This is a genomic window from Xanthomonas hyacinthi (genome assembly GCF_009769165.1).
Lineage (GTDB): Bacteria > Pseudomonadota > Gammaproteobacteria > Xanthomonadales > Xanthomonadaceae > Xanthomonas_A > Xanthomonas_A hyacinthi.
In genome coordinates this window covers 2,890,683-3,004,610 of sequence record NZ_CP043476.1, presented here as the reverse complement: position 1 = coordinate 3,004,610, position 113,928 = coordinate 2,890,683, and the positions used below count along the sequence as shown (strand labels likewise).

Annotated in this window: 95 protein-coding genes, 1 other RNA gene, 1 pseudogene and 1 riboswitch (1 of these 98 cut by a window edge); of the genes and pseudogenes, 56 read left to right on the top strand and 41 right to left on the bottom strand. The window is 69.5% G+C overall.

The features are described 5' to 3' along the window. From FZ025_RS13180 to FZ025_RS13140, 9 genes are all read left to right on the top strand, one after another. On the top strand, nt 1-522 hold the 3' end of the coding sequence (locus FZ025_RS13180) for a TonB-dependent receptor (protein ID WP_046981348.1). It extends 2,628 nt beyond the left edge of the window; 522 of the gene's 3,150 nt are visible here — the last part of the coding sequence; its start codon lies beyond the left edge, outside the window; its stop codon occupies nt 520-522. 95 nt (nt 523-617) lie between these two features. Next, nucleotides 618-1,445 carry a Slam-dependent surface lipoprotein gene (locus tag FZ025_RS13175; protein ID WP_046981347.1) on the top strand — a complete coding sequence of 276 codons (828 nt, stop codon included), beginning with the start codon at nt 618-620 and terminating at the stop codon, nt 1,443-1,445. Nucleotides 1,446-1,547: 102 nt separating this feature from the next. Continuing rightward, nucleotides 1,548-3,041, top strand: coding sequence for a surface lipoprotein assembly modifier (locus FZ025_RS13170; RefSeq protein ID WP_104558173.1), 1,494 nt, complete (start codon nt 1,548-1,550; stop codon nt 3,039-3,041). A gap of 75 nt (nt 3,042-3,116) precedes the next feature. Beyond that, the gene (locus FZ025_RS13165; protein WP_046981346.1) at nt 3,117-3,725 is read left to right on the top strand and encodes a biliverdin-producing heme oxygenase; all 609 of its coding nucleotides are present in this window, start codon (nt 3,117-3,119) and stop codon (nt 3,723-3,725) included. 25 nt (nt 3,726-3,750) lie between these two features. Continuing rightward, complete coding sequence (locus FZ025_RS13160; protein ID WP_053057375.1) at nt 3,751-4,146, top strand: YbaN family protein; 396 nt, start codon at nt 3,751-3,753, stop codon at nt 4,144-4,146. Further along, on the top strand, nt 4,146-4,490 hold the full coding sequence (locus FZ025_RS13155) for a hypothetical protein (RefSeq protein WP_046981344.1): 345 nt from the start codon (nt 4,146-4,148) through the stop codon (nt 4,488-4,490). The genes FZ025_RS13160 and FZ025_RS13155 overlap by 1 nt, the downstream gene beginning before the upstream one ends. Next, complete coding sequence (gene exbB / locus FZ025_RS13150; protein ID WP_244292377.1) at nt 4,480-5,220, top strand: tonB-system energizer ExbB; 741 nt, start codon at nt 4,480-4,482, stop codon at nt 5,218-5,220. The genes FZ025_RS13155 and exbB overlap by 11 nt, the downstream gene beginning before the upstream one ends. Before the next feature lie 10 nt (nt 5,221-5,230). Beyond that, complete coding sequence (gene exbD / locus FZ025_RS13145) at nt 5,231-5,659, top strand: TonB system transport protein ExbD (RefSeq protein ID WP_046981343.1); 429 nt, start codon at nt 5,231-5,233, stop codon at nt 5,657-5,659. After that, nucleotides 5,656-6,387, top strand: a complete 732-nt coding sequence (locus tag FZ025_RS13140; protein WP_046981342.1) for an energy transducer TonB — start codon at nt 5,656-5,658, stop codon at nt 6,385-6,387. Before exbD ends, FZ025_RS13140 begins: the two co-directional genes overlap by 4 nt. 54 nt (nt 6,388-6,441) lie before the next feature. Here the strand turns inward: FZ025_RS13140 and FZ025_RS13135 are convergent, their stop codons facing one another. Further along, the gene (locus tag FZ025_RS13135; RefSeq protein ID WP_046981341.1) at nt 6,442-7,302 is read right to left on the bottom strand and encodes a YicC/YloC family endoribonuclease; all 861 of its coding nucleotides are present in this window, start codon (nt 7,300-7,302) and stop codon (nt 6,442-6,444) included. Between the two features lie 100 nt (nt 7,303-7,402). Here FZ025_RS13135 and rph point away from each other — a divergent pair, with 100 nt between their 5' ends. The 7 genes from rph to pepQ all read left to right on the top strand — a co-directional run bounded on the left by rph (nt 7,403) and on the right by pepQ (nt 14,762). Further along, nucleotides 7,403-8,128 carry a ribonuclease PH gene (gene rph, locus FZ025_RS13130; protein ID WP_046981340.1) on the top strand — a complete coding sequence of 242 codons (726 nt, stop codon included), beginning with the start codon at nt 7,403-7,405 and terminating at the stop codon, nt 8,126-8,128. Further along, nucleotides 8,125-8,517: a VOC family protein gene (locus tag FZ025_RS13125; RefSeq protein WP_046981339.1), complete on the top strand. Its 393-nt coding sequence runs from the start codon at nt 8,125-8,127 to the stop codon at nt 8,515-8,517. Before rph ends, FZ025_RS13125 begins: the two co-directional genes overlap by 4 nt. Beyond that, on the top strand, nt 8,514-9,104 hold the full coding sequence (rdgB, locus tag FZ025_RS13120; protein ID WP_046981338.1) for an RdgB/HAM1 family non-canonical purine NTP pyrophosphatase: 591 nt from the start codon (nt 8,514-8,516) through the stop codon (nt 9,102-9,104). The genes FZ025_RS13125 and rdgB overlap by 4 nt, the downstream gene beginning before the upstream one ends. Nucleotides 9,105-9,205: 101 nt before the next feature. Continuing rightward, entirely contained in the window at nt 9,206-10,363 is a 1,158-nt protein-coding gene (hemW, locus tag FZ025_RS13115) for a radical SAM family heme chaperone HemW (protein ID WP_046981337.1), read from the top strand. 86 nt (nt 10,364-10,449) lie between these two features. Further along, nucleotides 10,450-12,903, top strand: a complete 2,454-nt coding sequence (locus FZ025_RS13110; RefSeq protein ID WP_104558170.1) for a DUF1631 domain-containing protein — start codon at nt 10,450-10,452, stop codon at nt 12,901-12,903. Then, complete coding sequence (locus FZ025_RS13105; RefSeq protein ID WP_046978454.1) at nt 12,900-13,241, top strand: PilZ domain-containing protein; 342 nt, start codon at nt 12,900-12,902, stop codon at nt 13,239-13,241. Before FZ025_RS13110 ends, FZ025_RS13105 begins: the two co-directional genes overlap by 4 nt. A 192-nt stretch (nt 13,242-13,433) precedes the next feature. Further along, nucleotides 13,434-14,762, top strand: a complete 1,329-nt coding sequence (gene pepQ, locus FZ025_RS13100) for a Xaa-Pro dipeptidase (RefSeq protein WP_046978453.1) — start codon at nt 13,434-13,436, stop codon at nt 14,760-14,762. Nucleotides 14,763-14,976: 214 nt separating this feature from the next. Here pepQ and FZ025_RS13095 read toward each other — a convergent pair whose 3' ends face one another. Together FZ025_RS13095 and FZ025_RS13090 are read right to left on the bottom strand one after the other, a co-directional pair. Next, nucleotides 14,977-16,308: an aminopeptidase P N-terminal domain-containing protein gene (locus FZ025_RS13095; RefSeq protein ID WP_104558168.1), complete on the bottom strand. Its 1,332-nt coding sequence runs from the start codon at nt 16,306-16,308 to the stop codon at nt 14,977-14,979. Between the two features lie 4 nt (nt 16,309-16,312). After that, nucleotides 16,313-16,858 (bottom strand): YecA/YgfB family protein, encoded by a 546-nt coding sequence (locus FZ025_RS13090; protein WP_046981363.1) that lies wholly within the window; start codon nt 16,856-16,858, stop codon nt 16,313-16,315. A 160-nt stretch (nt 16,859-17,018) separates the two neighbouring features. Here FZ025_RS13090 and FZ025_RS13085 point away from each other — a divergent pair, with 160 nt between their 5' ends. From FZ025_RS13085 to FZ025_RS13040, 10 genes are all read left to right on the top strand, one after another. Further along, nucleotides 17,019-19,235 carry a putative bifunctional diguanylate cyclase/phosphodiesterase gene (locus FZ025_RS13085; protein WP_046981362.1) on the top strand — a complete coding sequence of 739 codons (2,217 nt, stop codon included), beginning with the start codon at nt 17,019-17,021 and terminating at the stop codon, nt 19,233-19,235. Nucleotides 19,236-19,302: 67 nt separating this feature from the next. After that, nucleotides 19,303-19,524, top strand: a complete 222-nt coding sequence (locus FZ025_RS13080; RefSeq protein ID WP_046981365.1) for a TIGR02449 family protein — start codon at nt 19,303-19,305, stop codon at nt 19,522-19,524. Further along, nucleotides 19,521-19,814, top strand: a complete 294-nt coding sequence (locus FZ025_RS13075) for a cell division protein ZapA (protein ID WP_046981361.1) — start codon at nt 19,521-19,523, stop codon at nt 19,812-19,814. Before FZ025_RS13080 ends, FZ025_RS13075 begins: the two co-directional genes overlap by 4 nt. Nucleotides 19,815-19,912: 98 nt before the next feature. Next, nucleotides 19,913-20,097: non-coding RNA, 6S RNA (ssrS, locus tag FZ025_RS13070), on the top strand. Nucleotides 20,098-20,249: 152 nt separating this feature from the next. Further along, nucleotides 20,250-21,029 (top strand): acyl-CoA thioesterase, encoded by a 780-nt coding sequence (locus tag FZ025_RS13065; protein WP_046981360.1) that lies wholly within the window; start codon nt 20,250-20,252, stop codon nt 21,027-21,029. An 82-nt stretch (nt 21,030-21,111) separates the two neighbouring features. After that, a complete protein-coding gene (locus FZ025_RS13060; protein WP_046981359.1) occupies nt 21,112-21,705 on the top strand; it encodes a 5-formyltetrahydrofolate cyclo-ligase in 594 nt (197 codons plus the stop codon). Further along, entirely contained in the window at nt 21,702-22,172 is a 471-nt protein-coding gene (locus FZ025_RS13055) for an EVE domain-containing protein (protein ID WP_046981358.1), read from the top strand. Before FZ025_RS13060 ends, FZ025_RS13055 begins: the two co-directional genes overlap by 4 nt. Before the next feature lie 123 nt (nt 22,173-22,295). Beyond that, entirely contained in the window at nt 22,296-22,943 is a 648-nt protein-coding gene (gene rpiA, locus FZ025_RS13050; RefSeq protein ID WP_104558166.1) for a ribose-5-phosphate isomerase RpiA, read from the top strand. A 173-nt stretch (nt 22,944-23,116) separates the two neighbouring features. Further along, a complete protein-coding gene (locus FZ025_RS13045; RefSeq protein ID WP_046979125.1) occupies nt 23,117-23,566 on the top strand; it encodes a DUF192 domain-containing protein in 450 nt (149 codons plus the stop codon). A 38-nt stretch (nt 23,567-23,604) separates the two neighbouring features. Next, nucleotides 23,605-24,519 (top strand): SirB1 family protein, encoded by a 915-nt coding sequence (locus FZ025_RS13040; RefSeq protein ID WP_386269838.1) that lies wholly within the window; start codon nt 23,605-23,607, stop codon nt 24,517-24,519. 278 nt (nt 24,520-24,797) lie between these two features. Here the strand turns inward: FZ025_RS13040 and FZ025_RS13035 are convergent, their stop codons facing one another. Next, on the bottom strand, nt 24,798-24,989 hold the full coding sequence (locus FZ025_RS13035) for a rubredoxin (RefSeq protein WP_046979127.1): 192 nt from the start codon (nt 24,987-24,989) through the stop codon (nt 24,798-24,800). Between the two features lie 74 nt (nt 24,990-25,063). Here FZ025_RS13035 and thiE point away from each other — a divergent pair, with 74 nt between their 5' ends. Then, entirely contained in the window at nt 25,064-25,687 is a 624-nt protein-coding gene (gene thiE, locus FZ025_RS13030) for a thiamine phosphate synthase (protein WP_046979128.1), read from the top strand. 294 nt (nt 25,688-25,981) lie between these two features. Here thiE and FZ025_RS13025 read toward each other — a convergent pair whose 3' ends face one another. Then, a complete protein-coding gene (locus tag FZ025_RS13025; protein ID WP_046979129.1) occupies nt 25,982-29,143 on the bottom strand; it encodes an outer membrane beta-barrel protein in 3,162 nt (1,053 codons plus the stop codon). Between the two features lie 344 nt (nt 29,144-29,487). Between FZ025_RS13025 and hemL the strand changes: the two genes are divergently transcribed. Together hemL and FZ025_RS13015 are read left to right on the top strand one after the other, a co-directional pair. Next, the gene (gene hemL, locus FZ025_RS13020) at nt 29,488-30,780 is read left to right on the top strand and encodes a glutamate-1-semialdehyde 2,1-aminomutase (protein ID WP_046979130.1); all 1,293 of its coding nucleotides are present in this window, start codon (nt 29,488-29,490) and stop codon (nt 30,778-30,780) included. Nucleotides 30,781-31,001: 221 nt separating this feature from the next. Next, a complete protein-coding gene (locus tag FZ025_RS13015; protein WP_104558164.1) occupies nt 31,002-33,764 on the top strand; it encodes a winged helix-turn-helix domain-containing protein in 2,763 nt (920 codons plus the stop codon). Between the two features lie 155 nt (nt 33,765-33,919). Here FZ025_RS13015 and FZ025_RS13010 read toward each other — a convergent pair. The 6 genes and pseudogenes from FZ025_RS13010 to FZ025_RS12985 form a co-directional block, all read right to left on the bottom strand. Then, a pseudogene (locus tag FZ025_RS13010) lies at nt 33,920-34,216 on the bottom strand (cupredoxin domain-containing protein); the annotation flags it as partial. Nucleotides 34,217-34,336: 120 nt separating this feature from the next. After that, on the bottom strand, nt 34,337-35,533 hold the full coding sequence (locus tag FZ025_RS13005) for a pyridoxal phosphate-dependent aminotransferase (protein ID WP_046980424.1): 1,197 nt from the start codon (nt 35,531-35,533) through the stop codon (nt 34,337-34,339). 31 nt (nt 35,534-35,564) lie between these two features. Then, the gene (locus FZ025_RS13000) at nt 35,565-36,074 is read right to left on the bottom strand and encodes a RidA family protein (RefSeq protein ID WP_046980423.1); all 510 of its coding nucleotides are present in this window, start codon (nt 36,072-36,074) and stop codon (nt 35,565-35,567) included. A 45-nt stretch (nt 36,075-36,119) separates the two neighbouring features. Continuing rightward, nucleotides 36,120-36,548 carry a c-type cytochrome gene (locus tag FZ025_RS12995; protein WP_046980422.1) on the bottom strand — a complete coding sequence of 143 codons (429 nt, stop codon included), beginning with the start codon at nt 36,546-36,548 and terminating at the stop codon, nt 36,120-36,122. After that, complete coding sequence (locus FZ025_RS12990) at nt 36,545-38,143, bottom strand: NAD(P)/FAD-dependent oxidoreductase (RefSeq protein WP_386269836.1); 1,599 nt, start codon at nt 38,141-38,143, stop codon at nt 36,545-36,547. The genes FZ025_RS12995 and FZ025_RS12990 overlap by 4 nt, the downstream gene beginning before the upstream one ends. Before the next feature lie 214 nt (nt 38,144-38,357). Next, the gene (locus FZ025_RS12985) at nt 38,358-41,042 is read right to left on the bottom strand and encodes a TonB-dependent receptor plug domain-containing protein (RefSeq protein WP_046979722.1); all 2,685 of its coding nucleotides are present in this window, start codon (nt 41,040-41,042) and stop codon (nt 38,358-38,360) included. A gap of 310 nt (nt 41,043-41,352) precedes the next feature. Here FZ025_RS12985 and FZ025_RS12980 point away from each other — a divergent pair, with 310 nt between their 5' ends. Then, nucleotides 41,353-41,970: an HAD-IA family hydrolase gene (locus FZ025_RS12980; RefSeq protein ID WP_244292536.1), complete on the top strand. Its 618-nt coding sequence runs from the start codon at nt 41,353-41,355 to the stop codon at nt 41,968-41,970. A gap of 429 nt (nt 41,971-42,399) precedes the next feature. Here FZ025_RS12980 and FZ025_RS12975 read toward each other — a convergent pair whose 3' ends face one another. The 7 genes from FZ025_RS12975 to FZ025_RS12945 all read right to left on the bottom strand — a co-directional run bounded on the left by FZ025_RS12975 (nt 42,400) and on the right by FZ025_RS12945 (nt 50,575). Beyond that, nucleotides 42,400-43,632, bottom strand: coding sequence for an acetylornithine transaminase (locus FZ025_RS12975; protein ID WP_046979720.1), 1,233 nt, complete (start codon nt 43,630-43,632; stop codon nt 42,400-42,402). Nucleotides 43,633-43,722: 90 nt separating this feature from the next. Next, nucleotides 43,723-45,408 carry a glycosyltransferase family 39 protein gene (locus tag FZ025_RS12970; RefSeq protein WP_158185570.1) on the bottom strand — a complete coding sequence of 562 codons (1,686 nt, stop codon included), beginning with the start codon at nt 45,406-45,408 and terminating at the stop codon, nt 43,723-43,725. Beyond that, on the bottom strand, nt 45,405-46,580 hold the full coding sequence (locus FZ025_RS12965) for a glycosyltransferase (RefSeq protein WP_046981333.1): 1,176 nt from the start codon (nt 46,578-46,580) through the stop codon (nt 45,405-45,407). The genes FZ025_RS12970 and FZ025_RS12965 overlap by 4 nt, the downstream gene beginning before the upstream one ends. Nucleotides 46,581-47,063: 483 nt before the next feature. Then, the gene (locus FZ025_RS12960; protein ID WP_046981335.1) at nt 47,064-47,486 is read right to left on the bottom strand and encodes a VOC family protein; all 423 of its coding nucleotides are present in this window, start codon (nt 47,484-47,486) and stop codon (nt 47,064-47,066) included. 150 nt (nt 47,487-47,636) lie between these two features. Beyond that, on the bottom strand, nt 47,637-48,797 hold the full coding sequence (locus FZ025_RS12955; RefSeq protein WP_386268752.1) for an ROK family transcriptional regulator: 1,161 nt from the start codon (nt 48,795-48,797) through the stop codon (nt 47,637-47,639). A 160-nt stretch (nt 48,798-48,957) separates the two neighbouring features. Further along, nucleotides 48,958-49,773, bottom strand: a complete 816-nt coding sequence (locus tag FZ025_RS12950; RefSeq protein ID WP_104558156.1) for an SDR family oxidoreductase — start codon at nt 49,771-49,773, stop codon at nt 48,958-48,960. Nucleotides 49,774-49,900: 127 nt separating this feature from the next. Beyond that, the gene (locus tag FZ025_RS12945; RefSeq protein WP_046977932.1) at nt 49,901-50,575 is read right to left on the bottom strand and encodes a serine/threonine-protein kinase; all 675 of its coding nucleotides are present in this window, start codon (nt 50,573-50,575) and stop codon (nt 49,901-49,903) included. Between the two features lie 48 nt (nt 50,576-50,623). Here FZ025_RS12945 and FZ025_RS12940 point away from each other — a divergent pair, with 48 nt between their 5' ends. The 4 genes from FZ025_RS12940 to FZ025_RS12925 all read left to right on the top strand — a co-directional run bounded on the left by FZ025_RS12940 (nt 50,624) and on the right by FZ025_RS12925 (nt 57,896). Next, complete coding sequence (locus tag FZ025_RS12940; RefSeq protein ID WP_046977931.1) at nt 50,624-52,642, top strand: bifunctional DedA family/phosphatase PAP2 family protein; 2,019 nt, start codon at nt 50,624-50,626, stop codon at nt 52,640-52,642. 518 nt (nt 52,643-53,160) lie between these two features. After that, on the top strand, nt 53,161-54,150 hold the full coding sequence (locus FZ025_RS12935; RefSeq protein ID WP_158185569.1) for a hypothetical protein: 990 nt from the start codon (nt 53,161-53,163) through the stop codon (nt 54,148-54,150). Next, nucleotides 54,147-57,347, top strand: coding sequence for a LamG domain-containing protein (locus FZ025_RS12930; RefSeq protein ID WP_046977929.1), 3,201 nt, complete (start codon nt 54,147-54,149; stop codon nt 57,345-57,347). The genes FZ025_RS12935 and FZ025_RS12930 overlap by 4 nt, the downstream gene beginning before the upstream one ends. A 39-nt stretch (nt 57,348-57,386) precedes the next feature. After that, nucleotides 57,387-57,896, top strand: coding sequence for a hypothetical protein (locus tag FZ025_RS12925; protein ID WP_046977928.1), 510 nt, complete (start codon nt 57,387-57,389; stop codon nt 57,894-57,896). 57 nt (nt 57,897-57,953) lie between these two features. Here the strand turns inward: FZ025_RS12925 and FZ025_RS12920 are convergent, their stop codons facing one another. Together FZ025_RS12920 and mpl are read right to left on the bottom strand one after the other, a co-directional pair. Beyond that, nucleotides 57,954-58,538 carry an LON peptidase substrate-binding domain-containing protein gene (locus FZ025_RS12920; RefSeq protein ID WP_046977927.1) on the bottom strand — a complete coding sequence of 195 codons (585 nt, stop codon included), beginning with the start codon at nt 58,536-58,538 and terminating at the stop codon, nt 57,954-57,956. A 19-nt stretch (nt 58,539-58,557) separates the two neighbouring features. After that, nucleotides 58,558-60,045 (bottom strand): UDP-N-acetylmuramate:L-alanyl-gamma-D-glutamyl-meso-diaminopimelate ligase, encoded by a 1,488-nt coding sequence (gene mpl, locus FZ025_RS12915; protein ID WP_046977926.1) that lies wholly within the window; start codon nt 60,043-60,045, stop codon nt 58,558-58,560. On the opposite strand from mpl, the gene FZ025_RS12910 reads away from it, so the two are divergent. Further along, entirely contained in the window at nt 60,044-60,193 is a 150-nt protein-coding gene (locus FZ025_RS12910; protein WP_158185568.1) for a hypothetical protein, read from the top strand. The two genes, mpl and FZ025_RS12910, sit on opposite strands and share 2 nt — an antisense overlap. A gap of 537 nt (nt 60,194-60,730) precedes the next feature. On the opposite strand, the gene FZ025_RS12905 is transcribed toward FZ025_RS12910, so the two are convergent. Continuing rightward, nucleotides 60,731-61,294 carry an adenylate kinase gene (locus FZ025_RS12905; protein ID WP_046977925.1) on the bottom strand — a complete coding sequence of 188 codons (564 nt, stop codon included), beginning with the start codon at nt 61,292-61,294 and terminating at the stop codon, nt 60,731-60,733. A gap of 146 nt (nt 61,295-61,440) precedes the next feature. Between FZ025_RS12905 and FZ025_RS12900 the strand changes: the two genes are divergently transcribed. Then, a complete protein-coding gene (locus FZ025_RS12900; RefSeq protein ID WP_046977924.1) occupies nt 61,441-62,700 on the top strand; it encodes a 6-phosphofructokinase in 1,260 nt (419 codons plus the stop codon). 100 nt (nt 62,701-62,800) lie between these two features. Next, nucleotides 62,801-62,962, top strand: coding sequence for a DUF6434 domain-containing protein (locus FZ025_RS22930; protein ID WP_343126173.1), 162 nt, complete (start codon nt 62,801-62,803; stop codon nt 62,960-62,962). Here the strand turns inward: FZ025_RS22930 and FZ025_RS12895 are convergent. Further along, the gene (locus FZ025_RS12895) at nt 62,922-63,461 is read right to left on the bottom strand and encodes a hypothetical protein (protein ID WP_046977923.1); all 540 of its coding nucleotides are present in this window, start codon (nt 63,459-63,461) and stop codon (nt 62,922-62,924) included. The two genes, FZ025_RS22930 and FZ025_RS12895, sit on opposite strands and share 41 nt — an antisense overlap. A 256-nt stretch (nt 63,462-63,717) precedes the next feature. Here FZ025_RS12895 and FZ025_RS12890 point away from each other — a divergent pair, with 256 nt between their 5' ends. Next, entirely contained in the window at nt 63,718-65,745 is a 2,028-nt protein-coding gene (locus FZ025_RS12890) for a sodium-translocating pyrophosphatase (RefSeq protein WP_046977922.1), read from the top strand. A gap of 59 nt (nt 65,746-65,804) precedes the next feature. Here the strand turns inward: FZ025_RS12890 and FZ025_RS12885 are convergent, their stop codons facing one another. Further along, entirely contained in the window at nt 65,805-66,293 is a 489-nt protein-coding gene (locus tag FZ025_RS12885; RefSeq protein ID WP_046977921.1) for a hypothetical protein, read from the bottom strand. Between the two features lie 275 nt (nt 66,294-66,568). Here FZ025_RS12885 and ppa point away from each other — a divergent pair, with 275 nt between their 5' ends. Together ppa and FZ025_RS12875 are read left to right on the top strand one after the other, a co-directional pair. Next, nucleotides 66,569-67,102 carry an inorganic diphosphatase gene (gene ppa / locus FZ025_RS12880; RefSeq protein ID WP_046977920.1) on the top strand — a complete coding sequence of 178 codons (534 nt, stop codon included), beginning with the start codon at nt 66,569-66,571 and terminating at the stop codon, nt 67,100-67,102. 155 nt (nt 67,103-67,257) lie between these two features. Continuing rightward, on the top strand, nt 67,258-68,373 hold the full coding sequence (locus FZ025_RS12875; protein ID WP_046977919.1) for an HDOD domain-containing protein: 1,116 nt from the start codon (nt 67,258-67,260) through the stop codon (nt 68,371-68,373). A gap of 489 nt (nt 68,374-68,862) precedes the next feature. Here the strand turns inward: FZ025_RS12875 and FZ025_RS12870 are convergent, their stop codons facing one another. From FZ025_RS12870 to FZ025_RS12845, 6 genes are all read right to left on the bottom strand, one after another. Beyond that, nucleotides 68,863-71,724 (bottom strand): TonB-dependent receptor plug domain-containing protein, encoded by a 2,862-nt coding sequence (locus FZ025_RS12870; RefSeq protein ID WP_046977918.1) that lies wholly within the window; start codon nt 71,722-71,724, stop codon nt 68,863-68,865. A 48-nt stretch (nt 71,725-71,772) separates the two neighbouring features. Continuing rightward, nucleotides 71,773-72,669 (bottom strand): helix-turn-helix transcriptional regulator, encoded by an 897-nt coding sequence (locus tag FZ025_RS12865; RefSeq protein WP_046977917.1) that lies wholly within the window; start codon nt 72,667-72,669, stop codon nt 71,773-71,775. Nucleotides 72,670-72,790: 121 nt separating this feature from the next. Beyond that, entirely contained in the window at nt 72,791-75,127 is a 2,337-nt protein-coding gene (locus FZ025_RS12860) for a winged helix-turn-helix domain-containing protein (RefSeq protein ID WP_046977916.1), read from the bottom strand. A 255-nt stretch (nt 75,128-75,382) separates the two neighbouring features. After that, the gene (locus tag FZ025_RS12855) at nt 75,383-76,048 is read right to left on the bottom strand and encodes an ion channel (protein ID WP_046977954.1); all 666 of its coding nucleotides are present in this window, start codon (nt 76,046-76,048) and stop codon (nt 75,383-75,385) included. A 70-nt stretch (nt 76,049-76,118) separates the two neighbouring features. Beyond that, nucleotides 76,119-77,996: a phosphomethylpyrimidine synthase ThiC gene (gene thiC, locus FZ025_RS12850; RefSeq protein ID WP_046977915.1), complete on the bottom strand. Its 1,878-nt coding sequence runs from the start codon at nt 77,994-77,996 to the stop codon at nt 76,119-76,121. Nucleotides 77,997-78,107: 111 nt separating this feature from the next. Beyond that, nucleotides 78,108-78,208: riboswitch (TPP riboswitch) on the bottom strand. 218 nt (nt 78,209-78,426) lie between these two features. Further along, nucleotides 78,427-80,277, bottom strand: a complete 1,851-nt coding sequence (locus FZ025_RS12845; protein WP_046977914.1) for a methyl-accepting chemotaxis protein — start codon at nt 80,275-80,277, stop codon at nt 78,427-78,429. Between the two features lie 183 nt (nt 80,278-80,460). Here FZ025_RS12845 and FZ025_RS12840 point away from each other — a divergent pair, with 183 nt between their 5' ends. Then, nucleotides 80,461-81,486: an alpha/beta hydrolase family protein gene (locus tag FZ025_RS12840; RefSeq protein WP_046977913.1), complete on the top strand. Its 1,026-nt coding sequence runs from the start codon at nt 80,461-80,463 to the stop codon at nt 81,484-81,486. 165 nt (nt 81,487-81,651) lie between these two features. Here the strand turns inward: FZ025_RS12840 and ggt are convergent, their stop codons facing one another. Continuing rightward, nucleotides 81,652-83,337 (bottom strand): gamma-glutamyltransferase, encoded by a 1,686-nt coding sequence (gene ggt, locus FZ025_RS12835; protein ID WP_104558270.1) that lies wholly within the window; start codon nt 83,335-83,337, stop codon nt 81,652-81,654. A 520-nt stretch (nt 83,338-83,857) separates the two neighbouring features. Here ggt and ilvC point away from each other — a divergent pair. From ilvC to leuB, 10 genes are all read left to right on the top strand, one after another. Further along, nucleotides 83,858-84,868 carry a ketol-acid reductoisomerase gene (gene ilvC / locus FZ025_RS12830; RefSeq protein ID WP_046977911.1) on the top strand — a complete coding sequence of 337 codons (1,011 nt, stop codon included), beginning with the start codon at nt 83,858-83,860 and terminating at the stop codon, nt 84,866-84,868. A 43-nt stretch (nt 84,869-84,911) separates the two neighbouring features. Continuing rightward, nucleotides 84,912-86,633, top strand: a complete 1,722-nt coding sequence (gene ilvG, locus FZ025_RS12825; protein WP_046977910.1) for an acetolactate synthase 2 catalytic subunit — start codon at nt 84,912-84,914, stop codon at nt 86,631-86,633. Continuing rightward, nucleotides 86,617-86,865, top strand: coding sequence for an ACT domain-containing protein (locus FZ025_RS12820; protein ID WP_046977909.1), 249 nt, complete (start codon nt 86,617-86,619; stop codon nt 86,863-86,865). Before ilvG ends, FZ025_RS12820 begins: the two co-directional genes overlap by 17 nt. A gap of 234 nt (nt 86,866-87,099) precedes the next feature. Then, nucleotides 87,100-88,209, top strand: coding sequence for a threonine dehydratase (locus FZ025_RS12815; RefSeq protein ID WP_104558152.1), 1,110 nt, complete (start codon nt 87,100-87,102; stop codon nt 88,207-88,209). Continuing rightward, nucleotides 88,206-89,765, top strand: coding sequence for a 2-isopropylmalate synthase (locus FZ025_RS12810; RefSeq protein WP_104558150.1), 1,560 nt, complete (start codon nt 88,206-88,208; stop codon nt 89,763-89,765). Before FZ025_RS12815 ends, FZ025_RS12810 begins: the two co-directional genes overlap by 4 nt. Nucleotides 89,766-89,769: 4 nt before the next feature. Next, a complete protein-coding gene (locus FZ025_RS12805; RefSeq protein WP_046980219.1) occupies nt 89,770-90,552 on the top strand; it encodes a class I SAM-dependent methyltransferase in 783 nt (260 codons plus the stop codon). A gap of 37 nt (nt 90,553-90,589) precedes the next feature. Then, nucleotides 90,590-92,008, top strand: a complete 1,419-nt coding sequence (gene leuC, locus FZ025_RS12800) for a 3-isopropylmalate dehydratase large subunit (RefSeq protein ID WP_158185567.1) — start codon at nt 90,590-90,592, stop codon at nt 92,006-92,008. Beyond that, nucleotides 92,008-92,190 carry a hypothetical protein gene (locus FZ025_RS12795; protein WP_046980206.1) on the top strand — a complete coding sequence of 61 codons (183 nt, stop codon included), beginning with the start codon at nt 92,008-92,010 and terminating at the stop codon, nt 92,188-92,190. Before leuC ends, FZ025_RS12795 begins: the two co-directional genes overlap by 1 nt. Then, entirely contained in the window at nt 92,190-92,768 is a 579-nt protein-coding gene (gene leuD / locus FZ025_RS12790) for a 3-isopropylmalate dehydratase small subunit (RefSeq protein ID WP_046980205.1), read from the top strand. The genes FZ025_RS12795 and leuD overlap by 1 nt, the downstream gene beginning before the upstream one ends. After that, complete coding sequence (gene leuB / locus FZ025_RS12785; protein WP_046980204.1) at nt 92,758-93,861, top strand: 3-isopropylmalate dehydrogenase; 1,104 nt, start codon at nt 92,758-92,760, stop codon at nt 93,859-93,861. Before leuD ends, leuB begins: the two co-directional genes overlap by 11 nt. A 138-nt stretch (nt 93,862-93,999) precedes the next feature. Here the strand turns inward: leuB and FZ025_RS12780 are convergent, their stop codons facing one another. Further along, on the bottom strand, nt 94,000-97,005 hold the full coding sequence (locus FZ025_RS12780; protein WP_104558148.1) for a ligand-binding sensor domain-containing diguanylate cyclase: 3,006 nt from the start codon (nt 97,003-97,005) through the stop codon (nt 94,000-94,002). 349 nt (nt 97,006-97,354) lie between these two features. Here FZ025_RS12780 and FZ025_RS12775 point away from each other — a divergent pair, with 349 nt between their 5' ends. From FZ025_RS12775 to FZ025_RS12765, 3 genes are all read left to right on the top strand, one after another. Continuing rightward, a complete protein-coding gene (locus tag FZ025_RS12775; protein WP_208803642.1) occupies nt 97,355-98,017 on the top strand; it encodes a TetR/AcrR family transcriptional regulator in 663 nt (220 codons plus the stop codon). Between the two features lie 129 nt (nt 98,018-98,146). Then, nucleotides 98,147-98,806 carry a protein-L-isoaspartate O-methyltransferase family protein gene (locus FZ025_RS12770; protein ID WP_046980202.1) on the top strand — a complete coding sequence of 220 codons (660 nt, stop codon included), beginning with the start codon at nt 98,147-98,149 and terminating at the stop codon, nt 98,804-98,806. Between the two features lie 19 nt (nt 98,807-98,825). Continuing rightward, complete coding sequence (locus tag FZ025_RS12765) at nt 98,826-100,190, top strand: TolC family outer membrane protein (RefSeq protein ID WP_046980201.1); 1,365 nt, start codon at nt 98,826-98,828, stop codon at nt 100,188-100,190. Between the two features lie 141 nt (nt 100,191-100,331). Here the strand turns inward: FZ025_RS12765 and waaA are convergent, their stop codons facing one another. After that, a complete protein-coding gene (gene waaA / locus FZ025_RS12760; protein WP_104558269.1) occupies nt 100,332-101,651 on the bottom strand; it encodes a lipid IV(A) 3-deoxy-D-manno-octulosonic acid transferase in 1,320 nt (439 codons plus the stop codon). 106 nt (nt 101,652-101,757) lie between these two features. Here waaA and FZ025_RS12755 point away from each other — a divergent pair, with 106 nt between their 5' ends. Continuing rightward, complete coding sequence (locus FZ025_RS12755) at nt 101,758-102,702, top strand: LpxL/LpxP family Kdo(2)-lipid IV(A) lauroyl/palmitoleoyl acyltransferase (protein WP_104558146.1); 945 nt, start codon at nt 101,758-101,760, stop codon at nt 102,700-102,702. Between the two features lie 218 nt (nt 102,703-102,920). On the opposite strand, the gene FZ025_RS12750 is transcribed toward FZ025_RS12755, so the two are convergent. From FZ025_RS12750 to FZ025_RS12740, 3 genes are read right to left on the bottom strand one after another with little or no spacing between them, the layout of a single operon-like run. Then, complete coding sequence (locus tag FZ025_RS12750; RefSeq protein WP_046977950.1) at nt 102,921-104,282, bottom strand: O-antigen ligase family protein; 1,362 nt, start codon at nt 104,280-104,282, stop codon at nt 102,921-102,923. Further along, on the bottom strand, nt 104,263-105,375 hold the full coding sequence (locus FZ025_RS12745) for a glycosyltransferase (RefSeq protein WP_046977949.1): 1,113 nt from the start codon (nt 105,373-105,375) through the stop codon (nt 104,263-104,265). Before FZ025_RS12745 ends, FZ025_RS12750 begins: the two co-directional genes overlap by 20 nt. An 11-nt stretch (nt 105,376-105,386) precedes the next feature. After that, the gene (locus FZ025_RS12740) at nt 105,387-105,584 is read right to left on the bottom strand and encodes a zinc-finger domain-containing protein (protein ID WP_046977948.1); all 198 of its coding nucleotides are present in this window, start codon (nt 105,582-105,584) and stop codon (nt 105,387-105,389) included. Between the two features lie 183 nt (nt 105,585-105,767). Between FZ025_RS12740 and FZ025_RS12735 the strand changes: the two genes are divergently transcribed. Then, a complete protein-coding gene (locus tag FZ025_RS12735; protein WP_244292375.1) occupies nt 105,768-106,028 on the top strand; it encodes a helix-turn-helix domain-containing protein in 261 nt (86 codons plus the stop codon). Nucleotides 106,029-106,184: 156 nt separating this feature from the next. On the opposite strand, the gene FZ025_RS12730 is transcribed toward FZ025_RS12735, so the two are convergent. The 6 genes from FZ025_RS12730 to FZ025_RS12705 all read right to left on the bottom strand — a co-directional run bounded on the left by FZ025_RS12730 (nt 106,185) and on the right by FZ025_RS12705 (nt 113,870). After that, entirely contained in the window at nt 106,185-108,287 is a 2,103-nt protein-coding gene (locus FZ025_RS12730) for a peptidase domain-containing ABC transporter (protein ID WP_046977946.1), read from the bottom strand. Nucleotides 108,288-108,943: 656 nt separating this feature from the next. Further along, nucleotides 108,944-109,093 carry a hypothetical protein gene (locus tag FZ025_RS12725; RefSeq protein WP_158185566.1) on the bottom strand — a complete coding sequence of 50 codons (150 nt, stop codon included), beginning with the start codon at nt 109,091-109,093 and terminating at the stop codon, nt 108,944-108,946. Nucleotides 109,094-109,176: 83 nt separating this feature from the next. Next, nucleotides 109,177-110,439, bottom strand: a complete 1,263-nt coding sequence (locus tag FZ025_RS12720) for an HlyD family secretion protein (RefSeq protein ID WP_046977945.1) — start codon at nt 110,437-110,439, stop codon at nt 109,177-109,179. Further along, entirely contained in the window at nt 110,436-110,696 is a 261-nt protein-coding gene (locus tag FZ025_RS12715; RefSeq protein WP_244292374.1) for a hypothetical protein, read from the bottom strand. The genes FZ025_RS12720 and FZ025_RS12715 overlap by 4 nt, the downstream gene beginning before the upstream one ends. 294 nt (nt 110,697-110,990) lie before the next feature. Then, on the bottom strand, nt 110,991-111,347 hold the full coding sequence (locus tag FZ025_RS12710) for a helix-turn-helix transcriptional regulator (protein ID WP_046977943.1): 357 nt from the start codon (nt 111,345-111,347) through the stop codon (nt 110,991-110,993). A gap of 231 nt (nt 111,348-111,578) precedes the next feature. After that, complete coding sequence (locus FZ025_RS12705) at nt 111,579-113,870, bottom strand: NADP-dependent malic enzyme (protein WP_046977942.1); 2,292 nt, start codon at nt 113,868-113,870, stop codon at nt 111,579-111,581. Nucleotides 113,871-113,928 lie beyond the last annotated feature (58 nt).

The window sequence follows — 113,928 nt, the reverse complement described above, 5'->3', positions numbered from 1 at the left end:
GGCCGCCTGTTCACCGACCTGGGCGTGAACTACAGCCTGGAAAACCAGGTCTGCGACGAAAGCACCGCCGCCATCCTGAGCACCAGCAATGGCTATGCGCTCGGCAGCCAGGCCGTGCCGAACTGCGTGGACTACGGTTTCGTCGGCGGTTACCTGTTGACCCAGGCCGCGCCGGAACTGTCGGCGACCTGGTCGCTGGGCGGGCGTTTCCTCGACCGGCGCCTGGAGATCGGCGGGCGCGCCGCCTACTTCAAGCAATACGAGAACCCCGACCTGGACTGGTACCGCGCGCACTCGATCCAAAGCGGCGGCGGACGCCTGGTCTACAACTTCAACGTGCCGTTCTCCTGGGGCAAGACCCTGATCTTCGACGCCTACGCCAGCTACAAGCTGCGCGAGAACCTGAGCGTGGAGCTGACCGGCACCAACCTGACCGACCAGTACTACGTCGACCCGGCCACACGCTCGGCGGTGGCCGCACCCGGACGGACCCTGAAACTCAGCCTGTCCGCGCGTTTCTGAGCGCGGCGGCCGCTGGCGACATTGGAGAAAGTGACCGTCAAGGACAGGACGTCCGCACAACTGCAGTACCTCAATCCGCAAAGGAGATTGGCAATATGAAGACGCATCGCACACTGTCCGCGCTCGCGCTGTCCGTGCTCGCCATGGCCACCATCGGCGCGAGCCAGGCGGCGAATTTCAAGGGCGCCTCGAGCAATACCGGCAACGTCCAGGTCGGCGAATCCGACGTCAACGGCGGCCCGCACAGCAGCGGCAAGGCCGGCATTTCGGTCAACTCGACCGGCTTGGGCAACGAAGTCGATTTCCAGGGACTCACCGCCTACAGCACCAAGACCAACAGCGCGGTGGACTGGAACAAGGATGGCACCAGCGACGGCACCAAGCTCGTGCACAAGCTCAACTTCCCGTATACCGGCGCGCCGGACAGCCACGACAATCTGGGCGTGTTCGTGTTTGCCCAGGTCGGCGCGCAGGACGTGTGGTTCGGCGAATGGTCCGCGTACGGCACCAGCGGCGACAGCACCCGCACCGTCTACTACATCGGCGACAACGGCGACACCACCGTCCCCACCACCGGCTCGGCCACCTACAACGTGGTCGGCATCAACAACTACAACGCCGCGGCCAACGCCGGCAACGGCAACCTGCTGTCGGGCGTGTTCACCGCCAACTTCAACACCAGCACACTGACCGGCAGCATCGCCAACAGCGGCAGCGGCTACACGGTGAACATCGGGTCGGCCACCATCAACAGCAATGCCAGCATTTCCGGCAGCACCGCCCTGGCAACGCAATCGGGCAGCCTGGTGGCCTCCGGCGGCGCGGTGTCCGGCCAGTTCTACAGCGGCCAGACCGCCCTGGCCGGCATCGTCAACTTCAGCGGCACCCAGTACGACACCGCCTTCGGCGGCACCAAGAACTGAGCGCAACGCGCTGAGCATTCGCTCTTCGCCGTTCAGTCGATGATCCGGGTAGGACAAGCCAAGGCCAAGCCAGTCCTGCCCACCACCTGGCCTATCGATTCGATGCATTCCATTTCCCCTGCGCTGCTCGCCGCCCTCCTCGTCCTGGGAGCTTCGCTACCGGCGATCCCCGCCGCCGCGCAGGAACGCGACGATACCCGCCGCATGCTCGACCAGGGCGTCGAGCGGCATGCGCTGCAGCGCGAACGCGAGCTGCTCAAGGACGAACTCGACGACGACGCGCCACGGCCCACGCTCGACATCGACGGCAAGTCGCATACCGTCGAGCACACCGCCAGCGATGTCGGCCGCGCGCTATACCTGTCGCTGCAGCGAAAGCAATGGGACGCGGCGCAACGCTTCCTGGACGAATACCTGACCCTGGCCGACCGCGACCCGCTACTGGTGCACTACGCGCAGGGCGCGCTGGCGCGGCGCGATGGCCGCTATGCGGACGCCGAGCGCCACTACCGCGCGCTGCTCGCGCTCAAGCCGGATTTCCTGCCCGGCCGCCTTGAGCTGGCCCGCGTGCTGTTCGAGGACCAGCAGGACCGCGAGGCGGGCGAGCTGTTCGACGCGATCGCCGCCGCCGTCGATACCGACGATTCCAGGACCGCCGGGGTGCGCAAGAGCATGGACAATTTCCAGCGCGCGCTGGCCGGCCGCCGCGCCTGGAGCGGCGCGTTCGCGTTCGGCCCGACCTGGAACGACAACCTCAACCGCAGTTCGGCCAGCCGCACCTGCCTGCTCGCCGACAGCAGCGGCTTCTGCTACATCGACCGGCAACTGCCCGACGCGATCGCCGCCGGCGGCGTGGACTACGATGCCAGCCTCGACAAGCGCCTGCCGCTGCGCGGCCACCATGGCCTGTACCTGCGCACGCTGCTGTTCGGCTACGGCTATCGCGACAACAGCGCCTATAACGAACTGACCTCGACCACCCAGGCCGGCTACAGCTACCGCAGCGGCCGCCACGGCATTTCGCTGGCGCCGACGTTCGAGTACTACGCCTGGGGCAACGACGCGCTGTACGCGGCCTGGGGCGTGCACGGGGAGTGGAGCTGGACGCTGTCGCCCAACGCGCTGCTGAAGCTGGAAGCCGACTACAAGGACATGCGCTACCGGCGCCAGGACTACGCGCGCAACTACGACGGCGGCGTGCGTTCGGCCTACGCCACCTATTTCCGCAGCCTAGGTCCGCGCTGGACCGTGTTCGGCGGGATCGACGTGGTGGCCAGCGATGCACAGCAAACCGCGAACGGCTACCTGCAGCGCGGCGCGCGGCTGGGCGCGTCGCTGCAGTGGCCGGCCGGTTTCGTCGGCAGCGCGTTCGCCTCGTATCGGCACCGCGACTACAGCGCCTACAGCGCCGTGCTCGGCGCGCGCCGCCGCGACGACGAGCAGAACTACACCTTCGTGCTGAAGGCGCCGCGCCTGGCCTTCGCCGGCTTCACGCCCCTGCTCACCCTGCGCCACAACCGCGTCCACAGCAACGTGGACTGGCTGTACGGCTACGACAAGAACGCGATCAGCCTGAAGCTGGAGCGCGTGTTCTGACTCCGGATCGCGTGCCTCCTCCGCACTGCCCGCTACTCACCCGCGCCCCTGCCCCACCGACCACGAGCCCGCGCCATGACCGAATGCTTCGCCGACACCACCACCCGCAGCCAGCGCCTGAAGGCCGCCACCCACGAGGCGCATGCGCGCCTGGACCAGCGCATCATGGCCGCGCAACCCTTCGCATCGCGCGCGAACTATGCGCGCTTCGTGCAGGTGCAGTACTGCTTCCACAGCGACATGGAGAGCGTGTACCGCAATCCGGTGCTCGCCAGCGTGGTCCCCGAACTGGCGCAGCGGCGGCGCCTGCCGCAACTGCTGGCCGACCTGGCCGATCTGGGCGTCGCGGTCCCCGCCGTGCACCCGCTGCCAGCGCCGGACGGCCGCCACTACGAAAAACAGGTCGACGCGCTGGGCTGGCTGTACGTGGCAGAAGGTTCCAACCTGGGCGCGGCGATCCTGGCCAAGCTGGCCGCCAAGCTGGGACTGCACGAGCAGTTCGGCGCGCGCCATCTCGCCGGCCACCCCGACGGGCGCGCGCGGCATTGGCGCCAGTTCACCGCCGCGCTCGACAGCGTGCCGCTGGATCCTGCGCAGGAGCAGGCAGTGGTCGCTGCGGCGTGCGCCGCGTTCGATCGCGTCTATGCCCATGTCGACACCTACCTTCCGGATGGCGCGCGATGACGCCGTGCCGCACGGAGTCGCGGCGATGGCGCTGAGCCGCGGCGCCTGGTTCTGCCTGGGCCTGCTGATGCTGGCGCTGGGCCTGATCGGCGCATTGCTGCCGGTGATGCCGACCACGATCTTCCTGATCCTGGCGGCATGGTGCTTCTCGCACTCCTCGCCGCGGCTGGAGGCATGGTTGCTGCAGCATCCCCGCTACGGCGCCGCATTGCGGCTGTGGCGCGAACAGGGCGCGATCACGCGCCGCGGCAAGTGCTTCGCCGGTGCCGGCATGGGCGTGGGCTACGTGCTGTTCTGGTGCGGTGCGCATCCGGGCTGGAAGCTGGCGCTGGGCGTGGGCCTGTTCTTCGCCGGCAGCGCCGCCTACGTGTTGTCGCGTCCCGCGCCGCACCGCGCCGCCGATGCGCCGGGAGCGCGGTGATGCGCGGCAAGATCAGCGCGCGGCGTCGCCACCGGCATGCAAGGCGCGCCGATCCGTCTTCGGCGCTGCTGCGCGGCGCTGGATTGAACGTCACCTCCGCGCGCCTGGCGGCGGTGCGGCTGGCGCCGCAAGTGCTCAGCGCGTACGGCCAGCTGACGCCGCAGCACCTGCACGCCGCCGCGCGCGACGCCGGCTACGCGATCTCGGCATCGGCCTGGTACCGGGTGCTGGCCTGCCTGCAATCGGCCGGCCTGCTGCCGGACGCGGCGCATGCCCACGCCATGACGCAAACGCACACCCCCGCCCCCCGTTCCGATCCGCTGGATGACGACCATGCACGCTGACATCGCTCCGCCCCCCGTGCTGCCACCCGACCTGGGGCCCTGGCAGATGTTCCTGCACGCCGACCTGGTGGTGCAGGCGGTGATGGTCGGCCTGGCCATCGCCTCGGTCGCCACCTGGACGGTCCTGGTGGCCAAGAGCTGGGAGTTGGCGCGGCTCGGGCGGGCGCTGCAGGCCGCGCGCACGGCGCTGTCGCAAGCGCAGGACCTGGCCGATGCCGAGCGCCGCCCGCCGCTGGCGGTCCCTGCGGCGCAGCTGTTGCTGCGCGAAGCCCGCGCCGAACTGCGGCACTCCAGCGGCCTGCAGGAGACGGCCGGGATCAAGGAACGGCTGGCCTCGCGCCTGGAGCGGATCGAACTGGGCCATGCGCGGCAGCTGCGCAAGGGCACCGGCCTGCTCGCCACGATCGGCGCCACCGCGCCGTTCGTCGGCCTGTTCGGCACCGTGTGGGGCATCATGAACAGCTTCGTCGGGATCGCCCGTGCCAACACCACCAATCTGGCGGTGGTCGCGCCCGGCATCGCCGAGGCATTGCTCGCGACCGCGCTGGGCCTGGTCGCCGCGATCCCGGCGGTGGTGATCTACAACCATTTCGCGCGCACGCTGGGCGGCTTGCGCCAGCAGCTGGGCGATCTGTCGGCCGGCGTGCAGCAATTGGTGTCGCGCGACCTGGACCGCCATCAGGCATCCAGGCCCGCTGCGCAAGGCGCGTCCATGGCCGGCATGGAGTGAGGACACCGGCATGGCGATCCGCACCAACCGAGACGACGACGACGATGCGCTGGACGAGAACCATGCGATCAACGTCACCCCGCTGATCGACGTGATGCTGGTGCTGCTGATCGTCTTCATGGTCGCCGCGCCGCTGGCCACGGTGAATGTGCCGGTGGAACTGCCCGCCAGTACCGCGGCGCCGCAGCCCAGGGACCGCGACCCGGTCTACCTGACCCTGGGCAAGGACCTGAGCCTGCGCCTCGGCGATACCCGGATCGAGCGCGATGCGCTGCAGCCGGCACTGGACCGACTGACCCGCGGCGACCGCACGCAGCGCATCTTCCTGCGCGCCGACCGTGCGGTGGCCTACGGCGAACTGATGCAGACCATGGACGCGCTGCGCGATGCGGGCTACCTGAAGGTCGCGCTGGTCGGGCTGGAGCCGGCCGACCGATGAGCGCGGGGCCGCGGGCGCGGGCGCTGCGTCGCTGGCTGCTCAGCCTCGGCGGCGTACTGGCGGCGCATGCGGCACTCGTCGCCGCGCTGCTGTGCTGGCCGGCGCGCGACCGGCCACCGCCCGCTGCTCCGGCGCAGGCGCTCATGCTGGAGCTGGCACCTGCCGCGACCGCGCCGCCGGCGCCACCGACCGATGTGCCGCCGGGTCCACCGCAGCAGGAGCGACGCCAGGCACCGCGCGTGCGTGCGCCGCTGCCGGCGTCGCCGCCACCGCAACCGCTGCATGCCGACCTGGAAGAAGCGCAGCCGGCGGCGGCGGCGCAAGACCAACAGCAAGCGTCCAGCGCCGCGCAGGCCAGCGCCCCGCCCAGCGTGGCGGCGCCGCCGGCCAGCCGCTATGCCGCGGCGCAATCGCTGTCCGGCGTGGCGCAACAGCTGCGCGCCACCTGGCAGGCGCAGGTGCTGGGCCATCTGCAGCGCTACAAGCGCTACCCGCGGCCGGCGCAACGGCGCCGCCAGGAAGGCGTGGTCCAGGTCCAATTCGCCGTGGATCGGCGCGGCCATGCCAGCGCGATCCGCATCGTCCAGGGCAGCGGCCACGACACGCTGGACAGCGAGACGTTGGCGACGGTGCAGCGGGCCAGCCCGTTGCCGGCGCCGCCGCCGGAGATCGACGGCGACCCGGTGCAGGTGGTGGTGCCGGTGGACTTCTTCCTGCGCGAACGCTGACCCAGCCGCGGCGCCATACCAGGTCGAGCGCGCCAGGTCGAAGCGCGCGGCGCGCTATTCCAGGTTCTGCACCTGCTCGCGGATCTGGTCGATCAGCACCTTCAGTTCCACCGCCGCATTGGAGGTGCGGCTGTCCACCGACTTGGAACCCAGGGTGTTGGCCTCGCGGTTGAATTCCTGCAGCAGGAAATCCAGGCGCCGCCCGGCCGGCTCGGGCTGGCGCAGCACGCGGCGGATTTCCTTGATGTGGCTGCCGAGCCGGTCCAGCTCCTCGTCCACGTCGAGTTTCTGCAGCCACAGCACCAGCTCCTGCTCGGCGCGGCCGGGATCGACCGGGTGCGGCAGGTCGGCCAGGCGCGCGGCCAGCTTGGCGCGCTGGCCCTCGCGGATGGCCGGGATCAGCTCCTTGACCTCGGCGGCGATGCGCTCGACCGCATCGACGCGCTCGACGATGGCCCCGGCCAGCTTGCCGCCTTCGCGCTCGCGCGCGGCGACGAATTCGGCCACCACCTCGTCCAGCAGTTCCAACGCCTGCGCCTGCAGCGCGGCCGGATCCACCGCCTGCCCCTGCAGCACGCCGGGCAGCTGCAGCAGGTCGGCGAACTGCACCTGCAGTTGCGGGAAGCGCGCGCCGAGCCGCTGCGCCAGCACCGCCAGCTGTTCGACCAGCGGCTCGTTCACCGCCAGCGACTGCGCCGCGTCGGGCGCGCGCAGGCGCAGCATCAGGTCCAGCTTGCCGCGGCTGACCCGCGCGGCCAGGCGTTCGCGCAATTGCGGCTCCAGCGCGCGCAGCTCTTCCGGCAGGCGCACGCCCACTTCCAGGAAGCGGTGGTTGACCGAGCGCAGTTCGCAGCCCAGCGTGCCCCAGGCAGTGATGCGCTCGGCGCCGGCGAAGGCGGTCATGCTGCGGATCATGCGGTGTTCCGGTGCGTGCAAAGCGCGAATGGTACCCTAGCGCCCCGCCGGCCCGGCCGATGCCGCGCCCGGCCCTCACGCCACCTCCGGATCGATCCCCATGTCCTTTTCCCGTCCCAGTGGCCGCACGGCCGATCAGCTGCGCCCGGTGCGCATCGAACGCGCCTTCACCCGCCATGCCGAAGGCTCGGTGCTGGTCAGCTTCGGCGACACCCGCGTGCTGTGCACCGCCAGCGTCGAGAACCGCGTGCCCGGCTTCCTGCGCGGCAAGGGCGAAGGCTGGGTCACCGCCGAATACGGCATGCTGCCGCGCGCCACCCACTCGCGCTCCGACCGCGAGGCCGCGCGCGGCAAGCAGGGCGGGCGCACGCTGGAGATCCAGCGCCTGATCGGCCGCGCGCTGCGCGCCTGCGTGGACCGCAATGCGCTGGGCGAACGCACCATCACCCTGGACTGCGACGTGCTGCAGGCCGACGGCGGCACCCGCACCGCGGCCATCACCGGCGCCTACGTGGCGCTGATGGATGCGGTGAACTGGCTGCAGAAACGCGGCGACCTGAAGAAGCCGGTGGTGCTGGGCGCGGTCGCCGCGGTCTCGGTCGGCGTGTACCGCGGCACCCCGGTGCTGGACCTGGACTACGCCGAGGACAGCGACTGCGACACCGACATGAACGTGGTGATGAACGACGGCGGCGGCTTCATCGAGATCCAGGGCACCGCCGAAGGCCATGCGTTCCGCCGCGACGAACTGGATGCGCTGCTGGCGCTGGCCGAGACCGGCATCGGCCAGCTGCTCGCCGCCCAGCGCGAGGCATTGGCACGGTGAAGCGGCGGATCGCACTGACCACGCTGGTGGTGACCGACTACGACACGGCGATCGCCTGGTACACCGGCAAGCTCGGCTTTGCCCTGCTGCAAGACGTGGCGCTCGGCGACGGCAAGCGCTGGGTGGTGGTCGGCCCGGGCGGCAGCGACGATGCCGCGCTGCTGCTGGCCGAACCCGGCGACGCCGCTCAGCGGGCGCGGATCGGCGACCAGACCGGCGGGCGCGTCGACCATTTCCTGTACACCGACGACTTCGCCCGCGACCACGCCGCGATGCTGGCGCAGGGCGTGGAGTTCCTCGAACCCCCTCGTGCGGAACCCTATGGCACGGTCGCGGTGTTTCGCGACCTGTACGGCACCAAGTGGGACCTGCTGGAGCCCAAGCCATGAAACTGGTCCTGGCCAGCAGCAATGCCGGCAAACTCGAAGAACTGCATGCGCTGCTCGACGGCGCCGGCATCGAACTGCTCGCGCAGTCCACGCTCGGCGTGCGCGATGCCGACGAGACCGGCCTGACCTTCGTCGAGAACGCGCTGCTGAAGGCGCGCCACGCCGCCCAGGTCACCGGCCTGCCGGCGCTGGCCGACGACTCGGGGATCTGCGTGGATGCGCTGCACGGCGCGCCCGGGCTGTATTCGGCGCGCTACGCCGGCGAGCACGGCAATGCCGCGGCCAACATCGACAAGCTGCTGCATGCACTGCGCGACGTGCCCGACGCGCAGCGCACCGCGCATTTCCATTGCGTGCTGGTGCTGCTGCGGCATGCCGAAGATCCGCAGCCGCTGCTGGTGCAAGGCAGCTGGCGCGGGCGCATCCTGCACGCGCGCGCCGGCGACGGCGGCCACGGTTACGACCCGGTGTTCTTCGACCCCGACCACGGCCAGAGCGCGGCGCAGATGCCGTTGCCGCTGAGGAACCGGATCAGCCACCGCGGCCAGGCGCTGGCGTTGCTGAAGCAGCGGCTGGCGTCGCTGTAGCGGCCGCTGCGCCGGCGCCACCGGCCGCTTCCAAGACGCAGTCCCCGCCAGAGAGCGGCGCGCGCACGCCGCCGCTCCAGCCCCCGCCCTACACTGTCCGCATGCCGCCGCTGATCCCGCCCCCGCTGTCGCTGTACGTGCACCTGCCCTGGTGCGTGCGCAAATGCCCGTATTGCGATTTCAATTCGCATGCGGCCAAGGGCGCGCTGCCGTTCGACGCCTACGTGGATGCGCTGATCCGCGATCTGGACCAGGACCTGCCGCTGGTCTGGGGCCGCACCGTGCAGACCGTGTTCTTCGGCGGCGGCACCCCCAGCCTGTTCCCGGCCGAGGCCATCGACCGTTTCCTGCAGGCGGCCAGCGCGCGCCTGCGCTTCGCGCCGCACCTGGAAATCACCCTGGAGACCAACCCGGGCACCGCCGAGCACGGCCGCTTCGACCGCTACCTGGCGGCCGGGGTCAACCGGCTCAGCTTCGGCATCCAGAGCTTCGACGACGCCGCGCTGCAGCGCCTGGGCCGCATCCACGACAGCGCCGACGCCGAGCGCGCGGTGAAGCTGGCGCAGGACGCCGGGTATTCCAACCTCAACCTGGACCTGATGTACGCGCTGCCGCAGCAGACCCTGGCCGGGGCGGAGACCGACATCGACCGCGCGCTGGCGCTGCAGCCCACCCACATCAGCCATTACCAGCTGACCCTGGAACCGAACACCGTGTTCGCCGCGCGGCCGCCGCAGGGCATCCCCGAGGACGACGCCGCCTGGGACATGCAGGAGCGCTGCCAGGCGCTGCTGGCCGCCGCCGGCTACGCCCAGTACGAAGTCAGCGCCTACGCCCGCGACGGCTACCAGTGCGCGCACAACCTCAACTACTGGAAGTTCGGCGACTATCTGGGCATCGGCGCCGGCGCCCACGGCAAGATCAGCTCCGGCGCCGAGCAAAGCATCCTGCGCCGCTGGAAGACCAAGCATCCGCAGGCGTTCCTGGCCGCCGCCGGCTCCCCGGCGGCGATCGGCGGCGACGAGTGGATCGGCGCCGAACGGCGCCCGTTCGAGTACATGCTCAATGCGCTGCGCCTGAACCAGGGCTTCGCGCTGCGCGACTTCGCCGCGCGCACCGGCCTGGCGGCGGAGGCGATCGCCCCGGCCCTGGCGCAGGCGCAGGCGTACGACTGGCTGCAGGTGGAGGCCGGGCACGCGCTTCCCACCGAACTGGGACGGCGCTTCACCAACGACGTCGTCGCCCTGTTCATGCCCTGAACCGCCGCGCCGTGCCACGGGCGGGCGTGGTTGCGCCGCCAGAAACGTGCTACATACCGGACCAGAAATCGAACGGCGATCACAGGATGCCACTGTCTGCCACGCGCTCGGCAAGCCCGGCCACGCTCGCCAGCGCCGCCCTGCCCGCACGCGTGCGCGACATCCTGGAGGCGCTGAAGGCCTTGCTGTGGCAGGCGCTGGAAGCCCCGCTGCAGTCGACCCTGACCGAGCTGGAGCGCGAACTGTTCGACCAGGCCGAGCGCGCCCGCAACAGCCAGCTGCAGCAGGACATCTATCAGGAACTGCAGGGTTTGCGTGCGCGCCGCGCGCGCTTCGCGCCGTTCTACCAGGCGCAGCTGGAAGCGGCCCTGGCCACGCTGCGGCTGCCGCTCGCCCCGGTCGGCCTGCTGCGCCAGGACAAGCCCAACGCGGCGATGCAGATGCTGACCCTGGTCGCCGACGTGGACATCGACCGCGACATCGTGCTGCACGATATCGCCCGGCGCGAGGCGGCGCGGGCCAGCACCCCGCTGCAACTGCTCGGCCAGCGTTTCGGCGTGCTCGCCGCGCGGCCGGCGTTCGAGCCCGAGCACACCCCGCTGGGACCGCACCTGCTGTGCCGGATCCTGCGCGAGGCCGGCGCGGAACTGCAGCTGGGGCTGGACGCGCAGCTGACCCTGTACCGCGCCTTCGAGCGCCAGGCGCTGGTCCGCTACGGCGAGATCGTGGAACGCGCCAATGTGCTGCTGGCGCATGCCGGGGTGCTGCCCGGGCTGGTCTACCTGCCCTACCTGGCGCGCCCGACGAGCGCTCCCGATCCGGCCGCCGGCAGCCGCGGTGCGGCACGGCCGGCGCCGGCCACGCGCTCGGCCACCGGCTGGTCCGGGCAGGCGGCGGCAAGCGGCTGGTCCGCACCGGATCGCGGCGCCGGCGGCGGCGCAGTGGCCGCGGCGCCCGCACAGGCGAGCGCTGCCGGCAACGCACCGGCCGACCTGGCCGACCTGCGCCAACTGCTCGCTGCCGCGCGCGGCCGTACCGCGGCAGCGGCCGGTGCCGCGGGCGCCACGCCAGCCGGCGCCGTTGCCTCCGCGTGCGGCGCGGCCGCCGCGACGGCGCGGCCTGCGCCAGGCCGCCCCGCCATGCCCGCCGCGCCGCACGCCGCCGCGGCCGGCGGCGTGGCGCCCGCATCCACCCACGCAGGCGCCACCGCCGTGCCCACCGCCTCGCTGCTGCAGGCATTGGGCGCACTGCAGGCGCAGCCGCCCGCGCACAGCACGCTGGCCGGCCTGCGCGGGCGCCGCCAGGTGCGCGACGTGCAGGCGGCGCTGCTGGCCACGCTGCGCGCCGAGCACGGCCCGCAGGCGGCGCTGGCAGCGCAGGATGCCGACACCTTCGACCTGCTCGGCCTGCTGTACGCCGAAATCGAGCGCGAAGTGCGCAGCGATGCGCCGGCCGCCGGGCTGCTGGAGCGCCTGCAGGTGCCGCTGGTGCGCGCCGCGCTGCAGGACCGCGCGTTCTTCGTGCGCAGCCGGCATCCGGCGCGCGAGCTGCTCAATGCGGTCGCCGAGTCCGGCGCCACCTGGCTCAGCGAAGAGGACACCGATCCGCAGCTGCTGCTCAAGCTCAACCAGACCGTGGACCGGGTGCTCGAGGAATACGAAGGCGACGAGCAGGTCTTCGAGCAGGCCCACCAGGACCTCCAGGCGCAGTACCGCGCGCTGGCGCACAAGGCCGAGATCGCCGAGCGCCGCCATATCGAGGCCGCGCGCGGCAAGGAGCGGCTGGAGATGGCCAAGCAACTGGCCAGCGCCACGCTGGAGGCGCTGTGCCGGACCTGGCAACCGCCCAAGTTCGTGCAGGCGCTGCTGAACCAGGCCTGGTCCGACGTGCTGACCCTGACCCTGCTGCGCCAGGGCGAGGATTCGGACGCCTGGCGCGAGCGCAAGCAGCTGAGCCAGTGCATCGCCGAGGTCACCTGCCGCGCCAGCGGCGGTGACCCCGATCCGGACCTGGCCGGCGAAGTCCGCAGCGCCCTGCTGCAGGTCGGCTACCACCAGGACGAAGCCGACGCGATCGCGCGGCGCCTGTCCACGCCGGGCGGCGGCGACACGCTGACCTCGCGCACCGAGCTCAGCGCCAAGTTGAAGGCGCACACCCGCCTCGGCGACCAGGGCGAGGACGGCGAGCGGCCGCTGCCGGCGCCGCGCAACGCGGCCGAGCAGGCCGCGTATGCACGGCTGCGCAGTCTGCCGTTCGGCACCTGGTTCGAATTCGTCACCAACCAGCAGGGCGACCTGAAACGGCAGCGCCTGTCCTGGTACAGCCCGATCACCGACCGCGCCCTGTTCGTCAACCAGCGCGGGCACAAGACCGCCGAACACTCGCTGGATGCGCTGTCGCGACTGCTGGCGCAGAGCCAGGCGCGGATCGTCACCGAGGACCGCGCGCGCCTGATCGACCGCGCCTGGCACGCCACCATGCGCGCGCTGCGCACCCTGGCCGGTGCGCCCGCCCCCGCCGGCACCCTGGAGGACGCATGATCGCCGAAGCCCGCCGCGCGCCGCGCCGGCAAGTCCCGGACATGGTGCCGGTGCTGGACATGATGGAAGACGCCGTGGTCGGCCGGCTCGGCAACGTCTCCGAGAACGGCATGCTGCTGCTGGCCTCCGCGCCGCTGCACGAGGACGCGCTGTACCAGCTGCGCTTCGCGATGCCGCACGCCGGCCGCGAGGTGCAGATCGACGTCGGCGTGCACCTGCTGTGGAGCGAACGCGCGCACGCGCCCGGCCAGGCCTGGGCCGGCTTCCGTTTCCTGACCATCGCGCCGGCGCATCGCGAGCTGCTGCGGCTGTGGATCAATGCGGGGCCGGCCGGGTAACGCACCTCGCGACACGCCTCCATCGCTGGCGATGTGTTGCCTCCTGACCGCTCCACCGCCCAGCCGCACGCCGCGCCTGCATCCTGGCAACCGCCCGCAGCATGGACGCCTGGCGCGGCGCATCAACAAGCCACGCGCGGTTTGCGGCAAACTTGGCGCCTGTCTTTCCGCATCGCCGAGCGAGCCGCCGCCATGATCCAGCACGATCCCAGCGCCCTGTATGCCGAGCACCTGCGCACGCTGGCGCAACGCGCCGACACGGCGCTGGCGCGCGGCGGCTTCGAGCACCTGGTGGTGCCCAGCGGCAGCCTGCACTACCAGCTGTTCGACGATCGCGACTACCCATATGCAGTGAACCCGCAGTTCAAGGCCTGGCTGCCGCTGACCCGGGTGCCGAACAGCTGGCTGGTCTACACCCCGGGGCGCCGCCCGCAGCTGATCTTCCACCAGCCGCGCGACTACTGGCACGTGGTGCCGGCGGCGCCGAACGGCTGGTGGGTGGAGCATTGCGACATCCACATCATCCGTACCCCGGAAGAAGCGCTGGCGCTGCTGCCGGGGCCTGCCGCGCGCTGCGCGATCCTCGGCGAAGCGCAGAGCGCGCTGGGCGACTACGTGCCGAACAATCCGGACGCGGTGGTGCAGTACCTGGAGTACCACCGCGCCTACAAGACCGCCTACGAACTGGTGCTGCTGCGCCAGGCGCAGCACCTGGCGGTGCGCGGCCACAGCGCCGCCGAAGCCGCATTCCGCGACGGCCGCAGCGAGTTCGAGATCCATATGGCGTATTGCAGCGCGGTGGGCCAGGACGCCAACGAACTGCCGTACGGGAATATCATTGCGCTGAACGAGCACGGCGCGGTGCTGCACTACACCGCACTGCAGCGGCAGGCGCCGGCGCAGCGGCGCAGCTTGCTGATCGATGCCGGCGCCTCCGCGCACGGCTACGCCAGCGATATCACCCGCAGCTACGCCGCCGACCCCGGCAGCGAGTTCCAGGCGCTGATCGACGCGGTCGACGCCGCGCAGATCCGCCTGGGCCAGGGCGTGCGCGCCGGCGTGGATTACAAGCAGTTGCACCTCGACGCGCACCTGGCGCTGATGGGCGTGCTCAAGGACTTCGGCCTGATCACCGTGTCGCCGGAAGCCGCGCTGGCCAGCGGCGTCAGCGCCGCGTTCTTCCCGCACGGCCTCGGCCATCCGATCGGCCTGCAGGTGCACGACGTGGCCGGCTTCGCCGCCAGCGACCGCGGCGGCCGCATCGAGCGCCCCGCCGGCCATCCCTACCTGCGCATGACCCGCGTGCTCGAACCCGGCATGGTGGTGACGATCGAACCGGGCGTGTACTTCATCGACATGCTGCTGGACGAAGTGAAGCAGTCCGGCCACACCGCCAGCGTGGACTGGGCCCGCGTGGCGCAGTTCACGCCCTACGGCGGCATCCGCATCGAGGACGAAGTGGCCTGCACTGACGGCGCTCCGGAGAACCTGACCCGGCCGGCGTTTGCTGTGGCGGCCTGACGGCCGCCGGGAATGGGGAATCGAGAATCGAGAATGGGAAATCGCAACAGCAAAAGCTTAAAAGCGATCACCTAAGGCCTTGTTTGCGACCGCCTATCTGACACGCGGCCTTCCGTTTTTCCCATTCTCCATTCCCGACTCCCCATTCCCAGCCGTTTCCGCTTGCGACCGTCCATATCACGCGCGACCTGCCGCTTTACCCATTCCCGATTCCCTATTCCCGTTTCCCAGCCATCAGGGCCTCGATCTCCTCGGCGCTGCGCGCCAACGCCGCGGTCAGCACGCGGTGGCCGTCGTCGGTGATCAGCACGTCGTCCTCGGTGCGGATGCCGATGCCGCGCCAGCGCGGCTCCACACGCCTGTCGTCGGCGGCGATGTACAGGCCCGGCTCGATGGTGAAGACCATGCCCGACTCCAGCAGGCGCGAGGCGCCGGCCAGCTTGTAGTCGCCGACGTCGTGCACGTCCAGGCCGAGCCAGTGCCCGGTCTTGTGCCGGTAGAAACGCCGGTAGTCGCCATCGGCCAGGTTCTGTTCCAGCGTGCCGCTGAGCAGGCCCAGCCGCAGCAGGCCTTCGGTGAGGGTCTGCACGGCGGCCAGGTGCCCGGCCTCGTAGGCCAGGCCCGGCCGCGCCTGCGCCAGCGCCGCGGCGTGCGCCGCGCCGACCAGGTCGTGCAGCGCGCGCTGCTCGGGACTGAAGCGGCCGCCGACCGGGAAGGTGCGGGTGATGTCGGCGGCATAGCCGCGGTACTCGGCGCCGGCGTCGATCAGCACCAGCTCGCCGTCGCGCAGGCGTGCGGCGTTGGCGCGGTAATGCAGCACGCAGGCGTTGGCGCCGCTGCCGACGATGCTGCCGTACGCCGGCCAGGCGTCGCCAGCGCGGAACTCGCGTTCGATCTCGGCCTGCAACTGGTACTCGTGGATGCCCGGCCGCGCCAGCCGCATCGCCGCGCGATGCGCGGCCACGCTGAGGTCGGCGGCCACCTGCATCAACGCGATCTCGTCGCGCGACTTGAACAGGCGCTGCTCGTGCAGCAGGTGGCCCAGTTCCAGGAACTCGTGCGGCGGCTGCGCGCCATGCCGCACCTGTTCGCGCACGCGCTTGACCCAGCCGATCAGCTTGAGGTCGAAATCGACGTCGCGGCCGAAGTGGTAGTACACCCGCGAACGGCCTTCCAGCAGGCCCGGCAGGATTTCGTCCAGGTCCTCGATCGGATACGCATCGTCCATGCCGTAGCGTTCCACCGCGCCTTCCTGGCCGGCGCGCGGCCCGTCCCAGGCCTCGCGCTCGGGATCGCGCTCGCGGCAGAACAGCAGCGCCTCGCCGTGCTTGCGGCCCGGCACCAGCACCAGCACCGCCTCCGGTTCGGGGAAACCGCACAGGTACCAGAAATCCGAATCCTGCCGGTACGGGTAATGCGTGTCGTGGCTGCGCACCCGCTCCGGCGCGCTCGGCAGTACCAGGATGGCGTGTTCGCCGGCCATGTCCATCAAGTGTTTGCGCCGACGCGCGTATTCACCCGCGCCGATGCCGGTGAGTCGCTTCATCGCTTTAGTTCAGGCGTTGCCGATGGCGCGGGCCGAGCACGCAGTCGCTGTGCAGCAGCAAGGCCGCCACGCGCACGAACTCCTCGATCTCGGCCAGCGCGTCCTCGTCCTCGTCGGCGCTGTCGAAATCGTCGGTGCTGGCCTGCGCCAGCCGCGCCAGGTCCTGCAGCGACTCTGCGCCTTCCTCCGACAACGGCGGCTTGGCACCGGCGGCCAGGCCGAAGCCGCCGAGAAAGCCGCGGCACCAGTCGAACAGCGCGTCGGCGCGCTCGGACAGCGGCGCGCCGGCATCGGCCAGCACCAGGTCGAAGGTGAAGTCGCGGTCCTCCAGCTGCGCGGCGGTGGCCTCGCGCAGCCGGTCCAGCACGTCGCCGCGGCGCGGCGCGGCGATGCTGGCATCGGCCAGCACTGCCGCCGGCCACGCCGCCAGGTCGGCGCCGGCGCCGGCCAGCCAGCCGCACAACGCACCGTGGAGTTCGGCCGCCGACGCGGCCAGGCCCAGCTGCCGGCTGGCCTGGGCGACGTCGTCGGCGCTGGGAAGTTCGATCATGGACGCAAGGCCTGTTGGGCGCTCGCCACGGGAGTCGGGGCCAGCGGCGGAGCGGGACTGCACAGTGTAGCAATCCGCATGTGCCGCGCTGCTTGTGAAGGCTTCCGGCGGGCGCCTACACTCCACCACCCCCTTTCCTGACCGAAGCCCTCCTCCCGCCATGTCGATCGAGCACGTCGCTGCGGGAATTGCCGGCCATGCCGGCACGGACTGGCGTTGGGGCTGGGCCGCCGCCGCGGTCATGGCGGTGGCCACGGTGGTCTCGGCGCTGCAAGCGCTGCACTGGCGGCGGCGCATGCAGCAGCAGTTGCAGCGCCAGCAGCAGCTGCAGCAGCGCGACCACCACCTGAAACTGGCGCTGTGGGCCTCCGGCGAGCACTTCTGGGACTACGACCTGCAACAGCGCAAGCTGCGCCGCATGCGCGCCGACGAAGCGGCGCCGCATGCGCGGGAGATCACCATGGTGATCCGCGAGGACGACCCGCTGCGCATCCACCCCGACGACATGCCGCAGGCCGAGCGCACACTGCGCGAGCACCTGCAGGGATTGACCTCGGTGTACATGGCCGAGTACCGGGTGGACCTGGCCGGCGACGGCGTGTGGCTGTGGGCGCGGGTGCGCGGCCGCGTGGTCGACTACGGCAGCGACGGCAAGCCGCGCCGGCTCGCCGGCACCGCGCGCGACATCACCTCGCACCGCCAGGCCGACCTGGAGCGGCGCATCGCCAGCGAAGTGCTGCGCAGCATGAGCGAGGCGGTGGCGGTGCTGGACGAAGAGTTCCGCTTCATCTCGGTCAACCCGGCCTTCACCCGCATCACCGGCTACAGCGAACGCGAAGTGCTGGGCCAGCCGATGGCGCTGCTCGACCATGCGCCCGAGGTTCCTGCACCGCCGTCGCACGACCACGGCCGGCCCTGGCGCGGCGAAGCCTGGAAGCGGCGCAAGGACGGCCTGGAGATCCTCTGCCACGTGCGCCGCAACACGGTCGTCGATGCCGACGGCCGGCACAGCTTCCATGTGGTGGTGCTGGAAGACATCACCGAGCAGAAGCGCGCCGAACAGGAACTGCGCTACCTGGCCAACTACGACACGCTGACCAGCCTGCCCAACCGCGCGCTGCTGTCCGAACGGCTGGCGCGCGCGATCGTGCGGGCGCGGCGCCAGGGCAGTGCGGTGGCGGTGCTGTTCCTGGACCTGGACCGGTTCAAGGACATCAACGATTCGCTCGGCCATGCGGTCGGCGATCGGGTGCTGCGCGCGGTCGCCGAACGCCTGCAGCAGGCGGTGGGCCCGCAGCACACGGTCGCGCGCCTGGCTGGCGACGAATTCACCGTGGTGGTGGAGGACATCGTCGGACAGGCCGAGGCCGAAGCCGTCGCCGCGCGCGTGCTGGCCGCGTTCGATGCGCCGCTGCAACTGGAGGACCGCCGCGAAGTGGCGATCTCCGCCTCGATCGGCATCTCGCTGTTCCCGCAGCACGCCTTGCTGCCCAGCGAACTGCTCAAGCACGCCGACACCGCCATGTACCAGGCCAAGGCCGCCGGGCGCCGCAATGTGCAGGCGTATTCGGCACGCATGGACGAGGCCACCCGCCATCGCGCCACGTTGGCCAGCAGCCTGCGCAAGATCCCGTTCGACCAGGAACTGAGGCTGGTCTACCAGCCGCGCTATTCGCTGCGCGAGCAGCGCGTGGTCGGCGTGGAAGCGCTGCTGCGCTGGCACAGCGCCGATTTCGGCACGGTCTCGCCGAACCAGTTCATCCCCCTGGCCGAGGAGACCGGGCTGATCCTGGAGATCGGCGAATGGGTGCTGCGCCAGGCCTGCGGCACGCTGCGCGCGTGGCGCCAGCTGGGCCTGACCGAGTTGTGCATGTCGGTGAACGTGTCGGCGATCCAGCTCGAGCGCGGCGACCTGCCGGCGCTGATGGCGCGGATCCTGGACGAGACCGGGGTCCCGGCCGCCAACGTCGAGCTGGAACTCACCGAAAGCGTGGTGATGTCGCAGGTCGGCAAGAACGCCGCCACCCTGCATGCCTGCCGCGCCCTGGGCCTGGCCCTGGCGATCGACGACTTCGGCACTGGCTATTCGTCGCTGGCCTACCTGAAGCGCTTGCCGATCAACACCTTGAAGATCGACCAGGAGTTCATCGGCGACCTGACCCGCGATCCGGACGACGAGGCGATCACCAGCACCATCATCGCGATGGGCCATTCGCTGGCGCTGAAAGTGGTCGCCGAAGGCGTGGAGCAGCCCGGCCAGCTGGCGTTCCTGCGCCAGCATGGCTGCGACGAGATCCAGGGCCACCTGGTCGCGCCGGCACTGGAACCGGACGCCTGCCTGCACTTGTTGCAGCGGCCGCTGCTGCTGCCGGCCTGAGCGGCGGCCGTCGCGCCGTTTGGCCGCGCCTTGACCGCCGCTCGGGCGCATGCCTATCGTGGGCGCCATGGACACACCCGACGCCCTCGCCCAGCTCCGCACCCTCGCCGCACGCGTGGAAACGCTGGTCGAGCGCTGCCAGCGCCTCACCGACGAGAACCGCAGCCTGCGCCAGCAGCAGGAACAGTTGATCGGCGAGCGCTCGCAGCTGCTGACCAAGAACGAGCAGGCGCGCTCGCGGGTCGAAGCGATGATCACCCGGCTCAAGTCGCTGGAGCAGCACACGTGAGCGAACCGGTCGGCGTCCGCATCCTCGATCGCGAATACACCGTCGGCGTCGAAGCCGAGGAGCGCGACAGCCTGCTCGCCGCCGCGCGCCTGCTCGACGCGAAGATGCGCGAGGTGCGCGGCAGCAACCGCATGGCCGCGGTGGACCGGGTCGCGGTGCTGGCCGCATTGAACCTGGCGCACGAACTGCAGCAATTGCGCGACGCGCAGGCGCGGCGCGATGGTGAGATGGCGCGCGCGCTGGCGGACCTCAATCGCCGCCTCGACGGCGTGGTCGATACCGCGCGCTGACACATCCAGCGCATTTCGATCGTCAACGTGAATTGCCGCGTAGCGCGCGACCGACCAACGGACTAGCCAAGCGCGGCGACAGCGCTATACTTCGCCTGCGTTCTCTGCTGTAAACGACAGCGTGTGCAAACATTCGCCTTGTCCCTTAATTACGACCACGGGATGGCGACGGAATCGGGTGTGCAGGTCCGCCTTGTAGCGGGAAGCCCGATGGTTCCCCAGCTATCCCACTTGAACCCCGGGTTCAAGGTCGTTTCGCACGCATCGTCATGGCGGAGAATGCAATATCCCGGAAACGGCGCCGCAAGGCGCCGTTTCCTTTTGTGCCGGCGTCCGCGGCCGCGGCGACGCCGCTTGTCGCGTGGCGCACCGCAACGCGCCGACCAAGTACGCGCGGAACCCTGGATACTGGCGCCCCCGCCACGGAGACGCCGCATGCCCTCGCTCGCCCAGATCATCGACCGCTTCGACCCCACTGCCGGGTTCGACGTTCCCGCCAGCTGGCGGCAGGGCCGCACCGCCTTCGGCGGCCTGTCCGCGGCACTGGCGTTGCAGACCGCATTGCGCGCGGCGCCGTCCGCGCTGCCGCCGCTGAAGTCGGCGCACATCTGGTTCGTCGGCCCGACCGACGCCGCGCTGCGTTTCGATGCGCGGCTGCTGCGCCAGGGCAAGTCCGCCACCTCGATCGCGGTCGATTGCCTGGCCGGCGAGCAGGTCGCGCTGCGCGCGGCGCTGCTGTTCGCACAACCGCGGCCCAGCCGCATCGCCCACCACTTCATGCCCGCGCGGCCCGTGGTGTGCGGACCCGACGCCGCCGCGCCGATCGCCGACAGCGCGGCCACCCCGGCGTTCGTCGCCAATTTCGAGATGCGCCTGGCCGGCGGCGCGCTGCCGGTGTCCGGCGCGGTCACCCCGGAGCTGATGGTGTGGGTGCGCCATCGCGACAGTGCCGGGGTGGACCCGAGCGTGGCCCTGGCCGCGCTCGGCGACAGCCTGCCGCCGGCGGCGATGACCTGCTTCACCGAACCGGCGCCGGTCAGCTCGATGACCTGGACCCTGGAGTTCCCGCAGCCAGCGGCGCCCGGCGACTGGTTCCTGCTGCGCTCGGCCAGCCAACACGCCGGCGACGGCTACTCGCTGCAGGACATGCAGATCTGGGACGCCGCCGGGCAACTGGTGCTGTCGGGCCGGCAGACGGTGGCGATCTATGCGTGACGCCGCACGGCGTCGACAGACGCCAGTAGCCAGCCCGCACGCCGGAACCGACAATAGCGCCGTCTCCCCCCACGCCTGCCCGATGACTGCCGACGACCGCGACCTCCTGCGCCAGCGACTGCGCGCGCGCCGCCGCGCGCTCCCCGCGGCCGCGCGCCTGGCCGCCGCCGACGCGCTGGCGCAGCGCTTGCTGGACTTGCCGTTCGCGCCGCAGCACGGCCACGTCGCCGGCTATTGGGCGATGGACGGGGAGATCGCGCTGCACCGCTGGCAACTGCGCCTGCCGGCCAGCGTGCAGTACTGCCTGCCGGTGCTCAGCGGCAAGACCCTGCGTTTCGCGCCGTGGCGCCCGGGGCAGCCGCTGACCGCCAACCGCTACGGCATTCCCGAACCCGAGGTCGCCGCCGCGGCGACCCTGGCGCCGGAGCAGATGGCGCTGGTGGTGGCGCCGCTGGTCGGCTTCGACGCCGGCGGCCGCCGCCTGGGCATGGGCGGCGGCTGGTATGATCGCAGCTTCGCATTTCGCCAGCGGCAAATGCCTCCGCCCTGGCTGGTCGGCGCCGCCTTCGCGGTTCAGCAGGTCGCGGCGCTGCCCGTCGCCGCCTGGGACGTGGCGCTGGACGCGGTCTGCACCGACTCCCTCACCCTGCTGACCGCGACCGATTTCCCCGCATGACCGCACGCAAGCGCTACTGGCTGATGAAGTCCGAACCGGACGCCTTCTCGATCGACGACCTGCAGCGGGTCGGCAGCGAACCCTGGAACGGGGTGCGCAACTACCAGGCACGCAACTTCATGCGCGACGGCATGCAGGTCGGCGACGGCATCCTGTTCTACCACTCCAACTGCAAGGTGCCGGGCATCGTCGGCGTGGCCACGGTGGCCAGCGCGGCGTATCCGGACGCCACCCAGTTCGACCCGACATCCGACTACCACGACCCCAAGGCCACGCACGAACAGCCGCGCTGGTACCTGGTGGACGTGGCGTTCGAACGCAAGCTCGCGCGCACCATCGCGCTGGACGAGATCAGGCAGCACGCCGACGCGCTCGGCGAAGGCTTCCCACTGACCGCGCGCGGCAACCGCCTGTCGGTGTTCCCGGTCAGCGCCGCGCAGTGGAAGCTGCTGTTGGCGCTCGAATAGCCGGGATTGGGGATGGGGGATTCGTCCCTGCCCTGCGCGCCTGCCGCATTTACCAATCCCGCCTTTCTACAGCCGAATGGCTGGTCATCCCCAATCCCCAAAATCCCCAATCCCGAGCCCCCCATGTCCGAAAGCAAACGCCTGGCCGCCGAGAAAGCCATCGAATACGTCGAAGACGGCATGATCGTCGGCGTCGGCACCGGCTCCACCGTGGCCTACTTCATCGACGCGCTGGGCCGCATCGGCCACCGCATCAAGGGCGCGGTCTCCAGCTCCGAGCAGAGCACCGCGCGCTTGCGCCAGCACGGCATCGAGGTGCTGGAGCTGAACCACACCGGCAACCTGGCGCTGTACGTGGACGGTGCCGACGAGTGCGATCCGAACCGCTGCCTGATCAAGGGCGGCGGCGCCGCGCTGACCCGCGAGAAGATCATCGCCGAGGCCAGCGAACGCTTCGTGTGCATCATCGATCCGAGCAAGCAGGTGCGCACGCTGGGCGCGTTCCCGCTGCCGATCGAGGTGATCCCGATGGCGCGCAGCCTGGTCGCGCGCGAGATCCTGGCGCGCACCGGCGGCCAGCCGGTGTGGCGCGACGGCGTGGTCACCGACAACGGCAACGTGGTGCTGGACGTGCACCACCTGTCGATCACCGACCCGGTGGCGCTGGAGCGCGAGCTCAACCAGATCCCCGGCGTGGTCTGCGTCGGCCTGTTCGCGCGGCGCCCGGCCGACGTGGTGATCGTCGGTGGCGAGCCGCCGCGCGTCCTTTGACGCGCGCGGGATTCGGGATTAGGGATTGGGGATTCGCAAAAGCCGAAACCCCTTCAGGCCGCAGCTCCCCGCCGTTGCCAATCCCGAATCCCCAATCCCCAATCCCGGCTCTCTTGACTCGCCACGCACCATGCAACAAGGTGCGCGCTGATCCCACCTTCCCCGGCAATGCCATGTCCCTGTTCCGCGCTGTGTTGGTCCTCGTCCTGCTGACCCTCAGCGGCTGCGCCAGCGCTGGCGACCACTGGGTGGAACTGGGCGGGCACCGCTACCAGGTCGAGCTGGCCCAGGACGATGCGACCCGCGCGCGCGGGCTGATGTTCCGCGACCAGATGGACGCCGACCACGGCATGCTGTTCATCCACGACCGCGAGGAACCGCAGGCGTACTGGATGAAGAACACCAAGATCGCGCTGGACATCCTGTACTTCGACAGCCAGCGCACGCTGGTGGCGCAGCAGCGCGACGTGCCGCCGTGCTCGGCCGGCAATGCCTGCCCGCCCTATCCCAGCAACGCGCCGGCGCGCTACGTGCTGGAGCTCAACGCCGGCCAGGCCGCGCAGCTCAAGCTGCAGAACGGCGCCGAACTGCGCTTCGGCCCGGGGATCCCGAGCGCCCGCTGAGCCGCGCCGGCGTCGGCAAAAGCGCCGTCGCCGTCGCGCTGAACCCGACACCGCTGTCGGGAACCCCCGGACTTGATCGCGTCGCGCTTTGCGGCCAGTCTTGGGCCATGGTCGACCGACTGACATTGCCGAGCTGGAATACCCTGGCCGCGCTGGACGACGACGCGTTGCCGCTGCTGGCCACCGCGCTGCTGATCGCCCGCGACGAGTATCCGGAACTGGATGCCGACCACTACGCCACGCTGGCGCAGAACCATGCCGAGCACCTGCGCCACGAGGTGGCGATGATCGAGCCGTGGCCGCTGAAGATGGCCGCGATCAACCGCCACCTGTTCGAGGAACTCGGCTACAGCGGCAACCACGACGAGTATTACGACCCGCGCAACAGCTACATGAACGAGGTCTTCGAGCGCCGCCTGGGCAACCCGATCTCGCTGGCGCTGGTGCAGATGGAAGTGGCGCGGCGGCTGGACATCCCGCTCGACGGGGTGTCCTTCCCCGGGCATTTCCTGGTGCGCCTGCCGGTGGACGACGGCCTGCTGGTGATGGACCCGTTCAACGGCGGCCGCCCGCTGGCGGTGGAAGAGTTGCGCGAACGCGCGCGCCCGCACCTGGGCGGCGAGACCCCGGACGACCGCGCGCTGCTGCAGATCCTGGACCCGGCGCCGCACCGCGCGATCCTGACCCGGGTGCTGCGCAACCTGCACGGCGTCTACGCCGAACGTCACGAATGGGACCGCGCCGCGCGCAGCGCCGACCGCGTGCTCAAGCTGATGCCCGACCAGCCCGAAGCCCTGCGCGACCGCGGCCTGGCCTACCTGCAGATGGACTACGTGCCCGGCGCGCGCCGCGACCTGGGCCGCTACCTGCAACTGAACCCGGAAGCCAGCGACGTGCTGCCGATCCGCGAACGCCTGGTGGAACTGAGCGCGCGCGCGCAGCGGATGCATTGAGGCTGGGAATGGGGAGTGGGGAATCGGGAATGGAAAAAGCGGCTGCCCTGGGGCTCAAGGTTTGCTGGCTTGACCAAGCGGTTAACAGGTAACCGACCGAATCGTGCATTCGAGCCCGCGGGCGGGCAGCACTGCCCGACCTATGACCTTGCAGCAATCCGACAGCTCGGCATCGCTATTTACGCCCGGTGCGCCCCAAAAAAGCACTCTGCCTCACGAGGCCTACAGGCAGGGAGCGGCTGTTCCCATTCCCGATTCCCCACTCCCCATTCCCAGCTTCAATCCATCTCCACCATCTCGAAATCGTCCTTGGTCACGCCGCAGTCCGGGCAGGTCCAGGTGTCGGGCACGTCTTCCCAGCGGGTGCCGGGGGCGATGCCTTCTTCCGGCAGGCCGTCGATTTCCTTGTAGATGAAGCCGCAGACGACGCACATCCAGGTGCGGTAGGTGGTGGCAATGGCATCGCTCATTGGATAATCGCGGGTCTACGGGCCGGACGGAGCGGCATTGTCCCACCCTCGCCTGCACACCGGAAGGCTCCTCCATGAATGCAGCATCGCCACCCCGCGGCGTCTACCTGATCACCCCCGACGAGGCCGACGGCGAGCGCCTGCTGGCGCGCGTGGCGCCGCTGCTCGGCCACGGCCCGACCTGGCTGCAATACCGCAACAAGCGGGCCGACGCGGCGCAGCGCCTGGCCCAGGCGACGGCACTGCAGGCGCTGTGCGCGCACGCCGGCGTGCCGCTGATCGTCAACGACGCTGTGGCCCTGGCGCAGGCGGTCGGCGCCGCCGGCGTGCACCTGGGCGAAGACGACGCCGACCTGGCCGCCGCGCGCGCAGCGCTCGGTGCCGACGCGCTGATCGGCGCCTCGTGCTACGACGACCTCGCCCTGGCCCGCGCCGCCGCCGCCGCCGGCGCCAGCTACGTCGCCTTCGGCGCGTTCTTCCCCACGCGCAGCAAAGTCACCACGCGCCGCGCCGACCCCGGCCTGCTGCGCGATGCCGCGACGCTGGGCCTGCCGCGGGTCGCGATCGGTGGGCTGACCCCCGACAACGGCCGTGCCCTGGTCGCCGCCGGCGCCGACCTGCTGGCGGTGATCAGCGGCGTGTTCGACGCCGCCGATCCGCGTGCGGCCTTGGCCGCCTACCGCGCCTGCTTCGACTGAGGCGCGGTGCCGGCGCAGGTATCGAATGCACCGCTGGCGGGGCGCTCCTGGGGCGAAGCCTCGCGCCTCCAAACTCCGCGAGGCGCTTCGCGTCCGTACCCTCACCCCAACCCCTCTCCCGGCGGGAGAGGGGCTAGTGGCTCTTCCTTCTCCCCTCGGGAGAAGGTGCCCCGCAGGGGCGGATGAGGGTACGGACGCAGCCTCGTGCACCCAAACGCCGCGAGGCGCTTCGCGCACGTACCCTCACCCCAACCCCTCTCCCGAGGGGGAGAGGGGCTTTAGAACCATGCCCGCTCAGAAGTCGTAGCTGAGCGTCACCCGCGCCGAGCGCGGCGCCTGGTATGCCACCGCCTGGTTCCACAGCGGATTGACTTGGCCCGGGTTCAGCTCGGAGAACGGATAGACGTTGGTCACCGTCTGCCGGTTGGTGACGTTGAACACGTCCAGGCTCAGCGCCAACTTGCCTTCGGCGAACTTCGGCTTGTAGGTCAGGCCCAGGTCGAGCTGCGCCACCCAGCCCAAGGTGCCGTGCGAACCCGGCGGCGACGGCTCGCCGGTGCCGGTGGCCGGGTTGTAGCAGTAGTGGTAGGTGCCGCCGGTGACGCTGGCATTGGCATAGCCGGCCGGATCGCGGTCACCGGCGTCGTAGTTGCTGCCGTAGTAGTAGCCCAGGCACGGCCGCGGCGCGCCGGAGATCAGGCTCAGGTTGGCGGACGCGCCCCACTCCCCGGTCAGCTGGTAGAAGCCGTACACCTTGAGCTGGTGGCGGTGGTCGTTGGACTGGTTGCCATTGACGTTCTCCATCAGTGCCGCGTGGTCCCAGCTCTGCGTGGTCGAGGTCGCCGCCTGGCCCTGGTAGCTGCCCAGCGCGCCGCCGGTGCGCCACAGGTCCGAGCGCAGCTGGCCTTCGGTGGTGCCGTAGCTGTGCGCCCACACGTAGCTCATCTTGCTGTACCAGCGGCCGTCGAACGGACGCTCCAGGTTGAATTCCAGCGCCGAGTAGCGGCGCTTGAATTCGGGGTAGCCGCCCTGCTCGCGGGTCACGGTCAAGGCGTGCACCTGGCCGTCGGTGCCGATCACCCGGTAGGTGTTGGTCTTGCCCGGATTGATCAGCGCCGCGCTGGCGTTCCTGGTCCAGTCGATGTCCACGCCCGCCGCCGCCGCGGCGGCCACCAGGCCGGTATTGGAGTTGTCGAGGTTGGTGTCGTCGATGCCGTCGTTGAGCCGGCGATGGGTGCCGCGCACGCCGAGCACCCAGTCGTTCGGCAGCACCTTGGTGAAGCCGAGGATGAGCTCGTCCTGGTTCTCGCCCTTGATGTCCTCGGCCACCGCGGTACGCACGTCGGCGAGCCGGCCGAAGCGCGAGTTGGCCGATACCGGCGGCGCCAGCTGGGTGGCCAGGATCGGCGTGCCGTCGGCATTGATGCCGCTGTAGGTGTAGTAGGTGCTGGTGGACACCGCCGGGGTGAACAACCCCGCCGGCGACAGCGGCAGGCCGAGGTAGTAGCGGCCGATGTTGCCGTACACCTTCAGGCTGGAATCGCCGTTGACGTCCCAGCTGAAGCCCAGCCGCGGCGCCCACTGGTTCTTCAGCTCGATGTAGGCCTGGCCGAACGGGGTGTAGTTGGTGAAGCTGTCGTTGCGCACGCCGAGCGAGAGCAGCAGTTTGTCGGTGACCTGCCAGTGGTCTTCGAGGTAGTACGCGGTCTGCTTGGCGTCGTAGGAATACAGGTTGGTGGCGATGTCCTTGGTGACGTAGTAGCCGGTGCTGCCGTAGGTGGGATCGGCCAGGCCCGGGCTGGGCACGCCGATGCTGCCGTCCTCGGCCACCGAGCCGCTGACCTGGCCGCCGCTGTTCGCGCCGTACGCATCCGGGGTGTAGCCATAGGTCCAGGCATAGCCCGGGCCGGAACTGTACGTGCCGATGTTGATCGCCTCGCTCTTCTGGTTGTCGATGCCGACGTCGATGCTGTGCGCGCCGAGCCGCCAGTTGAGGTTGAGGCGCAGGTTGTCCTTCTTGTACTCGCGGTCCGGATCGGTGATCGAGACGACTGTCTGCGCGTTGGTGACCGGGACGCCGCCGGTGTAGGCCGGGTTCTGGTTGTCGACGCTGTTGAGGTACGGGCCGTTGCCGGCGTCGTAGCCGATCGCGGTGAGCTTGTTGGGCAGGCGTTCCTTGCCGTACAGCGCGGTCAAGGTGAGGTTGTCGCCGAAATAGCCGGTGTACTTGCCCATCAACAGGGACGGGCCGAACTCGTTCTTGGCTTCGCGGCCCTTGTAGCTGCCGACCTCGCGGTTGACGTAGTCGTAGCCGTAGATGTTGCCGTTGGTGCGCGCCTTGTCCTGCGCGCCGGTGAATTCCAGCAGGTGGTTGTCGCTGATCTGCCAGTCGATCTTGGCGTAGGCGCGGGTCTGCTTGTAGTCGTAGCGCGTCCACGGCGAGCCGGAGATGCCGCCGGAGGTGACGCGCGCGTCGGCGACGCGGGTGCCGCTGGAATCGACCTGCTCCAGGGCCAGGAAGAAGAACAACCGGTCCTGCACCAGCGGGCCGCCGACATAGGCGCTGTAGGTGGTCTGGTCGGCGGTGGTCTCGCTCAGCGGCATGTAGTTGCCGGCGGTGTACCTGGCATTGCTCGGATCCCAGTACACGCTGTCCTTGCGGAAATACAGATCGCTCTGCCGGGCGCTGAGGCTGTCCGGCTGCCAGATCACCGCCGCGCCGAAATGCCACTCGTTACTGCCGCGCTTGCCGACCTGGCTGATCACGCCGCCGTTGGAACGGCCGTATTGCGCGCCATAGCCACCGGTGAAGATTTCCTGCTGGTCGATCGCGCCGTACGGCAGGGTCAGCCCGCCCAGGCTGCTGGCCGGGTCGGTGGTGTTGAAGCCGTTGAGGTAATAGGCGTTCTCGCTCGCCGCCGAGCCGCCGAAGCTGGCCAGCGAGCCGCCGAGCGCGCCGTTGTCGTAGCCGCCGCTGTTGGCGACCACGCCCGGAGCCAGCAAGGCAATGGCCTCGGCGCTGCGCCCGAGCGGCAGCACCGCCAGTTGCTCGGCGGTGATCACGGTGCGGCTGTCGACGCTGGCCACGTCGATCCGGGCCACGTTGCCGGCCACCACGTTGACCGCGTCCAGGGTCTGCGCCGGGCCGCCGAAGCCGACCTCGGTGCCGGCACCGACCACCAGGCTGATGTTCTCGCGCGTCTCCACCACCTGGCCGTCGCGCTTGAGCGCGACCGTGTAGGTGCCCAGCGGCAGGTTGCCCTGCGCGTAGCGGCCGCGGTCGTCCACCTTGACCTCGCGGCTGAAGCCGCTGGTGTTGGTGATCAGCACGCTGCTCTGGCCCGCGCCCGGCGGCACGCTGCCGACGATGCTGCCGGTGGTGGACTGCGCATAGGCATGGCCGGCGGCAAGCGCCAACGCGAGCGCCAAGGCGCTCTTGCGGATCGTACGGTGCATGCTCTCTCCCCGAAGATGGAAATCGTTGGCAACCCAACGAAATGCAGGCGCGACGCCAGTGGCGAACCCGCTGGAACACTGTGGAAAATCCGCCCGTTGCATGCCCAATCACCATTGGCTATCAGGTCATGCGCCCCCCTGGACGCTCCGATAGTAGGCAGCGGATCACGCGGCGGAGCCGGCCGCAGCGGGTAGGTGCGCGGCGGGCGGGTAGGTGCGGCCGAACGGCAGACGACATGGCACGCGCAGGCGCTAGCCGCGACAATAGGCGGCATCGCGCCGCGCCCGGCCCACCGGCCCACCGGCCCACCGGCCCGGCCAGTCTCGCCAAGGATTCCCCGCTCATGAACCATTCCCGCTCGCACGCCCTCTTCGCCCAGGCGCAGTCGCTGATCCCCGGCGGGGTCAACTCGCCGGTCCGCGCCTTCACGTCGGTGGGCGGCGAACCGTTCTTCGTGCAGCGCGCCGACGGCCCCTATCTGTACGACGTGGACGGCAACCGCTACATCGACTACGTCGGCTCGTGGGGGCCGATGATCGCCGGGCACAACCACCCGGCGGTGCGCGAGGCGGTGCAGCGCGCGATCGGCGACGGCCTGTCGTTCGGCGCGCCGTGCGCGGCCGAGGTGACGATGGCCGAAACCATCACCCGCCTGGTGCCCTCGTGCGAGATGGTGCGCATGGTCAATTCCGGCACCGAGGCCACCCTGTCGGCGGTGCGCCTGGCGCGCGGCGCCACCGGGCGCAGCCGCATCGTCAAGTTCGAGGGCTGCTACCACGGCCACGGCGACTCGTTCCTGGTCAAGGCCGGCAGCGGCATGCTGACCCTGGGCGTGCCGACCTCGCCCGGCGTGCCGGCCGGCCTGAGCGAACTCACCGCCACGCTCAGCTACAACGACTTCGAAGGCGCCACCGCGCTGTTCGATCGGATCGGCGGCGAGATCGCCGCGGTCATCATCGAGCCGGTGGTCGGCAACGCCAACTGCATCGCGCCGCGCGCAGGCTATCTGCAGCACCTGCGCGACCTGTGCACGCGGCACGGCGCGCTGCTGATCTTCGACGAGGTGATGACCGGCTTCCGCGTGGCGCTGGGCGGCGCGCAGGCGCACTACGGCGTGGTCCCGGACCTGACCACGTTCGGCAAGATCATCGGCGGCGGCATGCCGGTCGGCGCCTATGGCGGCCGCGCCGAGCTGATGCGGCAGATCGCCCCGTCCGGGCCGATCTACCAGGCCGGCACGCTCAGCGGCAATCCGGTGGCGATGGCCGCCGGCCTGGCCATGCTGGAGCTGGTGCAGGCGCCGGGTTTCCACCAGCGCCTGGACGCGGCCGCCGCCGCGCTGTGCGCCGGGCTGGAGCAGGCCGCCGCCGCCGCCGGGGTGGCGGTCAGCACCAACCAGGTCGGGGCGATGTTCGGCCTGTTCTTCACTGCGCAGAAGGTCGAAACCTACGCCCAGGCCACTGCCTGCGACAGCGCTGCGTTCAACCGCTTCTTCCACGCCATGCTCGCGCGCGGCGTGTTCCTGGCGCCATCGGCGTACGAGGCCGGCTTCCTGTCCAGCGCGCACGACCAGAGCGTCCTGGGGGACACATTGGCGGCGGCGCGCGAGGCGTTCCGTGTGGTCGCCGCCGGCTGAAGCGAAACCGAGAACTGGTCGTGACTTTTGTTTTTGTCGAGAACCTGTCATAAGTTCAACCTTCAGGTCCAACGGACGGCACCAGGGCGGGGGCTCGTGGGATCGGTATGGCGCCAGGGGACTCGTGCATCCGCACGGCAAACCGGCATGCGTCCGATTCCGTCCCGTTGCCCGAGCCGCCGGAAGGCGCCAGGGCGACACCTGCAGACACTCGTGGCGACATGCTCAAGCCTGTCACGCTGTTGGATCCGCATTTCCTGCCGGCCGTGCACGGCAGCCCCGCCATGCCCGACTGGGTGCTGGCCGACAAACTGGCGCCGCCACGCTCGCGCGTGGCCGCGGTCGCGCGCGAGGCGTTGCTGCAGCGCCTGGACCGCGCCGCCGAACTGCCGCTGACCCTGCTGCTGGCGCCGCCCGGGTTCGGCAAGACCACCCTGCTCGGACAATGGCACCAACGCCTGCGCGACCGCGGCGCCGCGGTCGCATGGCTGGCGCTGGACGAGGACGATGCCGATCCCGCGCGTTTTCTCGCCTACCTGGCGCTGGCCGTGCGTGGCGCCGGAGTCGAGCTGGGCATGCCGCTGCCGGCCGCGCAACAGCGCAGCCAGGACGTGGCGGCGGCCCTGCACGGCCTGATCCGCGCGATCCGTGCCGCGCCGCGGCGCCTGCTGCTGATCCTCGACGACTACGACCGCGGCCAGGCCGCCGCGCTCGACGAGGCAGTGACGCGGCTGGTCGAACGTGCCGGCAGCCAGTTGCACCTGCTGCTGGCGACGCGCCGCGCACCGGCGCTGCCGCTGGCGCGCTGGGCGCTGCAGGGCCAGCTGGAACGCATCGGCGCGCGCGAACTGGCGCTGGACGAGGCCGAGACGCTGGCGCTGCTGGGACCGCAGGTGCCGGCGGCGATGGCCTGCCAGCTGCGCCGGCAGACCGAGGGCTGGGCGGTCGCGCTGCAATTGGCCGGGCTATGGCTGGACGGCGACGAACGCCGCCGCGACGACCTGGGCCGGTTCTCCGGACGTACCGCCGAGCTGGCAGCGTATCTGGCCGAACAGGTGCTCAACGATCTTGATCCGGCGTTGCGCGCGTTGCTGCTGCAGCTCTCGCCATTGGAACGGTTCAACGCCGCGCTCGCCGACGCGGTGCGCGAACGCGACGACAGCGGCCGGCTGCTGGAGCGCCTGGCGCACTTCCAGGGCCTGCTGGTGGCGCTGGACGGCGAGCGCGAATGGTTCCGCTTCCATCCGTTGTTCGCCGACTATCTGTACCAGCAGCTGGAGCGCGACACGCCCGGACTGGCGCCGCAGCTGCACCGGCGCGCCGCGCACTGGTTCGATACGCACGGACAGCTGCCCGAAGCGGTGCGCCATGCGGTCCGCGGCGGCGCGCTCGACAGCGCCGCCGACTGCATCGCCCGCGCCGGCACCTGGCAGTTGCTGCTGCGCCACGGCAGCGCCCCGATCCGCGCGCTGCTGCGCCGCTTCCCGCGCAGTTGCATCGGCGAACAGCCGGCACTGAACCTGACCCAGGCCTACCTGCACATGAAGCTGGGCGAGTTCGCGCACGCGCAGACCCTGCTGGAACGCTTCCGCGATTTCCCCGAGCAGGTGCGCGCGCCGTTCGAGCGCGACTACACGGTGGTGGCGGCCTTGCTGCGCGACCTGCTCGACCAGATCTGCGCCAACCCGCGCGGACTGGCGCAGATCGCCGCGCAGGCGGCGGCGCTGGACGAGGACGACAGCCTGGGCCGCGGCACACTGTGGTGCATCTGCGCCACCACCGCGTTGGGCCGCGCCGATTTCGCCGGCGCCGAACGCTACGCGCAGCTGGCCGGCAGCGCGATGCAGGCCAGCGGCAGCGAGGTCGGCGCCAGCTATGCGCTGATCCATCTGGCGCAGAGCCACTACTACCGCGGCCAGTTGGAACGGGCCGAGGCCACCTGCCGCCAGGCGCTGGCCATTGCCCAGCGCCAGCAGCAGCTCGATCCCACCTTGCAGGCGGTGGGCCAGTGCCTGCTGGCGCAACTGCAATGCGAGCACGGCCGCTACGACGAGGCCGCCGACTGCCTGCAGCCGGCGCTGGGCTTTCTCGAACAGCACGACGGCTGGCTGGACATCTATGCCGCCGGCTACGAGACCGCGCTGGTGCTGGCGCGGCAGCACGACCGCAGCGGCCGCGCCGCGCTGGACCTGCTCGACCACATCGACCGCATCGCGCACGCGCGGCACCTGGGCCGGCTCGCCGACCTGGCGCTGGCCTGGCGCCTGCACGTGCTGCTCGACCAGCCGCGCTCGCCCGCGATCGACATGCTGGTCGCGCGCACCGGCGACGAGGCGCGGTTCGCGCACGCGCTGAGCCAGCCGCAGGATTGGCGCTTCCTCGCCGCGCTCGGCTTCGCCCTGGCCCGCTGGCACCGCCTGGGTGGACGCACCCGCGCCGCGCTGGCGGTACTGCAGGGCGTGGAGGCGGCCTGCGTGGCCGCCGACAACCGCGTGCACCTGGCGCGCGCGCGCGCGCGCATCGCGCTGGTGCTGCACGACCGCGGCGAATCCGCCGCTGCGCTGCCGTACCTGCGCCACGCGCTGCAGCATGTGGCCAGCACCCAGGCCTGGCAATGCCTGCTGGAACTGGGCGTGCCAGGCAAGGCGCTGCTGCGCATGGCGCGCCAGCGGGATCCGCAGGCCGCCCCGAACACCACGCTGGCGATGACCATCCAGGCGCTGCTGGACAAGCTGCGCCACGACCAGCACAACGGCGCCGAGCTGTTCAGCGAACGCGAACTGGAGGTGCTGGCGCTGCTGGCGCAGGGCGACGCGAACAAGCAGATCGCACGGCGCCTGGCGCTGTCGGAGAACACGGTCAAGTTCCACCTGAAGAACCTGTACCGCAAGCTGGAAGCTGGCACCCGCGAAGCGGCGCTGGCCAGCGCATTGCAACGCGGCCTGCTGCAGCGCATGGCGCCGCCGGATTCCGCACTGGAGTGAGCGCGGTGACATCGTAATCGCGAGAGTCGTCGCTATTTTATGGGAACGACTCCCACAAGTGGAGTCGGCGCTGAAGCAGGCCGAAGCCTGCGGCGCCGTCATGTTCGGGAAAATCCGCAGCAGGATCGCCGGTCGCAACCCACGGCGCGGCTCAGCCGAACACGAACTTGCCCTTCCACCGCCCAGTGCCCGGGGTTGGTCAGCACCCAGTTGTGGCCCCTCACCGCGGCGGCGAGCTTGCCGCTGTGCTTGAGCGTCAGCGCCACGTCGGTGCAGTCGGCGGCGACCTTGATCTGGGTCTGGTCGAAGGACATCTGGTCGGTGCCGGTGATGGTCACCGCGCAGGTCCTGGCCCAGGCCGCCGGCGCGAACGCGAGCGCGGCGAGGACCAGCAGGGGGACAGCGACTTCGCTTTCAAGATGGACTCCCTGGCAGTGGGAACGGCGCCGCATCGCGCCACGCGCCAGCATGCGCTGCGCGCGCAACGGCGTCGCCACGACTGTCTGCCTTTGCGCAAATGTTTGTCAACGAGGAACGTTCGTGCGCCGCAGCATCGGGCGCAGCACGCCAGCCTAGGCGTTGCGGAAGAATCCATGCAGCGGATCGTGCAACGCCAGCGGCGGCGGCGGCGGTACCGGCAGCGGCCCGCGCTTGCCGGCTGCCACCTGCGCGAACGCGCTCTTGAACCGCGCCATCTCCGCCGCAGTACCGACGGTGATGCGCGAACGGTTCGGCCACAGCGCCCAGCTGCGGCCGACGAACACGCCATAGGTCGCCATCGCGTCCATGAATTCCTTGGCCGGGCGCTTCACGTCGACCATGAAGCAATTGCTTTCCGAGGCGGTGCAGGCATGGCCCTGCGCGCCGAGCCAGCGCACCACGTCGTTGCGGATGGCGCTGTTGAGCGCGCGCCGCTGCGGCACCAGCGCCGGGTCGCGCAGGCTGGCCAGGCCGGCGGCGACCGCGGTCACCGGCAGGCTGTTGACGCTGTAGAACTTCAGCTTGGCCAGCAGCTCCGGCCGCGCCACCGCATAGCCCAGGCGGATGCCGGCCATGCCGTAGAGCTTGGAGAAGGTGCGCAGCACGAGCACGTCGTCGCCGGCGGCGACGCGATCGACCATGCTGCCGGCGCTGTCGGAAAAATGCAGATACGCCTCGTCGACCACCAGCACGCTGCCCTTGGGCTTGTGCGCCAATGCGTAGTCCAGGTCCTTGCGCAGGGTCACCGAGCCGGTGGGATTGTTCGGGTTGCAGATGTAGATCACCCCGGCGTTGGCGTCGGCGGCGCACATCGCCTGCACGTCGTGCGCGTCGTCCTTGCGCAGCGGCACCTTGATCACCTTGGCGCCGTTGCGCGCGGCGGCGCGCCAGCCGGACTCGAAGGTGGGATCGGCGGTGACCAGCGAGGCGCTGGGCGAGGTGAACGCCAGCATGGTGTAGTCCAGCGGCTCGGTGGAGCCGGCATAGGCCATCAGGTGATCCAGGCCCACACCGAGCTGGGCGGCGAGGGTCTGCAGCAATTCCAGCTGCAGTTCGCCCAGGTAGCGGCCGCCGCTGGGCGCGATCGCGGCGATCGCGCGCTGCGCGGCCGGCGACGGGCCGCCGGGATATTCGTTGGCGTTGATCATGACCGGCGTCAGCTCGGCGTTGCCCGCCTGCGCCGCGCCGGACGCGGCCTGCGCCAGCCACGGCGCACCGAGGCCGGCCGCGGCGGCGACCAGCGCCGACTCCTTGAGGAACGTGCGGCGCGAACGCGACGGTTGCTGCATGACGGACTCCTTGGAAGACAGGGCGAAGAATCTACGGACGCACCGCGACCACTTCGATCTCGATGCGGTACAGCGGATTGCCCAGCGCGGCGATCTGGAACGCCGAGCGCGACGGCAGGTTGGGCTGTTCGGCGGTCCCGAAGAACTGCCGGTAACCCTCCATGAACCCGGCGAAATCCATCTTCCCGCCCAAGGCCGGATCGCCGACCAGGAACGCCTGCATCTTGACCACGTCGCGCATGCCCAGGCCCATGCCTTGCAGCTGCGTCTTGATCTGCGACAGCACGCTGACCGTCTGCGCCTTGGTGTCGCCGTAGGCGGCGGGCGAATCCTTCGGCGCGTCCGGGTCGATCGGCCGCGGCACCGCGCCACTGAGATAGACCGTGGTCTTGCCGGCCGGGATCTCCACCGCCGCGGAAATCGGAAAATCGCTGTTGGGAATCTTGTGGCGCACGATCTCGGCGGCGCCGGCCAGGGCGGGCAGCCACAGCGCGGCGCACAAGCCGGCACGCAGCGAGCGGGAAACGGAGCAACGGCGCATGCGGAAATCCTCGCGATCGGAAAAGGGGATGGAAGCGCCCGCGGCTCAGCGCCGCAGCGTGCGCACCTCGTCGGCGCTGAGCTTGCCGGGATAGTCGTTGCCGAACTGGCTGCGCACGTAGTGCACGACCTCGGCGACCTGCTGGTCGTTGAGCATGTCGGCGAAGCCGGGCATGCCGCCGCGGCCGTCGAGCACCATCATCGCCACGTACGGCGCCGCGGCCACCTTCGGGTTGCCGGCCAACGGCGGATACTCGCCGCCGCCGCGCGCGCCCTGCCCGCCGGGCATGTGGCAGCTCTGGCAGATCGCCGCGTACACGGTGGCGCCGGAGGCGGTGGCGAAGGCGGCCTGCGGATACAGCGGGGTGGCATCGGAACTCTGCGCCGCGGCCGGGCCGATCGCCGGCGGCAGCATCAACGCGAGCACGCCGGCGGCGACCGCGGCGGCGAGCATCCAGTGACGGTCCAGCTTCATGCGCGCGCTCCGTTGACGACGCGGCGATGCAGGCGTTCGATCGCGTCCAGCGCCGAGGTGATGGCCCCTTCCTGCCAGGCCGGGATATACGAGGCGTGCTCGCCGGCGAGCGCGATGCGGCCGTCGATCCGGCACAGGTTCTCGTAGTGCTCGGCGCGCACGGCGTCGCTCCACATGCCGAAACAGCCATGGGTGAACGGCACCCGGTGCCAGCCCACGGCGATGCCGTTGTCGAATTCGCGCGGGTATTGCGGATGCAGCTGGGTGCCGTACTCCACCGCCTTGGCCACGCGCTGCTGCGGCGTCATCGAGGTGAACTCGAACGCCTCCAGCCCCCACACGTAGGCGCCGAGCAGCACGCCCTTGCCGGCGCTCTGGAAGCCGGTGCTCGGATAGCTGATCAGGGTGATCGGCAGATCGGTGTAGCTGATGCCGCCGTAGATCGCTTCGTCCTCTTCCCAGAAGCGGCGCTTGAACTGCAGCCCGACCTTCACCGAGGCCGCATACGGCACCTGGCCGATCGCCGCGGCCATCTTCTCGCCCACCGCCAGCGGAATGCGGCTGAGGATCGACAGCGGGATCGTGCACACGCACCAATCGGCTTTTGCCAGCTGCTCGCCGCCGTTTCCATCCTGGTAGGCGACGCTGACCCCGTGCGCGTCCTGGTCGATGCGGGTGACCCGCGCGTTGTAGCGGATCGCAGCGCCGAGCTCGCGCGCGAACGCCTTGCCGATCTGGTCCATGCCGCCGACCGGCTGGAACATCGCGGTCTGCATCTCGTAGTTGTTGCCCGCCGCCAGCGTGGTCCATAGCCGCGAGCGCAGGATGTCCTGGGTGGTGAACGGTTCGGAGAATTGCGGCTTGCCGGACAGGCCGCCGCCGGGATATTTGGCGAAGCCGCGGCGCTCGCTGCTCTGGCGGCCCTTGACGTAGCCGAAGTCCTTGTCCAGCGCGCCCCAAGTGCGCAACGACTCGAGCAGGATCTCCTGGTCCTCGTGCCGCACCTGCGCATCCAGCGCGCCCTGCCGGGTGCTCTTGGCCAGCAGTTCGGCCACGTGCCCCTTGTAGTCGGCGTCGATGTCGCGGAAGCGCTGCGGCTTGCCACCGAAGCCCTGGCGGCTGTGCAGCAGCGCGTTGAAGTTGACCTGCACGAACGGCTCCAGCGCCACCCCGAACTGCTTGCAGTAGGACAGCACCGCCTTGTGGTGGTGCGGGATGCGCCACGGGCCGGGATTGAGGTACATGCCCTCGTCGAAGCCGCACTGCTGCTCGAAGCCGCCCAGTTCGGTGTAGCGATCACCGCCGCGCAGCGTCCAGTTGCGGCCGCCGGGACGTGCGTTGTACTCGAGCACCTGCACCCGGTAGCCGGCCTTGCGCAGTTCGTAGGCCGCGGTCAGCCCGGCCAGGCCGGCGCCGAGCACCAGCACCGAGGCGCCCCTGGCGTCGCCGTCCAGCCGCGGCACGCCGGCGAAGCGCGATTCGGCGGCCAGGCCCAGGCTGTGCATCGCCTGGTACATCATCGCCCCGCCGCCGGCCAGGCCGATCCTGGCGAGCAATTGGCGGCGGGTCATGGCGCCCCTGGTTGTTGCTTGCATCGTCGACATTGCCTCACGGATTGCGGGTTGACCATAGCCGCCGCGCCGGCGGCGCAGGCCGGGTGCGGCGGGTAGGTCGCGATGGAGCGGGTAGGGAGGCCGGCGGGGCACGGCGCGAGCGGGCGCTCCGCTGGCGGACGGACCCTCACCCCAACCCCTCTCCCGGGGGGAGAGGGGCTCGAGCGCGGGGAGAGGGACTCGGGCGCGGCACCGCTCAGAAGCGGTAGGTCAGCTTGGCGTAGTAGCGCGCGCCGAAGTAGCCGACCGGGCTGCCGGTCAGGTACGGCGAGTTGTAGTAGCTGAGGTAGTTCTTCTCGAGGTAGTCGTACGCCGCTGCCGGGATCTTGTCGGGATACGTGTTGAACACGTTGTCGCCGCCGACGCTGACGGTCAGCTGCTCGGTGGGCCGAAAGGTCAGTTCGACGTTGGTCAGCGCCATCGTGCCGATCTTCTGCTTGTAGTACGGCGCGCCGTTGACGTCGACCACGTCGAGCTGGCGCAGCACGCTGTCGGGGAAGATGTCGCCGTTCCAATCGTCGTACGGCGCCACCAACTGGTACTGCGGCCCGTACACCGCCTCGGTCACGCGCAGGCTGAACTTGCCGACGTTGAAGGTGGCGCCCAGGTTGACCCGGTACTTGGGCGCGTTGTTCTCCAGGTTGATCAGCGTCGCTGCGCTGTACATGGTGGCGCCGCCGAGCACGTCCGGCGCCGGCTTGGCGCTGAGCACTTCGGTCTTGTTGTAGTTGGCCGCCAGCATCCAGTCGATCGAGCCCCAGTCGAACTCGGTGATGTAGTTGGTCACCCAGTCCACGCCGCTGCTGCGGGTCTTGAGCGCGTTGTTGAAGATCGCCACCGAGATGTTCTGCCGCGCGGTGGCGTCGAGCGAGCCGCCCGGCGTCGCCGGATCGATGCCGCCGAGGTAGCCGAAGTTGACCAGCGCCTGGCCCAGCGCGGCGTTGTAGGCGGCGTCGGGCGTGCCGTCGCCGTTGGTGTCGCCCGGCTTGCCGGCCTTGGAATATTCGAAGGTACCCACGCCGATGCGGTCGGAGATGGTGATGCGGTAGAAGTCCAGCGTGCTGTCGAAGTTGGGCATCGGCCGGAACACGAAGCCGAGGCTGTAGTTGATGCTGGTCTCCGGCTTCAGGCTGCCGAAACCCAGCGCCGCCGCGGCCGCGCTGTTGGGCTGCAGGGTCGGGGTGGCGCTGGTCGGGCCGACCTGCACCGCCGAGTAATAGCCTTCCTGCAGGGTCGGCGCGCGGAACCCGGTACTGGCGGTGCCGCGCACCGCGAAGGTGTCGCTGAAGTCGAAGCGGGTGGTCAGCTTGCCGACCAGCTTGCTGCCGAAGTCGCTGTAGTCCTCGTAGCGCCCGGCCACGTCGAGCAGCCACTGCTCGGTCGGGTTGAACACCACGTCGGCGTAGGCGGCGTAGCTGTGGCGGCTGTAGGAGCCGGTGTTGTACAGCGGGTTGTAGCCGGGGAACGAGGACGCGCCGGCGCCGTAGTACGAGGTCGGATCGCCCGGGTCGATGCCGTACTGGTCGCGCCGGTATTCGACGCCGGCATTGAACGTCAGCGGCTGCGACAGGCCGACGTCGAAATCATGCGTGGCATTGAAATTGGTGGTCCACTGGCTGGCCCAGAAGCTGCCGTCGTAGAAATCCTCGGGCGAATAGCCGTTGTCCTGCCACAGGCTGAAGTTCATCGAGTTCAGCGTGTACACGTCCATCTTGTTCTTGCCGTAGCTGCTGGAGAAATCCCAGGACCAATCGGCCAGCACGCCCTTCAGCCCGGCGGTCAGCTCGTAGTCGACCTCGTCGGAGGCTTCGGACGGATTGAAGCCCAGCGGATACTTGTGGCTGACCTCGCCGGTGGCCGGATCGACGTAGCCGCCGTCCTGGCTGGGACGGCGGTAGTTCTCCTCCGACTGCGCGGTCTTCTTGCCATAGCTGCCGAAGGCGTAGAGCTCCAGGGTGTCGCTCAGCACCGCACCGGAGTTGAAGAACAGCGCCTTGCGATGAACTTCCGGCGGATTGAGCCAGGCATTGACGTTGGGGAAGCGCCCGTTGAGGGTCATGCCCTGGACATCGTTGGCCAGGAACCCGGCCATGCTCGGATTGACCGCCGAGCAGTCGGCATAGTTGGCTACGCAGTCGGCGTAGCTGTAGGAACCGAGCCGGTACACGGTCTTGCGGTTCTCGACCTCGGCGCTGAGGCTGAAATACGCCGCGTCGCTGCCGAAGCCGATGTTGGCGCCCCAGGAATCGGTGCCGCCGCCGCCATCCTTGTAGCCGGCATAGCCGGCATCCACCTCGCCGCCCTCGTGGTTTTTCTTGAGGATGATGTTGATCACCCCGGCGATCGCGTCCGAGCCGTACAGCGCCGCGGCGCCGTCGGTCAGCACCTCGACGTGATCGATCGCCGCGGCCGGAATGAACGACAGGTCGGCCGAGGCCGCGCCGGTGGTGGTGTTGACGTTGGAGGTGATGTGGCGGCGCTTGCCGTTGACCAGCACCAGCGTGTGGTTGGGCGAGAGATTGCGCAGGCTGGCGGTGAGCGTCTGGCTGGCCATGTCGCTGCCGGTCTGGTTGGCGTTGTAGGACGGCACCTGGTTGGCGATGGCATTGATCAGGTCGGGCGCAGCCGACTGCTTGAGCATCTCCGCACTCACCAGCTGAATCGGCGCCGGGCTGTCGGTCACCGCCATGTTGGCCTTGCGCGTACCGGTGGAAATAACGGTGATCGCGTCCAGCGTCTTGGCCTCGCCACCCGGTTCCTCGGCCAGCGCCGGCAGCGCCGGCGCGCCTGCCAGCAGCAGCGTCAACGTGGTCAGCCCGTAGCCGTGACCCGCCTTGCCCAACCCCCTGCACACCGAGTCCGCCAGACGATCGGCTTTCAAGCGCTTGCTCATGTTCAAGACCCCCGAGATAACGTGCGAGATAACGTGGATGTGGCGTGGATGCGCACCGGCTTCCCGACCGGTGGCGCCGCGATCGCGGCATGCAGCGACCATAGCCAGCGCGCACGGCCAGGCGATCGGATCCGACGGGTAGGTGCGCAGCGAGCGGGTGGGCGGGGGCGCGCGCGCCATGCCGCGGGTAGTGGCATGCGCCGCCGCGGGTACTGGGTTAATCTCGGTGGCCGATGCTCCGGACTCGCCCCATGTTCCAGCCGCGCCGTTGCATGCGGCGCCAAATACGGTGACCGCGTTGATCCATCCAGGCCCCAGGCTGCTGCTGCTCGACTTCGACGGCGTGCTGGCGGCCTACGCGCGCGCGGCGCGCATCGCGCACCTGGCCGTCCACTGCGGCTGCGATCCGGCGCGGGTGCGGCAGGTACTGTTCGCCTCCGGACTGGAAACCGCCTACGACAGCGGCGACATCGCCACCGCCGACTATCTGCAACGGCTAGGCCAGGGCCTGGGCGCGCGCGTGGACGAGGCCGACTGGATCGCCGCGCGGGTGGCCGGCAGCCGCGGCGATCCCGCCGTGATCGAACGCGTGCTTGCGCTGGCCGGCAGGATCGACATCGGCGTACTGACCAACAACGGCGCACTGATGGCGCAGGCGATCGCGCAGATCGTACCAGCGCTGTTCCCGCTGCTGCACGGGCGCGTGCTGTGCAGCGGCGCGCTCGGCGGACGCAAGCCGCAGGCCGAAGTCTACCGGCGCGCGCTCGACCATTTCGGCGTCGCCCCGCGGCACGCCCTGTTCATCGACGACCTGTTCGTCAACGTGCGCGGCGCCCGCGCGCTCGGCATGCCCGCCGAAACCGCCAGCGGCGCCCGCGCCCTGCGCCGCGCCCTGGCGCGGCACGGGCTGGCGTAAGCACTGCGCATGCGCGCAACAGATTAGTCATTGCAGCAGCTACTGCTGTTGCTGTTGCTGTTGCTGCTGTTGCGTGCCGTGCGGTTGTCGTTGTGGTTGCTTTTCAGCTGTTGTCCCCCGTGAGGCACAGCAAGCAGGGCGGGTAAAACCCCCGCAGGGGGCGACGCGCAGGATGCGCGTCGTTTTCGGCAGGCACATGGATGTGCCTTCCGAAAATTCCCGTCCTGCTTGCGGACCCGCGCGCAGCGCGGGTGTGCCGCCCGGGGGGGTGTTTCTTTTGGTTACTTTGATCAGCCTTCGGCTGCTGTGAAGCGCTTCTTTGCACAAGCAAAGAAAAGTGACTCGCGCAAAGCGCGAAAGCTTTGCTACTGCTCTTGCCGCTGCCGCTGCCGTTGCCACACAACTAGACGACCAACACTACCAATCAACTCAACGCTTCCCGACATAAGCCTGCAAAGCAGCCCGCAACCGCTTCAACCCCTCGGCCACTTCCTGATCGGTGATATTCAACGAAGGCACGAAGCGCAACACATCCGGCCCGGCCTGCAACGTCAACAACCCCTGCGCAGCAGCGTGATCGAGGATCGCCCCAGCCTGCCCCGCATGCGCCTGATTCAGCACCGCGCCCAGCATCAGGCCACGCCCGCGCACCTGCGAAAACAGCGTGAACTCCTCGTTGAGCGCGGCCAGCCCCTTGCGCAGCGCCGCCGCCTGCCGCGACACATTGGCCGCGATCGGCGCCGAGGCCAGCTTGCGCAGCGCCACCCGCGCCACCGCCGCGGCCAGCGGATTGCCGCCGAAGGTACTGCCGTGCGCGCCGAACTGCATCGTCTCGGCGACCTTCGGCCCGGCCAGCAGCGCGCCGATCGGAAAACCGCCGCCCAGCGCCTTGGCCAGGGTCACGATGTCCGGCGTCACCTCGTCCTGCCAGTGCGCGAACAGCGTGCCGGTGCGGCCCATGCCGCACTGGATCTCATCCAGCAGCAACAGCGCGCCGTGGTGGTCGCACAGCGCACGCACCTGCGCCAGGAAGCCCGGCGCGGCCGGCATCACCCCACCCTCGCCCTGCACCGGCTCCAGCATCACCGCGGCCACGTCGCCAGCCGCCATCGCCGTTTCCAGCTGCACGATGTCGTTGAAGTCCACGTAGCGGAAGCCGCCGGGCAGCGGCTCGTAGCCCTGCTGGTACTTCGGCTGCGCGGTGGCGGTGACCGCAGCCAGGGTGCGGCCGTGGAAACTGCCGCGGAACGTGACGACGACCCGCCGGTCCGGCGCGCGGCCCTGGCTGGCGGCCCACTTGCGCACCAGCTTGATCGCCGCCTCGTTGGCCTCGCTGCCGGAGTTGCACAGGAACACCTTGCGCGCGAAGCGCGAAGCGGCGACCAGTTCCTCGGCCAGGCGCAGCGGCGGCTCGCTGTAGAACACGTTGCTGGTGTGCCACAGCTTGCCGGCCTGCTCGAGCAGCGCCGCGCTCAGGTCCGGATCGTTGTGGCCGAGTCCGCACACCGCGATGCCGGCGGACAGATCGATGTAGTCGCGGCCTTCGCTGTCCCACACCTTGGCGCCCTGCCCGCGCTCCAGCACCAACTGGCGCGGGCGGTAGATCGGCAGGTAGTAGTGCTGGCCGAGGGCGATCAGGTCCGCGGCGGAGGAAGCGGTCATCGAAGGATTCCTGGGGGAGACAGCCCATGAGTATAAGACCGCCGCGCGGCGTGGCGGCCGCCGCGAACGGTCCGACGCGTGCCGCCGCGGCTACGGTCCAGCGCCGCTGTTCGGCGCAGCGGCGCAGTGCGCTGCGCACGCGCCGGCGGCCGGCGCCTGCCCGGCGCGCAGCGGCGGTGCGGCCAGGAACACGAAGCCGCCGGCAACCTGGCGCCAGCCCAGCCCACGCCGCCGCCAGTGCAGCAGCGGCCGCAGCACGACCCGGTTCGGCGCCACCCCCGGCAGCCGCGCCAGGTCCTGCGCCAGTTGCAGCGCCGTGGTCGGGTTGAGGTCGTGCACGCCCCAGGCCAGCAGCGCGCAGCCACCGCCCGCGGCCGCCTGCGCGCGCGCCGCCAGCCGCGCGGCGAGGCCGTCCGCGGCAGCGTGCCCGGCTAGTTCGTCGGGCGTATAGGCGCGCAGGCGATGGGCGCGCAGGTAGTGGCCGAAGAAGTCCTGCTCGGCCAGCGCCCGGTACGGCGCACTGGCGGGGCCGAACTTGTACGGCAGCACCACCGGCAGTTCGACCTCGCGGCAGCCGGGCAAGCGCTGCACGACCTGTGCCGACCCGCGCCAGGCCTCGTTGCGCTGCAGCGGCCGGCCGCGCAGCAGCCACAACTGCGCGCCCACCAGCACGATCAGCACGACCGCGGCGATGCGCCCGCCGCGGCTGCGCGCGCTCGGCCCCGCCGCGTCGTACAGCCGCGCCAGCAACGCCCAGGCGAACGGCGCGGCGGTGAGCAGGTTGCGCGCGGAGAACGACGGCGCGATGGCCAGGCTCACTGCGATCCCGCTCACCACCATGCCGGCCAGCACGCCGCCGCACAGCGCCGCGACCCAGTCGGCCTGCGCCCGCGTGCGCCCCGGATCGTGCGCGATCGCGCGCAGGCGCCGCCACAGCCAACTGCCCAGCAGCGCGAGCACGGCCAGCACGGTGCCGCCGGAGAGCAGGTCGCGGCTGGCGCTGCGCAGCTGGCCGTAGAAGAACCGGGCGTCGTTGCGGAACCACAGCTGGTGCACGTCCTGCTGGGTGGCGTGCAGCAACAGCAGCACGAAGGCGACATTGACTGCCAGGATCGCCACGCCGGATGCGAGCAGCGCCGCGCGCAGACGCAGATCGCGCTGCGTCGCGACCAGGAACAGCAGCAGCATGCCGACGCACAGCAGCAGGTAGGAATGGGTGAGGCTGGCGCCCAGCCCCAGCACGCTGAGCGCGGCCCAGTGCGCGAACGGAAACGCGGCGCTGGCCTGCACGCGCCGCTGCAACCCCACCGCAGTGGTCAGCAGGCCGGCCGACAGCAGCAGGCACAGTGCGTAACTGCGCGCGTTCTGGCTCTGTTCGAACCAGAACACCGACACCGCGCCGGCGGCCACGGCGAAGGCCAGCGCCGCCGGCGAGAACACCCGCCGCAGGCCCACCCCGAACACGCCCAGTGCCAGCACCGCGGCCACCGCGCTGGGCAGGCGCAGCGCCGCCTCGCTGTCGCCGGCCAGCTGGCTCCACGCATACAGCAGCACGTAGTACAGCGGCGGGTGGGTGTCGCTGAGCGCGCGCCGCCACAGTTCGGCCAGGCCCTGGCCGTGGCCCATCACGTGCAGGGTGTACAGCTCGTCGATCCAGTAGTCGCTGGCGCCCAGGCCGACGAAGGCAAAGCCGCAGGCGCAGGCGGCGATCGCGGCGAAGGCCAGCGCCGGCCAGCGCGGTGCGGCAGCGGCGGCGGCGGCGCGCATCTCGCTCATTCCTTGATCGCCAGCGGCGCCGGCGCCGCGGTCTCGTGGCACGCCGCGGCATCCACCGCCACCTGCTCGGGGCGCCACGCGGTCCGCTTGGCGGCGGAGTAGTTCCATCCGCCCGCGGCCAGCGCGCCGGCGGCACCGGCCAGCCACCAGCGCAGTTGCAGCGCATGCAGGCCGCTGGCGATCAGTTCGCTCAGGATCGCGCCGCCGAAACAGGCCGCATAGAACATCGCCATGCCGCGCAGCAGGCGCATGCCGCGCAGGCGCCGGTCGCGGAAGGTCAGCAGGTTGTTGCACAGGAAATTCCAGCCCATTGCCGCGCAGATCGCCAGCAACTGCGCCAGCCAGAACGCCGTGCCGAGCGTCAGCAACACGCCCAGCGCCAGCAGATGCACGCCCATGCCGCTGCAGCCGACCGCGAAGAACAGGCTCATCCGCGCCGGCAGCCAACCGCGCGTGCGCTTCTCCAGCAGCAGCGCGGCCAGTTCGGCGAGCACCCGCGCGTCGAGCTTGGAAGCGCCGCCGCGGCGGCGGCGCAGCTGCGTCGGCACCTGCACCGTGTAGGGGCGGCGCCGCGCCGAGGCCAGCACATCGACCAGGATCTTGAAGCCGACGCCCGACAGCTGCGGCCGCACCTGCCGATACCAGGCGCGCCGCATCAGGAAGCAGCCGCTCATCGGATCGGCCACGCCCAGCGCCAGCAGCGCCTGGCTCAGGCGCACGCCGACGCGGCTGAGCGCATGCCGGCAGCGGCCCAGGCCGGACGCGCGCGCCTGCAGATAGCGGCTGGCCACCACCACCTCGGCCTCGCTGTCGTGCATGCGCCGCAGCATCCGCGCGATCAGCGCCGGATCGTGCTGGCCGTCGCCGTCCATGAGCGCCAGGCAGCGGCCGCGGGCGCTGTCCCAGCCGGCGATCGCCGCCGAGGCCAGGCCGCGGCCGCCGCGCCGGCGCAGCAGGCGCACCGCCGGATTGGCGGCCGCGTACGCCGTCACCGCCTGCGCGGTGCGTTCGTCGTCGGAGTCGTCGACCACGATCGCTTCGTAGTCGATGTGCTGCAGGTGTGCGGCGAGTTCGCGCAATACCGGGCCGATGGCCTCGTGTTCGTTCAAGGTGCAGATGACGATGGAGACCGTCGGCGCGGGCTGCAGCGTGGTGGGCGAAGACGAGGGCATGGGCAGTATCCAGGGGCGCAGGGACGTGCGCCGAAGGGTCTGCAGCGAATGTGGCGGCGGCTTGCCGCAGCATGTCGGCGGCACGCACGCACGCGCACGCGCCGGAACATCGCGTCATGCGTGGATGCGGGCGGCGGCGAACGCCAGGAAAAACCCTCCATCGGCCGCCGCCGGCAGGCACGCCCGGCGCCGGCGATGAACGGACAGCGCTCGGATCCGCCGCGGCCGCCGCAGCATGGCCGCGCTGCGCCAGGCCGGCGGCACGACGGCACGCGCCGCACACGGGAAGCGCAGGCCGCGCGGCCGCGTTGTTTGCATCGGATGCTGGCCGGCGACCCGGCCTGGCGCCAGCGGCCGCACGCTTTCTATCGGAAGCCGAATGCAGCCAAGGCGCGTGCCGCGGGCGCCAGCGCGCGCGACACCGGATTCAGCGGGAAGCAGGCTGCCGCGCGCAGTGCATCCGACGCGCGCGGCGGCGGCGAGTCACCACACGCCGGTGTTCGGCATCGATGCCCACGGCTCGGCCGCGGCCAGCGCCTCGCCCTTCTGCAGCAGTTCGATCGAGATCAGGTCCGGGCTGCGCACGAAGGCCATGCGCCCGTCGCGCGGCGGGCGGTTGATGACGACGCCCTGCGCCTGCAGGTGCGCGCACAGCGCGTAGATGTCGTCGACCTCGAACGCCAGGTGGCCGAAGTTGCGCGCGCTGCCGTAGTCCTCGTCCGAGTCCCAGTTGCAGGTCAGCTCGACTTCGGCCTCGGGGTTCTGCGGCGCACCGAAGTACACCAGGGTGAACTTGCCGGCCGCGTTGTCGATGCGCCGGGTCTCGCTCAGGCCCAGGCCCTCGGTGAAGAATTTGCTGGTCTTCTGCAGATCGTGGACGCGGATCATGGCGTGCAGGTATTTCATCGCGACAACTCCAGTGGATGGGGGAACGGGCAGGACCGCCGCGCCTTGCGGCCGCTGCCGCCACGGCGCGCGACAGCGAAGTCCTGGCGCAGGCGCATAGGCTAGCGCCCGCGGCGTGCAGGCGCGGACACGCCGCAGGCGCGGCGCCGCTCAGCGGAAGTAGCAGGCCTTCAACGGCAGCGTGGCCGCGCCGACCGCGCTGGCGTCGGCCATCGCCGCCGCCGGCAGCAGCACCGGCAGCGGCCGCGCCTGGCCGCGGCGCGGCTGGTTGTCGATGCGCAGCTGCGGGATCAGGCGCAGCGCCAGGTCGCGCGGCAGGCGCCCGCCGAACACCACCGCCTGCGGATCGAACGCGGCGGCGATCGCCGAGACGATCAGCGACAGGCCCGGCACCGCGCGCGCGATCCAGCGCTCGAGCGTCGGCCAGGCCGGATCGTAGGCGGCCACCAGCGCGCGGATGTCGGCCAGCACCACCCCGTCCTCGATCAGCATCTGCCGCAACAGCTCCAGCGTGGCGCGCTCCAGGCCCTGCCCCGGCAACATGCCGGCGAACTCGCCGGCGTTGCCGTGCGCGCCGCGCAGGCAGGTGCCGTCGATCACCATGCCGCCGCCGAGGCCGTAGCTGAAATACAGGTAGGCGAAATCGCGGTACTGGCGGCCGACCCCGAGCAGGCTCTCGCCGACCGCGGCGACGCTGCCGTCGTTGTCCACCCATACCGGCAGGCCCAGCGCGTCGGCCAGCCAGTCGCCGATCGCCAGTTCGCCCAGCGCGCGCAGCGGATCGGGCGGATTCATGCGCTTGGCGCCGTCGACGAAGAACCCGGTCATCGCCACGCCCGCGCCCAGCCGCGGCCCGAGTCCGCGTCCGGCCGCGGCCAGCAGCGCCGCGTCGGCCGCGCGCAGCTGCGCCAGCAAGGCTGCCGGCTCGGTCGAGCGCAGCGGATGCTCGGCGCTGGCGCGGACCTGGCCGCTGAAGTCCAGCAGCGCCAGCGCCAACGCGTCGGTGGCGATCGAATAGCCGACGGTATGGCCATGCGCGGGATTGAGCGCGATCGCCGCACCCGGCTTGCCGCGGCCGCCGTGCGCCAGCGAGGCGCCGATGCGCACCAGCCCGCGCCCGGCCAGGCCATCGATCAGGCGCACCGCCGACTGCACGGTCAGCCCGGTGATGCGGCTGAGGTCGGCGCGGGTGACGGTGCCGAACAGGCGCAGGCTGTCGAGCATGCGCCGCTCGTTGTCGCTGAGATCGGCATGCGTGGCATGGACGGGGCGGGAAGCGCGCGGCAGCGAGACGGCGACGGGAGCGAGCATGAGCGAGGTCGGCGGAAGGTCGGGAAAGCATACCGGGCAATGGTGAAATATTTAGGGCCTGTGAACGCGATCAGGCTAGGCCACGCCGTGCTTGGGCGCGCACGCGGCAAGCAAGCATGTCGCCGCGGCGCCGCGTAAGCGCGGACCAACGCGGCGCCGCTCAATCCAGGAACAGATCCGGCAGCAACGGCTGCGCCGGGTCCAGCGCATAGCCGGACAGGTCGCGCACCCCGGCCGCGGCCAGCACCTCGTCGTCGATCAGGAACTGGCCGTGGAACCCGGCCGCGCTGCGCGTCAGCACCGCGTGCGCCGCATCGGCCATGATCTGCGGACGCCGGCCGTTGCCCGCGCTGACGCCCGGGATCATGTTCAGCGCCTCGGTGGCGATCAGCGTGCGCGGCCACAGCGCATTGACCGCCACGCCCTGCGGGCCGAACTCGCCGGCCAGGCCCAGGGTCACCAAGCTCATGCCCATCTTCGCCAACGTATAGCCGGTATGCGGCGCCCACCATTTCGGGTCCAGCGACGGCGGTGGCGCCAGGGTCAGGATGTGCGGATTGGACGCCTGCAGCAGATGCGGCAGGCAGGCCTGCGCGCACAGGAAGCTGCCGCGCGCATTGACCTGCTGCATCAGGTCGAAGCGCTTCATCGGCGTGTCCAACGCGCCGCGCAGCCAGATCGCGCTGGCGTTGTTGACCAGGATGTCGATGCCGCCGAACGCCTCCACCGTGGCCGCGACCGCGGCGCGCACCTGCTCCTCCTCGCGGATGTCGCACTTCAGCGCCAGGCCGCGGCCGCCGGCCGCCTCGACCGCCGCCGCCGCGCTGTGGATGGTGCCGGGCAGCTTCGGATTGGGCACCGCCGACTTGGCCGCGATCGCCACATTGGCGCCGTCGCGCGCCGCGCGCAACGCGATCGCCAGGCCGATCCCGCGCGAGGCGCCGGTGATGAACAGGGTTTTGCCGTTTAAGGTCATGGGAATCGGGAATGGAGAATCGGGAATGGGAAGAGCTTAGCGCCTTCTCACCGCATCCCCATCGAACCAAACGCGCACGCGGCCCGCCTTTCCGATTCCCCATTCTCCACTCCCCACTCCCGGCCCCTCAGGGCTTCGGCCCCTGCCCCTCGTTGTCTTCCCACTTCAGAATGCGCCGGGTCACGAAACGGTACACCGGCTTGCCGGTGGCGAACCACAGTGCGCGCACCCAGGAGTGGCGCTTGAGCAGGCGCAGTTCGACCGGGGTCAGGGCGTGCCGGCAGTACATGCGCTTGTGCTTGAGCAGATGGCGCAGGTCCTCGCGCGCCAGCAGCCGCATCCAGCGCGAGCGCGGCGCTCCGCGCACCGCCAGCTGGAAATCGATCAGCGCCGGGCTGCCGTCCTCCAGCACCAGCCAGTTGGCTTCCTTGGCCAGGTCGTTGTGCGCCACGCCGCACCGGTGCACCTGCTGCAGCAGGCGCCGCGCGGCGCGGAAATAGGCCAGGTCGCCGCGCGGCGGGCGCTGGTACATCGCGTCGCCGGCCAGGTAGCTGCGGTCCAGGAAGGTGCCGTCCCAGCCGCGCAGCTGCGGCGTCGCCGCCATGCCGGCCAGCTGCCGCAACGCCCGCGCCTCGCGCCGCGCCAGCCACCACGCCGGCAGGCGCAGCCACCACGGCGCCGCGCTCAGGTCGCGGCGCACGAACACGCGCTGGCCGTGGCCGTCGGCCTCGCGCACCAGCAGGATGCGGCCGAAGCTGTCGGACTTGAGGATCTGGGTGGAAGCGGCCGGGGCGCGTGTCATCGCGCCAGTTTAAGCGGAACGCCATACTCGCACACTTATAATCCCCGCATGAATGCATCATGGATCGACGCCACCCTGGAGTGGGTCGCAGCGCATCCCCTCCTGGCCGGCGCGGTCATCTTCGCGATCGCGTTCTGCGACGCGGTCATCGTGCTCGGCACCATCGTGCCGGCGCTGCCGCTGCTGTTCGCGATCGGCGTGCTGATCGGCCTCGGCCAGATTTCCGGGCCGTACGCGGCGGCCAGCGCCGCCCTCGGCGCGCTGGCCGGCGACGCGCTCAGCTACTGGGTCGGCCATCGCTGGGGCCATCAGCTGCGCACCTACTGGCCGTTCCGGCGCTACCCGCAGCTGCTGGACCGCGGCGAGGCGATGTTCCGCCGCAATGCCTTCAAGAGCATCCTGGTGGCGCGCTACGTCGGCGCGATCCGCCCGTTCGTGCCGGCGGTGGCGGGGATGATGAAGATGCCGCTGCGCCGCTATCTGCTCGCCAGCAGCGTCGCCGCGGTGACCTGGGCGCTGCTGTTCCTGGGCCCGGGCTGGCTGCTCGGCCAGGCCTACGACGCGGTGGCCGCGGTCGCCGGGCGCCTGTTCCTGGTGCTGGGCCTGCTGGTGCTGGCGCTGGGCCTGGTCTGGGCGATCGTGCTGTCCGGCTACCGCTGGTCGGCCGGGCACATGGACGCGCTGCTGGCGCGCGGGCTGGACTGGTCGCGCCGGCACCCGCTGCTGGGCCGCTACTCGATCGCGGCATTCGACCCACAGCGGCGCGAGTCGGTGCCGCTGGCGATGCTGGCGGTGATGCTGCTGGCGCTGGGCTGGGGCTGGTTCGCGCTGCTGATGGTGGTGGTCGGCCACGGCGAGCCGCTGCGGCTGGACCTGGCCGTGCACGACCTGATGCTGGCGCTGCGCAACCCGCTGGCCGACTACCCGATGACCGCGCTGGCCTCGCTCGGCGACTGGCAGGTGCTGGTGCCGGCCACCACGCTCGGCCTGGGCTACCTGATCTGGCGCCGGCGCTGGATGGCCGCGGCGCACTGGCTGGCGGCGCTGGCCTTCGGCCTGGCCCTGACCAAGCTGCTCGGCACCACCGTGCACGTGGTGCGCCCGCTGGCGGCCAGCAGCGGCTTCGGCTTCCCGTCGGTGGCGGTGACCATGGCCACGATCAGCTTCGGCTTCTTCGCGGTGCTGATCGCGCGCGAGCTGCCCGGGCGCTCGCGGGTGTGGCCGTACCTGCTGTCGGGCGTGGTGGTGACCCTGATCGGCTTCGCCCGCCTGTACCTGGGCGCGCACTGGCTCAGCGACGTGATCGGCGGCATGTTGTTCGGCATCTTCTGGCTGCTGGTGCTGGGCATCGCCTACCGCCGCCGCTTCAACCGCGCGTTCTGGATGAAGCCGCTGGCCTGGCTGTTCTATGGCGGCTTCGTCGCCGCCGCGCTGTGGTACGCGCCGCGCGACCTGGAGCGCAAGCTGGCCAAGTTCGAACCGCCGCCGCCGCCGCCGATGGAGCTGCCGGGGAGCGCATGGTGGCAGGACGACTGGCGGCGGCTACCGTCGCGGCGCAACGAATTCGACGACGACCAGCGCTGGCCGCTGGACCTGCAGGTGGCCGGACCGCTGGCGCCGCTGCAGCGCCGGCTCGAAGCCGCCGGCTGGCGCGTGCAGGCGCAGGCCGGCTGGCAACAGGCGCTGCAACTGCTCAACTACAAGGCCCGGACCGAACAGGTCCCGGTGCTGCCGGCGACGCTGGACACGCAGGTGGAATCGCTGCTGATGCTGCGCCCCGGCCCGCGCCCCGGCGAGCTGTACGCGCTGCGCCTGTGGCCGGCGCCGGCGCGGCTGCAACCGGGCAACGTGCCGCTGTGGCTGGGCAGCGCGCAGAGCCTGCGCTACGAACGCCACTTCAACCTGATCGGCCTGTGGCGCCCGCTGCGCGGCGCCGATCCGGCGCTCAACGCGGTCACCGATGCGCTGCGCGCGCTGCCCACGCGCAAGGACATGCATCGCCCCGCGGATGTGCCGGTGCTGCTGGTGCGCAGCGAGGGCGCGGCGCCGGCCAGCGACGCGCACTGATCCCCAACCGCAAGCAGCGCATCGCCGGCCACGGCAGCGCGGCGGATGCGACCAGGCGCATCGCCACGCAGCGATGCCGCCCTCCGCGGCGCTGGCGCTGGCGCAGGTGAGTCGCCGCAGCAAGCGCCATGGCCGGGCACGCGGCCTGCGGACCGGCGGCAGCGCGCTGCGCTGACCATGCCGGCGTCGGCAGCGCCGCACGCATGCGCCGTGCGTGCGTGCGGCGCCCTCCCGCCTGCAGCCGCGCTTGCCTGTAACAGCACTCATGTACTATCGAACGCGGCAACCCTCGCATCGTTGCCCTTGGCCGAGCGCCATGGTCGACGCTGCAATCCTTCCCGATTGACGTCTTGCTTCTGCACAAGCATGACCCGGCACACGCAGGCCGACCCCATGGCGATGGCGCTGCAGCCTCCGCACAGCGCAAATAGTGACCTTCCCACCTGCTTCGCAAGCACCTCCTTGCCGATCCGCAGACGCACAGCGGATCACCATTCGCCTCATGGGAACCCTGCAAAATGCCTACCTATAATGGATTTCTGGTGCGCGACTCCTTGTCCGACTCCGGCATCGCGCCTTCGAAAGGCTACTGGAGCCAGTCGCCCGACATCATCTCCTCGCCGCTCATCGCCGACCCCCAGCAATTCGCCACGCCTTTCGCCTGGACGCGGGACATGAACGTCCCGGCCGAAGCCGGCTCGCGGATCAATCCCATTTACGTCCGCGCGCAGAATCTGACCGACACGACCCAGCAAGGATGGTGCATTTCCCTGTACCGCTCGCCGGCCTCGCTGTTCCTGAACACGCCCGACTGGGCCCACAACGCGCTGCGCACGGATAAAGGAAACACCTGCTCCCCCCTCGCCTCGACCGACGCCAACGGCATCGTCGCAGGCGCCGACTACTTCGTGCTCGACGGCACCACGACCAGCCCGCACATGTGCTACGTGGCGATCGCGTCCAGTACAGCGACACCGACGCTGCCCAGCACGTTCTCCAGCTTCGACGACTATGTCACGTGGGTGCACGCAAACCAGAACGTCGCCATGCGCAACATGGACCTGGTGATGGATTATCCCGCGCGCACCTACGAAGTTCCGCAGACATTCCAGAACCCGCAAAGCGGACAGGCGCTGGTCGCATTCGAATTGTGCGCCAAGGGTTTCCCGATCGGCACCACCTTCGGCATCACCTGCGCGGCGTTGAAAATCGACGAAACCTGGACGTTCACCACCGACCCGCAGATGCAGGCGGCCTCCTCGATATGCGATCCCGGCGCCGCGGTGGTGATCGTGACCTGGGCCACGCTGCCCGTTTCCGCGCCCAAGTGGCCGGACCGCGCCAGCCTGCAGACCCAGGCGTTCTTCGCGCCGGCTGCCGACTCTCCGCTCGCGGCACTTGGACGGCCCTGGAAGGACTTCGCGCTTGCGGACAAGATGCGCGCCAACGACGGCCTGCTGGTGCCGGTCGGCGACTTCACTTTCGTGCTGCGCGAGACGCTGACATGAGCCAGGCATCGCCGTACATGCCTGCCAACACGTCCCTCGCGCTGCAACTCGATGCAGCCGGCACGGTGAGTTCTCCTGTTTCGAGTCTGGTTCTGAATGGATCCTTTCCGTTCTCGATCGACGCCCTGGTGCGTTTCAAGTCGCTGCCACTCTCACAAGACATGCCGTTCGTGCCGATCGTCAGCCAAGCCGGGATCTTCGAGTTCGGCGCGAGCGGTGCGGAACTGGCCCTGCTGATCTCCGGCATGGCGCCGGCGGTGACCACCACCGCGCCGCTGCTGCAGGGCACCTGGCAGGCGCTCGCCGTCACCTGCAGCGGTTCGCAGGTCTACCTGTACATCGACGGCGCGCTGATCGTCGGCCCCATCGGCATCGGCGGAAGCCCCGGCGCGGCACCGGCGGACATCGTGATCGGCAATCTGTTCGAGGGCGAAATACGCCGCGTGCGTGCGTTCAACGTGGCGCTCACCTCCGATCAGGTGTTGGCGTACATGTATGCCGGCATCGACGATGCCACGGTCGTTTTCGACTACGACTTCAGCGTCAATCCGCCATGCGACCAGTCAAGCAACAAGTTCCCGGTCGCGGTGGCCGGCACCGCCGCAATGATCAGCGAGGTCCCTGCGCTCAGGCTGCAGGCCACGTCGTACGCTCGCCCGCTTTACCAAAAGCAGGTCAACCCCGGCGGCGGCCTGATCGATCCCTATACCGTCCAGGCCGATGTCTATATCAGCGACAGCAGCCTCAGCAACGACCAATACATCTTCATAAACGGAGACATCGAAGATTCCAGTGGCATGGGCCTGTTCCTCCGCTACAACGGCAGCAACGGCTTCAACGTCATTTCCGAGCGCGGCGCGAGCTGGGTCGGCGATGCGCTGACCTCCACCGCGGTCATCCCCCTCAACCAGTGGTCGAACATCGCCACCACCTTCGATGGCACCACGCTTTGCCTCTACATCGATGGCGCATTGGATGCCAGCAAAGCGTTCGGCCCCATTGCCGAAGCCGCCGAGAGCAGCTACCTGGTGATCGGTGCGGCGCGCAGCGTGGGACAACCCACCGGCGCCACGCCGCTGCAAGGGTACATCGCCAGCGTCGACGTCTGGAATCTTGCGCTGACTGCCGCAGATATCCAGTTGCATCTGGCAGCCGCGCCGCCCGTCGATGCCTCCGGACTGCTCGCCCACTACGATTTCACCCTGTCGCCTGCGCGCAACCTGGTCGATGGCCATCCCATCGGACTGGTGGATGGCGCCCGAATCGATACGCAAATCGCGAGCGTCTCCGCGCAGACGGTCGTTCCAGGCGCCGCGTTTACAAGCCGCCGGCCGCGCCAGACCACCGCCTCCACTTATCCAGCCAATCGTGAGGACCTGATCGCCGCGCTCAATGCCGAACTGGAGGCGGCCAGCTCGGCGCTGGACGCAGACTCGCCGCACGTGAAAGCGCAACGCGCCTGGACCGCAACCATCGTTGCAGACCTTGCCCGCAGCGAGGCCTTGCCCTTCATGATTTCGTCCGAGATCCAGGGCGACGCGCACATCATTTACGTCGACCAAGGCGGGAAGCGCTGGGAAGCAGGCCGCGCCGTGGGCCTGCCCAACGACGACATCACGGTCTGGAAGGCACAGCTGGTCTTCACCGTCGTCTTCGGCGTGGTCGACCTCGTCAGCGGACTGAAATGCGACTTCACCCAGCAGGGCAGGGCCTATATCGGGAAGATCCTGACCGACCCCAAAATAGCCGCCAACCTGTCGCTCGGCGCCGCCATGACCGGCGCCGGAATTTTCGAAATCGTCCGCCAGCTCTACAACGGCGGCTATCTGCGTATTCTGGTCGGCTTGCTGGTGAGCGTCGGATACTGGGCGCTGCTCAGAGTCGTGGCGAGGCTCATTCTGGTGTTTTCCGGCATCACCGTGGCGGCATGGGTCGTCTCGCTCGCGTCGACCGCGCTGGCCTTCGCCACGGTCTACAAGAGCAAACCGCAACCTCCACCAAGCCCCGATCCAGTCGATCCGTTGCCGCTGATTCAAATCATGGAGGTGCGGCTGGCCTTCGACCCGACCCAAACCCTGCGCAATTCGCTGGCGTTCTACGCCGATCCGCAAGTCGCTCGCTTGGCCGCCGTCGATGCGAGCAGATGCCCTGGCGGCTGGTATCTGCTTGACGACACCAGAACCATCTGCATACAGGCGCGGTTCGCCGCCGAGGCCGAATTCAACGGCACCGCAAACATCCAGGCGACCGGCAGCGTCGAATTCGGCCAAAGCAATACGGTCGAGGTCGCATTCATCAATGGCGTTTCCGGCTATATCCAGTTCCAGTTCGCCAACAATGGCATCGCGCTGGGCGGCATCCGGGTCAGCAACGCGACCCTGGCCTGGAACGGAACCATTGGCCCAGCCCCATTCGATTTCGGCACGACCAACCACAGGATCTACGTCGCGTTGAAGCGGCCGACTTTTCCTTGGATAGAGTTCGGCGACAATACCCAACGCGTGTGGCAGAGCGTTCTGGAGCACGCATGCCAGTGGGCGCAAGGCGCCCTGCAGGCAGACGCCGCGGCGGCGGCCATCACCACCTGGGTCAACAACAGCGGCCTCAGCTACGACAACGTCCGCGGCGCGGCTTCCTATGTCGAAATCGTCAACGGCAGCAGCCAATTCAATCTGAGTTCATTCGTCCGCTTTCTGAGCGGATCGGCCTTCAGCCCACGAACGGTGAATTGCACGGACTGCGCCACCATCGTGACCACGTTCGCCAATGCGCTTGGATGCGAACTTTTCGCGGCAGTGATGAAAGACCCTCAAGGCAACGGCTTTGCGACCAACACGATCATTGCAATAGGCTCCAATGCGTTCGGCCCCACATTCCCCGGACGCCCAAGCCAGGGCCGTTTTTCCTACCATGAGGTCGCATGGAGAGGATTCGGCGGCGGCGACGAACCGATCTACGACGCCTGCCTGCAGGTCGATGGATCGACGACGCCATGGCCGGGACAGAGCATGCCGACCTTGCCAACGCCCATGACATTTTCGGTGGAAGCCGCCATCCCGGCGCTTCCCATCCCCACGCCATACCCCACGATGTCCTATCGGTCGCGGCTTTGCGCCAACAGCGCCGACGGCATAGGCAAATGCATTCCTTGCGGGTCCGCAGCCAACACCCAATGGGGTCACCGCCGTGTTTTCTGATCGCTGGCGGATACGCCTCGCATTGCTCGGGAGAAAAACATGATCAGCATCGACGAACAACTGAAAACTTCTGCCGCCGCCACGTATCGATTTCAAGAATGGCCGGCATCCGACGATCCAGCGCACGCATATTTCGTTCCGCAGACGAAACGCATCGGCCGCTTTACATTCGAGCAACGCGAAGCGCTGCCGGGTACGCGCGATTTCATCGATTACTATTCCGATACCGCACGCGCGCATCTGCTGCAGGCGACCCACTATCACCGGCCGACATCGGAGGCGGCACGCCAGTTGCTGCTGACGCTGCTTTCCCAGCTGACCGTGGTCTGCCTGCCCGCATGTCCCCGCTCGGCATTGCAGGTGGGAGATTTGAGGTTTTGCGATGATCCTGCACTGGCCACCATGCTGCTCTTCACCCGCTCCAACAGCCTGGCGCGGGTCCGCGTCATCTCTTCCGGCGCCATCGATCCGGCCGACAATCCGGTCGTGGAATTGTCCCTGGCGCTCGATCAAGCGCTCCTGGCGCATCGAAGGCAGGCGCTGAATTGACAGGCGCCATCGCTCTGTCCGCTGCGATCTTCGCCGCCGGAAATGGATGACACGCCCTTAAGGTATCCACGCCAGCAACTGCTCCAGCCGCGCGTGCGGATCGTCTTCCTGCAGCAGCGCCAGGCGCTGGCGCTCGTTCAGCGGCAGCAGTTCGGCCAGGCGCCAGCCGACCCAGGCGGCCTGGTCGAGCAGGCGCGGGCCGGCCACCGGATACGCCTCGGCGGCCTGGTCGAGGATGCTGTCCAGCACGGTCGACAACAGCGCGTGCTGCGGCTGCAGTTCGTCGTCCTCGTCCGGCTCGCGCCAGTGCACGGTGCCGACCACCAGGCCGTTGTCGCGGACCCGGCTGCGCAGCACGTGGAAGCGGCGTTCGCCGCGCAGGCGCAGCACCAGCACGCCGTCGGCGCCGACGTCGAAATCGACGATGCGCGCCTCGGTGCCGTACGCCGCCGGCCGCGCCGGCGCGCCGGTCTCGCTGCCCTCCAGGATCAGGCACACGCCGAAACCGCCGCCGCTGCGGCCGCATTCGCGCACCAGGTCCAGATAGCGGCGTTCGAACACGCGCAGCCTGATCGACGCCCCCGGCAGCAGCACCGCATGCAGCGGGAACAGCGGCAGCGTGCTGCGCTCGTCTTCGCTCATGCGCGCGCTCCGCACTGCGTCAGCGCGCGCATTGCAGCGCCGCCAGGAAGCGCCGCGGCGCGCCGTCGAAGCCGCCGTTGGACATGAACACCACATGGTCGCCGGCGCGCGCCTGCGCCTGCAGCGCCGCCAGCAGCGCAGCCACGTCCGCTGCGGCACAGGCCTGGCCGCGCACCGCGGCGATCACCTTGCCCGCGTCCCAGGCCAGTTCCGGCCGCTGCAGGAACACCACCGCATCGGCCGCGTCCAGCGCCGGCGCCAGCGCTTGGGCATGCGCGCCCAGGCGCATCGAATTGCTGCGCGGCTCCATCGCCACCACGATGCGCGCCGCGCCCAGCTTCGCGCGCAGCCCTTCCAACGTGGTGCGGATCGCAGTGGGGTGATGCGCGAAGTCGTCGTAGACGGTGATGCCCTGCGCCTGGCCGAGCACTTCCAGGCGCCGCTTGACGCTGCGGAACTGCGCCAGCGCCGGCAGCACCGGCGCCGGCGCCACGCCGACCGCGTGCGCCGCGGCCAGCGCCGCCAGCGCGTTCATCACGTTGTGCCGGCCGAGCAGCGGCCAGCGCACTTCGCCCAGCTCCTGGCCGCGGTGCAGCACCGCGAAATGGCTGCCGTCGGCCGCCAGCAGGCGCGCGCTCCATTCGAACGCCGGATCCAAGCCGAAGCGCTCCACCGGGGTCCAGCAGCCCATCGCCAGCACCTCGCGCAGATGCGCGTCCTCGCCGTTGACGATCAGCCGCCCGCGCCGCGGCACGGTGCGTACCAGGTGATGGAACTGGCGCTGGATCGCGGCGACATCCGGAAAGATGTCGGCGTGGTCGTATTCGAGATTGTTGAGGATCGCCACCAGCGGCCGGTAGTGCACGAACTTGCTGCGCTTGTCGAAGAACGCGGTGTCGTACTCGTCGGCTTCGACCACGAACAGCGGCCGCTCCGCCACCGCCACGCTTGCGCCGTCCTCTGCCCGAGAGCCGCCAGCGGCCGCCGCGTGCCGGTTCGCATCGACCGCCGCTGCCGGGCCGCGAGGCGCGCCGCCGGCCGCGGACGCCTTGCCGCCCAAACGTGCGGACACGCCGAAATCCTCGGCCACGCCGCCGATCAGGAAACCCGGTTCGCGGCCGGCCGCCTGCAGCAGCCACGTCAGGATGCTGCTGGTGGTGGTCTTGCCGTGGGTGCCGGCCACCGCCAGCGTGTCGCGCCCGGGCAGCACCCGCTCGCTCAGCCACTGCGCGCCGGAGGTGTAGGCGCGGCCGGCATCCAGCACCGCCTCGACCGCGGCATTGCCGCGCGACAGCGCATTGCCGACGATCACCTGCGTGCAGTCGGCGCCGATGTGCTCGGGCAGGTAGCCCTGCTTCAGCGCGATGCCGAGGTGTTCCAGTTGCGTGGACATCGGCGGGTAGATCGCCTGGTCGCTGCCTTCGACCGCATGGCCGAGTTCGCGCGCCAGCGCGGCGACACCGCCCATGAACGTACCGGCGATGCCGAGAATATGGAGCTTGCTCATGGACCGATTGTCGCCGATCCCCCGACGCGCGCAAACCGGCGCGCAGCGACGACCGGCGCCGTGCCGCAGCTCAGGCGGGCGCACGCCGGCGCTCGCCGCGGTGCGCAACGGCGATCGCGTCAAGCAGGCAATCCCCTACACGACCTGAAGAAAGTTCCCGATAGGCAAATCGAGAGCGGACATCGAAAATGAACGGGCCAGCCGCAGCATCCCTACGGTCCTACTCCCCAAGAGGCCATCCCCAAGGGAGCTCATGTTGCGGGGCCCTGAGCAAGCCCGTTCGCTGGCACCTAACGGTTTCCGGCCTCCCGCCCGCGTCCCCGCGTGGCGGGAGGCGCGGTTTGGCCCGGCCTGCCGCTGGCGGCGGATGCGGTTGGATTCTGTGGAGAGCGAGGCTTGCCGATCCCGTGGCGCGGACGCGCGGCAACTGGAGTTCGCCACCGCCCCGGTCGGGCCGAAGCCCTGCGCGCACCCAGCACGTTGGCCGCGCGCCCTTAGCTTTTTTAGGCGTGGTTTCAACCGCGACCAACGCAGCGCAGAGGGTTCTGGCTGCGGATGCGGTCGCAGCTGAAGCCCCTCCTACAGTGCAGCCGGCCGGCCAAGCGCGAGGCTTCGCAGGAGCGACTCAGCCGCGATCAACGCAACGCAGAAGGTTCCGGCGGCGACCGCGCGGCACGGGGCCGCCTCAGCGGTCGATCGACGCCAGGATGCGCGCCAGCACATCGTCCAGCGAGCCGACGCCGTCCACGCGCGCCAGGGTGCCGCGCTTGTCGTAGAAGCCGATCACCGGCGCGGTCGAATCGTTGTACACCTGCAGGCGCTTGCGCACCGACTCGGGATTGTCGTCTTCGCGGCCTTCGGCCTTGGCGCGGCCGGCGATGCGCTCGACCAGCAGCTCGGTGGCCACGTCCAGCTGCACCACCGCATCCAGCGGCTGGCCGAGCTTGGCCAGCAGTTCGTCCAGCGCCGAGGCCTGGGCCAGGTTGCGCGGATAGCCGTCGAGGATGAAACCGTTGGCGACGTCGTCGCGGCCGAGACGCGATTCGAGCATGCCGAGCAGAATGTCGTCGGAAACCAGGTCGCCGCGCGCCATCACTTCCTTGGCCTGCACGCCGAGCGGGGTGCCGGCGGCGACTTCGGCGCGCAGCAGATCGCCGGTGGAGATGTGCGGGATCTGCAGCTTGTCCTTCAGGCGGGCCGCCTGCGTGCCCTTGCCCGATCCGGGCGGTCCCAACAGAACCAATCGCATCAACCTGACTCCTCGAGGAAATTACCGTGCGCGGCCGGCGGCGTTAGACTCAGGGACCACGCCTGCGCTGTACCGCAAGGTCCCCAGCTTACCGCATCCGGGCAATGTCCCGGCAATGTCCCCACCCCCACCAGCGAGTCCCGACCATGACCCAAGGCACCCTGCTGTACGCACAATCCGGCGGCGTCACCGCCGTCATCAACGCCAGCGCCGCCGCCGTGATCGGCGAGGCGCGCGCGCGCAAGGTCAAGGTCCTGGCCGCGCGCAACGGCATCCTCGGCGCGCTGCGCGAGGAGCTGATCGACACCTCCAAGGAATCGGCCGCGGCGATCCGCGCGCTGGCGCACACGCCCGGCGGCGCGTTCGGTTCGTGCCGCTACAAGCTCAAGTCGCTGGAGGCCGATCGCGCCAAGTACGAGCGCCTGCTGCAGGTGTTGCAGGCGCACGACGTGCGCTACTTCCTCTACAACGGCGGCAACGATTCGGCCGACACCGCCTGGAAGGTGTCGCAGCTGGCCGACGCGTTCGGCTATCCGCTGCATTGCATCGGCGTGCCCAAGACCATCGACAACGACCTGGCAGTCACCGACACCTGCCCCGGCTTCGGTTCGGCCGCCAAGTACACCGCGGTGTCGGTGCGCGAGGCGGCGCTGGACGTGGCGGCGATGGCCGAGACCTCGACCAAGGTGTTTGTCTACGAGGCGATGGGCCGCCACGCCGGCTGGCTGGCCGCCGCGGCCGGGCTGGCCGCGCAGTCGCCGGACGAGGCGCCGCAGATCATCCTGTTCCCCGAGCGCGCCTACGACGAAGCCGCGTTCCTGGCGCAGGTGCGCAAGGTGGTGGACAAGGTCGGCTGGTGCGTGGTAGTGGCCAGCGAAGGCATCCAGACCGCCGACGGGCGCTTCGTCGCCGATGCCGGCGGCGGCACCGACGCGTTCGGCCACAGCCAGCTCGGCGGCGTGGCCTCGTACCTGGCCGGCAAGGTCAAGGCCGAACTCGGCTACAAGGTGCACTGGACCCTGCCCGACTATCTGCAGCGCTCGGCCCGCCACATCGCCTCCAAGACCGATTGGGAGCAGGCGCAGGCGGCCGGCAAGGCCGCGGTGCAGTTCGCGCTGAAGGGCATGAACGCGGTGATGCCGGTGATCGTGCGCAGCAGCGATGCGCCGTACCGCTGGAAGATCGAGCCCGCGCCGCTGAGCAGGATCGCCAACCACGAGAAGAAGATGCCGCCGGCGTTCCTGCGCAAGGACGGTTTCGGCATTACCGAGAAGGCGCGCCGCTACCTGCAGCCGCTGATCCGCGGCGAAGCCTATCCGCCCTACGACCGCAGCGACGGCCTGCCCAGGTACGTGGCGCTGAAGAACGTGGCGGTGAAGAAGAAGCTGCCGGCCTGGGAGGGCTGACGGGGCGCTGGACTCGGGACTCGGTTTACAGCGTGTCGTTTCCGGCGATGCGGGAGAAGGCTGCATTCCGGCATCCCCACTGCAAACCGCGCGACGAGGAATGCGGATGGACTTCGATTGGCACAACGGCCCGATCACGCGCGCAACGCCGGTGGACGAGACCTACCGGAATACGCAGGCGGTGCGCCGCTTCCTCGCCGGCGCATGCCACGCGCCCCGATTCACCGGCAGGCCTGGCCTTCCAGCTTCATCTGCGCAGTGAACTGCGGCACCGGCGCGATCGCGCCGGCCGCCGCCTGCTTCTTCGCCTCTTCCAGATAGATCCGCGACTGGCCCTGGCCGTCGAGATCCGGCTTGGTCGCCACCGGCTTGCGCCACACCCGCACCACCGCCTGCTGCGACGGACAGGCCGCGCTGGGCACGCGGATCACGTCGTTGAACTTCCAGCCGCTCGCCTCGCTGGGCTTGGCCTGGTCAAACTCCACCAGCTTGGCGCGCGGCTGGCAGGTGGGGCTGCTGCGCACCGCGGAAAACGTGTAGGGCTGCGCCGCATCGCCGGTGTAGACGCCTTCGAAGCGCACGCAGGCCTCGGGGATCTGCCGGATCGTGTGCACCACGCCCACCGCCTGCGCGGCACCGGGCTGACGCTGCAGTTCCGGGACCGGATCGGCGGCCAACGCCGCCAGCGGTGCGCTGGCGCACAGGCCCAGGGCCAAGGTCGAAGCGAGTGCGCGCAGCCGCGCCGGGATGATCGATTGCATCGGCTTGCTCCTTGAAAGCGATGCGCCACGCTGCCACGCACCGACTGAACGCGGCGCCAAGACACCATCGGCGCCTGCCGCTGGCGATGCACAGGACCCGGGCGCATACTCGGCGCGCTCAGGCCAGGTCGCACATGGCGATACGCACCACCGGCGCAGTGCGGCCGCGGAGTCGCTGCATGCCTCAGGCTCCTTCGGTGTGATTCCGCTGTACGTCCCCAGCGCTTGGGCGACATCCACATCCTTGGGAGGGGTCATGCTGGAACGATATGCGGTCACCGTGGCACTGGCGTGCGCGGTCTTGGCAATCCTCTATGGCGTCGTGTCCACGCGCTGGGTCCTGGCCCAGCCCGCCGGCAACGAACGCATGCGGCAGATCGCCGATGCGATCCAGGAAGGCGCACGCGCCTACCTCAACCGCCAATACCAGACCATCGCCGTGGCCGGCGTGGCGCTGTTGCTGCTGGTCGGCTTCTTCCTGAGCTGGTACACCGCCGGCGGCTTCGCGATCGGCGCGGTGCTGTCCGGCGCGGCCGGCTACATCGGCATGAACCTGTCGGTGCGCGCCAACGTGCGCACCGCCGAGGCGGCGCGGCGCGGGCTGGGGCCGGCGATGGACGTGGCGTTCCGCGGCGGCGCGATCACCGGCATGCTGGTGGTCGGGCTCGGCCTGATCGGCGTGGCCGGCTACTACGGCGTGCTGCAATGGCTGGGGCGCAGCGTCGAGGACAGCCTGCACGCGCTGGTCGGCCTGGCCTTCGGCAGTTCGCTGATCTCGATCTTCGCGCGGCTGGGCGGCGGCATCTTCACCAAGGGCGCCGACGTCGGCGCGGACCTGGTCGGCAAGGTCGAGGCCGGCATCCCCGAGGACGATCCGCGCAACCCGGCGGTGATCGCCGACAACGTCGGCGACAACGTCGGCGACTGCGCAGGCATGGCCGCGGACCTGTTCGAGACCTACGCGGTCACCGTCATCGCCACCATGCTGCTCGGCGGGCTGATGGCGGCCGAGGCCGGGCGCAACGCGGTGCTGTATCCGCTGGTGCTCGGCGGGGTGTCGATCGTCGCCTCGATCCTCGGCACCTTCTTCGTGCGCGTGCGCCCGGGCGGTTCGATCATGGGCGCGCTGTACAAGGGCGTGATCGTGTCCGCGCTGCTCGCCGCGGCCGCGTTCTGGCCGGTGACCCAGCAACTGATGGGCGACACCGCCGCCGGCGCGACCAGGCTGTACGGCTGCGCGCTGATCGGCCTGCTGCTGACCGGCCTGATCGTGTGGATCACCGAGTACTACACCGGCACCCAGTACAAGCCGGTGCAGCACGTGGCGCAGGCCTCGACCACCGGCCACGGCACCAACATCATCGCCGGGCTCGGCATCTCGATGAAATCGACCGCGCTGCCGGTGCTCGCGGTCTGCGCGGCGATCTGGGGCGCGTTCGCGCTGTCGGGCCTGTACGGCATCGCCATCGCCGCCACGGCGATGCTGTCGATGGCCGGCATGATCGTCGCGCTCGACGCCTACGGACCGATCACCGACAACGCCGGCGGCATCGCCGAGATGGCCGAGCTGCCGCCGGAAGTCCGCGCGGTGACCGACCCGCTGGACGCGGTCGGCAACACCACCAAGGCGGTGACCAAGGGCTATGCGATCGGTTCGGCCGCGCTGGCCGCGCTGGTGCTGTTCGCCGACTACACGCACAACCTGCGCGCCGCGCATCCGGGCGAAACCTTCGCCTTCGACCTGTCCGACCACACGGTGATCATCGGCCTGCTGCTCGGCGGCCTGATCCCCTACCTGTTCGGCGCGATGGCGATGGAGGCGGTGGGCCGTGCCGCCGGCGCCGTGGTCGAGGAGGTGCGGCGCCAGTTCCGCGAGATCCCCGGCATCATGGAGGGCACCGGCAAGCCGCAGTACCACCGCGCGGTGGACATGCTGACCCGTTCGGCGATCCGCGAAATGATCGTGCCGTCGCTGCTGCCGGTGGCGGTGCCGGTGGTGGTCGGGCTGCTGCTCGGCCCGCGCGCGCTCGGCGGCCTGCTGATCGGCACCATCGTCACCGGGCTGTTCGTGGCGATCTCGATGACCACCGGCGGCGGCGCCTGGGACAACGCCAAGAAGTACATCGAGGACGGCCACTTCGGCGGCAAGGGCAGCGAGGCGCACAAGGCCGCGGTCACCGGCGATACGGTCGGCGATCCGTACAAGGACACCGCCGGCCCGGCGATCAATCCGCTGATCAAGATCATCAACATCGTCGCGCTGCTGATGGTGCCGCTACTGTAGCGGCACGCGCCCGGCACCGGCGCTGGCAGCGCCCCCGCCGGCGCCGGTGCGCAGCGCGGCTACAGGCAATCGATCAAGCCGTCGTTGACGCTGCGCTGGCCATGCGGCAGCGGCGCGAACAACGGATGCTCGCCCGCCAGCGCCTGGTACAGCGCCGCCAGCCGGGTCCGCGGCAGCAGCGGCGTCGGGCACTGCCACAGCTTGGCATCGACCTGCACCTGGCCGCTGGCCGGATCGATGCTGGCCTCGCTGGCGCCGAAGGTCCACACGCACTGGCCGATCGCCCCGTCGCGCTGGCGCACCGAGCAGCGGTAGCGCAGCGGCCGGTAGTCGCTGTAGTCGCCTTCGCAGAAGGTGTCGCCGCAACTCTGGTCGAAGTCCTCGGCCAGCCGCTGCTCCAGATCGTAGAACGCCTCCCAGCCCGCGCCCGCGGTGGGATAGTCGACCGCATCCACGTAGACCTGCTGCTGCGCCTGCGCCTGGGCTGCACCGCAGGCCAGCAGCACGACCGCCAACAGCGGGCCGATCGAACACCGGATTCCCTTCATCGTCTTGCTCCTTGTGGGTGGACTGTGGACATAGCGTCGCGCGCCGGGTGGACGGGCACTATCGGAAACCTTCCCATTCGAGCCGGTGTGGAGTCCGAAACCCGTGTAGGAATAGACCGAGGCTGGGCAGGCGGCGCGCCTGCCGCTGCGCCAGGCGCGGCCAGCGGGCGCCGGATGCGGCAAAACCGACGGGTCCCAGGCCGCCCGCGCTGCATTGCAACAGCCAAGCGACTAGAATGCAGACCTCTTTGAAGCCACTCCACTGGAGCTAGCGCATGGGTCTGGAACTGGTCACCTCCGGCAAGAATCTCCCGGAAGAAATCAACGTCGTCATCGAAATCCCCAAGGATTCGGAGCCGGTCAAGTACGAAGTGGACAAGGCCAGCGGCGCGATCTTCGTCGACCGCATCCTGTCCACCCCGATGCGCTATCCCTGCAACTACGGCTATGTGCCCAACACCTTGTGCGGCGACGGCGACCCGGCCGACGTGCTGGTGGTGCTGCCGCTGCCGCTGGTGCCCGGCTGCGTGGTGCGCTGCCGCCCGGTCGGCGTGCTCAAGATGAGCGACGAGGCCGGCAGCGACGAGAAGATCCTGGCGGTGCCGGTGGCGAAGGTGTTCGAGGGCTACAGCCACATCGAGGACATCGCCCAGGTCTCCGGCCACTGGATGGAGCGCATCGGCCACTTCTTCGAGCACTACAAGGATCTGGAGAAGGGCAAGTGGGTCAAGCTGGACGGCTGGGGCAACGCCGCCGAAGCCAAGCAGATCCTGCTGGACGCGGTCGAGCGCTACAAGACCAGCGCCTGACCAATGGGCGTCGCGGCGGGGGGAGACCCGCCGCGGCTGACCCGCTTCACGTTTTACGAATGCCAACCCTGCCGCATTCCGGCGTTTGGAGTACATTGCGGAACGAATATCCGGGCCGGTCGAGCGTGAACCGGTCCCTTCTGGGGGGAAGTCTCTTGCGTATCCTGTTCGTCGGCGACGAAGCGAGCCTGCCGGCCGAGGTCACCGAATACATCCGCGAATTGGGCGAGGACTGGCAGGTCCAGAGCGTGCTCGACGGCAATGCCGCCATCGCCGCCGCCGCCACCGAGCGCCTGGATGCGGTGATCGCCGCGCCGGCGCTGCCCGACCTGACCACGGCCACCCTGCTCGGCCAGATCCGCACGCTGAGTCCGGAAACCATCCGCATCGTGCTGATCGACGCCGAGCAGAGCAACCGCGCGCCGCCGGCGCGCATCATCGGCGTGGCGCATCGCTTCCTGCCGCTGCCGCTGCCCCCGGAAATGCTGCTCGAGGCGGTCACCAGCATCGAGGAACTGCAGGAACTGCTCGGCGATCCCCGCTTGCGCGCCAGCATCGGCCGCATCGAGAAGCTGCCCTCGCCGCCGCATCTATACCTGAGCCTGATGCACGCGCTGGAACAGGACGACGGCAGCAACGCCGCCGACCTGGCCAAGCTGGTGTCGGCCGATCCGGCGATCGCGGCCAAGGTGCTGCAGCTGTGCAACTCGGCGTACTTCTCCAACGGCCGCACGATTTCCGACCTGCGCTCCGCGGTGACCCGGCTGGGCATCGCCACCTTGCGCGACCTGGTGCTGGCCAGCGAAGTGTTCTCGGTGCAGGCGCTGTCCAACGCCGAACGCAACGCGCTGCAGCAGCGCTCGCTCATCGCCTCGAAGCTGGCGTCGAAGATGCTGCCGTCCTCCAGCGCCGAACTGGGCGCGACCGCAGCGCTGCTGGCCGACATCGGCCTGCTGCTGCCGGGCATCCGCAACGAGCGCGAACCGGCCGCCGCGGGCGACGACGAACGTCCCGGGCATGCCGAGGCGGGCGCCTATCTGCTCGGCCTGTGGGGCCTGCCGATGCCGATCATCGAGGCGGTGGCGTTCCACCGCCAGCCGCAGCGCTCCAGCACCCGCAGCTTCTGGGTCGCCGGCGCGGTGCACGTGGCGATGGCGCTGGCCAGCGGCTCGCAGATCGATGAAGACTATCTGGCCAAGACCGGCGTGTTGAACAAGCTGCCGGTCTGGCGCGAACAGGCGGAAAACCTGATGGGGCTGACCTCGGCCTAGCGGCGGCCAGCGCTGTTCTCGCAGCGCAGCGAAATTCCCAAGGAATCGATGTTCCTTGGCGGCGGGCATGCCCATCGCGATCGCATCGAAGGAATGGCCAGCGCCCTGCGCGGTGCCGCCGATGGCGGCTTGCCGGCGATTCCGGGCATCCGCGCCATCCGCCATCCGCGAAAGCGCTGCAAGCGCCCAGAAGCAGGAATAGCGACTCGGGCTCGCCGTCCTAGGCCACGCCGCTTGCGAGACCGCCGCCATCACAATCGTCGCAGCAATGATGGGGACAGGCCCTACTGCGGTTTTTCTGGGCGACTTCAGTCGCGACAGCTTTATCGGTAAAGCCTGTCGCGACTGAAGTCGCTCCCACAAAAAGCAATCGCCTCCGCCCCCTCGCTTACCGCTCAACCTCTCGCCGCAGCAGCGTTCGGCGGAAACAACAACCCAAAAAAGACGGGCCTTGCGGCCCGCCTTCTTCGTTGCTCAGACGCCGATGGATCAGAAGCGCTGGGTGTACTTCATGTACATGTAGCGCCCGATATCGAAGCCGCCGTAGTAGGCGAAGCCGCTGTTCGGCGCCGAGTACATCAGCGGACCGCGGTGATCGAACACGTTGTTCGCGCCGATGGCGATCGTCGCATCCCACGGTGCCTTCCAGTGGACCTGCAGGTCGTGGAAGGTATTGGAGCCGGTGTGACGCAGCGGATCGGATTCGCCATTGGCGAAGTGGCCCGGAGCGTCGCAGTAGTCCTGCGCCAGGGTGATGCAGCTTTCCTTCATGCCCGAGTAGTAGCGCAGCGTGTAGTTCACACCGAAGTCGCCCATCGACCAGTTCACGCCCAGGTTGGAGCGCACGCGGAAGATGCCCGGCTCGCCGACGCCGCCGATCATGATGTTGTCGCCGGCGTCGTTCTGGCCCGCTTCGTCGTACTTGCCGACGTAGCTGCTCTGCCAATCGATCAGGATGTTGCCGATGCCCATTTCCGGCAGACGGTACTTCACGCCCAGGTCGTAGCCTTCGGTTTCCATCCGCCCGAGGTTGGCCACGCCGTAGCTCATCGCCGAGATGTGGCCGTCGCCGGCACGCGTCACGCCCGCGCAACGCGCGGCATTACCCAGCACGTAGCAGTCGCGCAGGATGCGGTCGACGCTATCGGCGATGATCATGTCCTTGATCTCGTAGCGGTACCAGTCCAGCGAGATGTCCAGGCCCTGCACCCAGCGCGGGCTCCACACCAGACCGGCGGTCTTGCTGGTGGAGGTTTCCGGCTTCAGCTTCGGGTTGGCGCCGCTGACGAACTGGTCGGGGGTCTGGCACGGGTAGGTCGTGCACGGCACGTCGCCCTGGCCGAGCTGGGTGTAGCCCACCGGCACGCCGGCGCCGCTGCACGCCGCATTGCCGTTGACGCTGCCCGCAGCGCCCACGCCGCACGGATCCACATACGACTCGAAGCTGCTGTTCAGGCCGCCATACAGATCGCTGATGGTCGGCGCACGGAAGCCCTGCGCGTAGGTGCCGCGAACCAGCACCTCGTCGACCGGCTTCCAGGTGAAGCCGAACTTGGAGTTGATCGTGTCGCCGAAGTTGCTGTAGTCCGAATACCGGCTGGCGGCGTTCACGGTCAGTTCCCTGGCGAACGCCATGTCGCGCAGGATCGGCACGTTCAACTCGAGATAGAACTCGTCCAGCTTATAGTTGCCGGCCGTGGTCTTGGCGCCCAGCCCGGTGCTCTCGCCCGACTGCGCGAACGCGTCCGGTGCGAAGCGGCCTTCTTCCTTGCGGTGCTCGTAACCCACCGCGATGCCCAGGTCGCCCGCGGGCAGCGTCGCCAGCGTGCCGCTCAGGTTCGCCGTGTAGCTGGTGGTCTTGGTCAGGCCGGTATCGGTGAAGTCCGGGAACAGGAAGTCCTGCAGGTCCGGGTCGGCCAGCGAACCCTGGCCGGCGACGCCGTACGGCAGCAGCGGGTTCCACGGACGGCATGCGCTCAGCGACACGGGGTTGGCTGCGGTGCCGCACTGGGCGACGCCATTGGCGTTGATGAAGGACGAACCCAGCGCCTGGCGCGACGCGATCAGGCTCATGTCGCCGTGACCGGTCTTGGTGCTCTCGTTGCGGTTCCACAGGGCGCCGACGTCCCAGTCCCAGGTCTTGCCGGCGAATTCGAAATAGCCGCTGACGGTCGGCGCGAAGCGCGTGGTCTTCAGCTTGCTTTCGGTGGTGCGCGGCACTTCCCACAGGCGGCGGCGGAAATCCACGTCCTGCCCGATCGGGTTGAACGCGCTGTCGCCGGCCAACGGCGTCTGGATATCGCCAGCGGCCGACTGGTACGGATAGCCGGCGGCCTGCTGGTCGGTGCTGCGCTCGTTGTAGAGCACATCGGCATTGAACACGAGCGCATCGCTCAGGTCGTAGTTCGCGTCGGCGAACACCGACTTACGCTCGATGCCGGTCTGCACCATCATCTGCTGATTCGCGTTGGCGCGCTCGGCCGCGGTCAGCGGGTGGTAGTCGGCCGGATTGTTCGGGTTGCCGCCCTGGTTCAGGGTCTGCCACACCGCAACGTCGGGGTCGCTGCAGTCGACCGCGAGCGGGTTGCACCAGCTGCCGTTCTGGCTGATCGGGCTCCAGCCGTTCGGGGTCGAGTGCGGACCACGGCTGCCGTCGCGGCTGAACCAGCGGTTCTTGGCGAACACCGGATCCTGCTTGGAATACTCGGCCGACAGGGTCACGCCGCCGCGCTCGCCCTGCGAACCGATGGTGAGGGAGTACTGCGAGGTCGCGCCGTCGCCCTGGCCGAACTGGCCGTACTCGACCGCGGCCTCGGCGCCGTCGAAGCGCTTGCGGGTGATGACGTTGACGACGCCGGCGATGGCGTCGGAACCGTAGATCGACGAGGCGCCGTCCTTCAGCACTTCGATGCGCTCGATCGCCGACATCGGAATCTGGCCGAGATCCTGATAGCCGCTGGTGGTCGCGCCCATGCGCTTGCCGTTCAGCAGCACCAGGGTGCGCTGGGCGCCGAGGTTGCGCAGGTCCACGTAATAGCCGCCGACATTCTCGCCGGAGGCCAGCGCGTCGGCGCGCGAGATGGCCGGGGAACCGGCCGAGGTCAGGTTCTGCAGCACATCGGCGACCGAGGTGTAGCCCTGGCGCTCGAGCGCCTGGCGGTCCAGGGTCAGGATCGGCTGCTGGGTCTCGATATCCGCACCGCGGATACGCGAACCGGTGATCTCGATGCGTTCCAGGTTGGTGGTGGTGGAAGGGGCGGATTCTTGCGCGCCGGCGATGGCCGGCGTCAACGCGATCGCGATGCTGGCGGGCAACAGGCCCAGCCGCACTGCGGAAGTGCGAAGGTTCATCAATCTCTCCAGGGCAACGTTAGGGGCGTGTTAAGCGCCCTGGGCACGTTACGTTCCGGTGAGCACCGGCGCTTTGCTGCGGCCGTTCGCAGACGTTGCCGAATCTGGCGGCACCAGCGCTTGCTGCCGATATTGCGAAGCGGACACGCCGAAGCGGGCGCGGAAGGCACGGGCGAAGCTGCAGCAATTGTCGAAGCCGCTGGCCGCGGCGACCTCGCCGATCATCAGCGTGGTGGTGCGCAGCAGATCCGCGGCGCGCTCCAGGCGCAGCCGCGCCGACAGCGCCTGCGGGCTTTCTTCGTACAGGCTCTGGAAGGTCTTGGACAGATACCAGCTGGAGAAGTTGGTCAGTTCGGCCAGTTCACTGATCCGCACCACGCGGTCGCGGTGCCCTTCCAGATACAGATGCGCGCGCTGCATGCGCCCGAACACCTGGCGCTTGCGCACCCGCGAACGCCCCGGGCAGCGCTGCACGCGCTGCGAGAACTCGCCCTGCATCGACGCCAGGTGCAGCAGCACCGGGCGCATCGCCAGCGCATCGCCGGGCCGCGCCGCCGCCTGCCGCCACAGCCGTAGCGCGATCCGCGCCTCGCGCGGCGACAGCGTGCCGCGGCCGGCGTACAGGGTGGCGTCGGCCATGCGCCCCAGCGCCTTCAACGCATCGGCATCCAGGCTCAGGCCGATGCACAGGCCGTCGCGATCGGCCTGCACCAGCGGCCGCGAATCGCGCTCGAAGGCCAGCCACTGGCCGCGCTGCAGGTCGAAGCGGCCTTCCTTGGCGTCGATCCAGGCGCTGCCGCGCAACTGGATCCAGACCGTGAACGCGGCGGCCGAGGCCTGCAGGCCGCCCAGACGCGCGGCGCCCAGGCAGGCCGAGCCGGCGGGCGCGTCCTCGTTGTCCAGCATCCGTTGCTGCCCATGATCGGCCAGGAACACGTGTCGCATCCGACGCACCCGCTTTGCTTGAACCGGCGCGCAGTGTTGCCGGATGTGGCGGCCAGGTCAGGACGCGGCGGCGATGTTTGTCCGAAATCGGCACGAAGCCGTCACGCACAACTTACGACGCTCACTTTCCCTTGTGCAGCAGCCACTTGGAGGTGATCACCGAGAACCAGCCGGTGCGCTCGGGCATGCGCATGAAGCCGATGTCGCTGCCGTCCTCCACCGCCAGCGATGCGTACACGTCGCCGCTGCGCCGGTCGATGCTGAAACCGTTGAGCGAACTGAGCCGGTCGCGGTCCAGGCACACGCTGTCGCCGAGCCCGCCGCCGATCCGCGCCAGCCGGCTGGCGCACTCGCCGGTCGGGAACAGGTAGCGCACCTCGCCGCCCGCGCCCAGCGCCCAGGTCCGGTAACGCCACAGCGACGGCACCGCCGCGTCGACCACCGCCACGCTGGCCGGGTCCAGCGTCGCGTCGGCACGCCACAGGCCGCTGCGCGCCAGGCGGGTGAACAGCACCTGCCCGCTGTCCGCGTCCACGCGCAGCTGCGAGACATCGTCCAGCGCCGCCAGCCGCCGCCACGGCACGCTGCGCCGGTCGTACAACTGCAGGCGGGTGCGCCCGTTCTCGCCGAGCAGCACCAGCAGCTGCGCCGGATCGGCGGTGTACAGCGCCTGCAGCGGCTCGCCGGACGGCACCGGCAACGGCACCACGCTGCCCGACTGCGGCCGCACTTCGTAGAGCACCGAGCGGCCCTGCGCATCGCGGCCGCTGACCAGCAGCGACTGGCTGTCCGCCGACCAGGCCGGCGCCTGCCGGATTTCCGGGCGCAGCCCCTCGATCTGGCGCAGCGACTGCGGCCGGGTCACCTCGCCCCACCACAACGCATAGCTGCCGGAACGGTCGGAGGTGAACGCCAACTGCTGGCCATCGGGCGCGATCACCGGCTGGCTGTCGCGCCCGGTGGAGGCGAACAGGCGCTGGCGCTCGCGCTTGCCGTGGCGGTCCGCGGCGGCGATGCGATACAGCGCGAACTGCGGACGCCGGTGCACGAAGGCGAGCCGCTCGCCGTCGCGCGACAGGGTCGGCGACTGCGCGTCGCCCAGGTCCAGGTCGCGCAGGCGCTGCGAGGCGGTGTCCAGCCGGTACAGGCGGGTCTCGCTGTCGACCCGGCGCCCGAACACCAGGCCGCGGCCGTCCTGGGTCCAGTCCCAGCCGCGGATCTCGGCGAACTCGCGGGTCAGCGGCTCGGCGCGGCCGCCCGCGGCCGGCATCCGCCACAGCCCGCCCATCTGCGGGTTGCGTACGAAGGCGATCCACTGGCCGTCGGGCGAATAGCGCGGCGCGTAGTCGAAGTCGCCCGCGGCGACCGGGTAGGGCAGCGCGCGCCAGCGGCCGCTGGCCAGATCGAGCACACGGATGCCGCGGCCAGGCTGGCGTCCGGTCATGCTGCCGAACAGCAGCCCGCGCCCGTCCGGGGTCCAGTCGAAACTGAGCAGTTCGGTGCCGTCGCAGCGCGTGGCCTCGCGCGCCGCGCCATGCCCATCGGCGGCCACCAGCAGCACCTGGCACTGCCCGTCCGGCCCCAGCCGGGCGAAGGCGATGCGGCGGCCGTCCGGCGACCAGGCCGGCAGACGATCGGAATCGCCCTTGCCCGGCACGCCGAGCGGACGCGGCAGCGCACCGCCGGCGGCACGGCCGGTCGCCTGCACCAGCAACTGCGTGCCCGCGCGGCCCTCGATCCCGGCGGCATACGCCAGCTGCGCGCCGTTCGGCGACAACGCCGGCTCCAGCTCGAAACCCGGCGTCGTAACGATCAGCCGGTATGGCCGCTCCGGGCTGCCGACCACCCGCTCCTGCTCGCTGCCGGCCGGGTCCTGGCCGTCCCGCGGCAGCCACCAGCTCAGCATCGCCAGCAACATCAGGCCCGCGCCCGCGACGGCGGCCAGCAAGGCCTGCACGCGGCGCAGCGGCGGCGCAGGCACAACCGCGGCCGGCACCGACGCTGCGTCGGCGGCCACCGGCACGGCGGCATCGGCATCGGCGCGCATGTCCTCGCTCACCGCCGCAGCGGCCTGCGCACTGGCATCCGCCTCCACCTCCGCCAGCGCCTGCAGCGGCGCGACCAGGCGATAGCCGGTCTTGGCCAGGGTTTCGATATAGGCCGGCGCGTCGCCCTTCGCGCCGGCGGCGAAGGCCTTGCGCAACTGGGTGATGGCCTGGGTCACCACATCGTTGCTCGGCTGCGTGTCCGGCCACACCTGCGCCAGCAGCGTCTCGCGCTCCACCACCTGCCCCGGCTGCGCCAGCAGCACGCGCAGCACGCCCATCGCCTTGGGCGTGAGCCGCTGCGGCCGCCGCGCGTGCGGCGCATGCACTTCGCGCAGCGACAGCAGCACCAGGCAATCGCCGACCTGCATCCGTTCCGGAAGCAGCGGGGTGGCAGGGGATCGAAAGGACATGCGCGACTGAGGCAACGACGATCTGCGATGGAGTGGGAGCCACGTCACAGCGCAAGCGGCGCCATGTGGCGTCAACGGACAGATTCGGCAACCCAATGCGACGAATGCAGCCAGGCGTGGCGACGCCGACAAATTCTACCCTAGTCGTTGCCGCCGCCAACCGCGGCGAAGCACGACAGGCTCTCTCTGCGCCGACGCAATTCACATAAACGCTGCAAGATTACGCGCCGCTTGGCGCGTTTTTTTAGCCGCAGTTCAGGCTTTGGATTTGCGTGCGACGCTGAGCCCGATCAGCCGCGACACCACCAGCGCGATATACATCACCCCGGCGAACTGCTCGAGCATCAGCAGCGACCGCGCCAGCGGCAACACCGGCAGCACATCGCTGAGGCCGACCCCGGACAGCACGCTGAAACTCAGATACAGCAGTTCCATCCAGGTGCGCGGCGACTGCGTCGTCTGCGCGCCCATGAAACTGCCCGGCAGCCATTGCTGGCAGACCGAGAAGGCGAAGGCGAACGCCCAGGCCAGCAAGGTGAAGGTCGCGCCGGCCGCATACAGTTCGTCGCGGGTGACCTCGTGGTCCTGCAGCATGTAGGCGATCAGGCTGGCCGCGGTATAGAAATACAGCAGGCTTTCCAGCAGCTGCGCGAACGCGCCGAGTTCGGCGCTGTGGCGCAGCGCCGCGGCGATCGACAGCACCACCGACGGCACCGCCAGGCACCAGGCGATCCACAGCACCGACGGGCTGCGGTTGACCACCCACAACGCCAAGCCCAGCACCACGATGCCGAACGCGCCGAACAGCGCGCGCCCGGCGGCGGTGTCTTCCATCAGCGGATACAGCAGCACGCCCAGCAACTGCACGCCCAGCAGCAACGCGGACGGATGGCGACGCAAGGCGAGCGCGTAGCGGAGCATGCGGCATTCCGGAAGTGGCGTGCGCGCAGCATAGACAAGCGCACGCCACGGCGGCGGCATGATCCCGGGCCTATTCCTGCCGGTAGACCTCGGCGCCGGCGTCCAGGAACTGCGCGGACTTTTCGGCCATGCCCGCGTGCAGCGCGTCGGTCTCGCCGACGCCGTACTCGGCGGCGTAGTCGCGTACGTCTTGAGTAATCTTCATCGAGCAAAAGTGCGGCCCGCACATCGAGCAGAAATGCGCCAGCTTGTGCGCGTCCTTGGGCAGGGTCTCGTCGTGGAATTCCTTGGCCTTCTCCGGATCCAGGCCGAGATGGAACTGGTCGTCCCAGCGGAATTCGAAGCGCGCCTTGGACAGCGCGTTGTCGCGCACCTGCGCGCCGGGATGGCCCTTGGCCAGGTCGGCCGCGTGCGCGGCGATCTTGTAGGCCATGATGCCGTCGCGCACGTCCTGCCGGTTGGGCAGGCCCAGGTGTTCCTTGGGCGTCACGTAGCACAGCATCGCGGTGCCGAACCAGCCGATCATCGCCGCGCCGATCGCCGAGGTGATGTGGTCGTAGCCGGGCGCGATGTCGGTGGTCAGCGGCCCCAGCGTGTAGAACGGCGCCTCGCCGCATTCGCGCAGCTGCTTGTCCATGTTCTCCTTGATCAACTGCATCGGCACGTGGCCGGGGCCTTCGATCATGGTCTGCACGTCGTGCTTCCACGCGATTTTGGTCAGCTCGCCCAGCGTCTCCAGCTCGCCGAACTGCGCCGCGTCGTTGGCATCGGCGATGCAGCCCGGGCGCAGCCCGTCGCCCAGCGAGAAGGCCACGTCGTAGGCCTGCATGATCTCGCAGATGTCCTCGAAGTGGGTGTAGAGGAAGTTCTCCTGGTGGTGCGCCAGGCACCACTTGGCCAGGATCGAGCCGCCGCGCGAGACGATGCCGGTGACCCGCTTGGCGGTCAGCGGCACGTAGCGCAGCAGCACCCCGGCGTGGATGGTGAAGTAGTCCACGCCCTGCTCGGCCTGCTCGATCAGCGTGTCGCGGAAGATCTCCCAGGTCAGCTCCTCGGCGCGGCCATCGACCTTCTCCAGCGCCTGGTAGATCGGCACCGTGCCGATCGGCACCGGCGAATTGCGGATGATCCACTCGCGGGTCTCGTGGATGTGCTTGCCGGTGGACAGGTCCATCACCGTGTCGCCGCCCCAGCGGATCGACCACACCAGCTTCTCCACCTCCTCGGCGATGCCCGAGCTGAGCGCGCTGTTGCCGATGTTGGCGTTGATCTTGGTCAGGAAATTGCGGCCGATGATCATCGGCTCGCTTTCCGGATGGTTGATGTTGTTGGGCAGGATCGCGCGGCCGCGGGCGATCTCGGCGCGCACGAACTCCGGGGTGATGACGTGCTGGATGCTGGCGCCGAACGCCTCGCCGGGATGCTGCTGGCGCAGCAGCGCATCGCGCACCGCCTCCAGCCGCTGGTTCTCGCGGATCGCCACGAACTCCATCTCCGGGGTGACGATGCCGCGGCGCGCGTAGTGCATCTGGGTCACATTGGCGCCGGCCAGCGCGCGCCGCGGCAGGTGCCGGGCCGGGAAGCGCACCGGGTCCAGCCGCGCGTTGTGCTCGCGGCCGCGGCCGAAATCGGAACTGAGCTGGGCCAGCGCCGCGGTATCGCCGCGCTCTTCGATCCAGCGCGCGCGCAGCGGCGCCAGGCCGGCGCGCAGGTCGATGGCCGCGTCCGGATCGGTGTACGGGCCGGAGGCGTCGTAGACGGTGACCGGCGGATTGTCTTCGCCGCCGAACAGGGTCGGGGTGCGGGTCAGCTGGATCTCGCGCATCGGCACGCGCAGGTCGGCACGCGCGCCTTGCACGAAGATCTTGCGCGAACCGGGGATCGGCCGGGTCACCGACTCGGACAGGGTCTCGGCCTGCTGCAGCAACGGGCTGGGTACGGCATTCATCGGCATTCGTCCTATTTTGGAGAGCCCGCAACGGGTGCGGGCGGTTGCGAGCGAACTCGCATCACGGACGAAGCGGCGGCGCGGGCACGGCCCCGGCGCGAGAAGCGCACGGACCGGGCTTGCGAAGCTTCCCTACGCCGGTATCAACCGGATCAGGTTCGAAGGGACTGTCTCAACCGCGGCCTGCGCCGACGGTACCCCCGCTTCTGTGGCTATTAGACCCGTTTCTGCGGCGGTAGCCAACCGCGCGCAGCTGAATCGGCGCACAACCGGGTCCGCTTCTTGTCAGCGCCGGCACGCGCGCGCGGCATCGCGGCAAACCCCGGCGACATGCCGCGCCTAGCCTGGGTCCCATAAGAACGACGTCTCTCTCTCCCTGCCGCCGGCTCAACACCGGTGGCGTTTTTTTGTGCGGCGTTCGCCGCGGCGCTCATTCCAGCACGTAGGCCACGCGCAACCCGCCCCAGTGGCGGCCGCGCACATGCACCGGCACCGACAGGTCGAACAGGATCTGCCCGGTATCGCGCCGATACACCTGCAACAGATAGGGCCGGGTGTGACGGCCGACGCTGCGCCCGACCCGATCGGCGAACATGCGCTTGGTGCGATTGCCGACCAGGTCGCGGGCGCGGTCGCCGCTCAGCGGCTGGCTGAAGCGCAGGTTGTGGGTCGGCACGTAGCCGTCCGGGTTGGCGCAGATCGCGAACACGATCCACGGATGCGCGGCCAGCAGCGGTTCCTGCAGCGGCGGCAGCAGTTCGTCGCACAGCACATCGAAGGCGGTGCGGTACTTGGGCGGATCGATGCCTGCGATCGGCGTGTAATCGGTGGAGAACAGCGCGTCCTCGCCGATGCGGCCACGCGCGACCGCATCGGCCAGCGCCTGCCCGATCCTGCCCGCAGTCGCCGTCGCCAGTTCGCGGATGCGTGCGTGGCGCGGCTGCTGCATCGGGTCGGCCGGCAAGCGGAACAGGCCCACGCAGTCGTGCAGCGTGGCGCTGCCGGCGGCCAGCGCCACGCTGCGCTCGACCACGCGCGCGACATGCTCCAGGTTGCTGCGGCTGAGCCCGACCACGTGCGCGACCGCGCGATCGATGCCGCCGATCTCCTCGCCCTGCGCGGCGACGCGGGTGGCCACGGTTTCCATCGCCGCACTGGCGCGGCCGAGCAGCTGGCCGATGCCGCCGAGCACCTGCTCGGTGCGCTGCGCCGAGGCGGCGCTGTCGCTCAAGGCGCTGCCGGTCTCGCCGAGGATGCTGCGCACGTCGCGCGCGGCGGCGGCGGCGCGTTCGGCCAGGCGCCGGATCTCGCTGGCGACCACGGCGAAGCCGCGTCCGGCCGCGCCGGCATGCACCGCCTCGATGCTGGCGTTGATCGACAGGATGTTGGTCTGGAACGCGACCGCGTCGATCACCTCGATGACCTCGGTGGCGCGCGCCGAACGCCGCTCCACCTCGCGCATCGCCTGGCCCAGCGCGCGCGCCGCCTCCACGCCCTGGCGCGCGCTGTCGTCGGCGCTGGCCGCCACCGCGATCACCGCGCGCAGTTCCTGGTCCATCTCGCTCAGGCCCTGCAGCAAGCGCCGGGTGGTCGCCACCACCGTCTGCAGCGCGTCCATCTGGGTCTGCGACTGCTGCGCCAGCTCGTCGTTCCCGGCGACCACGTGCGGCACGTCGGCGGCGATCTGCAGCGACAGCGCCAGCGCCTGGCGGATCGCCTCGGCCAGGTTGCCGAACCCGGCCGACAGGCGCCGCCCGGGCATCGCTTCGGTCTCCTGCGCAGACAGCGGCGTGCTCAGGCCCAGGTCCAGGTCGCAGCCGGTCAGGCGCTCGCCGACCCGTTCCAGCAAGGCCTGCGCCGCCGCGCCGGCCTGCAGTTGCTGCGCCAGCACCTGCAGCGCCGGGCTGGTCGCGCCCTGCGCCTGCCCGGCGCCGAGTAGGGTGACGTCGCGCAGCAGCGCGGCGGTTTCCGGATGCGGCAGCGACAGCAGCCAGCCCTCGCCATCGCGATCGCGCTGGTAGCGCACGCACCGCGCCGGATCGTCCTGGGATGCCTGCCAGCTGCCCTCGACGCCGGCCAGCGCCGCCAGCGGCAGGCCCCACACCGCTTCGCTGGGTTCGCCGAGCAAGGCCTCCGCCGGCACCCCGAGCAGATCCAGCGCGGCGCGATTGGCGGCGCGCACCCGGCCGTGCGGGTCCAGCCGCAGCAGCGCCACCGGCGCATCCGGCAAGGCCGCGGCGTGTCCGGCATCGGTGCCGGGACTGTGTGTGAACAACGACATCGTCTTCCCCTCCAGGAATCCGCTGGAGGGGATATCGGCCGCCGCGGCGCGATCTGAGCATCCGCGTGCCCGCAGCGGGGCGGCATCGGCGCGCCGCTGCGCAGTCGCCGGCGGTCTGGCCGGCGTGGTGGCGTTCGGCGGCAGCGCAAGGATGGCCGGCCGCGACTCCGGTGACCTTGCCCCATGCCCCGCAACGGCGGCCTGGACCGCGGCTTCGGCTATATCGCCGGATTACCGAAGGTCCGCAACGGCCATTTCTACATGCGCCAGTACACGCCAGATTCCGGCCATTCTGCGCTCTACGACATCGATGCCGACAGCGCTACCCACCGCCTGATCGCCGACATCGGCAGGCCGGACATGGCGTTCGTCATCGACAACCAGGGCACGCCGCGCTTTGCCACCGGCGTGGACCCGCAGGACCAGCCGATCCTGCTGCGCGCCGATGACAACGGACACTGGTCGCCGATGGCCGAGGCGCTGCGCGTGCGCTGGCGACCATTCGCTTTTTCGCGCGACGGCACGCGCGTGTTCGGCTATCGCGCGGATGGCGGCCCGGCCAGCCTGGTCGTCAGCGACGCGAACGGCGCCGACCAGACGCTACTGGCCAGCGACGCGACCTACAGCGTCGACGACCTGCAGTGGACCAATCGGCCGGCCGAACCGTTCGCCGCCAGGCTCGGTCCGGGCAGGCCACGCATGCAGTTCTTCGCTGGGGGGCCGGAGGCAGAACTGTACAAGGCGCTGAGCGCGGCGTTGCCCGGGCGTTATGTCGACTTCATCGACTACAGCAGCGATGGCGATCGTGTCCTGCTGCGCCTGTACAGCGACCGCGACGCCGGCGGCTGGTATCTGTTCGACCGCAAAGAGACTGAGTACGGTCGCAACTACCTGCAACGGGTGATCGGACGCGACGATGCCGACCTGGTGGCGCATTCGCCGACGGCACTGGCGGGCAGAATCACCGTGCCGGTACTGCTGGTACATGGAGAGGAGGACCAGCGCGCGCCGTTCGCGCCGGCCAAGGCCATGCTTGCGGCATTGGAGAAAAGCGGAAATCGGCCGGAATGGATGGCCGTACCCAAGGAAGGACACGGCTTCTACAACGACGACAACAACATCGCATTCTACCGCCAGTTGGAAACGTTCCTGGCCCGCCACCTCGGCACTGCACCGGCATCCACCGCCTCATCCGGCGCCGCCCCGTAGCAGCGGAGCCGCTTCGTTGGGCCCCCCAACATGCCGCGGCAACTGGCTCTGGGTCGGTCCCGCGCAGAAGGGCAGCCGCCTGGGCAGCGGCTGCAACCAGTCGCCCCCAACCGCGATCACGCAGGCGGCAAAGGGTAGAACGCACATGGCCGCAGAGCGCTGGACTCAGTAGCCGGCGGCCTGGCCGTCCTTGCGGCTTTCCGAAGCGCCGTAGTACACGCCGCTGGCCGGGTCGCGCGCGATCGCCTGGTAACCGCCGTACGGGCCGTCGGCGAAGATCACGCGGTGGCCCTTGCGCATCAGCGCGCGGATCGTGTCGTAGGAAAAACCGGTCTCCAGGTTCAGTTCGCCGCCGTCGCGCATCGCCGTGGCCTGCCCGGTCGGCTCGGTGGACCCTTCGTGCTGGATCCGCGGCGCGTCGCCGGCCTCCTGCAGGTTCATGTGGAAATCGATCAGGTTCATCACGATCTGCACGTGGCCCTGCGGCTGCATCGCCCCGCCCATCACGCCGAAGCTCAGCCACGGCTTGCCGTCCTTGGTCACGAACGCCGGGATGATGGTCTGGAACGGGCGCTTGCCCGGCGCGTAGCCGTTGGGATGATCCTTGTTCAGCACGAACATCTCGCCGCGGTCCTGCAGGATGAAGCCCAGTCCCGGCGGCGCCATGCCGCTGCCCATGCCGCGGTAGTTGGACTGGATCAGCGACACCATCATGCCCTCGGCATCGGCCACGGTCAGGTAGATGGTGTCGCCCGCGTCCAGTTGCCTGGGCGTGCCCGGCTGTACTTCCTTCAGCGCCTTGTCCATCGAGATCAATGCGCGGCGCTGCGCGGCGTAGTCCTTGGAGACCAGCCTGGCCAATGGCGCCGGCTGGAACGCCGGATCGGCATAGAAGCGCGCGCGGTCGGCGAAGGCCAGTTTCTTGGCCTCGGTGAACAGATGGATGTGCTCGGCCGAGCCGAACGGGATCTTGGAGAAGTCGTAGCCCTCCAGGATGTTGAGCATCTGCAGCGCGGCGATGCCCTGGCTGTTGGGCGGCAGTTCCCACACGTCGTAGCCGCGGTAGTTGCTGCTGACCGGTTCGACCCATTCGCCATGGTGGCTGGCCAGGTCGTCGTAGCGCAGGAAGCCGCCGTTGGCCTTGAAATAGGCGTCGATGGTGCGCGCGATGGCGCCCTTGTAGAACGCGTCGCGGCCGCCGTCGGCGATCTGCTGCAGGGTGTTGGCCAGGTTCGGGTTCTTCCACAGCTCGCCCTTGCGCGGCGCATGGCCGTCGATGGTGAACTGCTCCTTGAAGCCGGGATACTGCGACAGGCGCAGCACCGAGCGGTCCCAGTAATAGGCGATGGTTTCGGCCACCGGGTGGCCCTCGCGTGCATAGCGGATCGCTGGCGCCAGGTTCTGCGCCATCGTGGTGCGCCCGAAGCGTTCGTGCAGCGCGAACCAGCCGTCCACCGCACCCGGCACCGACACCGGCAGCGGCCCGGTCGGCGGAATGTCCTTCAGCCCGCGGCGCTGGAACTCGGCCAAGGTCAGCGACCTGGGCGAGCGGCCCGAGCCGTTGTAGCCGTAGAGCCTGTGCGTCTTCGGATCCCACACGATCGCGAACAGGTCGCCGCCGACGCCATTGCCGGTCGGTTCCATCAGCCCGAGCGCGGCGTTGGCGGCGATCGCCGCGTCCACCGCCGAACCGCCCGCCTGCATCGTGTCCAGCGCGATCTGCGTGGCCAGCGGTTGCGAGGTGGCGGCCATCGCGTGCGGCGCGATCACTTCCGAACGCGTGGCGAACGGCTGGCCGCTGACGCGGTCGGCCGCAGCGGCGGGCGGCGGCAACAGCAAGGCGATCGTCATGAACGCCACGAAGCAGTTCAACGTAAACATGCGCAGGCCCCGGATCGGATTCGTTCCCAACCCTACCCGAGCAGGACCGGGCACGCAGCCGACGCCGCCGCACGGCCTGGCGGCGCGGCGCGATTTTCCGCGCAATCGGCCGCGCAGGTCCCGCAGCGGCGCACCGTTTCAGGCGTAACGATGCTGTACTGGTGCGGCTTTCGGCACATTCGCGGCGGCGCACCGGGCGCAGGGTTGACAGCCCCGCAAAAGCCATGTTTATCTCGCTGCATGTTGCATCGCCACACCAGCCCAAAGCCGACCCGCCTGCCCGCCGCGCCGCGCGCGGACGCCGCCGCGTCGCTCCTCGTACTCGTGCTTATTACCTCGCCCACGAGTGCGGGACGAACCGGCGTGTAAGCGACAAGCAGCCTGGATTCGATCAGACCCCGCACCGGCAACGGCGCGGGGTTTTTCATTTTAGTAACCGCGAAACGCACGCTTCCCTTCCTACCCACACCGTCCCAAGGAAATCCGCCCCATGACCAGTTCCGCCCAGTCCACCACCAAGATCGCCATCGTCGGCTACGGCAGCCAGGGCCGCGCGCACGCGCTGAACCTGCGCGAGTCCGGCTTCGACGTCACTGTCGGCCTGCGCGCGGGCGGCCCGACCGAAGCCAAGGCGCAGGCCGACGGCTTCGTGGTGAAGAGCCCCGCCGAAGCGGTCAAGGACGCCGACCTGGTCGCGGTGCTGACCCCGGACATGGTGCAGAAGAAGCTGTACGACGAGGTGCTGGCGCCGAACCTGAAGCAGGGCGCCTGCCTGCTGTTCGCGCACGGGCTGAACGTGCATTTCGACATGATCAAGCCGCGCGCCGACCTGGACGTGGTGCTGGTCGCGCCGAAGGGCCCGGGCGCGCTGGTGCGCCGCGAGTACGAGATCGGCCGCGGCGTGCCGTGCATCTGGGCGGTGTACCAGGACCGCAGCGGCAAGGCCGAGCAGTTCGCGCTCGAGTACGCCGCCGGCCTGGGCGGGGCGCGCGCCAACCTGATCAAGACCACCTTCAAGGAAGAGACCGAGACCGACCTGTTCGGCGAGCAGGCGGTGCTGTGCGGCGGCGCCTCGTCGCTGGTCCAGGCCGGCTTCGAAGTGCTGGTGGAAGCCGGCTACCAGCCGGAAATCGCCTACTACGAAGTGCTGCACGAACTGAAGCTGATCGTGGACCTGTTCTACGAAGGCGGCATCACCCGCATGCTCGAGTTCGTCTCCGAGACCGCGCAGTACGGCGACTACGTTAGCGGCCCGCGGGTCGTCGACGCGGCCACCAAGCAGCGCATGCGCGACGTGCTGACCGACATCCAGAACGGCACCTTCACCAAGAACTGGGTGGCCGAGTACGCAGCCGGGCTGCCGAACTACACCAAGTTCAAGCAGGCCGACCTGGAGCACCCGATCGAAGTGGTCGGCAAGCAGCTGCGCGCCAAGATGGTCTGGCTGAACGGCGACGCCGCGGCCGCCACGCCGGCCGCGACCGGCCAGCAAGCCGCGTAACCCGCGGCTCCCCCACCCGCTTCCACCGAAAGGTCGCCACCGTATGAACTCCTCCGCTCACGGCACGCCCCGCAACGGCGCGCGCTGGCTGACGCAGGCCCTGGAAGCCGAAGGCGTGGACACGCTGTTCGGCTATCCGGGCGGCACCATCATGCCGTTCTACGACGCGCTGGTAGACAGCCAGCTCAAGCACATCCTGGTCCGCCACGAGCAGGGCGCGGCGCTGGCCGCCAACGGCTACGCCCGCGCCAGCGGGCGGGTCGGGGTCTGCGTCGCCACGTCCGGCCCGGGCGCCTCCAACCTGGTCACCGGCATCGCCGATGCGATGCTGGACTCGGTGCCGATGATCTGCCTGACCGGGCAGGTCGCCACGCCGCTGCTGGGCACCGACGCGTTCCAGGAACTGGACGTGTTCGGGCTGACCCTGCCGATCGTCAAGCACAGCTTCCTGGTGCGCCGCGTGGACGACCTGCCGCAGGTGCTGCGCGACGCGTTCCGCATCGCCCGCGAAGGGCGTCCGGGGCCGGTGCTGATCGATCTGCCCAAGGACGTGCAGTTGGGCGATGCGTCGCACTTGCCGGACCACGTGCCGGCCGCGGTGCCGGCCCCGCCGGCGCCGCACGCCGCGGCCCTGGCCGAGGCGCTGGCGGCGATCGCCGGCGCCGACAAGCCGGTGATCTACGGCGGCGGCGGCATCGCCCTGGCCAATGCGGTGGATGCGTTCCGCCAGTTCGTCGACGCCACCCGCATCCCCACCGTGCTGACCCTGCGCGGGCTGGGCGCGCTGCCGCACGGGCATCCGCACTACCTGGGCATGCTCGGCATGCACGGCACCCGCGCCGCCAACATGGCGGTGCAGGAATCGGACCTGCTGATCGTGGTCGGCGCGCGCTTCGACGACCGCGCCACCGGCAAGCTGGCCGAGTTCGCCCCGTTCGCGCGGGTCATCCACCTGGATGCCGATGCCTGCGAGATCTCCAAGCTGCGCCATGCCGACATCGCCGTGCCCGGCGACGTGGCCGAAGCGCTGCGCGCGCTGAGCGCGGCCACCAGCACCTGCGAGGCCTGGCACGCGCGCTGCGTCGGCCATCGCGAGAAGTTCGGCGCCCGCTACGACGCGCCGGGTGAGGACATCTACGCGCCCGGCCTGCTGAAGCGGCTGAGCGAGCTGGCTCCGGCCGACACCGTGATCGCCTGCGACGTCGGCCAGCACCAGATGTGGGTGGCCCAGCATTGCCGCTTCAACCATCCGCGCAACCACCTGACCAGCGGCGCGCTGGGCACGATGGGCTTCGGCCTGCCGGCGGCGATGGGCGCGCAGTTCGCCTGCCCCGACCGCACCGTGGTGCTGGTCAGCGGCGACGGCAGTTTCATGATGAACGTGCAGGAGCTGGTCACCATCGCGCGCTGCAAGCTGCCGGTGAAGATCGTGCTGCTGGACAACAGTTCGCTGGGCATGGTGCGGCAGTGGCAGGAACTGTTCTTCGCCGAGCGCTACAGCGAGATCGACCTGTCCGACAACCCGGACTTCGCCGCGCTGGCGCAGGTGTTCGGCATCCCGGCCAAGCGCATCACCGCGCGCGGCCAGGTCGAGGACGGGCTGGCCGAACTGCTGGCGCAGCCGGGCCCGGCGCTGCTGCACGTGGCCATCGACGCGCGCGCCAACGTGTGGCCGCTGGTGCCGCCGAACACCGCCAACAGCACCATGCTGGAGAGCAACCCCGCGACCCAGCGCCAGGAGACCCCCCATGCGCTACCAGCTTGACCTGGTGCTGAAGCCGGCCGAAGGCGCGCTGCTGCGCGCGATCGGCATGGCCGAGCGGCGCGGCTTCGCGCCGCTGTCGATCGCCGGCGCGCCGGTGGCCGACGACGCCGGCCGCTGGCACCTGCAGATGGTCGTGGACGGCAATCGCCCCGGCGAGAGCCTGCGCCTGCAGATGGAAAAGGTGTACGACTGCGAGTCGGTGCGGGTCACTGCGCTGGACGTGGTGCCATGATGAGGCCGGGACGCGGGACGCGGGACGCGGGACGCGTGGGCTGCGTTGGCAGCTCACTGGTCTCGGGCTTCATGCCGGCCGTGCGGCAGCGCCGCGCGACGGTGCGGAGGCGCCGCGCGACGGTGCGGAGGCGCCGCGCGACGGTGCGGAGGCGCCTTCTTCCATGGAGGGGCCTTCTTCCAGTCCGCGATCTGCACTCCGAGTCCCGCGTCCCGCGTCCCGAGTCCCGGCCCCATGCCTGACGCCGGCCGCCCCGCCCCGCAGCAGGAGCCCGACGTAGGCGACGTCGCGGTCAGCGTCGCCGACGTGCTGGCCGCGCAGGCGCGGCTGCGCCGCTACCTGCCGCCGACGCCGGTGCATTACGCCGAGCGCTTCGGCGTGTGGCTGAAGCTGGAGAACCTGCAGCGCACCGGTTCCTACAAGGTGCGCGGCGCGCTGAACGCGCTGCTGGCCGGGCTGGAACGCGGCGACGAGCGCACCGTGATCTGCGCCTCGGCCGGCAACCATGCGCAGGGCGTGGCCTGGGCCGCGCACCGCCTGGGCGTGCAGGCGATCACGGTGATGCCGCATGGTGCGCCGCAGACCAAGATCGCCGGCGTCGCGCATTGGGGCGCCACCGTGCGCCAGCACGGCGACAGCTACGACGAGGCCTTCGCTTTCGCCCGCGAGCTGGCCGAGCAGAATGGCTACCGCTTCCTGTCCGCGTTCGACGACCCGGACGTGATCGCCGGCCAGGGCACGGTCGGCATCGAACTGGCCGCGCACGCCCCGGACGTGGTGATCGTGCCGATCGGCGGCGGCGGCCTGGCCGCCGGCGTGGCCCTGGCGCTGCGCTCGCAGGGCGTGCGCATCGTCGGTGCGCAGGTCGAGGGCGTGGACTCCATGGCACGGGCGATCCGCGGCGATATCCGCGCGCTCGACCCGGTGCCCACCCTGGCCGACGGTGTCAAGGTTAAAATCCCCGGGTTCATCACCCGCCGGCTGTGCGCCAGCCTGCTCGACGACGTGGTGATCGTGCGCGAGGCGGAACTGCGCGAAACGCTGGTCCGCCTGGCGCTGGAGGAGCACGTCATCGCCGAGGGCGCCGGCGCGCTGGCCCTGGCGGCCGGCCGCCGCGTCGCCGGCAAGCGCAAATGCGCAGTGGTGTCCGGTGGCAACATCGACGCCGGCGTGCTGGCGACGCTGCTGTCGGAGGTGCGCCCGCGCGCGCCGCGCAAGCCGCGCCGCCGCAACACCGAGCGACTTCGCAGCCAGCTCGCCGCCGTTCCGCCCGCCCCGCGCCGTCCCACGCCCCCGCTCTCCCATCCGCCAGCCACCGCCGCCGTAGAGGAAACCATCTGGTGAACACTTCTCCTTCTTCCCAGACCCGCCGCATCCGCATCTTCGACACCACCCTGCGCGACGGCGAGCAATCCCCCGGCTGCAGCATGACCCCGCCGCAGAAGCTGGTCATGGCGCGCGCCCTGGCCGAGCTGGGCGTGGACATCATCGAGACCGGCTTCCCGGCCAGCTCGCAGTCCGACCGCGAGGCGATGGCGCTGATCGGCCGCGAACTGCGCGAGCCGACCCTGGCGGTGCTGTCGCGCTGCCTGGCCACCGACATCGAGACCTCGGCGCGGGCGCTGGAGGCGGCGGCCAGGCCGCGCCTGCACGTATTCCTGTCGACCAGCCCGCTGCACCGCGAGCACAAGCTGCGGATGAGCCGCGAGCAGGTGCTGGAATCGGTGCGCAAGCACGTCTCGCTGGCGCGCCAGTACGTGGACGACGTGGAGTTCTCGGCCGAGGACGCCACCCGCACCGAGGAAGACTTCCTGGCCGAAGTGACCGCGGTGGCGATCGCCGCCGGCGCCACCACCATCAACCTGCCCGACACGGTCGGCTTCACCACCCCCGATGAGATCCGCGGCATGTTCGCGCGGCTGATCGCCAACGTGCCCGGCGCCGAGCGGGCGATCTTCAGCACCCACTGCCACAACGACCTGGGCCTGGCCGTGGCCAACTCGCTGGCCGCGGTGGAAGGCGGCGCGCGGCAGGTGGAATGCACCATCAACGGCATCGGCGAGCGCGCCGGCAACTGCGCGCTGGAAGAGATCGCGATGGCGCTGAAGGTGCGCAGCGGGTTCTACGAGATCGACACCGCGATCAACACCCAGCGCATCGTCGCCAGCTCGCAGCTGCTGCAGCGGCTGGTCGGCATGCCGGTGCAGCGCAACAAGGCGATCGTCGGCGGCAATGCCTTCGCCCACGAGTCGGGCATCCACCAGCACGGCATGCTGCGCCACCGCGGCACCTACGAGATCATGCGCCCGGAAGACGTGGGCTGGGAGTCCTCGCAGATGGTGCTGGGCCGCCACAGCGGCCGCGCCGCGGTCGAGCAGCGCCTGCGCGCGCTGGGCTACGTGCTGGAAGAGGCCGAACTGAACCTGGCCTTCGACGCGTTCAAGACGCTGTGCGAGCAGCAGCGCGTGGTCAACGACACCGACCTGCAGGCGATGATGCAGGACGCGCCGGAAAGCCAGGGCTACCGGCTGTCGTCAATGACCGTCAGCGACCGCGGCCAGCGCGCCAGCGCGCAGGTCGAGCTGTCCGATCCGGACGGCCAGCGGGTCAGCGAACGCGCCGAAGGCGACGGCCCGGTGGATGCGCTGTTCGCCGCGCTGGCCGCGGCCACCGGCGTGCAGCTGACCCTGGACAGCTACCAGGTGCACAGCGTCGGCATCGGCGCCGACGCGCGCGGCGAGGCCAACCTCAGCGTGCGCCACGGCGACACCGAATACGACGGCACCGGTACCAGCCGCGACATCATCGAGGCCAGCGCGCTGGCATGGCTGGACGTGGCCAACCGCGTGCTGCGCCAGCGCCTCGGCGCGCATGCCGGCGCCGCCAGCGCCGCGGCCTGAGCCGATGACCGCGAGCATGCTGCCCGCCGCTGGCCAGCGCTGGAACGCGCAGGGCTATGCCGCCGACGCCGGCTTCGTACCGGCGCTGGGCGCGCCGGCGCTGGACCTGCTGGCGCCACGGCCGGGCGAGCAGATCCTCGACCTGGGCTGCGGCGACGGCGTGCTGACCGCCAGGCTGGCCGCCAGCGGCGCCGACGTCCTCGGCGTGGACGCATCGCCCGAGCTGGTCGACGCCGCACGCGCACGCGGCCTGGACGCGCAGGTGCTGGACGGCCATGCGCTGGCGTTCGACCAGCGCTTCGATGCGGTGTTCAGCAACGCCGCGCTGCACTGGATGCGCGAGCCGGACCGGGTCCTGGCCGGCGTGCGCCGCGCGCTGCGCCCGGGCGGCCGCTTCGTCGGCGAATTCGGCGGCCACGGCAACGTGGCGGCGATCGTCACCGCGCTGCATGCGGCAATGCGCCTGCACGCTGCACCGGCGCTGGCGTTCGCCTGGTTTTTCCCCAGCGCCGAGGCCTATGCGCAGCGCCTGCAGGCGCACGGTTTCCAGGTGCTGCAGATCGCCCTGCTGCCGCGGCCCACGCCGCTGCCGACCGGCATGGCCGGCTGGCTGCGCACGTTCGCCGATCCGTTCCTGGTCGGCCTGAACGGCGCCACACGGCAGGACATACTCGGTACCGCCGTCGCGTTGTTGACGCCGACGCTGTGCGACGATCGCGGCCGCTGGAACGCCGACTACGTCCGCCTGCGCTTCCACGCCGTCTTGCCGGCCCAGGCCGACGCCTGACGCCCGCTCGTTCCAGACCCACGCAAGGTTATCGGCAATGAACCCAGTCCCCCGCACCCTGTACGACAAACTGTGGGACGCGCACATCGTCGTCCCCGAAAGCGGCACCGCCCCGGCGGTGCTGTACATCGACCTGCACCTGATCCACGAAGTGACCTCGCCGCAGGCGTTCACCGAACTGAAGGCGCGCGGCCTGGCGCCGCGCCGGCCCGACCGTACCAAGGCGACGATGGACCATTCCACGCCGACCCTGCCGCGCGGCGCCGACGGCAAGCTGCCGTACTACACCAAGGCCTCCGAAGCGCAGGTGGACATGCTCGCGCGCAACTGCGCCGACTACGGCATCGAGCTGTTCGACATGGCCTCGGACAACCGCGGCATCGTGCACGTGATCGCGCCCGAGCAGGGCTTCACCCAGCCCGGCATGACCATCGTCTGCGGCGACAGCCACACCTCCACCCACGGCGCGTTCGGCGCGCTGGCCTTCGGCATCGGCACCAGCGAGGTCGGCTACGTGCTGGCCACGCAATGCCTGCTGCAGCGCAAGGCCAAGACCATGTCGATCACCGTCGACGGGCCGCTGGCGCCGGGCGTCGGCGCCAAGGACGTGATCCTGCACATCATCGGCGTGATCGGGGTCAACGGCGGCACCGGCCACGTGCTCGAGTACCGCGGCTCCACCATCGAGGCGATGGACATGGAGCAGCGCATGACCCTGTGCAACATGTCGATCGAGGCCGGCGCACGCGCCGGCGGCATGATCGCCCCCGACCAGGTCACCTTCGACTGGATGGCCAAGACCCCGCGCGGACCCAAGGGCGCGGAGTTCGACGCCGCGGTGCAGCGCTGGTCGCAGCTGCGCAGCGATCCCGGCGCGCGCTTCGACGTGGACGTGCGCATCGACGCGCGCGACATCCGCCCGACCCTGACCTGGGGCACCCACCCGGGCACCGCGATCGCGGTGGACGTGCCGATTCCGGCGGCGCAGGACGCGGCCGCGCAGAAGGGCCTGGACTACATGCGCTTCGCATCCGGCCACGCCCTGATCGGCACCCCGGTGGACGTGGTGTTCGTCGGCTCGTGCACCAACGGCCGGCTCAGCGACATGCGCGAAGTGGCGCGGGTGCTGCGCGGCCGCCGCGTCGCACCGAACGTGCGCATGCTGGTGGTGCCGGGCTCGGAGATCGTCAAGCGCCAGGCCGAGGCCGAGGGCATCCACGACGTGGTGCGCGCCGCCGGCGCCGAATGGCGCGAGTCCGGCTGCTCGATGTGCATCGCGATGAACGGCGACCTGGTCGCGCCGGGGCAGCTGGCGGTGAGCACCAGCAACCGCAATTTCGAGGGCCGCCAGGGTCCCGGCTCGCGCACCCTGCTGGCGTCGCCGATGACCGCGGCCTGGGCCGCGGTGAACGGCAAGGTCAGCGACCCGCGCACGCTGTTCGCGGAGGTCGCGTGATGGTGCCGCACATCGCCGCGTTCGCGGCCACGCTGACCTTCATCGCCGCCACCACCCGCGCCTTCGCCCATCGCGGTAAGCCGCTGCTGCCGCCGCACGTGCCGACCGCGGCGCTGCCGCCGGCGACGCCGCCCGATGCAGCCGCGGCCGCCCCCGCCACCATGTCCCAGGAAGCCTGCTGATGGCCGGATTCGCCGCCCTCACCTCGGCCAGCGTGGTGCTGCGCCAGACCAATATCGACACCGACCAGATCATCCCGGCGCGGTTCCTGTCCACCACCGAGCGCGCCGGCCTCGGCCGCAACGCGTTCAACGACTGGCGCTGGCAGGCCGACGGCACGCCGAACCCGGCGTTCGCGTTCAACCAGGCGCACAACGCCGGCCGCCAGATCCTGCTGGCCGGGCGCAACTTCGGCTGCGGCTCCTCGCGCGAGCACGCGCCGTGGGCGCTGACCGACCTGGGCCTGCGCGCCATCGTCAGCAGCGAGATCGCCGACATCTTCCGCAGCAACAGCCTGAAGAACGGGCTGCTGCCGATCGTGCTGGACGAGGCCGACGTGCAGACCCTGATGCAGCGTCCGGACGACCCGTTGACCGTGGACGTGGCCGCACGCGAACTGCGCACGCCCGACGGCCGCGTCTATCCGTTCCCGCTCGACGAGTTCTCGCAGACCTGCCTGCTCGAAGGCGTCGACGAACTCGGCTACCTGCTGCTGCGCCAACCCGCCATCGAACAGTACGAGGCCTCCCATGCACGCTGACATCGTCGTCCTGCCCGGCGACGGCATCGGCCCCGAAGTCACCGCCGCCGCGGTCTCGGTGCTGCGCAGCATCGCCCGCCGCTACCAGCACACGTTCGAGTTCCACGAGCACGACATCGGCGGCATCGCCATCGACCGCCACGGCGAGCCGCTGCCGGCGGCGACACTGGCCGCCTGCCGGCAGGCCGACGCGGTGCTGCTGGGCGCGGTCGGCGGACCCAAGTGGTCCGATCCCAACGCCACGATCCGCCCCGAGCAAGGCCTGCTGGCGATCCGCCGCGGCCTGGGCCTGTTCGCCAACCTGCGCCCGGTCAAGCCGCACCCGGCGGCGCTGGACGCCTCGCCGATCAAGCCGCACCTGCTCACCGGCGTGGACATCGTGGTGGTGCGCGAGCTGACCGGCGGCATCTACTTCGGCGACAAGACCCGCAGCGCCACCGACGCCAGCGACCTGTGCCGCTACAGCGTCGAGGAGATCGAGCGGGTGCTGCGCAGCGCGTTCCGCCTGGCGCAGCAGCGCCGCAACCACGTCACCTCGGTGGACAAGGCCAATGTGCTGGAGACCTCGCGGCTGTGGCGCGACGTCGCCGCGCGCATCGGCCGCGACGAATTCCCGGAGGTGCGCCTGGAGCACCAGCTGGTCGATTCGATGGCGATGCACCTGCTGGCCAAGCCGCGCGAGTACGACGTGATCGTCACCGAGAACATGTTCGGCGACATCCTCACCGACGAGGCCTCGATGCTGGCCGGCTCGCTGGGCCTGCTGCCGTCGGCGTCGCTGGGCGAAGGCCGGATCGGCCTGTACGAGCCGATCCACGGCTCGGCCCCGGACATCGCCGGCAAGGGCATCGCCAACCCCTACGCCACCATCCTCAGCGCCGCGCTGCTGCTGCGCCATTCGCTGGGCCTGAACACCGAAGCCGAGGCGATCGAACAGGCCGTGGACGCCGCGCTCAACGCGCACGCCTTCACCGCCGACCTCGCCGCCCCGGGCCATGGCATTTCCACCAACGCGGCCGCGCGCGCGGTGGTGGAACAGTTGCAGGCGAACGGCAGCGTCGAGGAAGTGCGGGAGGCCGGGATTCGGGAGTAGGGATTGGCGGCAGCGGTCCGACCGCGCCTCGTGCGCAGCGCGGCGCGTGCATCGTGCGGTCGTCGCAAAGTGGCGGCGGGGCATTGTCGATACAGGCACGCCGCGCTTGCAGGATGGAGCTCTCTGCGCGGCCGCGCCCTAGCCGATCACCCGATCGCGGCCCTCGTGCTTGGCCTGGTACAGGTGCCGGTCGGCCAGCACCAGCAGTTCGCGCCGGCTCTGCAGCGACGGGCCGAGACAGGCGAAGCCGACACTGGCCGTGCATTGCACCACCCGCCCGTCCAGGTCGTGGACCACCACCACAGCGACGCGGCGGCGCAGCTCGTCCAGCCGCGCGCGCGCCGGCTCGCGGTCCAGGCCCGGCAACACCAGCAGGAATTCCTCACCGCCGTGGCGCGCGGCGAACGCGTGTTCGCCGAGCGTGGCGCGCAGCACCTCGCCGACCCGGCGCAGCACCTCGTCGCCGATCTCGTGGCCATGCGTATCGTTGATCCGCTTGAAGTTGTCGATGTCCAGCAGCGCCACGCACAGCGGCGTCTGCGCGGCCAGCGCGCCCTCCAGCGCCGCGGTCAGGTGCGGATCGGCGGTGCGCCGGTTCGGCAGGCCGGTCAGTGCGTCGTGGCCGGCCAGGTAGGCGAGCTTGCGCACCAGTTCCTCGCGTTCGCGATCGGCCAGCTTCAGCGCCAGGTTCTTCGTGCGCAGCTCGTGGGTGCGCTCGGCGATGATGCGGTTGAGCCGGCGCTGGCGGCGCAGGTAGCGATGGCTGCGCCCGCGGTACCACCACAGCAGCAGGCCGCTGAACGCGATCGCCGCAAGCACCACGAACGGGCCGCGCTGCCAGAACGGCGGCACCACGTCCAGCTGCAGCGACGTGCGCCCGACCAGGTCGCTGCGCGACCAGTCGGTCGAACTGGTGGTCGCCTGCACTTCCAGGCGATAGTCGCCCGGCGGCAGGTTGGTATAGACCGCCTCCTCGCCGCTGCCGGCATCGATCCACTGCCGATCGAAGCCATGCAGGCGATAGCGGTAGCGCACCTTGTCCGGCGAGCGGAAGCTCAGCCCGGCGTAGTCGACGCTGAGCCGGCCGACGCTGCCGGGCAGGCGGTAGTCGCCGCGCAGCGGCTGCTCGCGGCCATCGACCTGCAGCCGCTCGATCGCCACCGCCGGTGCGCGCCAGGAATGCCGGCTGGGCAGCGCCGGGTCGATCAGGGCCAGGCCGGCGGAGGTCGGGACCAGCAGGGTGCCGGCGCGGCTCAGCCAGCCGGCCGGCGCGCTGGCGCCGTTGCCCTGGCTGCCGGGCATGCCGTCGCTGCGATCGACCACGTCCACCGCCAGCTGCGTACGGCGGCCGGCATCGAGCTGCGCGATGCTGTCGCGGGCGATGCGCAACACGCCCTGGTTGCTGGTCGCCCACAGATGGCCATGGCCATCGTCGATGACCCGGAACAGCTTGTCGCGCGGCAGCCCGACACGATGGTCGTAGACGCGGAAGCGGCCGTCGCGCAGCCGCAGCAGGCCGCGGTCGCTGCCGATCCACAGCGTGCCGTCGGCATCTTCCAGGAAGTCGAACGCGTTATGCGCCGGGAACCCGGCCCCGGCCGGCCAACCCCGCAGCGCGCCGCCCGCCGACAGCGCCGCGATGCCGCCGCTGCTGCCGATCCACAGCACGCCGGCGCGATCGCGGTACAGCGCCTGCACCTGCAGCGCCGGCAGGCCGTCGGCCAGGGTGTACACGCGGGTGCGGCCACGGTTGCGATAGGCCAGGCCGGCATTGCTGCCGATCCACAGCCCGCCGTCCGCATCCTGCAAGAGCGCGCGCACCATCGCTTGCGGGATGCCCGCGTCGCTGCCGAGCCGTTGCCGGACCGCGCCGTCGGGCGCCAGCAGCAGCACGCCCTGGCTGTAGGTGCCGACCCACATGCCGCCATCGTTGGCCGCGGCCAGCGCCAGCACCGACGGATCGCGGCCGCTGGCGGCGATGCGCAGCGTGGCGATGCGGCCGTGCTGCCAGCGATCGAGGCCGGCGGCATGGCCGATCCAGACCGCGCCATCGGCGCTCTGCTGCACCACCCGCACATCGTCGCCGCCGAGGCCGTCGTGCCGGGTCAGGCCGCCGGCATCGCCCGCGGCGACGCGGAACAGGCCGTCGGTGCTGCCGGCCCAGATCAAGCCTTCGCGGTCCTCGATCAGCGCCGCGCTGACCACGCCGGAGATCGACAGCATCTCCTCGCTGACGCCGCTCGACGAGCGCCGCAGCAACTGGCCGCTGGACAGGCTGGTCCACAACTGGCCCTGGCGATCCTGCAACGCGGCATCGACCCGCTGGCCCTGGCGCAACCACTGCAGCGCGCCGTCGGCGTGCAGCCAGAACACGCCGGCGTCGCCGGCGACCAGCAGCCCGCCGTCGCGGTCGTGGCTCAGGCGCCGCACCGCGGCCGCGCGCATCGCCGGCGTGCGGCCCCAGCGCCGCGCGCGCAGCGTGGCCGGGTCGAGGCGGAACAACCCCTGCGCGGTGCCGACCAGCACGCTGCCATCGGGCCGCTGCAGCAGCGCCGCGATCCGGGTCTTGGGCAGCCCGGCGACGGCGCCGGCAGCGCTCAGGCGGCCATCGGCCTCGATCCGGAACAAGCCGTCCTCGCTGCCGACCCACAGCGCGCCGTCGCGGCCGCGCAGCATCGACGTCACCCGCAGCCGCTGCGCACGCGCATCGCCCAAATGCTGCCAGCGGCCGCCGCTATAGCGGAACACGCCGTCGTCGGCGCTGCCGATCAGCACCCCGCCATCGGCTTCGGGCACGATCGCGAACACGCCGGACATCTCCATGCCCGGCGTGTTCTGCCGGTCGAACACGGTGAAGGCACGGCCATCGAAGCGTGCCACGCCTTCCCAGGTGCCGATCCAGAGCAGGCCGTCGCGGTCCTGCGCCAGCGCATGCACCAGGTTGTGCGGCAGGCCTTGGTCCATGGTCCAACGCGCGATCGTCGGGCGCTCGGCGATGACCCGCTCGGACACCGGCAGCGCAACCTGCGCCACGCCAGCGCCTGCCGTGCAGCAGACGCACAGCAGCGTCAGGAGCAGGCCGCTGCGCCGGCGCAGCGTATGCACGCCGTCGGTGGGTGGGTGACGCTGTTCCCTCTGCTCCATTGCTTTCCGAATCTGGCCCTCGGCAGCGCGAGCGCGCGGCATCCAAACCGTCCAAGAAAGCCAATTTATCACTGCGCGTTCGCTGCCGATGTCAGGGGTTCCTTACCCCGCACTTCGCACCGCTGCCACAACCAGCGTAGCCCGAACGAGCGTGGGCGCGGTGTGCACGCCGATGCGACGGTCAGGCATGCCGAATGCGTCCCGTTGTTCCGGGATTGGGACGTGCTGCAATCAGGATGGCGCCCAAACCATTCAGCAAAATGGCCGCCGGGCGCAACGCTGACGGGCTAAATAATATACTTTGCAGTATAGTATATATATCGAACCGATTGGTCTAGTATTTACCCCCATGGTCAGCAAACCCTCTGCCGCCGCCCCCAAATCCTCGGCCCGCGCCGCCGGGCCGGGCCGTCCCAAGGACATGGGCAAGCGGGCGGCGATCCTGGAAGCGGCCAAGCAGATGTTCACCGAGCTGGGCTTCGGCGGGGTCAGCATGGACGGCATCGCGGCCCGCGCCGGGGTGTCCAAGCTCACCGTGTACAGCCATTACGGCGACAAGGAGACGCTGTTCGCCGAGGCGGTGCGCGCGCAGTGCCAGGCGCTGCTGCCCGAGGACCTGTTCGGGCATGCGCTGAAGGGTCCGCTGCGCGCGCAACTGGTGGAGATCGGCCTGGCGTTCTTCGCGATGATCAGCAGCGAGGCGGCGATGGCGACGCACCGCATGATGCTCGCCCCCGGCACCGGCGACGAGCACGTGCGCGAGATGTTCTGGAACGCCGGTCCCAAACGCACCCAGCAGGACCTGGCGCTGCTGCTGCAGGCGCATGTCGCGGCCGGCGAGCTGGAGATCCCCGACCTGGGCCTGGCCGCCTCCCAGTTCTTCTGCCTGATCAAGGGCGAACTGCACTCGCTGATGATGTGCGGCCTGTGCCGCGCGCCCAGCCGGGCGCAGATCCAGGCCCATGTCGAGGCCAGCGTGGACTTCTTGCTGCGGGCCTATGCGGCGCGCTGATTCCGCGCCGGCCGGGCGGCCCGATGACTTCCGGCACTGCGCGCGGCGGCGCCGCGGCGGCGATGCTGTAGCACACGCACGGCCTTTGTGCCGGCTAAAATGCGCGTCCCGCCGTGTTGGATGCCCCAGATGACGATCGACTACTCCCAAGCCCGCGAAACGATGGTCGAACAGCAGGTGCGTCCCTGGGACGTGCTCGACCTGCGCGTGCTCGACGTGCTGGCGCGGCTGCCGCGCGAGACCTTCGTACCGGAAAGCCACCGCGCGGTGGCCTATGCCGACCTGGAGATTCCACTGGGCCACGGCCAGTCCATGATGAAGCCGGTGATCGAAGGGCGCATGCTGCAGGCGCTGGACCTGCAACCGGGCGAGGATGTGCTGGAGATCGGCACCGGCAGCGGCTTCATCAGCGCCTGCCTGGGCGAACTCGGCCGCGAGGTGGTCAGCCTGGAGATCGAGCCGGCCCTGGCCGCCGCCGCGCGCGCCAACCTGGAGGCCGCCGCGCTGGGCAGCAATGTGCGCATCGAGACCGCCGACGCGTTCGGCTGGCACAGCGAGCGCCGCTTCGACGTGGTCTGCGTCACCGCCGCGGTCACCGAGATCCCGGCACAGTTCCTGGCCTGGCTGCGGCCCGGCGGCCGCTTGTTCGCGATCCGCGGCCGTGCCCCGGCCATGGACGCGGCGCTGGTCCACGTCGAGGCCGGCGCGGCGCGGGTGGAATCGCTGTTCGAAACCGACCTGGCGTATTACCTGCGTGGCGCCGCGCCGGTCCCCCAGTTCACATTCTGATCCATCTAAGGAAGCCGCAATGATCCGCCGATCCCTCGCCCTGGCTCTGACCGCCGCGCTGTTTCCGTTGGCCGCCAACGCCGCGGACCTGCTGCAAGTCTACGAAATGGCCCGCAACAGCGACCCGCAGCTGGCCAACGCGGAATCGACCCAGCTGTACGAAAAGGAAGGCGCGGTGCAGGCGCGCGCGGCGCTGCTGCCGCAGCTCGACGGCTCCGCCTCGCTGCAGCGCAGCCACAGCAAAATCGAGCGCGCCAGCGGCGATCTGGCCGGGACCAGCAAGAGCCGCAGCTATGCGATCCAGGGCACGCAGACGCTGGTCAACTTCGCCCAGTTCTCCACCCTGCGCGCGCAGAAGGCGCGCAGCCTGGCCGCCGACTACACGCTGGCATCGGCCAAAGACGACCTGATCGTGCGCACCTCGGCGGCCTACTTCAACGTGCTGGTCGCGATCGAGTCGCTGGTCGCCGCGGAAACCAACGAAGCCTCCGCCAAGAAGCAGTTCGACTACGCCGACAAGCGCCTGGAAGTGGGCCTGGCGCCGATCACCGACGTGCACGAAGCGCGCGCCGAGTACGATCAGGCGCGCGCCGACACGATCACCTCGCGCAACTCGCTGCAGGACCTGTACCAGGCGCTGACCGAGATCACCGGGCAGCCGGTGCACGACCTGCGCGGCCTGCCGGAGGACTTCCGTCCGCAGCTGCCGGCCGACAGCGGCAACATCGACAGCCTGATCGCCTCGGCGCTGGACAAGAATCCGTCGCTGCGCTCCTACCAGTACCAGGTGCAGCAAGCCGAAGACAACGTCTCCACCGCGCGTGCCGGGCACCTGCCGACGCTGAACCTGTCGGCCAGCGTCGGCCGCGACGCCAGCTGGGGCGACGGCGTCTCCAGCAGCAACTCGCCGCGCACCGACAGCAACGTCATCGGCGTGACCCTGGACATCCCGATCTTCGCCGGCGGCGCGACCCAGTCGGCGGTGCGCCAGGCGCTGGCGCAGCGCGACATCGCCCAGGACACCTTCGAACAGGAGAAGCGTGCGCTCGACCGCAATACCCGCAGCGCGTATCAGAACGTCGTCGCCGGCATCAGCGAGATCGAGGCGCGGCGCCTGGCGGTGGTGTCGGCGCAGGCCGCCTACGACGCCTCGCAGGTCGGCCTGGAAGTGGGCACGCGCACCGTGCTGGACGTGGTGCAGAACCAGCGCACGCTGTATTCGGCGCAGCAGGACTACGCGCAGGCCCGCTACAACTTCCTGCAGAACCGCCTGCTGCTGAGCCAGGCGCTGGGTTCGCTGGACGTGGCCGAGGTGCAGTCGATCAACGCACTGCTGACGCAGAGCGCCGAATCCAAGCTCAACTCCGGCAGCAGCACCCAGTAACGCCGGCGCCAGCGTCTGCGCGACACCGCAAACGGCGGGCCTTCGGGTCCGCCGTTTTTGCATGGGAGCGGCGCAATTGCAGGGAGAATGCCTGGTGGCACCAGGTACTTCGCCAACGGCAATGCCTGCGTCGAAACCGCGCTACTCGTCCGCCGGCGCATCGTGCGCCACCGGCGGCAGATGCGCCGCGATCAGCTGCAGCGTGCGCTGCAGCGCGCCGCGGCCATTGGCGACCAGGGCGCAGCCGGCCTCGGCCATGCGCGCGCGCGCGTCCGCATCACCCAGCAGCTCGCGCAGCGCCGCGCACACCGCCGCGGCGTCCTCGCAGATCGCCACCGCCCCGGCCTCGCGCATGCGCCGCGAGATCTCGGCGAAATTGTGCAGGTGCGGCCCGCTCACCGACGGCGTGCCGACCGCCGCCGGCTCCAGCAGGTTGTGCCCGCCGATCGGCTGCAGGCTGCCGCCGACGAAGGCGACCTGGGCGCAGGCGTAGAACATCATCAATTCGCCCAGCGTATCGATCACGAACACGCTGTCCTCGGCACCGGGCCATTGCTGCTGGCGGCGCGTGGCCACGCGCCAGCCCTGGTCGCGCGCCAGCGCCTCGACCTTGGCGAAGCGTTCGGGATGACGCGGCGCCCACAGCAGCAGCAGGTCCGGCCAGTGCCGGCGCAGTTGCCGGTGCATCTCGATCACCGCCGCCTCCTCGCCCTCGTGGGTGCTGGCGGCGATCCACACCGGCCGCACCGCCGCCACGCGTTCGCCGAACGCGGCGACGAACGCCGGCAGTTGCGCGGGCACGGCGATATCGAACTTCAGGTTGCCCAGTGCGCGCACCTGCTGCGGATGCGCGCCGAGCTCGATGAAGCGCTCGGCATCGGCCTGCGACTGCGCGGCCACGCAGGTCACCGTGCGCAGCGCGCGCCCGATCAACGGCCGCAGCAGGCGGTAGCCGCGCAGCGAGCGCGCCGACAGCCGCGCATTGAGCACATAGACCGGGATGTTGCGGTCGCGGCAGCCGAACAGCATGTTCGGCCACAGCTCGGTTTCCAGGATCAGCGCCAGGCTCGGGCGGAAATGCTGCAGGAAGCGGCCGACGCTGCCGGGCACGTCGTACGGCAGGTAGACGTGGTCCAGCGCATCGCCCCACAGCGCGCGCACCCGCTCCGACCCGGTCGGGGTGATGGTGGTGATCACCCAGCGGATGTCCGGGCGCTGTGCGCGCAGCGCGTTGACCACCGGCGCGGCGACGCTGACCTCGCCCACCGACACCGCGTGCAGCCACACCCGCGGCCGCCCGCGCGCCTGCGGATACGAGGCGTAGCGCTCGTCCCAGCGCTGGAAGTACTGGCGCACGCGGAAACCGCGCCAGACCAGGTGATAGACGGTGACCGGCAGCAGCATGTACAGCACGGCCGAGTACAGGCCGCGCAGCAGCCGCTCGATGAAATCGTTGCGCATCGCGAAAGCATAGCGGGTTGCGCCGCGCAGGCGGCAGACGATCGCCAGCGCCGCCGCCAGTCCCGGCGCCGACACCGCCGCGCCCGCGCCCGGCTAAACTTGGCGCATGTCCGATCCCCCCCACGCCCTCCCGTCCGCCGCCACCACGGCCGCGCCGCCGCCGCGCTCGCCGCGGCATTGGCCGACCTGGCTGCTGCTCGGCATCGCCGTGGCAGCCGCGCGGCTGCCCTGGCTGCTGCAACGCGCGCTCGGCCGCGGCGTCGGCTGGCTCGCGCTGCGTCTGGCCGGTACCCGCCGCCATGCCGCCGACGTGAACCTGAAGCTGTGTTTCCCCGAGCACAGCGAGGCCTGGCGCACCCGCCTGCTGCACGACAGCTTCGATGCGCTGGGCGTGGGCGTGTTCGAGTTCGCGCGCGCCTGGTGGGGCAGCCTCGGCCCGATCCGCCGCCGCACCCGCATCGAGGGCCTGGAGCACCTGCGTGCGCTGCAGGCGCAGGGCCGCGGCGTGCTGCTGGTCTCGGGCCACTTCATGACCCTGGAGATGTGCGGCCGGCTGCTGTGCCAATACGTGCCGCTGGCCGGCATGTACCGCCGCCACCGCAACCCGGTGTTCGAATGGGCGGTCAAGCGCGGCCGCCTGCGCTACGCCATCGCCATGTTCGCCAACGAGGACCTGCGCGGCAGCGTGCGCCACCTCAAGCGCGGCGGCTTCCTGTGGTATGCGCCGGACCAGGACATGCGCGGCAAGGACACGGTGTTCGTACCGTTCTTCGGCATGCCCGCCTCCACCATCACCGCCACCCACCAATTGGCGCGGCTGACCGGCTGCGCGGTGGTGCCGTATTTCCACCGCCGCGAAGGCGCCGACTACGTGCTGCGCATCGCCCCGCCGCTGGAGGACTTTCCGTCGCAGGACATGGTTGCCGACACCGCACGGGTCAATGCCGCGATCGAGGCCATGGTGCGCGAGGCGCCGGCGCAATACCTGTGGATCCACCGCCGCTTCAAGCGCCAGCCTGAAGGCCGCAGCACGTTCTACGAACGCGACTGAGCGAGATGTAGGTACGGGCGCAGTCCGGCGCACCCAAATTAGCGAGACGCTTCGCGCCGTACCCTCACCCCAACCCCTCTCCCGGTTGGAGAGGGGCTAAGGCTTTTCCTCCGGTGCCCCGCAGGGGCGGATGAGGGTACGGCGCAGCCTGGCGCGTGATACGGGTGTCGCTGCAGATCTCGCAGTGTTCGCAAGCGTGCACGAGCACGGACTGAGGGTTAAGCGGACGCAGACGAAACAGTTCGTGCAGCGCCCTCGGCGTCGCGCTCCTCGGCCAGTAGCGCGCCGACATACAGCCCCACCAGCATCAGCGCCAGCGAGCCCCAGAACGACGAATAGAACGCCAGGTGGGTGTTGAACGGGAACACCGTCGCCAGCAGCGCCAGCAGCGCCGGCCGTGCCCGTTCGCGCGCCTGCGGCGAGGCATAGCGCCACGCGCGCCACGCCTGCGCGGCACCGGCCAGCCACAGCAGCAAACCGATCGCGCCGGTCTCGCTGAGCACCTCGAGCACGATCTGGTGGGCATGCAAGGCCGGCTCGCGGCCCCAGGCGCCCTCGTGCGCGGGATCCGGGTCGCAGGCCGCATAGGCTTCGCGGAAGCCGCGCACGCCGACCCCGTTGAGCGGATGCTGGCGGATCATGCACCAGGCCGCGTCCCAGATCTGGGTGCGCCCGGCTAACGCCGCGTTCACGTCGGCCGGGCGCCCGCTCAGCGCCAGCGTGGTGCGCGCGAAGCGCTCGCGCACCTGCGGCGAGAGCGCGCCAAGCAGGCCGGCGACCAGCACCGTGGCCACGCCCAGCGCCAGCATCCGGCGCATGCCCAGCAGGCGCCAGCCCGATAGCAGCAGCACCAGCGCATAGGTGATCCACGACGCGCGCGAGCCGGCCAGCACCAGCACCACGCCCACCACCGCCGCGGCGAGCAGCCAGCCCCGGGCGCCGCCGCGGCGCCCGGCCGCGAACAGCAGGAACGGCGACAGGCTGGCCAGGACCTGGCCGAACTTGAGGTTGCACGGCCCGAACACGCCGCTGAGGCGATCGGCCAGCGCGATCTCCTGCGGCGTGCACAGACCGTGGTGGCTGATCGCCCACTTCAGCTGGTCCATCGACCAGAACAGCGGGCTGGTGCCGCACAGCGCCTGCGCCAGCGCGTCGGCAGTCCAGAGCGCGGCGATCAGCGCCAGGCCGTTGAAGGTGGTGCGGCGCGCGCGCGGGGTCGCCACCGCCATCGCCACCAGCCACAGGAACGGCAGGAAGCGCAGGTCCACCGCCGATTCGCGCAGCGCCAGCGGCACGTCCACCGCGTCCAGTGCCGACAGCGGCTGCGGCAGCCAGTAGCTCAGGAACAGCAGCGTGGTCAGCGCCCACGCCGGGCCGCTGAGCAGGCTGGCGCCGCCGCGGAAGCGGCTGTGCAGCAGCTGCAGCAGGGTCGCCAGCGCGCCCAGCGCGAGCACGCCCGCGGCCAGGCCCGGCGCCGGCCACAGCGCCACGAACGCCAGCACCCAGACCGGCGCCCAGCGTTCGCTGCGCGCCGGCGACAGCGGCGCAGGCAGGGAGGAATCAGGACCGGAGTTCGTCATACACCGCCAGGGTCGCGTGCTGCATCGCCTGCAGTGTGTAGGGAATCTGTGCCGGTGGTACCGGCGGTTGCGCCAGCAGCCGTGCCGCGGCGGCATGCAGGGCCTGCGCATCGAACGCGGCGACCGCGCCGGCGGGCTGCAGCTGCGCCAGCAGTTCGCCAGCCCCGCCATGCGCCCAGCCCAGCACCGGCCGCCCCACCGCCAGCGCCTCGACCACGGTGCGGCCGAACGCTTCGGGCTTGCGCGACAGCTGCAGCACCAGGTCGCTGGCGGCATAGGCCTCGGCGATGCGTGCGGTCGGCGCGGTGAACGCGACCGCGGCGGCGATGCCCAGCGCGGCCGCCTCGGCCTCCAGTTCCTGCACATAGGCCTCGCGCCCGGCCGCGCGCGCCCCCGGCAGCCACAGCCGTGCGTCGCTGCCGTCGGCACGCAGCGCGGCGAGCAGGCGCAGCGCGTCGGCGTGGCCCTTCAGGCGGGTGCCGCGCCCGGGCAGCAGCAGCAGCGGACCGCTGCCCGCCGCGGCCGGCGCCAGTGTCGCGGCCCAGGCGCGCGCGCCAGGATCGGGCTGCGCACGGCGCGGGAACTGCGCCGGGTCGATGCCGCGCGGGATCACCCGCAACCGCGCCGGCTCGGTCTGTGGGTAGTGGCGCAGCACGTAGTCGCGCACCGTGGCGGACACGCAGATCACGCGCTCGCCGCGGGCCATGATCGCGCTGTAGCGGCTCGGCGAATTGAGTCCGTGCACGGTGCTGACGAAACGCGGCCGCTGCGCCGCCGGCAGCCCGCGCAGCGCATGCCAGCCCAGCCAGGCCGGCAGCCGCGAGCGCGCGTGCACGATGTCCGCCCGCTCGCGCACGAACAGCCGGCGCAGCGCCGGCACGTGGCGCAGGCTCAGCAGCGATTTGCGGCCGATGTCCAGGGCGATGTGTTCGGCGCCGGTTTCCAGCAGCGCCGGCAGCAGGCGGCCGCCGGCCGACACCACCAGCGCGCGGTGCCCGGCCGCGACCAGCGCCGCGGCGATTTCCAGGGTGGAGCGTTCGACGCCGCCGGACTCCAGCGCCGGCAGCAGCTGCACCACGGTCAGGCGGTGCATCGACCCGGCGGTCAGTCGAGCAGCACGAAGACCGCGCCGCAGTACGGGCACTTGGCCTCGTGGCTGGGTTCTTCTTCCACCGGCAGATAGACCCGCGGGTGCGAGTTCCATAGCGCCATCTCCGGGGTCGGGCAGCTCAGCGGCAGGTCGGCGCGGTGCACGCTGTAGCGCTTCTCTGCATTGGCGGGCGCGGTGGCGGTATGGCTCATGGCAGTAGGACACGGCGGGAGGAGACGACGAATTCTAGCAGCCCGTCCCGTGCCCGCACCGGGCCGGCGTACGCCGCGCCGGTGCTGTCAAAGTTTGTCCACTCGCTGTCGGCTTGATGCCAAGCGATGACATCTACTATGCTCGGGGGGAAGCGGCGCAACCATGCCGCTCTGAGGTGTCACGTGGATATAGGTGTGCGATTGATGCAGGCGCGGCGCAATGCCGGTTTCACGCTGCGCGAACTGGCGGCCTTGCTGGGCGTGGCGCATAGCACCCTGGGTCACTGGGAGAACAATCGTTCCGTCCCCAATGCCCGGCATTTGCTGAAGATTGCCGAACTTACCGGCGTCGATGCCTACGTGCTGCTGACCGGCAAGCCGTCCAAGCTGAACCAGGGCGACCAGGAAAGCCTGCCGCTGCCGGTGGGCAAGCGCCTGGCCTGAGGGTCTTGCACGGCCGCGGAGTCCATACCGCGGCCGTGTTGCTCCTGTACGTTCATGCCCGCCTTGCGGTGCGCGCATCGTCAGCGCATGTCTGCGCCCATCGAGTTTCATGAAGGATTAGTGTGGCCGACGACAGCAATCGCCACGCGCTTTCTCTCAAGCGTCGACAGTTGTCGCTTCGACAAGTGACGCCTGCGGCCGTAGTTCCTGCACGATTCGCCCCTGCTCCATCACCAACACGCGGTCGGCGCTAGCGATGGTATCGGGCCGGTGCGCGACGATCAGCTTGGTCAGCTTCAACTGCTTTACGGCCTCGTTGACCAGGCGCTCGCGCATCACGTCCAGATGGCTGGTGGCCTCATCCAGAAACAGCAGCTTCGGTTGCCGGTACAGCGCACGGGCCAGGATCACCCGCTGCTTCTGCCCGCCGGAAAGCGAACTGCCCATATCGCCGATCAAGCTGTGATAACCCATCGGCATCGCCGCGATATCCTCGTGCACCGCCGCCAACCGCGCCGCCGCCTCGACCCGTTCCAGGTCGAAATCCGGATCGAAGAACCCGATGTTGTCGGCGATGCTGCCGGCGAACAATTGATCGTCCTGCATCACTGCACCGACGATCGCGCGCACATTACGCGGCCCCAGCTTATGTAGATCGTGGCCGCCGATGCGGATTGCCCCTTCGCTCGGCTTGAGCAATCCCAGCAGTAGTTTGACCAGCGTCGTCTTGCCGCAGCCGGATGCACCGATGATCGCCACCGACTCGCCTGGCTCGATCGCGAAACTGCACTCCTTGACGACCCACGGCTCGCCCGCGGCGTAGCGAAACGACAGCCCCTCGACCTCGATGCGCGGCTCGGCCGGAGGCAACGCCTCGGGCAGTGCGTGGTCGTCCTCCGGCTGCGTCAGCACGATATCGGCCAGCCGCTCGCCATGCAGGCGCAGCATGCGGAACTCGACCCACTTGTCGATCAGCCCGCTCACACGCATGGCGAACTGATCTTTGTAGGCCAGGTAGGCGACCAGCATGCCGACCGAGAACACATTGTCCAGCGCCAGCCTGGCCCCGATCCAGATCACCGCGATACGCTCGATGCCGAACACCAGTTGGCTGGCCGTGTTGAACCCCAGCGACATGCGCGCCAGTTTGACATCCTGGTTAACTGTCTCGTTTAGCAGATTGTCGTAGGTGGAACGGCGTAGCGGCTCCTCGCCAGCTATCTTCAGGCTCTGCATGCCCCGTAACGATTCCAGCAAATGGCTCTGCTGCTTGGCGGCGGCGACTAGCTGCTGCTCAGTGCGATCACGCACCGGCCGGTAGGCGATTGCCCGAATACACAGATACAGCGCTACCGCCAGAAGCGTGACCAGCGCCAGCTTCCAGCTATAGACCAGCATCAAGACCAGCGTGACCACTGCCATCAGTCCGTCGATGATCGCCTCGACGAAGCTTGTGGTCAGTGTGTGCTGGATCGTCTGCACCGAGGACATGCGTGAAGTCACATCACCCAGATGGCGCTTCTCGAAGAAATCCAGCGGCAATTTAAGCAAGTGCGCGAACACGTTACTCATCCATTGCAATCCGAGCCTGGAGGACAGATAGACCACCGACCAGCCGCGCAGCAAGCCGATACCCACTTGCAGCAGCAGCGCCAATCCGAAGCCCAAGCCGAGTACCACCAACAGGTCGCGATCAGCCGAAACCAGCGCCTGGTCAACCACCCATTGCATGTAGAACGGCGCGAGAATGACGAATACCTGCAGCGCTGCCGACAGCAGGAATATCTGAAGAAGCGCACTCCACAATCCGCTGATTGGACCTGCGAGTTGGCGCGCTGAGATCGAAAGAGACGCCTTCTGGGACTTGAAATCTGCAGTTGGGGTCAATTCTAGCGCTACACCGGTGAAGTGCTGGGAGACTTCATGGATTGATAGCTTTCGTTCCCCCAGAGCGGGGTCGAGTATGGTGAATTTAGACTTCCCGACCTTGGCAAGCACCACAAAGTGGTTGAGGTCCCAGTGCAAGATGCAGGGCAGCTTAAGCTCGGCCAAGTGCTGTAGATCTAGCCGAAGCGGGCGAGTGGAGAAGCCAAGTTGCTGGGCGGTGCGGATGACCTGATTGAGTTTTGCTCCCTTTAACGAAAGCGGGAAGCGGCGACGTAACTCAGGCAAGCCAAGCTGCATGCCGTGCGCGCGCGCGATCACCGCCAATGAAGCAAGAGCGCATTCAGAAGCTTCGGACTGGATAATCACACGCATAACAGAGGACCAAATGACACGGTAAAGATGCTCCAAACAAGTCGCCGATCACAACCTTTTCACTAAAAATTAAATTACCCAAGGAAAATCTGAAGGTCACTCTCCAGATCGACCAGAGACAACAAGCAATTCATTCACCAACATGCCATCTTATAGAACGAGCCAGGCGAATTATTCGTTACGCAGACTGGCTGAAGAACTTCGAATGCCCCCAACCATAAAAGCAAAAGGATTGCATTTAGCTTAAAATACGCAGAATTACCCTGCGTCAATACAAACTAAGATTTTTCATTTCTCACCATCATCGCAACCTTATAAGCCACCAGCAAAGATAGCATCCCAACAACCATCAATAAATAATCAGACCTTTCAAATCCAGATTTGAACACAATAATGCCCAGAATAACTATAGAAAGAATATGCAAAAGATAATTTCATGGTGCCCCAATTTAAAACTCGCCCACGAACGGGCGAGCTTATTTATAAAATTAAAAAGTATCGTAGAATCCTTGCAAGAAGCCTTTTATAAAGCTTCCGACCTCTCTCGAGCCTTTAATTAGATCGTCCCCTGAGGCCGGGGGGGCACCGGCAGTCCCAACCCCACCGGAAACAGACTCCAAATCAATATCAAAAAGATCTTTCATAGTTTGACCTCTTCAAGAAGACGCAGGAATAAGTGTAACAAGCGTAGCCACGACGGCAACCGCAATCATTGTCTTAGCAACAAATTTTCCAGTCTCATATCCCACTGAATAGGAACTACCGCAAGATATTTCGTCCATTTCCAAAATCGTCAATTCACGCATGTTCAAGACCTCCTTCATCGAATCGCGCGAAAGCCCCGCGCTGGCTAGAGAATGCCCTGCAAGATAGGCACTCAGTGAAAATATTAGACACCATTTTTTTTGTTCAAAGAGTAGACCGGCTCGAGCACCCATTCAATCAGGTATCGTTCTTCACCCTCAATACCAGCGTCTAACAACATCCCAGGCTTTAACGTCTCACTCGCCCCATAAGCGGTGATAGTCTGCCGCGCCAGCGCTACGTTTACGCGATAAAACGGCTTACTCTGTTCAGCCTTGTCTATTATTGAATCAAGCTCGCTAAGACTAACTGGACTGCGGCTAATGCGGACTACTTTTCCATCTTGGTGCCCAAATTTTTGATATGGATAAGCCTGATAGCGCAGTGCAACCCTGTCGCCTGGTTTGATGAAACCTATCCCTCGACTAGGCACCAGCAGCTCAGCCTCCAATTTTCCTCCATCTGGCAATAGAGTCAGCAGTGGCTGCCCCGCCTGAATTGCCTGTCCCAGCTTAGCCATCTGGGTGGCAATAACGCCGGCCACAGGTGCTTTCATTACCAGCGCCCCACTAGCTTGGTTTTGCACCTGCTCCTGTTCCACTACGGCGCTGTCCCGCTTGTATTCGGCGCGAATGCTCCCGCGTTGCCCCGGCAGCATGCCCAACTGCTGCTCGATCTGCGCAACGGAGCGCCGCATCTCGGTGGCCTGCCGCTGCAACGCCTGCATCTGGCTGGTGTATTCCAGCATGCTGGACTCCTGCTGCTTTATCTGTAGCACGCTGACGTACTTGCCATCCTGCAACTGGCGCCAGCGTTGCAGCACTTCATTGGCGAGGGTGATCTGGCTGCGACGGGTGGCGACTTCACCGTTCACCTGCACCAATTCCTGCTGCAGATTGACCAGTTGCGCGCGCAGCCCCTGCTCCTGTGCATCCAACTGCTGCAGCTGTGCCTGTTCGGAAGACCTCAACCCATCCCCTCGCTGGCGCAGATGGCGCTGCAAGGCAGCCTCGGTATCGCCGCTTGCCAGCGTCGCGCGCGGCACCGTCACTACGCCAAGGATCTGCCCGGCCTCGACGCGCTGGCCTTCGCTCGCGTCAAGCCGGGTGACAACCCCGGTGGCGGGCGCCATCACCGTCGCCAGGCCCTTGGTCGGTACCAGTTGTCCGGTCACAGTGGACCGATGCGTGTAGGTGCCAATGCACAGGAATACCAGCACCGATGTCGCCGCAATTGCGGCCGCGCTTGCAAATACCCATGCCTGCAACGGCTGCGCCAGGGAGATACCGCCTAGCCAACTGGCACGGCGGGCCTGCATGACTTCTTCCCGGAATAGGCCCTGGCTCATCCCGCATTCCCACAGAGTTTGCCGCTCGCCGCGCAGCGCGTGGAGAGCGACATCGCCAGCAAGATGCACAGTCCGACAAACGCACCACACAACACCGGGAAGGCATGTTCCGGCAATCCGAAGACGGCCTGGATGCCGCGCGCGATCGTAATGGCCGCCAAGATGGCGACTAACATCGCCCAATTCGGCTTACCGCCGCTATGCCGAACGACGCATGCGATCGGCACGATGAGCGCGTGGCCGTCGAGAAACTTCATGTTTATGGAATGAAGCACGCCACGATCCTTCGAAACGGGCGACGGGGCTTCAGCATCCAAGCACACCGGACGTTCCCGCCTTCGCCTCCATTAGGATCGTTGGCTGCGTGCGATTCAAGCGTTCAGGTGTGCCAGACCTGACATTTTCCAGCATGCATGTCGGGTCGGTGCGACATGGGTGGCGCGACATGCGTCAGGACTCCACGCCACCACCCGCATCCGCTGGCAATCGTGGCACCGCACCGCCGCAGGCACACAACCGCGCCGAACCAACTGCCGCGCTGGCGATAGCCATCATTCCAGATAGGTGCTGGCGCTCTCCAGCAGCGCGACGACCGTGGCAAGAAAGGAAACCGGGACATGCCTGGAGAGCTGTAGCAGGCGCGATTCGAGGTCGCGGCGTGAACTTGGTGCAGCGCTCGATGGCTCGGTCTTGCCGGTCATGCGACCAACCGCCAACCACTCGAAATCAACCTGCAGTTCCTTGCTGAGCACACGCAGGTTGTCGACACTGGGAACGAAACCATCTGCGCGCTCCCAATGGGCGACAGTGGCCCGATGCACTCCAAGCCTCCTCCCCAGTGCACCCTGCGAGAGGCCTAGTGCCTTGCGCGCAGAACGGATACGTGCTGCCACTGCACCATGATCCATGTCGCATACCTATCCGTAGGAACATCACCGTGATGCACACTCCAGATCAACGAAGTGTGTCACTTTTTGCATTTTGCTCGAATTAGGAGCGCTGTCAATCCGTGGTCAGCGCTCCTGGCCGGCGTTGCCGACCAAGTGCCTTTGAAGCGTACGCCGCAAGCGCACAGCCGCACATCCCTAGATAAGGTGACAGCGGCGCGCTCTGCCGGCGAACGCGCCTCCGAAGTTGGCTCAGCCCCCTTTCTCCGCCTCCAACTGCTTGCGGATCTGCGCATCGACCGCAGCGATCGCGGTCATGTTCATCACCCGGCGCGAGGTGGCGCTGGTGGTGAGGATGTGCACCGGCTTGGAGATGCCCATCAGGATCGGACCGATCGCCACGCCGTCGGTGAACACGCGCACCAGGTTGTAGGCGATGTTGGCCGCTTCCAGGTTCGGCAGCACGAACAGGTTGGCGCGGCCCTTCAAGGTGCTGTTGGGCATGATCTGCTTGCGCAGCGCCTCGTCCCAGGCGGTGTCACCCTGCATCTCGCCGTCGATGTTGAGCTTGGGATTGCGCTTGAGCAGCGCCTCGCGCACCTGGCGCATCTTCAGTGCATCGCGCGAGTCGTGGCTGCCGAAGTTGGAATGCGACAGCAGCGCGATGTTCGGCTCGATGCCGAACAGCTTGAGCCGGTATGCGGCCTGCAGCGTGGCCTCCACGATCTGCTCCATGCTCGGGTCTTCCTGCACGTGCGTGTCCAGGAAGAAGAACGCGCCCTGCGGGTTGATCACCGCGGTCATCGCCGAGGTCGAGCTGACCCGCGGTTCCAGCGGGATCACGCTGCGCGCGTAGCCGAGCTTCTTGTGGAAGCGGCCGACCACGCCGGTGAGCAGCGCGTCGGCTTCGCCGCGGGCGACCATCACCGCAGCGATCAGGGTCGGCCGCGAGCGCATCAATTCCTTGGCCGCGGAGACGGTGACGCCGCGGCGCTCGGTCAGCGCGTGGTAGTACTGCCAGTAATCGTTGAAGCGGGGATCGTCGAGGATGTTGGTGATCTCGAAGTCCACGCCGGCGGTGATGCGCAGGCCCAGGCGCTGGATGCGCGCTTCGATCACGTCCGGGCGGCCGATCAGGATCGGGAACGCCAGGCCTTCGTCGATCACGCTCTGCACCGCGCGCAGCACCACTTCCTCTTCGCCCTCGGCGTAGACCACGCGCTGCTTGTCGGCGCGGGCGCGGTCGTAGACCGGCTTCATCATCAGGCTGGTGCGGTAGACGAACTGACCGAGCTTGTCGCGGTAGGCCTCCATGTCGGCGATCGGGCGCGTGGCCACGCCCGAGTCCATCGCCGCCTGCGCCACCGCCGAGGACAGCTCGACCAGCAGGCGCGGATCCAGCGGCCGCGGGATCAGGTACTCGGGGCCGAAGCTCGGCGTCTCGCCGCCGTAGGCCGCGCCCAGGTCGGACGCCTCGCGCCGCGCCATCGCCGCGATCGCCTTGACGCAGGCGATCTTCATCGCCTCGTTGATGCCGGTGGCGCCGACGTCGAGCGCGCCGCGGAACAGGTACGGGAAGCACAGCACGTTGTTGATCTGGTTCGGGTAGTCCGAACGGCCGGTGCCGATGATCGCGTCCGGGCGCACCGCCTTGGCCGCTTCCGGGGTGATTTCCGGATTGGGATTGGCCAGCGCGAAGATCACCGGCTGCGGCGCCATCGTCGCCACCATCTCCGGCTTGAGGATGCCGGCCGCCGACAGGCCGAGGAAGATGTCCGCGCCCTCGACGATCTCGGCCAGGGTGCGCTTGTCGGTGTCGCGCGCGTAGCGCCGCTTGTCCGGGTCCAGGTCGGTGCGACCGGTGTGGATCACCCCGCTGCGGTCCAGCGCCAGGATGTTCTCCGGCTTCAGGCCCAGCGACACCAGCATGTTGACGCAGGAGACGCCTGCCGCGCCCATGCCGGTGGTGGCGAGCCTGACCTCTTCGATCTTCTTGCCGGTCACCACCAGCGCATTGAGCACCGCGGCGCCGACGATGATCGCGGTGCCGTGCTGGTCGTCGTGGAACACCGGGATGTTCATCCGTTCGCGCAGCTTGCGCTCGACCACGAAGCATTCCGGCGCCTTGATGTCTTCCAGGTTGATGCCGCCGAAGGTCGGTTCGAGGCTGGCGATGATGTCGACCAGCTTGTCCGGGTCGCTCTCGTCGATCTCGATGTCGAACACGTCGATGCCGGCGAACTTCTGGAACAGCACGCCCTTGCCTTCCATCACCGGCTTGGACGCCAGTGGGCCGATGTTGCCCAGGCCCAGCACCGCGGTGCCGTTGCTGATCACCGCCACCAGGTTGCCGCGCGCGGTCAGCTCGCTGGCCTGCTGCGGATCGGCGACGATCGCCTCGCAGGCGAAGGCCACGCCCGGCGAATAGGCCAGCGACAGGTCGCGCTGGGTCAGCATCGGCTTGGTCGCGGCCACCTTGATCTTGCCCGGCGGCTGCTGGCGGTGATAGTCGAGGGCGGCCTGCTTGAAATCTTCGTTTGACATCGAGGTTTCTACGGTCGTAAGGCGGCGAGGAATCTGGATTCTACTACTTGGACCGGAG

What these genes read in the sequence shown, in the direction of transcription:
- FZ025_RS12990 (WP_386269836.1), bottom strand. Translation starts at nt 38,143, where the DNA reads ATGCAAGCAACAACCAGGGGCGCCATGACCCGCCGCCAATTGCTCGCC.
- FZ025_RS12775 (WP_208803642.1), top strand. Translation starts at nt 97,355, where the DNA reads ATGGTCAGCAAACCCTCTGCCGCCGCCCCCAAATCCTCGGCCCGCGCC.
- FZ025_RS12710 (WP_046977943.1), bottom strand. Translation starts at nt 111,347, where the DNA reads ATGGATCATGGTGCAGTGGCAGCACGTATCCGTTCTGCGCGCAAGGCA.
- FZ025_RS12995 (WP_046980422.1), bottom strand. Translation starts at nt 36,548, where the DNA reads ATGAAGCTGGACCGTCACTGGATGCTCGCCGCCGCGGTCGCCGCCGGC.
- FZ025_RS12965 (WP_046981333.1), bottom strand. Translation starts at nt 46,580, where the DNA reads ATGCCCTCGTCTTCGCCCACCACGCTGCAGCCCGCGCCGACGGTCTCC.
- hemW (WP_046981337.1), top strand. Translation starts at nt 9,206, where the DNA reads ATGCCGCCGCTGATCCCGCCCCCGCTGTCGCTGTACGTGCACCTGCCC.
- FZ025_RS12795 (WP_046980206.1), top strand. Translation starts at nt 92,008, where the DNA reads ATGGTGCCGCACATCGCCGCGTTCGCGGCCACGCTGACCTTCATCGCC.
- FZ025_RS13080 (WP_046981365.1), top strand. Translation starts at nt 19,303, where the DNA reads ATGGACACACCCGACGCCCTCGCCCAGCTCCGCACCCTCGCCGCACGC.
- FZ025_RS12950 (WP_104558156.1), bottom strand. Translation starts at nt 49,773, where the DNA reads ATGACCTTAAACGGCAAAACCCTGTTCATCACCGGCGCCTCGCGCGGG.
- FZ025_RS12975 (WP_046979720.1), bottom strand. Translation starts at nt 43,632, where the DNA reads ATGACCGCTTCCTCCGCCGCGGACCTGATCGCCCTCGGCCAGCACTAC.
- FZ025_RS13175 (WP_046981347.1), top strand. Translation starts at nt 618, where the DNA reads ATGAAGACGCATCGCACACTGTCCGCGCTCGCGCTGTCCGTGCTCGCC.
- FZ025_RS13095 (WP_104558168.1), bottom strand. Translation starts at nt 16,308, where the DNA reads ATGAAGCGACTCACCGGCATCGGCGCGGGTGAATACGCGCGTCGGCGC.
- FZ025_RS12740 (WP_046977948.1), bottom strand. Translation starts at nt 105,584, where the DNA reads ATGAGCCATACCGCCACCGCGCCCGCCAATGCAGAGAAGCGCTACAGC.
- FZ025_RS12900 (WP_046977924.1), top strand. Translation starts at nt 61,441, where the DNA reads ATGACCCAAGGCACCCTGCTGTACGCACAATCCGGCGGCGTCACCGCC.
- thiE (WP_046979128.1), top strand. Translation starts at nt 25,064, where the DNA reads ATGAATGCAGCATCGCCACCCCGCGGCGTCTACCTGATCACCCCCGAC.
- FZ025_RS13085 (WP_046981362.1), top strand. Translation starts at nt 17,019, where the DNA reads ATGTCGATCGAGCACGTCGCTGCGGGAATTGCCGGCCATGCCGGCACG.
- rdgB (WP_046981338.1), top strand. Translation starts at nt 8,514, where the DNA reads ATGAAACTGGTCCTGGCCAGCAGCAATGCCGGCAAACTCGAAGAACTG.
- FZ025_RS13045 (WP_046979125.1), top strand. Translation starts at nt 23,117, where the DNA reads ATGTCCCTGTTCCGCGCTGTGTTGGTCCTCGTCCTGCTGACCCTCAGC.
- FZ025_RS12890 (WP_046977922.1), top strand. Translation starts at nt 63,718, where the DNA reads ATGCTGGAACGATATGCGGTCACCGTGGCACTGGCGTGCGCGGTCTTG.
- FZ025_RS13105 (WP_046978454.1), top strand. Translation starts at nt 12,900, where the DNA reads ATGATCGCCGAAGCCCGCCGCGCGCCGCGCCGGCAAGTCCCGGACATG.
- FZ025_RS12820 (WP_046977909.1), top strand. Translation starts at nt 86,617, where the DNA reads ATGCGCTACCAGCTTGACCTGGTGCTGAAGCCGGCCGAAGGCGCGCTG.
- FZ025_RS12905 (WP_046977925.1), bottom strand. Translation starts at nt 61,294, where the DNA reads ATGCGATTGGTTCTGTTGGGACCGCCCGGATCGGGCAAGGGCACGCAG.
- pepQ (WP_046978453.1), top strand. Translation starts at nt 13,434, where the DNA reads ATGATCCAGCACGATCCCAGCGCCCTGTATGCCGAGCACCTGCGCACG.
- FZ025_RS13015 (WP_104558164.1), top strand. Translation starts at nt 31,002, where the DNA reads ATGCTCAAGCCTGTCACGCTGTTGGATCCGCATTTCCTGCCGGCCGTG.
- FZ025_RS13060 (WP_046981359.1), top strand. Translation starts at nt 21,112, where the DNA reads ATGACTGCCGACGACCGCGACCTCCTGCGCCAGCGACTGCGCGCGCGC.
- FZ025_RS12945 (WP_046977932.1), bottom strand. Translation starts at nt 50,575, where the DNA reads ATGACACGCGCCCCGGCCGCTTCCACCCAGATCCTCAAGTCCGACAGC.
- FZ025_RS12745 (WP_046977949.1), bottom strand. Translation starts at nt 105,375, where the DNA reads ATGCACCGCCTGACCGTGGTGCAGCTGCTGCCGGCGCTGGAGTCCGGC.
- FZ025_RS12840 (WP_046977913.1), top strand. Translation starts at nt 80,461, where the DNA reads ATGCCCCGCAACGGCGGCCTGGACCGCGGCTTCGGCTATATCGCCGGA.
- FZ025_RS12765 (WP_046980201.1), top strand. Translation starts at nt 98,826, where the DNA reads ATGATCCGCCGATCCCTCGCCCTGGCTCTGACCGCCGCGCTGTTTCCG.
- FZ025_RS13025 (WP_046979129.1), bottom strand. Translation starts at nt 29,143, where the DNA reads ATGCACCGTACGATCCGCAAGAGCGCCTTGGCGCTCGCGTTGGCGCTT.
- leuC (WP_158185567.1), top strand. Translation starts at nt 90,590, where the DNA reads ATGAACCCAGTCCCCCGCACCCTGTACGACAAACTGTGGGACGCGCAC.
- exbD (WP_046981343.1), top strand. Translation starts at nt 5,231, where the DNA reads ATGGCGATCCGCACCAACCGAGACGACGACGACGATGCGCTGGACGAG.
- leuD (WP_046980205.1), top strand. Translation starts at nt 92,190, where the DNA reads ATGGCCGGATTCGCCGCCCTCACCTCGGCCAGCGTGGTGCTGCGCCAG.
- FZ025_RS12960 (WP_046981335.1), bottom strand. Translation starts at nt 47,486, where the DNA reads ATGAAATACCTGCACGCCATGATCCGCGTCCACGATCTGCAGAAGACC.
- FZ025_RS13140 (WP_046981342.1), top strand. Translation starts at nt 5,656, where the DNA reads ATGAGCGCGGGGCCGCGGGCGCGGGCGCTGCGTCGCTGGCTGCTCAGC.
- FZ025_RS13155 (WP_046981344.1), top strand. Translation starts at nt 4,146, where the DNA reads ATGCGCGGCAAGATCAGCGCGCGGCGTCGCCACCGGCATGCAAGGCGC.
- FZ025_RS22930 (WP_343126173.1), top strand. Translation starts at nt 62,801, where the DNA reads ATGCGGATGGACTTCGATTGGCACAACGGCCCGATCACGCGCGCAACG.
- FZ025_RS13170 (WP_104558173.1), top strand. Translation starts at nt 1,548, where the DNA reads ATGCATTCCATTTCCCCTGCGCTGCTCGCCGCCCTCCTCGTCCTGGGA.
- mpl (WP_046977926.1), bottom strand. Translation starts at nt 60,045, where the DNA reads ATGAGCAAGCTCCATATTCTCGGCATCGCCGGTACGTTCATGGGCGGT.
- FZ025_RS12780 (WP_104558148.1), bottom strand. Translation starts at nt 97,005, where the DNA reads ATGGAGCAGAGGGAACAGCGTCACCCACCCACCGACGGCGTGCATACG.
- waaA (WP_104558269.1), bottom strand. Translation starts at nt 101,651, where the DNA reads ATGCGCAACGATTTCATCGAGCGGCTGCTGCGCGGCCTGTACTCGGCC.
- rph (WP_046981340.1), top strand. Translation starts at nt 7,403, where the DNA reads ATGTCCTTTTCCCGTCCCAGTGGCCGCACGGCCGATCAGCTGCGCCCG.
- FZ025_RS12920 (WP_046977927.1), bottom strand. Translation starts at nt 58,538, where the DNA reads ATGAGCGAAGACGAGCGCAGCACGCTGCCGCTGTTCCCGCTGCATGCG.
- FZ025_RS12970 (WP_158185570.1), bottom strand. Translation starts at nt 45,408, where the DNA reads ATGAGCGAGATGCGCGCCGCCGCCGCCGCTGCCGCACCGCGCTGGCCG.
- FZ025_RS12845 (WP_046977914.1), bottom strand. Translation starts at nt 80,277, where the DNA reads ATGTCGTTGTTCACACACAGTCCCGGCACCGATGCCGGACACGCCGCG.
- FZ025_RS13110 (WP_104558170.1), top strand. Translation starts at nt 10,450, where the DNA reads ATGCCACTGTCTGCCACGCGCTCGGCAAGCCCGGCCACGCTCGCCAGC.
- FZ025_RS12805 (WP_046980219.1), top strand. Translation starts at nt 89,770, where the DNA reads ATGACCGCGAGCATGCTGCCCGCCGCTGGCCAGCGCTGGAACGCGCAG.
- hemL (WP_046979130.1), top strand. Translation starts at nt 29,488, where the DNA reads ATGAACCATTCCCGCTCGCACGCCCTCTTCGCCCAGGCGCAGTCGCTG.
- FZ025_RS12930 (WP_046977929.1), top strand. Translation starts at nt 54,147, where the DNA reads ATGAGCCAGGCATCGCCGTACATGCCTGCCAACACGTCCCTCGCGCTG.
- FZ025_RS12705 (WP_046977942.1), bottom strand. Translation starts at nt 113,870, where the DNA reads ATGTCAAACGAAGATTTCAAGCAGGCCGCCCTCGACTATCACCGCCAG.
- exbB (WP_244292377.1), top strand. Translation starts at nt 4,480, where the DNA reads ATGCACGCTGACATCGCTCCGCCCCCCGTGCTGCCACCCGACCTGGGG.
- FZ025_RS12865 (WP_046977917.1), bottom strand. Translation starts at nt 72,669, where the DNA reads ATGCGACACGTGTTCCTGGCCGATCATGGGCAGCAACGGATGCTGGAC.
- FZ025_RS12895 (WP_046977923.1), bottom strand. Translation starts at nt 63,461, where the DNA reads ATGCAATCGATCATCCCGGCGCGGCTGCGCGCACTCGCTTCGACCTTG.
- FZ025_RS13160 (WP_053057375.1), top strand. Translation starts at nt 3,751, where the DNA reads ATGGCGCTGAGCCGCGGCGCCTGGTTCTGCCTGGGCCTGCTGATGCTG.
- FZ025_RS13135 (WP_046981341.1), bottom strand. Translation starts at nt 7,302, where the DNA reads ATGATCCGCAGCATGACCGCCTTCGCCGGCGCCGAGCGCATCACTGCC.
- FZ025_RS12730 (WP_046977946.1), bottom strand. Translation starts at nt 108,287, where the DNA reads ATGCGTGTGATTATCCAGTCCGAAGCTTCTGAATGCGCTCTTGCTTCA.
- FZ025_RS12860 (WP_046977916.1), bottom strand. Translation starts at nt 75,127, where the DNA reads ATGTCCTTTCGATCCCCTGCCACCCCGCTGCTTCCGGAACGGATGCAG.
- FZ025_RS12870 (WP_046977918.1), bottom strand. Translation starts at nt 71,724, where the DNA reads ATGAACCTTCGCACTTCCGCAGTGCGGCTGGGCCTGTTGCCCGCCAGC.
- FZ025_RS12855 (WP_046977954.1), bottom strand. Translation starts at nt 76,048, where the DNA reads ATGCTCCGCTACGCGCTCGCCTTGCGTCGCCATCCGTCCGCGTTGCTG.
- ilvC (WP_046977911.1), top strand. Translation starts at nt 83,858, where the DNA reads ATGACCAGTTCCGCCCAGTCCACCACCAAGATCGCCATCGTCGGCTAC.
- rpiA (WP_104558166.1), top strand. Translation starts at nt 22,296, where the DNA reads ATGTCCGAAAGCAAACGCCTGGCCGCCGAGAAAGCCATCGAATACGTC.
- FZ025_RS12955 (WP_386268752.1), bottom strand. Translation starts at nt 48,797, where the DNA reads ATGCTCGCTCCCGTCGCCGTCTCGCTGCCGCGCGCTTCCCGCCCCGTC.
- FZ025_RS12815 (WP_104558152.1), top strand. Translation starts at nt 87,100, where the DNA reads ATGCCTGACGCCGGCCGCCCCGCCCCGCAGCAGGAGCCCGACGTAGGC.
- FZ025_RS12770 (WP_046980202.1), top strand. Translation starts at nt 98,147, where the DNA reads ATGACGATCGACTACTCCCAAGCCCGCGAAACGATGGTCGAACAGCAG.
- FZ025_RS12935 (WP_158185569.1), top strand. Translation starts at nt 53,161, where the DNA reads ATGCCTACCTATAATGGATTTCTGGTGCGCGACTCCTTGTCCGACTCC.
- FZ025_RS13090 (WP_046981363.1), bottom strand. Translation starts at nt 16,858, where the DNA reads ATGATCGAACTTCCCAGCGCCGACGACGTCGCCCAGGCCAGCCGGCAG.
- ggt (WP_104558270.1), bottom strand. Translation starts at nt 83,337, where the DNA reads ATGACGATCGCCTTGCTGTTGCCGCCGCCCGCCGCTGCGGCCGACCGC.
- FZ025_RS12910 (WP_158185568.1), top strand. Translation starts at nt 60,044, where the DNA reads ATGGACCGATTGTCGCCGATCCCCCGACGCGCGCAAACCGGCGCGCAG.
- FZ025_RS12725 (WP_158185566.1), bottom strand. Translation starts at nt 109,093, where the DNA reads ATGCGTGAATTGACGATTTTGGAAATGGACGAAATATCTTGCGGTAGT.
- FZ025_RS13000 (WP_046980423.1), bottom strand. Translation starts at nt 36,074, where the DNA reads ATGCGCCGTTGCTCCGTTTCCCGCTCGCTGCGTGCCGGCTTGTGCGCC.
- leuB (WP_046980204.1), top strand. Translation starts at nt 92,758, where the DNA reads ATGCACGCTGACATCGTCGTCCTGCCCGGCGACGGCATCGGCCCCGAA.
- FZ025_RS12885 (WP_046977921.1), bottom strand. Translation starts at nt 66,293, where the DNA reads ATGAAGGGAATCCGGTGTTCGATCGGCCCGCTGTTGGCGGTCGTGCTG.
- FZ025_RS12925 (WP_046977928.1), top strand. Translation starts at nt 57,387, where the DNA reads ATGATCAGCATCGACGAACAACTGAAAACTTCTGCCGCCGCCACGTAT.
- FZ025_RS12755 (WP_104558146.1), top strand. Translation starts at nt 101,758, where the DNA reads ATGTCCGATCCCCCCCACGCCCTCCCGTCCGCCGCCACCACGGCCGCG.
- FZ025_RS13005 (WP_046980424.1), bottom strand. Translation starts at nt 35,533, where the DNA reads ATGCAGCAACCGTCGCGTTCGCGCCGCACGTTCCTCAAGGAGTCGGCG.
- FZ025_RS13055 (WP_046981358.1), top strand. Translation starts at nt 21,702, where the DNA reads ATGACCGCACGCAAGCGCTACTGGCTGATGAAGTCCGAACCGGACGCC.
- FZ025_RS12720 (WP_046977945.1), bottom strand. Translation starts at nt 110,439, where the DNA reads ATGAGCCAGGGCCTATTCCGGGAAGAAGTCATGCAGGCCCGCCGTGCC.
- FZ025_RS13165 (WP_046981346.1), top strand. Translation starts at nt 3,117, where the DNA reads ATGACCGAATGCTTCGCCGACACCACCACCCGCAGCCAGCGCCTGAAG.
- thiC (WP_046977915.1), bottom strand. Translation starts at nt 77,996, where the DNA reads ATGAATGCCGTACCCAGCCCGTTGCTGCAGCAGGCCGAGACCCTGTCC.
- FZ025_RS13035 (WP_046979127.1), bottom strand. Translation starts at nt 24,989, where the DNA reads ATGAGCGATGCCATTGCCACCACCTACCGCACCTGGATGTGCGTCGTC.
- FZ025_RS12750 (WP_046977950.1), bottom strand. Translation starts at nt 104,282, where the DNA reads ATGACGAACTCCGGTCCTGATTCCTCCCTGCCTGCGCCGCTGTCGCCG.
- ppa (WP_046977920.1), top strand. Translation starts at nt 66,569, where the DNA reads ATGGGTCTGGAACTGGTCACCTCCGGCAAGAATCTCCCGGAAGAAATC.
- FZ025_RS13065 (WP_046981360.1), top strand. Translation starts at nt 20,250, where the DNA reads ATGCCCTCGCTCGCCCAGATCATCGACCGCTTCGACCCCACTGCCGGG.
- ilvG (WP_046977910.1), top strand. Translation starts at nt 84,912, where the DNA reads ATGAACTCCTCCGCTCACGGCACGCCCCGCAACGGCGCGCGCTGGCTG.
- FZ025_RS12940 (WP_046977931.1), top strand. Translation starts at nt 50,624, where the DNA reads ATGAATGCATCATGGATCGACGCCACCCTGGAGTGGGTCGCAGCGCAT.
- FZ025_RS12715 (WP_244292374.1), bottom strand. Translation starts at nt 110,696, where the DNA reads ATGAAGTTTCTCGACGGCCACGCGCTCATCGTGCCGATCGCATGCGTC.